The organism is Microvirga makkahensis (assembly GCF_009830105.1).
Classification (GTDB): Bacteria; Pseudomonadota; Alphaproteobacteria; order Rhizobiales; family Beijerinckiaceae; genus Microvirga; species Microvirga makkahensis.
In genome coordinates this window covers 169,091-281,254 of record NZ_WURB01000005.1, presented here as the reverse complement: position 1 = coordinate 281,254, position 112,164 = coordinate 169,091, and the positions used below count along the sequence as shown (strand labels likewise).

Annotated in this window: 121 protein-coding genes, 2 tRNA genes and 2 pseudogenes; 41 read left to right on the top strand and 84 right to left on the bottom strand. The window is 59.3% G+C overall.

Translation table 11 applies throughout. The annotated features are described in order from the left end of the window. Positions 1-426: 426 nt before the first annotated feature. Positions 427-735, top strand: a complete 309-nt coding sequence (locus GR328_RS09780; protein WP_160884322.1) for a hypothetical protein — start codon at positions 427-429, stop codon at positions 733-735. Positions 736-1,250: 515 nt separating this feature from the next. Here the strand turns inward: GR328_RS09780 and GR328_RS09775 are convergent. From GR328_RS09775 to GR328_RS09760, 4 genes and pseudogenes are all read right to left on the bottom strand, one after another. Beyond that, on the bottom strand, positions 1,251-2,522 hold the full coding sequence (locus tag GR328_RS09775) for a DUF389 domain-containing protein (protein ID WP_160884321.1): 1,272 nt from the start codon (positions 2,520-2,522) through the stop codon (positions 1,251-1,253). A 377-nt stretch (positions 2,523-2,899) separates the two neighbouring features. Beyond that, complete coding sequence (locus GR328_RS09770) at positions 2,900-3,055, bottom strand: CBS domain-containing protein (RefSeq protein WP_160884320.1); 156 nt, start codon at positions 3,053-3,055, stop codon at positions 2,900-2,902. A 20-nt stretch (positions 3,056-3,075) separates the two neighbouring features. Beyond that, positions 3,076-4,289: pseudogene (locus GR328_RS09765) on the bottom strand (chloride channel protein). A 490-nt stretch (positions 4,290-4,779) separates the two neighbouring features. Then, positions 4,780-5,733 carry a hypothetical protein gene (locus tag GR328_RS09760; RefSeq protein ID WP_160884318.1) on the bottom strand — a complete coding sequence of 318 codons (954 nt, stop codon included), beginning with the start codon at positions 5,731-5,733 and terminating at the stop codon, positions 4,780-4,782. A gap of 593 nt (positions 5,734-6,326) precedes the next feature. On the opposite strand from GR328_RS09760, the gene GR328_RS28530 reads away from it, so the two are divergent. Beyond that, a complete protein-coding gene (locus GR328_RS28530) occupies positions 6,327-6,557 on the top strand; it encodes a helix-turn-helix domain-containing protein (protein WP_160884317.1) in 231 nt (76 codons plus the stop codon). A 222-nt stretch (positions 6,558-6,779) separates the two neighbouring features. Here the strand turns inward: GR328_RS28530 and GR328_RS09750 are convergent, their stop codons facing one another. Next, on the bottom strand, positions 6,780-7,817 hold the full coding sequence (locus GR328_RS09750; protein WP_160884316.1) for a GlxA family transcriptional regulator: 1,038 nt from the start codon (positions 7,815-7,817) through the stop codon (positions 6,780-6,782). 109 nt (positions 7,818-7,926) lie between these two features. Here GR328_RS09750 and GR328_RS09745 point away from each other — a divergent pair, with 109 nt between their 5' ends. After that, positions 7,927-9,057: a class I SAM-dependent methyltransferase gene (locus GR328_RS09745; protein WP_160884315.1), complete on the top strand. Its 1,131-nt coding sequence runs from the start codon at positions 7,927-7,929 to the stop codon at positions 9,055-9,057. Between the two features lie 454 nt (positions 9,058-9,511). Here GR328_RS09745 and GR328_RS09740 read toward each other — a convergent pair whose 3' ends face one another. The 6 genes from GR328_RS09740 to GR328_RS09715 form a co-directional block, all read right to left on the bottom strand. Next, positions 9,512-9,991, bottom strand: a complete 480-nt coding sequence (locus GR328_RS09740) for a GNAT family acetyltransferase (protein ID WP_160884314.1) — start codon at positions 9,989-9,991, stop codon at positions 9,512-9,514. Positions 9,992-10,288: 297 nt separating this feature from the next. Then, positions 10,289-10,609: a hypothetical protein gene (locus GR328_RS09735; RefSeq protein WP_160884313.1), complete on the bottom strand. Its 321-nt coding sequence runs from the start codon at positions 10,607-10,609 to the stop codon at positions 10,289-10,291. A gap of 47 nt (positions 10,610-10,656) precedes the next feature. Beyond that, entirely contained in the window at positions 10,657-10,803 is a 147-nt protein-coding gene (locus GR328_RS28525) for a hypothetical protein (protein WP_160884409.1), read from the bottom strand. Then, positions 10,800-11,009, bottom strand: coding sequence for a hypothetical protein (locus GR328_RS09725; RefSeq protein WP_160884312.1), 210 nt, complete (start codon positions 11,007-11,009; stop codon positions 10,800-10,802). The genes GR328_RS28525 and GR328_RS09725 overlap by 4 nt, the downstream gene beginning before the upstream one ends. 1,556 nt (positions 11,010-12,565) lie before the next feature. Beyond that, complete coding sequence (locus GR328_RS09720) at positions 12,566-13,276, bottom strand: FCD domain-containing protein (protein ID WP_205789869.1); 711 nt, start codon at positions 13,274-13,276, stop codon at positions 12,566-12,568. A gap of 15 nt (positions 13,277-13,291) precedes the next feature. Then, positions 13,292-14,113, bottom strand: a complete 822-nt coding sequence (locus tag GR328_RS09715; RefSeq protein ID WP_160884311.1) for a sulfite exporter TauE/SafE family protein — start codon at positions 14,111-14,113, stop codon at positions 13,292-13,294. A gap of 282 nt (positions 14,114-14,395) precedes the next feature. Here GR328_RS09715 and GR328_RS09710 point away from each other — a divergent pair, with 282 nt between their 5' ends. Genes GR328_RS09710 through GR328_RS09695 form a run of 4 tightly spaced genes read left to right on the top strand, consistent with a single transcriptional unit; the run spans position 14,396 to position 19,028 of the window. Further along, positions 14,396-15,355 (top strand): Bug family tripartite tricarboxylate transporter substrate binding protein, encoded by a 960-nt coding sequence (locus GR328_RS09710; RefSeq protein ID WP_160884310.1) that lies wholly within the window; start codon positions 14,396-14,398, stop codon positions 15,353-15,355. Beyond that, positions 15,352-15,879: a tripartite tricarboxylate transporter TctB family protein gene (locus GR328_RS28520; RefSeq protein WP_160884309.1), complete on the top strand. Its 528-nt coding sequence runs from the start codon at positions 15,352-15,354 to the stop codon at positions 15,877-15,879. Before GR328_RS09710 ends, GR328_RS28520 begins: the two co-directional genes overlap by 4 nt. Before the next feature lie 33 nt (positions 15,880-15,912). Then, positions 15,913-17,436, top strand: coding sequence for a tripartite tricarboxylate transporter permease (locus tag GR328_RS09700; RefSeq protein ID WP_160884308.1), 1,524 nt, complete (start codon positions 15,913-15,915; stop codon positions 17,434-17,436). Continuing rightward, complete coding sequence (locus GR328_RS09695) at positions 17,433-19,028, top strand: gamma-glutamyltransferase family protein (protein ID WP_160884307.1); 1,596 nt, start codon at positions 17,433-17,435, stop codon at positions 19,026-19,028. The genes GR328_RS09700 and GR328_RS09695 overlap by 4 nt, the downstream gene beginning before the upstream one ends. Before the next feature lie 414 nt (positions 19,029-19,442). Here the strand turns inward: GR328_RS09695 and GR328_RS09690 are convergent, their stop codons facing one another. Beyond that, positions 19,443-20,348 carry a LysR family transcriptional regulator gene (locus GR328_RS09690; RefSeq protein ID WP_160884306.1) on the bottom strand — a complete coding sequence of 302 codons (906 nt, stop codon included), beginning with the start codon at positions 20,346-20,348 and terminating at the stop codon, positions 19,443-19,445. Between the two features lie 99 nt (positions 20,349-20,447). Between GR328_RS09690 and GR328_RS09685 the strand changes: the two genes are divergently transcribed. Continuing rightward, positions 20,448-21,593, top strand: coding sequence for a DSD1 family PLP-dependent enzyme (locus GR328_RS09685; RefSeq protein ID WP_160884305.1), 1,146 nt, complete (start codon positions 20,448-20,450; stop codon positions 21,591-21,593). 22 nt (positions 21,594-21,615) lie between these two features. Then, positions 21,616-22,545: an ornithine cyclodeaminase family protein gene (locus GR328_RS09680; protein ID WP_160884304.1), complete on the top strand. Its 930-nt coding sequence runs from the start codon at positions 21,616-21,618 to the stop codon at positions 22,543-22,545. A 52-nt stretch (positions 22,546-22,597) separates the two neighbouring features. On the opposite strand, the gene GR328_RS09675 is transcribed toward GR328_RS09680, so the two are convergent. From GR328_RS09675 to mnmA, 7 genes are all read right to left on the bottom strand, one after another. Next, positions 22,598-22,804, bottom strand: a complete 207-nt coding sequence (locus GR328_RS09675; RefSeq protein WP_160884303.1) for a hypothetical protein — start codon at positions 22,802-22,804, stop codon at positions 22,598-22,600. A 720-nt stretch (positions 22,805-23,524) separates the two neighbouring features. Then, the gene (locus GR328_RS09670) at positions 23,525-24,001 is read right to left on the bottom strand and encodes a hypothetical protein (protein ID WP_160884302.1); all 477 of its coding nucleotides are present in this window, start codon (positions 23,999-24,001) and stop codon (positions 23,525-23,527) included. Positions 24,002-24,065: 64 nt separating this feature from the next. Next, positions 24,066-24,545, bottom strand: coding sequence for a hypothetical protein (locus GR328_RS09665; RefSeq protein WP_246215775.1), 480 nt, complete (start codon positions 24,543-24,545; stop codon positions 24,066-24,068). Positions 24,546-24,724: 179 nt separating this feature from the next. After that, positions 24,725-24,801: transfer RNA gene (locus GR328_RS09660), tRNA-Met, on the bottom strand. 204 nt (positions 24,802-25,005) lie between these two features. Beyond that, entirely contained in the window at positions 25,006-25,248 is a 243-nt protein-coding gene (locus tag GR328_RS09655) for a hypothetical protein (protein ID WP_343039340.1), read from the bottom strand. Positions 25,249-25,323: 75 nt separating this feature from the next. Continuing rightward, a complete protein-coding gene (locus GR328_RS09650) occupies positions 25,324-25,965 on the bottom strand; it encodes a class I SAM-dependent methyltransferase (protein WP_160884301.1) in 642 nt (213 codons plus the stop codon). 21 nt (positions 25,966-25,986) lie between these two features. Next, the gene (gene mnmA, locus GR328_RS09645) at positions 25,987-27,141 is read right to left on the bottom strand and encodes a tRNA 2-thiouridine(34) synthase MnmA (protein WP_160884300.1); all 1,155 of its coding nucleotides are present in this window, start codon (positions 27,139-27,141) and stop codon (positions 25,987-25,989) included. Positions 27,142-27,371: 230 nt separating this feature from the next. Here mnmA and sciP point away from each other — a divergent pair, with 230 nt between their 5' ends. Both sciP and GR328_RS09635 read left to right on the top strand, forming a co-directional pair. Then, positions 27,372-27,647 carry a CtrA inhibitor SciP gene (sciP, locus tag GR328_RS09640; protein ID WP_009763782.1) on the top strand — a complete coding sequence of 92 codons (276 nt, stop codon included), beginning with the start codon at positions 27,372-27,374 and terminating at the stop codon, positions 27,645-27,647. 238 nt (positions 27,648-27,885) lie between these two features. After that, positions 27,886-28,113 (top strand): annotated as a pseudogene (locus tag GR328_RS09635) (helix-turn-helix domain-containing protein); the annotation flags it as partial. Between the two features lie 115 nt (positions 28,114-28,228). Here the strand turns inward: GR328_RS09635 and GR328_RS09630 are convergent. Further along, positions 28,229-29,242 (bottom strand): lysylphosphatidylglycerol synthase domain-containing protein, encoded by a 1,014-nt coding sequence (locus GR328_RS09630; protein WP_160884299.1) that lies wholly within the window; start codon positions 29,240-29,242, stop codon positions 28,229-28,231. A 202-nt stretch (positions 29,243-29,444) separates the two neighbouring features. Here GR328_RS09630 and GR328_RS09625 point away from each other — a divergent pair, with 202 nt between their 5' ends. After that, positions 29,445-30,056, top strand: coding sequence for a GNAT family N-acetyltransferase (locus GR328_RS09625; RefSeq protein ID WP_205789867.1), 612 nt, complete (start codon positions 29,445-29,447; stop codon positions 30,054-30,056). Between the two features lie 65 nt (positions 30,057-30,121). Here the strand turns inward: GR328_RS09625 and fliJ are convergent, their stop codons facing one another. Further along, positions 30,122-30,523, bottom strand: coding sequence for a flagellar export protein FliJ (gene fliJ / locus GR328_RS09620; protein ID WP_160884298.1), 402 nt, complete (start codon positions 30,521-30,523; stop codon positions 30,122-30,124). A gap of 525 nt (positions 30,524-31,048) precedes the next feature. On the opposite strand from fliJ, the gene ctrA reads away from it, so the two are divergent. Further along, positions 31,049-31,750, top strand: coding sequence for a response regulator transcription factor CtrA (ctrA, locus tag GR328_RS09615; RefSeq protein WP_160884297.1), 702 nt, complete (start codon positions 31,049-31,051; stop codon positions 31,748-31,750). Between the two features lie 315 nt (positions 31,751-32,065). Here ctrA and chpT read toward each other — a convergent pair whose 3' ends face one another. After that, complete coding sequence (gene chpT, locus GR328_RS09610) at positions 32,066-32,707, bottom strand: histidine phosphotransferase ChpT (RefSeq protein ID WP_160884296.1); 642 nt, start codon at positions 32,705-32,707, stop codon at positions 32,066-32,068. Between the two features lie 89 nt (positions 32,708-32,796). Here chpT and GR328_RS09605 point away from each other — a divergent pair, with 89 nt between their 5' ends. From GR328_RS09605 to GR328_RS09595, 3 genes are all read left to right on the top strand, one after another. Then, positions 32,797-33,702: a 3'(2'),5'-bisphosphate nucleotidase CysQ family protein gene (locus tag GR328_RS09605; protein WP_246215774.1), complete on the top strand. Its 906-nt coding sequence runs from the start codon at positions 32,797-32,799 to the stop codon at positions 33,700-33,702. 144 nt (positions 33,703-33,846) lie between these two features. Beyond that, the gene (locus tag GR328_RS09600; RefSeq protein ID WP_160884295.1) at positions 33,847-34,449 is read left to right on the top strand and encodes a DUF1134 domain-containing protein; all 603 of its coding nucleotides are present in this window, start codon (positions 33,847-33,849) and stop codon (positions 34,447-34,449) included. A gap of 169 nt (positions 34,450-34,618) precedes the next feature. Next, on the top strand, positions 34,619-35,644 hold the full coding sequence (locus GR328_RS09595) for a coiled-coil domain-containing protein (RefSeq protein ID WP_160884294.1): 1,026 nt from the start codon (positions 34,619-34,621) through the stop codon (positions 35,642-35,644). Positions 35,645-35,653: 9 nt separating this feature from the next. Here GR328_RS09595 and GR328_RS09590 read toward each other — a convergent pair whose 3' ends face one another. Together GR328_RS09590 and GR328_RS09585 are read right to left on the bottom strand one after the other, a co-directional pair. After that, complete coding sequence (locus GR328_RS09590) at positions 35,654-35,995, bottom strand: hypothetical protein (RefSeq protein WP_160884293.1); 342 nt, start codon at positions 35,993-35,995, stop codon at positions 35,654-35,656. Positions 35,996-36,048: 53 nt separating this feature from the next. Beyond that, entirely contained in the window at positions 36,049-36,912 is an 864-nt protein-coding gene (locus tag GR328_RS09585) for a D-amino-acid transaminase (RefSeq protein WP_160884292.1), read from the bottom strand. A gap of 104 nt (positions 36,913-37,016) precedes the next feature. On the opposite strand from GR328_RS09585, the gene GR328_RS09580 reads away from it, so the two are divergent. Then, positions 37,017-37,631: a hypothetical protein gene (locus GR328_RS09580; protein WP_160884291.1), complete on the top strand. Its 615-nt coding sequence runs from the start codon at positions 37,017-37,019 to the stop codon at positions 37,629-37,631. Positions 37,632-37,648: 17 nt separating this feature from the next. Here the strand turns inward: GR328_RS09580 and GR328_RS09575 are convergent, their stop codons facing one another. The 9 genes from GR328_RS09575 to GR328_RS09535 all read right to left on the bottom strand — a co-directional run bounded on the left by GR328_RS09575 (position 37,649) and on the right by GR328_RS09535 (position 43,088). Continuing rightward, a complete protein-coding gene (locus GR328_RS09575; RefSeq protein WP_160884290.1) occupies positions 37,649-37,960 on the bottom strand; it encodes an SWIB/MDM2 domain-containing protein in 312 nt (103 codons plus the stop codon). A 185-nt stretch (positions 37,961-38,145) separates the two neighbouring features. Continuing rightward, complete coding sequence (locus GR328_RS09570; RefSeq protein WP_160884289.1) at positions 38,146-38,595, bottom strand: response regulator; 450 nt, start codon at positions 38,593-38,595, stop codon at positions 38,146-38,148. A 93-nt stretch (positions 38,596-38,688) separates the two neighbouring features. After that, positions 38,689-39,720, bottom strand: coding sequence for a UV damage endonuclease UvsE (locus tag GR328_RS09565; RefSeq protein WP_160884288.1), 1,032 nt, complete (start codon positions 39,718-39,720; stop codon positions 38,689-38,691). Between the two features lie 45 nt (positions 39,721-39,765). Next, positions 39,766-40,116 carry a response regulator gene (locus GR328_RS09560; protein WP_160884287.1) on the bottom strand — a complete coding sequence of 117 codons (351 nt, stop codon included), beginning with the start codon at positions 40,114-40,116 and terminating at the stop codon, positions 39,766-39,768. A 382-nt stretch (positions 40,117-40,498) separates the two neighbouring features. Continuing rightward, positions 40,499-41,239, bottom strand: a complete 741-nt coding sequence (locus GR328_RS09555) for a hypothetical protein (RefSeq protein WP_160884286.1) — start codon at positions 41,237-41,239, stop codon at positions 40,499-40,501. A 21-nt stretch (positions 41,240-41,260) separates the two neighbouring features. Beyond that, positions 41,261-41,674 (bottom strand): DUF3618 domain-containing protein, encoded by a 414-nt coding sequence (locus tag GR328_RS09550; RefSeq protein ID WP_160884285.1) that lies wholly within the window; start codon positions 41,672-41,674, stop codon positions 41,261-41,263. Next, a complete protein-coding gene (locus GR328_RS09545; protein WP_160884284.1) occupies positions 41,671-42,066 on the bottom strand; it encodes a phage holin family protein in 396 nt (131 codons plus the stop codon). Before GR328_RS09545 ends, GR328_RS09550 begins: the two co-directional genes overlap by 4 nt. Positions 42,067-42,077: 11 nt before the next feature. Then, positions 42,078-42,596, bottom strand: a complete 519-nt coding sequence (locus GR328_RS09540) for a hypothetical protein (protein WP_205789865.1) — start codon at positions 42,594-42,596, stop codon at positions 42,078-42,080. Between the two features lie 105 nt (positions 42,597-42,701). Continuing rightward, on the bottom strand, positions 42,702-43,088 hold the full coding sequence (locus tag GR328_RS09535; protein ID WP_160884283.1) for a helix-turn-helix domain-containing protein: 387 nt from the start codon (positions 43,086-43,088) through the stop codon (positions 42,702-42,704). A gap of 109 nt (positions 43,089-43,197) precedes the next feature. Here GR328_RS09535 and GR328_RS09530 point away from each other — a divergent pair, with 109 nt between their 5' ends. The 3 genes from GR328_RS09530 to GR328_RS09520 all read left to right on the top strand — a co-directional run bounded on the left by GR328_RS09530 (position 43,198) and on the right by GR328_RS09520 (position 44,894). Then, entirely contained in the window at positions 43,198-43,935 is a 738-nt protein-coding gene (locus GR328_RS09530) for a LuxR family transcriptional regulator (RefSeq protein WP_343039338.1), read from the top strand. Positions 43,936-44,017: 82 nt separating this feature from the next. After that, positions 44,018-44,659 carry an acyl-homoserine-lactone synthase gene (locus GR328_RS09525; RefSeq protein WP_160884282.1) on the top strand — a complete coding sequence of 214 codons (642 nt, stop codon included), beginning with the start codon at positions 44,018-44,020 and terminating at the stop codon, positions 44,657-44,659. Continuing rightward, entirely contained in the window at positions 44,646-44,894 is a 249-nt protein-coding gene (locus tag GR328_RS09520; protein ID WP_160884281.1) for a hypothetical protein, read from the top strand. Before GR328_RS09525 ends, GR328_RS09520 begins: the two co-directional genes overlap by 14 nt. Positions 44,895-44,967: 73 nt before the next feature. Here GR328_RS09520 and GR328_RS09515 read toward each other — a convergent pair whose 3' ends face one another. After that, positions 44,968-45,462, bottom strand: a complete 495-nt coding sequence (locus tag GR328_RS09515) for a YciE/YciF ferroxidase family protein (RefSeq protein ID WP_160884280.1) — start codon at positions 45,460-45,462, stop codon at positions 44,968-44,970. A 126-nt stretch (positions 45,463-45,588) separates the two neighbouring features. Between GR328_RS09515 and GR328_RS09510 the strand changes: the two genes are divergently transcribed. Further along, positions 45,589-45,831 (top strand): YgaP-like transmembrane domain, encoded by a 243-nt coding sequence (locus GR328_RS09510; protein WP_343039337.1) that lies wholly within the window; start codon positions 45,589-45,591, stop codon positions 45,829-45,831. 66 nt (positions 45,832-45,897) lie between these two features. Here the strand turns inward: GR328_RS09510 and GR328_RS09505 are convergent, their stop codons facing one another. Beyond that, a complete protein-coding gene (locus tag GR328_RS09505) occupies positions 45,898-46,164 on the bottom strand; it encodes a GlsB/YeaQ/YmgE family stress response membrane protein (protein WP_160884278.1) in 267 nt (88 codons plus the stop codon). Between the two features lie 403 nt (positions 46,165-46,567). Further along, positions 46,568-46,771 (bottom strand): hypothetical protein, encoded by a 204-nt coding sequence (locus tag GR328_RS09500; RefSeq protein WP_160884277.1) that lies wholly within the window; start codon positions 46,769-46,771, stop codon positions 46,568-46,570. Positions 46,772-46,833: 62 nt separating this feature from the next. Between GR328_RS09500 and GR328_RS09495 the strand changes: the two genes are divergently transcribed. Beyond that, positions 46,834-48,504 (top strand): methyl-accepting chemotaxis protein, encoded by a 1,671-nt coding sequence (locus GR328_RS09495; RefSeq protein WP_160884276.1) that lies wholly within the window; start codon positions 46,834-46,836, stop codon positions 48,502-48,504. A gap of 247 nt (positions 48,505-48,751) precedes the next feature. Next, the gene (locus GR328_RS09490; RefSeq protein WP_160884275.1) at positions 48,752-49,354 is read left to right on the top strand and encodes a hypothetical protein; all 603 of its coding nucleotides are present in this window, start codon (positions 48,752-48,754) and stop codon (positions 49,352-49,354) included. Positions 49,355-49,596: 242 nt separating this feature from the next. On the opposite strand, the gene GR328_RS09485 is transcribed toward GR328_RS09490, so the two are convergent. The 21 genes from GR328_RS09485 to flgF form a co-directional block, all read right to left on the bottom strand. Next, positions 49,597-50,382 carry a DUF1217 domain-containing protein gene (locus GR328_RS09485; protein ID WP_160884274.1) on the bottom strand — a complete coding sequence of 262 codons (786 nt, stop codon included), beginning with the start codon at positions 50,380-50,382 and terminating at the stop codon, positions 49,597-49,599. A gap of 38 nt (positions 50,383-50,420) precedes the next feature. Continuing rightward, a complete protein-coding gene (locus GR328_RS09480) occupies positions 50,421-50,990 on the bottom strand; it encodes a hypothetical protein (RefSeq protein WP_160884273.1) in 570 nt (189 codons plus the stop codon). Positions 50,991-51,096: 106 nt separating this feature from the next. After that, on the bottom strand, positions 51,097-52,014 hold the full coding sequence (locus GR328_RS09475) for a flagellin N-terminal helical domain-containing protein (RefSeq protein WP_160884272.1): 918 nt from the start codon (positions 52,012-52,014) through the stop codon (positions 51,097-51,099). A gap of 420 nt (positions 52,015-52,434) precedes the next feature. Then, entirely contained in the window at positions 52,435-53,289 is an 855-nt protein-coding gene (locus tag GR328_RS09470) for a CheR family methyltransferase (RefSeq protein WP_160884271.1), read from the bottom strand. After that, the gene (locus GR328_RS09465; protein ID WP_160884403.1) at positions 53,286-54,344 is read right to left on the bottom strand and encodes a protein-glutamate methylesterase/protein-glutamine glutaminase; all 1,059 of its coding nucleotides are present in this window, start codon (positions 54,342-54,344) and stop codon (positions 53,286-53,288) included. Before GR328_RS09465 ends, GR328_RS09470 begins: the two co-directional genes overlap by 4 nt. A gap of 61 nt (positions 54,345-54,405) precedes the next feature. Continuing rightward, positions 54,406-54,789: a response regulator gene (locus GR328_RS09460; RefSeq protein WP_160884270.1), complete on the bottom strand. Its 384-nt coding sequence runs from the start codon at positions 54,787-54,789 to the stop codon at positions 54,406-54,408. Between the two features lie 54 nt (positions 54,790-54,843). Beyond that, the gene (locus GR328_RS09455; protein ID WP_205789863.1) at positions 54,844-55,293 is read right to left on the bottom strand and encodes a hypothetical protein; all 450 of its coding nucleotides are present in this window, start codon (positions 55,291-55,293) and stop codon (positions 54,844-54,846) included. Beyond that, a complete protein-coding gene (locus tag GR328_RS09450; RefSeq protein ID WP_160884269.1) occupies positions 55,290-55,634 on the bottom strand; it encodes a flagellar protein FlgN in 345 nt (114 codons plus the stop codon). Before GR328_RS09450 ends, GR328_RS09455 begins: the two co-directional genes overlap by 4 nt. Before the next feature lie 10 nt (positions 55,635-55,644). Next, positions 55,645-56,079 carry a rod-binding protein gene (locus tag GR328_RS09445; protein WP_160884268.1) on the bottom strand — a complete coding sequence of 145 codons (435 nt, stop codon included), beginning with the start codon at positions 56,077-56,079 and terminating at the stop codon, positions 55,645-55,647. Positions 56,080-56,124: 45 nt separating this feature from the next. After that, positions 56,125-56,523 carry a hypothetical protein gene (locus GR328_RS09440; RefSeq protein WP_160884267.1) on the bottom strand — a complete coding sequence of 133 codons (399 nt, stop codon included), beginning with the start codon at positions 56,521-56,523 and terminating at the stop codon, positions 56,125-56,127. A 6-nt stretch (positions 56,524-56,529) separates the two neighbouring features. Further along, the gene (fliR, locus tag GR328_RS09435) at positions 56,530-57,282 is read right to left on the bottom strand and encodes a flagellar biosynthesis protein FliR (RefSeq protein ID WP_160884266.1); all 753 of its coding nucleotides are present in this window, start codon (positions 57,280-57,282) and stop codon (positions 56,530-56,532) included. Further along, entirely contained in the window at positions 57,279-59,354 is a 2,076-nt protein-coding gene (flhA, locus tag GR328_RS09430) for a flagellar biosynthesis protein FlhA (RefSeq protein WP_160884265.1), read from the bottom strand. Before flhA ends, fliR begins: the two co-directional genes overlap by 4 nt. A gap of 126 nt (positions 59,355-59,480) precedes the next feature. Next, positions 59,481-59,747 (bottom strand): flagellar biosynthetic protein FliQ, encoded by a 267-nt coding sequence (locus GR328_RS09425; protein WP_160884264.1) that lies wholly within the window; start codon positions 59,745-59,747, stop codon positions 59,481-59,483. A gap of 2 nt (positions 59,748-59,749) precedes the next feature. After that, on the bottom strand, positions 59,750-60,145 hold the full coding sequence (gene flgD / locus GR328_RS09420) for a flagellar hook assembly protein FlgD (RefSeq protein ID WP_160884263.1): 396 nt from the start codon (positions 60,143-60,145) through the stop codon (positions 59,750-59,752). Positions 60,146-60,159: 14 nt separating this feature from the next. Next, positions 60,160-60,570 (bottom strand): flagellar biosynthesis repressor FlbT, encoded by a 411-nt coding sequence (gene flbT, locus GR328_RS09415; protein WP_246215787.1) that lies wholly within the window; start codon positions 60,568-60,570, stop codon positions 60,160-60,162. A gap of 8 nt (positions 60,571-60,578) precedes the next feature. Beyond that, a complete protein-coding gene (flaF, locus tag GR328_RS09410; RefSeq protein WP_160884261.1) occupies positions 60,579-60,926 on the bottom strand; it encodes a flagellar biosynthesis regulator FlaF in 348 nt (115 codons plus the stop codon). Between the two features lie 16 nt (positions 60,927-60,942). Beyond that, on the bottom strand, positions 60,943-61,977 hold the full coding sequence (locus GR328_RS09405; protein ID WP_160884260.1) for a flagellar hook-associated family protein: 1,035 nt from the start codon (positions 61,975-61,977) through the stop codon (positions 60,943-60,945). Positions 61,978-61,980: 3 nt separating this feature from the next. Next, a complete protein-coding gene (flgK, locus tag GR328_RS09400; protein WP_160884259.1) occupies positions 61,981-63,423 on the bottom strand; it encodes a flagellar hook-associated protein FlgK in 1,443 nt (480 codons plus the stop codon). 30 nt (positions 63,424-63,453) lie between these two features. Next, complete coding sequence (locus tag GR328_RS09395; protein WP_160884258.1) at positions 63,454-64,626, bottom strand: flagellar hook protein FlgE; 1,173 nt, start codon at positions 64,624-64,626, stop codon at positions 63,454-63,456. Between the two features lie 91 nt (positions 64,627-64,717). Next, complete coding sequence (gene fliI / locus GR328_RS09390; RefSeq protein ID WP_160884257.1) at positions 64,718-66,040, bottom strand: flagellar protein export ATPase FliI; 1,323 nt, start codon at positions 66,038-66,040, stop codon at positions 64,718-64,720. A gap of 8 nt (positions 66,041-66,048) precedes the next feature. Beyond that, entirely contained in the window at positions 66,049-66,774 is a 726-nt protein-coding gene (gene flgF / locus GR328_RS09385; RefSeq protein WP_160884256.1) for a flagellar basal-body rod protein FlgF, read from the bottom strand. Between the two features lie 204 nt (positions 66,775-66,978). On the opposite strand from flgF, the gene motA reads away from it, so the two are divergent. The 7 genes from motA to GR328_RS09350 all read left to right on the top strand — a co-directional run bounded on the left by motA (position 66,979) and on the right by GR328_RS09350 (position 72,096). After that, a complete protein-coding gene (gene motA / locus GR328_RS09380) occupies positions 66,979-67,860 on the top strand; it encodes a flagellar motor stator protein MotA (RefSeq protein WP_160884255.1) in 882 nt (293 codons plus the stop codon). Between the two features lie 2 nt (positions 67,861-67,862). After that, positions 67,863-68,792 carry a flagellar motor switch protein FliM gene (locus GR328_RS09375; protein ID WP_160884254.1) on the top strand — a complete coding sequence of 310 codons (930 nt, stop codon included), beginning with the start codon at positions 67,863-67,865 and terminating at the stop codon, positions 68,790-68,792. Further along, positions 68,776-69,087 (top strand): DUF6468 domain-containing protein, encoded by a 312-nt coding sequence (locus GR328_RS09370; RefSeq protein WP_205789861.1) that lies wholly within the window; start codon positions 68,776-68,778, stop codon positions 69,085-69,087. The genes GR328_RS09375 and GR328_RS09370 overlap by 17 nt, the downstream gene beginning before the upstream one ends. 113 nt (positions 69,088-69,200) lie before the next feature. Next, on the top strand, positions 69,201-69,476 hold the full coding sequence (fliN, locus tag GR328_RS09365; RefSeq protein WP_160884401.1) for a flagellar motor switch protein FliN: 276 nt from the start codon (positions 69,201-69,203) through the stop codon (positions 69,474-69,476). Positions 69,477-69,489: 13 nt separating this feature from the next. Continuing rightward, the gene (locus GR328_RS09360; RefSeq protein WP_160884253.1) at positions 69,490-70,518 is read left to right on the top strand and encodes a flagellar motor switch protein FliG; all 1,029 of its coding nucleotides are present in this window, start codon (positions 69,490-69,492) and stop codon (positions 70,516-70,518) included. Between the two features lie 16 nt (positions 70,519-70,534). Next, positions 70,535-71,599: a flagellar biosynthesis protein FlhB gene (flhB, locus tag GR328_RS09355; protein WP_160884252.1), complete on the top strand. Its 1,065-nt coding sequence runs from the start codon at positions 70,535-70,537 to the stop codon at positions 71,597-71,599. Beyond that, positions 71,596-72,096, top strand: a complete 501-nt coding sequence (locus GR328_RS09350; protein WP_160884251.1) for a hypothetical protein — start codon at positions 71,596-71,598, stop codon at positions 72,094-72,096. Before flhB ends, GR328_RS09350 begins: the two co-directional genes overlap by 4 nt. A 738-nt stretch (positions 72,097-72,834) precedes the next feature. Here GR328_RS09350 and GR328_RS09345 read toward each other — a convergent pair. The 16 genes from GR328_RS09345 to flgB form a co-directional block, all read right to left on the bottom strand. Further along, positions 72,835-73,344, bottom strand: coding sequence for a transglycosylase SLT domain-containing protein (locus tag GR328_RS09345; RefSeq protein WP_246215771.1), 510 nt, complete (start codon positions 73,342-73,344; stop codon positions 72,835-72,837). 58 nt (positions 73,345-73,402) lie between these two features. Further along, complete coding sequence (gene fliK, locus GR328_RS09340) at positions 73,403-74,647, bottom strand: flagellar hook-length control protein FliK (RefSeq protein WP_160884249.1); 1,245 nt, start codon at positions 74,645-74,647, stop codon at positions 73,403-73,405. A gap of 83 nt (positions 74,648-74,730) precedes the next feature. Beyond that, on the bottom strand, positions 74,731-76,017 hold the full coding sequence (locus GR328_RS09335) for a chemotaxis protein MotC (RefSeq protein ID WP_160884248.1): 1,287 nt from the start codon (positions 76,015-76,017) through the stop codon (positions 74,731-74,733). Next, the gene (locus tag GR328_RS09330) at positions 76,017-77,225 is read right to left on the bottom strand and encodes a MotB family protein (RefSeq protein WP_160884247.1); all 1,209 of its coding nucleotides are present in this window, start codon (positions 77,223-77,225) and stop codon (positions 76,017-76,019) included. The genes GR328_RS09335 and GR328_RS09330 overlap by 1 nt, the downstream gene beginning before the upstream one ends. Next, entirely contained in the window at positions 77,219-77,875 is a 657-nt protein-coding gene (locus tag GR328_RS09325; RefSeq protein WP_160884246.1) for a hypothetical protein, read from the bottom strand. The genes GR328_RS09330 and GR328_RS09325 overlap by 7 nt, the downstream gene beginning before the upstream one ends. Continuing rightward, a complete protein-coding gene (fliF, locus tag GR328_RS09320; RefSeq protein WP_160884245.1) occupies positions 77,875-79,521 on the bottom strand; it encodes a flagellar basal-body MS-ring/collar protein FliF in 1,647 nt (548 codons plus the stop codon). The genes GR328_RS09325 and fliF overlap by 1 nt, the downstream gene beginning before the upstream one ends. 85 nt (positions 79,522-79,606) lie before the next feature. Continuing rightward, on the bottom strand, positions 79,607-80,350 hold the full coding sequence (gene fliP / locus GR328_RS09315) for a flagellar type III secretion system pore protein FliP (RefSeq protein WP_160884244.1): 744 nt from the start codon (positions 80,348-80,350) through the stop codon (positions 79,607-79,609). A gap of 76 nt (positions 80,351-80,426) precedes the next feature. Continuing rightward, positions 80,427-80,936: a flagellar basal body-associated FliL family protein gene (locus GR328_RS09310; protein WP_160884243.1), complete on the bottom strand. Its 510-nt coding sequence runs from the start codon at positions 80,934-80,936 to the stop codon at positions 80,427-80,429. Positions 80,937-80,953: 17 nt separating this feature from the next. After that, positions 80,954-81,652, bottom strand: coding sequence for a flagellar basal body L-ring protein FlgH (gene flgH, locus GR328_RS09305; RefSeq protein WP_160884242.1), 699 nt, complete (start codon positions 81,650-81,652; stop codon positions 80,954-80,956). Beyond that, the gene (locus GR328_RS09300; RefSeq protein ID WP_205789859.1) at positions 81,649-82,155 is read right to left on the bottom strand and encodes a MotE family protein; all 507 of its coding nucleotides are present in this window, start codon (positions 82,153-82,155) and stop codon (positions 81,649-81,651) included. Before GR328_RS09300 ends, flgH begins: the two co-directional genes overlap by 4 nt. Continuing rightward, on the bottom strand, positions 82,155-83,255 hold the full coding sequence (gene flgI, locus GR328_RS09295) for a flagellar basal body P-ring protein FlgI (protein ID WP_160884241.1): 1,101 nt from the start codon (positions 83,253-83,255) through the stop codon (positions 82,155-82,157). Before flgI ends, GR328_RS09300 begins: the two co-directional genes overlap by 1 nt. Continuing rightward, positions 83,252-83,713 (bottom strand): flagellar basal body P-ring formation chaperone FlgA, encoded by a 462-nt coding sequence (gene flgA, locus GR328_RS09290; RefSeq protein ID WP_160884240.1) that lies wholly within the window; start codon positions 83,711-83,713, stop codon positions 83,252-83,254. Before flgA ends, flgI begins: the two co-directional genes overlap by 4 nt. Positions 83,714-83,736: 23 nt before the next feature. Further along, positions 83,737-84,525 (bottom strand): flagellar basal-body rod protein FlgG, encoded by a 789-nt coding sequence (flgG, locus tag GR328_RS09285; RefSeq protein ID WP_160884239.1) that lies wholly within the window; start codon positions 84,523-84,525, stop codon positions 83,737-83,739. A 10-nt stretch (positions 84,526-84,535) separates the two neighbouring features. After that, positions 84,536-84,868 (bottom strand): flagellar hook-basal body complex protein FliE, encoded by a 333-nt coding sequence (gene fliE / locus GR328_RS09280; RefSeq protein ID WP_160884238.1) that lies wholly within the window; start codon positions 84,866-84,868, stop codon positions 84,536-84,538. Between the two features lie 2 nt (positions 84,869-84,870). Continuing rightward, positions 84,871-85,287, bottom strand: a complete 417-nt coding sequence (flgC, locus tag GR328_RS09275) for a flagellar basal body rod protein FlgC (protein WP_160884237.1) — start codon at positions 85,285-85,287, stop codon at positions 84,871-84,873. Positions 85,288-85,289: 2 nt separating this feature from the next. Then, complete coding sequence (flgB, locus tag GR328_RS09270; protein ID WP_160884236.1) at positions 85,290-85,673, bottom strand: flagellar basal body rod protein FlgB; 384 nt, start codon at positions 85,671-85,673, stop codon at positions 85,290-85,292. Positions 85,674-86,197: 524 nt separating this feature from the next. Between flgB and fixJ the strand changes: the two genes are divergently transcribed. Both fixJ and GR328_RS09260 read left to right on the top strand, forming a co-directional pair. Further along, the gene (gene fixJ, locus GR328_RS09265) at positions 86,198-86,818 is read left to right on the top strand and encodes a response regulator FixJ (RefSeq protein ID WP_160884235.1); all 621 of its coding nucleotides are present in this window, start codon (positions 86,198-86,200) and stop codon (positions 86,816-86,818) included. A gap of 103 nt (positions 86,819-86,921) precedes the next feature. Then, positions 86,922-89,762, top strand: a complete 2,841-nt coding sequence (locus tag GR328_RS09260) for a heparinase II/III domain-containing protein (protein WP_160884234.1) — start codon at positions 86,922-86,924, stop codon at positions 89,760-89,762. A gap of 7 nt (positions 89,763-89,769) precedes the next feature. Here GR328_RS09260 and GR328_RS09255 read toward each other — a convergent pair whose 3' ends face one another. The 5 genes from GR328_RS09255 to GR328_RS09235 form a co-directional block, all read right to left on the bottom strand. Beyond that, complete coding sequence (locus GR328_RS09255; protein WP_246215770.1) at positions 89,770-90,432, bottom strand: protein phosphatase CheZ; 663 nt, start codon at positions 90,430-90,432, stop codon at positions 89,770-89,772. Between the two features lie 54 nt (positions 90,433-90,486). Then, the gene (locus GR328_RS09250) at positions 90,487-90,870 is read right to left on the bottom strand and encodes a response regulator (RefSeq protein ID WP_160884232.1); all 384 of its coding nucleotides are present in this window, start codon (positions 90,868-90,870) and stop codon (positions 90,487-90,489) included. A 51-nt stretch (positions 90,871-90,921) separates the two neighbouring features. Then, positions 90,922-91,410: a chemotaxis protein CheW gene (locus GR328_RS09245; protein WP_160884231.1), complete on the bottom strand. Its 489-nt coding sequence runs from the start codon at positions 91,408-91,410 to the stop codon at positions 90,922-90,924. Between the two features lie 2 nt (positions 91,411-91,412). Continuing rightward, a complete protein-coding gene (locus tag GR328_RS09240) occupies positions 91,413-94,205 on the bottom strand; it encodes a hybrid sensor histidine kinase/response regulator (RefSeq protein ID WP_160884230.1) in 2,793 nt (930 codons plus the stop codon). Between the two features lie 747 nt (positions 94,206-94,952). Beyond that, positions 94,953-95,639, bottom strand: coding sequence for a response regulator transcription factor (locus GR328_RS09235; protein ID WP_160884229.1), 687 nt, complete (start codon positions 95,637-95,639; stop codon positions 94,953-94,955). Between the two features lie 952 nt (positions 95,640-96,591). On the opposite strand from GR328_RS09235, the gene GR328_RS09230 reads away from it, so the two are divergent. From GR328_RS09230 to GR328_RS09215, 4 genes are all read left to right on the top strand, one after another. Further along, a complete protein-coding gene (locus GR328_RS09230; RefSeq protein ID WP_160884228.1) occupies positions 96,592-100,140 on the top strand; it encodes a PAS domain S-box protein in 3,549 nt (1,182 codons plus the stop codon). Positions 100,141-100,304: 164 nt separating this feature from the next. Then, complete coding sequence (xylB, locus tag GR328_RS09225; RefSeq protein ID WP_160884227.1) at positions 100,305-101,789, top strand: xylulokinase; 1,485 nt, start codon at positions 100,305-100,307, stop codon at positions 101,787-101,789. A 250-nt stretch (positions 101,790-102,039) separates the two neighbouring features. Next, entirely contained in the window at positions 102,040-102,990 is a 951-nt protein-coding gene (locus tag GR328_RS09220) for a carbohydrate kinase family protein (protein WP_160884226.1), read from the top strand. 17 nt (positions 102,991-103,007) lie between these two features. After that, positions 103,008-104,258, top strand: coding sequence for an AGE family epimerase/isomerase (locus tag GR328_RS09215; RefSeq protein ID WP_160884225.1), 1,251 nt, complete (start codon positions 103,008-103,010; stop codon positions 104,256-104,258). Here GR328_RS09215 and GR328_RS09210 read toward each other — a convergent pair. From GR328_RS09210 to GR328_RS09190, 6 genes are all read right to left on the bottom strand, one after another. Beyond that, positions 104,255-105,187 (bottom strand): ribokinase, encoded by a 933-nt coding sequence (locus GR328_RS09210; protein ID WP_160884224.1) that lies wholly within the window; start codon positions 105,185-105,187, stop codon positions 104,255-104,257. The genes GR328_RS09215 and GR328_RS09210 overlap by 4 nt on opposite strands. A gap of 105 nt (positions 105,188-105,292) precedes the next feature. Then, complete coding sequence (locus GR328_RS28225) at positions 105,293-105,730, bottom strand: hypothetical protein (protein WP_343039333.1); 438 nt, start codon at positions 105,728-105,730, stop codon at positions 105,293-105,295. A 56-nt stretch (positions 105,731-105,786) separates the two neighbouring features. After that, positions 105,787-105,948 (bottom strand): P1 family peptidase, encoded by a 162-nt coding sequence (locus GR328_RS28220; protein WP_343039345.1) that lies wholly within the window; start codon positions 105,946-105,948, stop codon positions 105,787-105,789. Positions 105,949-106,203: 255 nt separating this feature from the next. Next, positions 106,204-106,280: transfer RNA gene (locus GR328_RS09200), tRNA-Arg, on the bottom strand. Positions 106,281-106,382: 102 nt separating this feature from the next. After that, complete coding sequence (locus GR328_RS09195; protein WP_160884223.1) at positions 106,383-107,822, bottom strand: sensor histidine kinase; 1,440 nt, start codon at positions 107,820-107,822, stop codon at positions 106,383-106,385. Positions 107,823-107,849: 27 nt separating this feature from the next. Further along, positions 107,850-108,083 (bottom strand): hypothetical protein, encoded by a 234-nt coding sequence (locus GR328_RS09190; protein WP_160884222.1) that lies wholly within the window; start codon positions 108,081-108,083, stop codon positions 107,850-107,852. Positions 108,084-108,484: 401 nt separating this feature from the next. Between GR328_RS09190 and rpmH the strand changes: the two genes are divergently transcribed. From rpmH to GR328_RS09165, 5 genes are all read left to right on the top strand, one after another. Then, positions 108,485-108,619, top strand: a complete 135-nt coding sequence (gene rpmH, locus GR328_RS09185; RefSeq protein WP_027314822.1) for a 50S ribosomal protein L34 — start codon at positions 108,485-108,487, stop codon at positions 108,617-108,619. A gap of 20 nt (positions 108,620-108,639) precedes the next feature. After that, entirely contained in the window at positions 108,640-109,089 is a 450-nt protein-coding gene (gene rnpA / locus GR328_RS09180; protein ID WP_160884221.1) for a ribonuclease P protein component, read from the top strand. Next, positions 109,082-110,926, top strand: coding sequence for a membrane protein insertase YidC (gene yidC / locus GR328_RS09175; RefSeq protein ID WP_160884220.1), 1,845 nt, complete (start codon positions 109,082-109,084; stop codon positions 110,924-110,926). The genes rnpA and yidC overlap by 8 nt, the downstream gene beginning before the upstream one ends. Positions 110,927-111,031: 105 nt before the next feature. Beyond that, on the top strand, positions 111,032-111,682 hold the full coding sequence (yihA, locus tag GR328_RS09170; RefSeq protein ID WP_160884219.1) for a ribosome biogenesis GTP-binding protein YihA/YsxC: 651 nt from the start codon (positions 111,032-111,034) through the stop codon (positions 111,680-111,682). After that, positions 111,679-112,047 (top strand): DUF423 domain-containing protein, encoded by a 369-nt coding sequence (locus tag GR328_RS09165; protein ID WP_160884218.1) that lies wholly within the window; start codon positions 111,679-111,681, stop codon positions 112,045-112,047. The genes yihA and GR328_RS09165 overlap by 4 nt, the downstream gene beginning before the upstream one ends. The last annotated feature ends 117 nt before the right edge of the window (positions 112,048-112,164 follow it).

Genomic DNA, 112,164 nt, shown 5'->3' with positions numbered 1-112,164 from the left:
CCCCTGATTGAGGATAATGGTTCCAGCGATATGTGTGCCGGCTCATGTGCTGAATGAGGTGGCACAGAGCGAATGCCAGTGGGACACGCACGTTCCGGAACCATTGCGGGATTGGGTCGCAACCGTACCAAGAACAGTGGAAGGCAGCGGATGCGGTGATGATCTTGTCCGGCTCACATTACGGACGCGCTTCGTGATGGACGGCCCCTGCGCCGACGCAGGGGCCATGGACGGGTATCCTTTTGCATGGTCGGCCGACTGCGCACCCGCTCACCTGTGGGCTCGTGCTGCCGGTCAACCGTCCCGACCTGTGCGCTATCAAGGAAGTGCAGTCCCTCGCCCAAGCCATTCCGGCACGCAATGGCGGGGCCACCATACGTGGGGAAAGATCACGAGGAGATTTCGGTCGGGAGGCATGCCGTCCACGTGGGTAAGGTGGTTCATCAAGGCATCAGCCCTGCCCTGAACCTGCGGGATCTTGATCTCGACACTCGAATTGCTCGTCCACAGGCCTTGAACGAATCCGAGGCGCAACTCGCGTGGGCCATCGACCTCATGATTGATCCTTCCGCCGCGCGCTTACGTTCTTGCGATGGTCGATCCGCCGACGGCTTTGGCGTGGTCGGGATTCAACAGGGCCAGCGCTCTAGCATGTGTCAGGACCAGGGCATGTCCGGACAGGGCGGCGGACGGAGCATGATGACTGAAAGCCAGGTCCGCTCGCTGCTGAAATAGCGCCTCGCAGATATCCGGAATCTGCAGCGCGAAAGAGATCACTTCTGCGCCTCGGCCGACTGGCGTGGCGAGCAGATGAACGTGAGCGTGAACGCCCAAATCGGCGAGATCTCGCAACCCGGCAATCTGTTGCTGCCGAGCAGATCGAACTGGGAGGAAGGGACCAGTTTCCGTGTCGTGGTCCCGCGTCATGGTAGCCCCTGTCGATGCACACACCCAGTCCAGGGACCGATCGCCGTAGAGAGCGAAATCTGGGCCCGGTTTCTCATGTCCGGGCCGATGTTGTTGCGTCCCGAGCCACAAGAGCAATCGGGATCAGACCCATGTTCTCACGGTCCCACGTCCTGTACGCCACTCTCCTGGCACTTGACGCTCGTGGCGAGGACCAGATCGCTGCGGCTCTTGGCGAGCGCATGAGCCTTGTGGCAACCGGCGGTGTGGCCGCAACCGCGGCTATCGATCAGAACCGGGGTGATCCAGGCGGACCTAGCCCTTACCGGCAGAGGCCCCAATCATCACGGCTCCGAAGGTGTCAGCACCGTCAGGTCCACAAGTGGCGTTACATTGAACTGGCTTTTCAGGCGCGACTGGATCGCGCTGGACAGGTCCTGCTCGATTCTTTGCTTCTCATCGGCGCGGCTCGCCTGGACATAGGCTTCGACCAGCAGCGTGTTCTGCCCCGGAATGTCGGCGCGCGTAAAATCCGCGCTCACGCGGACGGGCTTGGCCAAGCCGCTCGCGTTGATCGCCTCCTGCACCACTGCCGCCGCATGCTGCGCTTGGGTCGAGCGCTGGAGATTCGGCGAACTTGAGAACTGCCAGGTAAGGAGTGCCACGACTGCGGCCAGAGAGGCCGACCAGGCTGTAATCCCAAGCCAAGCCCGGCCCCGTACATACCGAACTCCCTTGGGCGAGAGGCCGAACAGGCGAAAGACAATCGTTCCTGACAGGTTGATGCCGACAAGCTGCAGCAGGAGAATGAAAGCGCCTGATTTGACGAGGTCCCACTCGCCGATGGCCGACGCCATCCCGATTGTCCCAGCCGGGGGCGCGAGCGAAGCTGCGACAAGCATTCCTGTCGCGGCGCCGCTGACAAGACTGCTGCGATCCGATTGGCTCAGGTTCAGCGCACCGGCTGCACCGGCCACCAGGGGCAACAGGACGGTCACAGACGAAATCATGCTGGTGGAAATCATCTGCTCGGAGGCGATCCTTTGGCTCATGGCCCAGCTCAGGCCCCAGGCGACCAGGATCGCCACTGCGAGAGCGACGAAGTAGCGGAGCACGGAGCGCCCAAGCAGGGCCACATCGCCTCGGGCCGTCGCGAGCGCCGAGTTCATGGCTGGCCCGGCGAAGGGCGCGATGAGCATCGCCGCGGTGAGCAGGTACACGGTGTTCGTAAACAATCCGATCCAGACCACGATGCCTGCAGCGACGGCATAGCCGAGAAAGCCTGTCCATGATCCGACGCTCTGAAGCCCTCCGAGATAGATCTCGATGGGACTGCGATGAGCGACGTCGACAACCTGCTCAGGAGCCTGCGATGCGGGTGGACGGAGCGTAATCACACCGCGCGGGATGAGGGTCAGGTGGAGGTCGGGAATACCATCAAGCTCATCAAGGAGAGCCTCGACCTGGGTGTTCGGCACATGGACCAGAACAACATCGCATGGCCCCTCCTCCGCCTCGGCTTCGAAGTAGGACAGATTCCTGCCCTTGTGCATTCGGGCGAGCGAAACAACTTGGCCTCCCTGCCCGCGCGGGACGCGCACGATCATTTGGCGCATCGAACCCCCTTCAGGAATGTAACCTTGGTTTCACGGCACCGGTCTTCCCAAGCACGGAGCTAACCCGGGCACGAGGCGTACTTGAAATGTCCACGACAGCACCACCAGCCTCCTTTCCTTGATAAGGGACCGGGTGACAACGCCGAAGCGATGCCAATCGTGCCTGCTTCGCATCACCTTCTGATTCGTAGTGTATGGTGTTCCGTACAAGCAACGGTTTCGCGCACCCCACTGCCCGCTCCCGCCTTGTTTCGGCTGGCATGCGCCGGCCGGGCCTTTGTTACATCTGGGAATTGGAGGTCAGTCGCAAGCACATCCGCTCATCGAACAGTAAGACCTTGGGCAACGATCCGATCCTTGACGATTGCCCGGCAGATTTACCGCTTCTCCTCGGCGGCTGCATCGATCAACGCGGCGTTGAAGGCCTTCAGCGCCTCGGCTTGCTCCAATACGCCGACAACACGGGCATGATCTCGCGCGTCGGTGACGGGAAGATGTTCACGGCCGCAGGCATCAAAGGCTCTGAGCGCCACCTCGATGGAGTCATTGGTAGTCAGAATGCATTCCCCGTCGCGGCGACACGCTCGCCAGGCTCCAGAGGTCTGATGAGGTTCTTGATCATGAGTCTGCGCCCGACACGCCGATGTACCCCTTCATCGGGATACAGCCCCCGGGACGCCAATTGTAGAAAGAAGCAGCTGCAGCCGAGGAGCGCCTCGGACAGAGTGTCGGCAACCGGGACGGTAAGCGGCAACGCGATGCTCATAGCGTGGCCTCCGGCGAGCTCAAACACCATCACTGTTGTTGAGATTGGGGCATCAAGAGCGGCTCCAGCTACGGCCCCCATCCCGAGGATGGTGTAGACGGCTCTGCTAGAAGCTGGCTCGGGCAGGAGCGAAGTGGCTGCAAGTCCGAAGGCTGCTCCGGCCATTGCACCAAGATACAACGCCGGAGAAAAACTCCGCCTGCCAGGCGACTGCCGAGCGTGAGGGCGGTCGCCGCGGTCTTGACAAGGACAAGACTGGCCAAAAGGCCAAGCGGGAGCTCCTGGGTCAGGGCAGCCTCTATGGTCTCGTAGCCGACCCCCAGCACCTCCGGAAAGAAGACAGCAAGCGCTCCAACGCACACACCACCGAGCGCTGTCTTGAGCCAGAGCGGAACGGCCAAGGTCCTGAATATCCAGTCAGTTCCCATCACGGCAAGTTGAAAGAAGACGGCGACGGCGGCCGCAACAGCCCCAAGCATCGCAAAGGCTGGGAACTCCCAGGTGGCGGCGATGCGGTGCTCCGGAATAGGGAAGGCCGGAAACTCGCCGAAGGCAACTCGCCCGATGATCGTCCCAGCCGCCGAAGCAATGACGACCGGCGCCAGCACCGCCGCCGAGAAGCGCCTGAATACGACCTCCAAAGCAAAGAGGGCGCCTGCAATTGGTGCATTGAACGACGCCGCGATGGCGGCTGCGGCTCCAGCACCGATAAGAGCCCTACCATCCCGATCGGGCAACTTGACCCGCCGCGCGAGTGCCGCGGCCAGGCACGCGCCAAGATGAATCACCGGGCCCTCGCGGCCCGCGCTCCCGCCTGATCCGAGCGTCAGTGCCGCCGCCATTGCTCCTAGTATGCCACCGCGCAAGCTGAGCCGGTCAGAACTGAAGGCTTGCGCCTCAATGACATCGGCTGGCCCCCCCGCCCGTCGGCCGGGCACGAGGAACAGGAGAAGCCCGACAGCCAGCCCGCCGATAGCTGGCGCTGCAAGGATGACGGCCATGCAACGCTATGCGTCGCACTAGCCACACGCTCGGACAGGTGCCGAGCCAAAGGATCTGAACGGCGTCGATGGCAAGCCGGAAGGCGACAGAGGCGCAGGCAGCGAACAGTCCGACCACCAGCGCCGTGACCCAGGCTCGCAGGTGGCCCTCATCCGGAAAGGTTGAGAGGTTGGGCCTGATGAGGTCGGAGAGAAGGCCGAACAACTGCCGGGCGAAATGCTTGAAGGGTGATCGACGGTTCATCGGAAGAGATTCTTCCCGCACCGGAACTCAGGCAAGACCCGGATCAAGACGATTGCGGGCCCGCTCAGGCGGGTTAACGGATACCAACGCAGAGATGCCTTAGGCCGGCAGGTGGCGGGCAGTTGCTGTGCCCCCATAGGCTGACATGAGAGACCCCAAACCGGCAAGGTCTCTCATGCCGGGAGCGATGTTCGGGCGCCTCCTCTCCGGATCGAGGAAGACGGAATGGGACCGCCCCCCGCTTGGTTACTGCCGGTACTGTTGGTCGTCTGAGCTTCGGTTGCCTGAGGGCTCGCTGGTGCTGGCGGTCTGCCGGTTGCTCTCGCCTGTCCCGGCATCGATCAAGAGATTGTAGGGCGTACCATTCCGTGACGCTTGCACCCGGCAGCTGGTGCCCTGCTGCTGTATGTTGCCGACAATGTTCCAGCCCTGCTCATTCAACATGGTCCGAACCTGGCTGGGGGTGCCATGGCTCGGTTCGATCACGAAGCCGTTGCGCCCATCGACCCGGAGGTCCCCCTGCTCGCCATGCCAGTCTGCCGTGCCGGTATAGGTATTTCCGTCCTGTGTCAGGTCAGAGATGTTGGAGAAGCCGTGCAATTGCGGATGCGATCGAATCCGATCCTGACCGACCAGCCTTGGAGTCATGATCTCGTCTGAAAGCTGGTTGCGACTGGAACCTGCCCCGGAATTCTGACTCGAGCCGACCTGCGGACGTGGGTTCGACAGCCCTTGAGGATTGAAACCCTGGTCCGACCCGGAGGTGCTTGAGGTCGTCAGGCCGTTCTGCTCGGGTGGATTGACGACCATGATGACCTGCTGTCCCGATCCGGTTCTGGCCTGCACCAGGAACGCGGCGTCGAGAATGCGGATGTTCCGGAATCCAGCCTGGCGCCGTTCCTGACGAAGCAGCGCCCTTTTGCTCGCCCGGCTTTGCCCCTGAGACTGGCTCACGGTATTTTGGCGTCCGCTCTCTGGGGAAAGGGAACCGGGCGGCCAGGTTTGATTGTGCTGGGTCTGATTGTCAGGCTGGTTCTCGGCCGGGGGAGACAGCGGCCCAGGATCCCAATTCCGGTTGACGCTTGGCTGGTTCATGCCCGGACCGGTGCGGTTCTGGCCGAAGCTCCGGCCTTGATTTCCCTGGCCGCCTTGGAAGTCGAAGCTGGATTGAGCAGGCACTTCAGTCGAACCGCCGGCCAAAAGAGCGCTGACGAGCACGGCAACCCATCGCATCCGCATAGTTCCCTCAATGATGAGGCTCCAGACCTCTTGATGCGTCGTAATGACAGACCGCGGCCCTGGGTCCGGGCTGGATCTCAGCCCTGTACGGTTCTGTACGAAAAACAGGGGTGCAGCAGGCGAATGCGTCGCAATTTCGGATAGGAGACCAAGAGCGACATCCGTTCTTGCGAGAGGCTGATGCGGACAGGAGTCCGAATTGCTCAGCGAGCGCGGCAGCAGATTTCAGGTATGCTTGCCTGTTGCTTTCGCCTCGTATGGATCAGATCGAGCCGATGGTTTGGATAGGCGCCTTGCCAGATCCGGATCGGATTCAGCCCGTGTCCTGATCGGTCGCGGAGCCGGTCAGTCGTATCGCAGACCAAGTGCGTCTCCCACTGATCAGGATGCCGCCGCTTGTTACAATCTTCGTTGCTTCCAGCACCGGGTTGCGTTGGGAGACTGGCGGCACCGGCACTCTCAACAGCCTGTCAGCCTGGAAGCCATTGCTGCCCAAGTCGGCATGAGCCCCGAAACTTCGTCCGGCGTTTCAAGGATGCTACCGGGCACACCCCTTGAGCTACATTCATGCGCTCCGGATCACCATGGCTAGACATCTTTTGGAGGATGGGCGCCAAACTATCCAGACTGGTGGTCAGGCGGTCGGCTATGAGGACCGGACCTTTTTCCGGGGATTATTCAAACGCCACACGGGCGTGTGTCCGACCGCATACCGGACCCGTTTTGGCAACCTGCCTATCGCCAGCCGGGCCGCAGACCGACATTCCCGAGAGGCCGGTTCTTGATCGTGCGTGGTGGGCCTCGTCGAACTCCAGCTCGCCTCACCCGATCTGCCGCAGCGCGGCCGGCAATCGTGCAGCTGCGGCGCCCCCCGGGCTCCGGTGCTGGCGGGCGTCCCATCCGGCGCCGGTCCTAAGATGATGCCGTCAACGCGTCCGGCCTGTCCGGTACCCGGACGCGCGGATCGCCGCATCGAGCTCCAGGCTTGCCCCACCCCACACCCGCTCTCAGGCCGTCTGGTGCAGCCGCGCGATGGATTGGAAGCGTTGCCGGTAACGGGCCGGCGTAATCCCGGTTCGCCGCTTGAACAGCCGTCGGAAGAAGGCGGGATCGTCATAACCGACCATATGCGCGACGGTGTCCGTCGGCTCAGCCGTGGTTTCCAGAAGCTGCTTGGCCTCCTCGATCCGCAGGGTCTGTACGTACTCGACCGGCGCATAGCCGGTGGCGGCCCAGAAGCGGCGCTTGAAGGTCCGCTCGGGCAGCCCTGCCTGAGCCACCATGCGCATGACCGGGTTGTCGGCCGCATAATGCTCGGCGATCCAAGTCTGGCATCGCGCGATCACGGCATCCTCGTGCCGCCTTCCCTGCCCGGCGACGGCGTAAGCGGCCTGGCCCTCGCTGCGGTCTCCGAACAGGAAGATCTTGGCCGTGCGAACCGCCTCGGCCTCGCCGCAATAGCGGGCGATCAGGTAGAGGGCGAGGTCCTCCCACGAGGAGGCGCCACCGCTGGTGACGATGCGGTGCTCTGGCCCGCTCGGCAGCAGAATGCGCTCAGGGCGCAAGCGGACACCCGGAAAGCAGGACCTGAAGAGGTCGCTCGCACTCCAGTGCGTGGTGGCCTCGTAGCCCTCGAGCAAGCCGGAATCCGCCAGGAGAACAGAGCCGGTGCAGACCGAGCAGATGGTCGCCCCCCTGTTGAACTGCTCGCAAAGCCAGCGGGAGGCTTCCGGCCATCGGCCCCGCGGGTCGCCGATGCCGGCGAGGGTCAGGTCTGTGACGATCACGATATCGGTCTGTACGGCCTTCTCCAACGAGGCTTGCGGCACGATGGGCAGGCCGACGGCGCACCGGAATGCCCGCCGTTCTGGGGAGACGATCCGGGGATCCATTTTTGGGCATGTCACCGGCTCACCGGTGAGTTCCGACCAGACGGAGCCGACGGAGGAGAACACTTCATAGAGCCCGTAGAGTGCCGCCGGCGTGCTTTCCGGCAGGGCCAGCAGGCTGATCGAGATGGGCCTGGGTTCCGCGCTCGTGCTCATGATGCGAGATTGGCCGGTTTGCCTTGCTCCTGTCCAGTTCGGCTCTGCCGTCTTCGCGGCGAATGCCCCATCCTCGCCGCGGTGATCGTGACAACCAGGAGGACCAACCATGTCTCAGCAATCTGCCGGAACGCATCGGCTTGACCAGCAAACGGCGGAGGCCTTCGCCGCCCGCGCGGCGGACATCGTGAACTCCGGCGCGATCGCCATCATGCTGTCCATCGGCCACCGGACCGGGCTGTTCGACACGATGGCGAAGATGTCGCCGAGCACCAGCATTCAGATTGCTCGCGCGGCCGAACTGTCGGAGCGCTATGTCCGGGAATGGCTCGCCGCGCTCGTCACCGGCGGCATCGTGACCTATGACCCTGCCCGCAAGACCTACACTCTGCCGGCCGAGCATGCCGCCTCCCTGACGCGCGAGGGCAGCCTCGGCAATCTCGCGCTGTACGGCCAGCATGTCGCTCTGCTGGGAGTTGTCCAGGAGCGCGTGATCTCTTGCTTCGAGACCGGCGCGGGCACGACCTACGACAACTATCCCTGTTTCCACCAGATAATGGCCGAGGACAGCGGGCTAACCGTCGTGGCGCAGCTCTTCGATACCGTGCTGCCGCTGGTCCCGGGGCTGGCGGAGCGCCTCGCGGTCGGGATCGACATGCTCGACGCCGGGTGCGGCCAGGGCCGAGCAATCATCGCCATGGCCGAGCGTTTCCCGAACAGTCGCTTTGCCGGCTACGACCTATGCGGCGATGCCATCGAGGATGCCAGCCGCGCCGCGGCGGCGGCCGGGCTGACGAATGTCAGGTTTGCGAGGCGGGATCTGACGGATTGGAGCGAGGAGGCCTGCTACGACTGCATCACGACGTTCGATGCGGTTCACGATCAGAAGGATCCGCAGGATTTCCTGCGCCGCCTGCATCGCGCCCTGCGACAGGACGGCGTCTATCTGATGCAGGACATCGGCGGATCGGCACGGCTGGAAAACAACATCGATTTTCCGATGGCGTCGTTTCTCTATGCGATCTCCTGCGCCCATTGCACCCCGGTCTCGCTCGGCCAGGGCGGCGCCGGGCTCGGAACCATGTGGGGCTGGGAGACTGCCGAGTCGATGCTGCGCCAGGCAGGCTTCTCCGACATCGGCCGTCACACACTGCCCAATGATCCGATGAACGTCTGGTTCGTGGCACGCACATCGCGACCGGACGAGGCCGCAGACGGATCATCGGCAGAAGAGGCCTAGCCCATCGTGCGGACCCGGAGGGTTACGTTGGGGAAAGGTGGACCCGGTTTTCCGGATGAGCGATGCGCTCACAGTGGAAGAGAGCATCGGATGGTCCAGAAGCGCAGGTCCGCTTTTCACGCCCCATGCTCCAAGTCCCCGTGATGGCCTCGGCGGCACGCAGGTGTAGGCGCACATCGTTCCATGTGATGTCTCATGTGGTCCGGCGCGCCGCCGCGTCCCTGATCATGGGGCGAACTCCGTGGGAGTTCTCACCGAACACCTGCACCCTGGGTGCAGGCTTGGAGATCAGCATGGGCATCGGCCCCGGCCTCAATCTCCTCTACTCCGATCAAAGCAGGAGTTGAGCGCGTGATCGGCGTCGATCCCATCGAAGGCTTCGTGAAGCTGGGCGAGAGCCGGGCGGCGGCACGAGGGCCGGGAGTGAGTGGATAATGCTCATTGCATGCTTTCATCAAGGCTTGTGTTCCGCCGACCGGTCGTGGGCGTCCACCTGGCGCTCGACCGTCGCGCTGAGCCGCTGATAGAGGCCAAGGCCGACAATCAGGAGGGTCGCGGCCACGAGCAGAAATGTCGGATAGAGTAGCTGGGACACATTCCCGGCACTGACGCGGAACACCGTTACCAGCGCTTCCAGAAAGATCGCGATCGCAATCGTCGATATGAACTTGGTAAGGCTTCTGCGAGCCTCCGAGGCAATCCGGCGCTCACGACCGTTCAGCACCTCTTCCTCGACAAGGAATTTCGCGACATCGAACACAGCAACCGCGATGACCACATACCCGACGGTCCCCAGAAGCGGCTCTTCGAGAGATGCTCCTGGCGTAATGAGGGCCTCCACAAGACGCCAGCAGCCAAACAGAATGAGCCCGAGGGCAAGGAGCATCAGCACAAGTCCGGCAATGGCGAACATCAGACGGGACAAAACATGCATCAGATTTGCACTCCGGATGACGGCACGGCGGCGTGCCCCATCAACCTGCGCAAGCGGAGATCTCGACTCGCACCATCGACCTATTCTGGAGGTCGCCCTCAAGACATTCCGTGGTCGCCGCAACGCTGGCTCCGCTCCCCTGGAGCTCGACGGCCGAAGGCGGACCTTGATTCCGATTTTGCATAGCGGCATCGGTGCAGGCGAACACCACTGGCCCAACCGGCAGGATCGGGAGAAGGTTCCTGATCGGCTCTTATTGCCATCCTGGCAAGTGGAACGTCCATCTCACGGCAAGCGCTAGAGGCATCTTCTCCCCCATGGAGTGTCGGTGCAGCCCGCACCTTTGGCTGCCCCGAAACGGGCTGAGAGATAAACGAGCAGGACCTTGCGCTGCTCATCGCAGGGCTTTCGCATGGTTTCATTCTCCACCATCCAGGTAATGATGTCGTTCCAGCGTTCGCGGCTCATGCCCTGCCGCATCACGAGCGCCCTGGACTGGCAGCCTGAGCACCACGCGACTGTCTCGTCAGGCCCAGGTCCCGCAGGCAGGGCGCGCTCATCCTGCGCCTGAACGGCAGGGGTCCATCCCATGTTGACGGCAAGCGCCAGGACTATCACGACCGACCTTCTCCCTGCTCGCTTCGCAATGGCTCCTCTCCGCCGCATCAGGTGGGAACCGTCAGCGCGATGCGATGCATCGAATTGTTTCGATCCCTGCGCGGATTCCACATTATTTCGAAAGGCTGCATCGTGCCCTGGTCGTCCGCCGCCCTCGCCCAGACCTCGTAATAGCCCTTTGCTGGGAAGCTCAGGCGAGCCCGCCACCGCTGCCGCGAGTAGGGGTTGGGGCCGGATCAGGATCGGCCGGCGTCCAGGTCGCACCATCGTCGGTACTCACGTCGACATGAGAGACTGGCCGGTCACCGGCCCTGGCATGGCCGCGCACCTCCACTGTCCGGTTGTCGCGCGGCAGGGTCGAGGCCGTCGCCGGATAGGTGATGATCGACTTCACCGGCATGGCCTGGCTGATGCGGAAATCCTCCAGAGTACATCGCGCCGGGCTGCACCGGGTAGGCCGGTACCCGGTAGGACATGCCCGTCAGCCGGCCCCCCCATTGCACACATGTGACATCCGCTTGCCGGAAGCGGGCCGACCGGAGGAAAGCTGTGACTGAAAGCGGGTTCCGGACGTAGGCGCATCGTGCCGCGGACCGGTCTCCCGACTGTCGGATACCCTGGCCGATCACCCGGTACGGGCGCAAATCCAGCCGGGCGATCTCCTGAAGGGATTGCCTGCCCATCCGCCTGCGGCAAGGGGCATCGAACCGACGCCATTCAGCGTTGGAGGCCAATATCCATTCTCCCTCAAGGCTCGCAAACGGCCTGCTTACCTTGGCGGCTCCTTAGCTTTTCTCGTATTGGTCATGCCGGTTCGACGGGCCACCTCAAGGGCGACCTCTGACCAAAACCGGCAGCCCGCTTCGCTCCCTCGGCTGAGACAGTACTCCGCCTGCTCCCGGGCCCGGGCGTAGGCAGCCCTCCCCTCGTATGCGATCAGGGACACGGCTTCGTACTCGATCTCTGTAAGATCGTCAGCCGGAGGCCGCCGGCGAAACCAGTATCGAATGCGATGGAGGAGTTTCCGCAAAAGGCAATCCTCGCCTCAGTTTATGGATTGAGCGTGCGCGACTTTCAATGTCCCACATCCGGGCAAGCAACTACCCTGCCCTGACGATGGGCTCGCGAATTGATAGGCTTGAGAACGCTGCGTAGGTTCAGAGCCCCGGGCAGCTGTTTTTCTCTCGGTCTCCCAAGGTACAGTGGGTCGCTAGCTCCGCCCTATCCTTGATATGGTTGCCTCCCATTCCCTGAAAAGAGCTCCGCTGCGACATATTTCGCCCCAGCTCACCAGAAGAATTGAAGATCACCCGGCGAAGGATTTCGCCGCTCAATCCGTTGACGCGGTCTTCATAAGGGGAAAATGTGGGCCGTCCGCGCGGGCCGGGTGGTACCGGCTCTGATCGTAAACACGGGAGAATACCGGAAAGGCCTTGGGCCTATGGTAGCGGAGGAGGGATTGAACCCCCGACCAAGGATTATGATTTGACATCACCCGAAGCTAAGCTCCTGTAATTGTTGATATCTCTCTTAGTTGCACTAGCTCTACACTAGATTTCCGAACACCGGCAGAAGAGCTGCTGTTTTGTTCAGCAAAGAGATCCACTTACCGTCCGATATGCGCCAAGAGGCAACGTCTGGGCGTTCTCTAAGGGCCCGTCGGGGAAGTTACCGCAGACGCGAAAGCTTGTGCCCAACCCCGGCTGCGAGCCCCTGTATCTTGCAGCTCTCATCTATTCTTAAATGAGCTCCGAAATGCCACTGCTCGCCCCTCAGGAAACTGCGCATTTCTCACGAACGGCTGCTTATGCGCTGCGATCAGAGAGCAGACAGAGGTATGAGTTTCACTCGTTTTCCTGTTCCGCTTCAGCTAAGCTTCTCGGCATCAGCGACTACCCTCCAGAAGGAGTCTGATCCTGAGCCCTTGCTTCATCTGTAAGCTTTAGCATTACATACTCAACCCGGAATCCGCATCGGGGCCTGGCCCACAGGAAGACCAGCTTGTGCAGTCTCCAACAGGTTTTCCTCAACAGCTTTCAGGTGACTGCGCATCGCTTGCTCAGCTGCGGCGCCATCGCGCCGCCCAATCGCAGCAACGATCTTTTCATGGTGGGATGAGTAAAGGATTTGACGCTCCTCACTACGAGCCGCCTCACGGAGCACTCCCCAGGAGGTCTCCTGCCGCACCGCATTGACAGCATCGAAAAGAGCCAAGAATAGCTTATTGCCAGCCACTTCCGCTATCTTTCGATGAAAGGTGCCGTCCCACAGTTCGTAACTATCTGCATCAGTAGCCGAGGCTGTACGTTTGGCGAAGGTTTCCAGGCGCAGGAGATCTTCGCTTGTAGCCCGCAGAGCAGCCAAATTAGCAAGCGCAGGCTCAATCCGCAGCCGGACTTCCATGACCTCCGCTGGATTGGTCCGACTGCTCAAATCCTCAAGCTTGGCTCGCTCGGTCGGCGGGCGTTCGCAGAACGTGCCTTGTCCCTGCCGACGCCACACACGCCCCTCCGCCTCGAGAACTTCTAGCGCTTGACGCAAGACGCCTCTACCGACCCCGAGATGGGCAGCGAGCTCCCGCTCTGGAGGTAAGCGACCAGCAGAACCAAATTCGCGCCTATCGATCATCGTGCGCAAGGTCTGGAGGGCAGCTGTGGACTTCAACACGATCACCTCTAGTGACTACTTAACAAAGACGTCGAAGAACATCCTGATAGAGGTTAGACCTAAAAACAGAGCAAAGCAGTAACGGAGCGCACGCTGTGGGATCGCATGAGCAATACGCACGCCAACAGGCGCGAGAAGCGTCGTCATCGGGATGATTGCAGCCACTGCGATCAAGTTTACGAACCCTACAGTAAGCGGCGGCTTCCCCGAAACATTCAGGCCCCACAGGAAATAGCCGAGCGCCCCAGGGACAGCAATAATCATACCAATTGCCGCAGAGGTACCAACAGCAATGCGGACGGGAAAACCGAAGGCACTCAAGATGGGTACGCTCAGCGTGCCGCCTCCTATGCCCATCAGCGCCGAGAACCCGCCAACAAAGATGCCGAGCCCCATTTTGGTGCCGCGACCGGGGAAGCCATCAGCAACTTTTGCCCCCTCTCTGCGGAAGAGCATGTTAGCCGCAACAAGGAGAGCTACCGTGGCGAAAATCGCGACGAGTACCTCACTGTCGAATCCACCGGCAAGCACTGTCCCCAAAAGGACGCCGATAAAGATAGCTGGCCCCCAGGATCGTAGGAGCGCTCCGTCGACGGAGCCCCGCTTAGCGTGCGATCGTGCAGAGATGAATGCTGTTGGTACGATGATGGCTAGCGATGTGCCCACAGCAATGTGCATGCTGATGTCAGAGGCGACATCCATCAGTCCGAGTAGGTGATAGAGAAGCGGGACGATTACGATACCGCCTCCAACGCCCAGCAGTCCGGCGAGTATGCCGCCCACTGCACCGGCGCCGACCATTGCCGCAATCCAAATGGCGGCGGATCCCAAACTCATTCCTACGACCACAACATCCTCACAATCAAGTATAAAACCATTATGTGGATTGGTACCATAATGGCACTGGGATTAACAACTCTGTTTACCCCTCCACACCTGTAATGGTACACCTCTCAGCAACATGGCTGATTTTGGTGCAGAATCAACCGCCATAACCATTTGACAATTGGTTCGGTGCAGGTAAGGCTGTTTTCCGAAAAAGAATACCAATCGCCATCACGGCGCAGGCAAAATCTTGATGAGCGCTTGCGATTGCCGGCGCGGAGGAGGAAGACAATTATGCAACGCAGACATTTTTTCATTGGAACTTGTGCTGCCCTGATGATTGCCAGCTCGGGATTGTTCCCTGTTCAGGCACAAGGAAAGTACCCAGAGAAGCCCGTTGAATTTATTGTGCCTTGGGCGCCTGGCGGCGGCAGCGACGCAATAATGCGTATTGTAGCCAAGCAACTGGAGGACGAACTCGGGCAGCCCTTCCCCGTCATCAATGTTCCTGGCGCCAGCGGAACTCTTGGTCTCCAGCAGGTCGCGAAGGCCAAGCCGGATGGTTATACAATTTCGCAAATTCACGATGGCTTGTTAACATCGTTCCACACCGACCTAACAAAACTAAATTGGGATTCGTTTACCCCGGTTGGCCTGATAACTTCATCTCCGCAGTTCATCGTGATCAGTGCCAATTCACCATGGAAAACCCTTGAAGAGTTTGTTGCTCACGCGAAAAAGAATCCAGGCAAGATCAAGTTTGGGGTCACGCTCGCAGGCGTGCCTCATCTGCACGCTGCCATGGTTGGGGATGCGACCGGTACTGAGTTCGGCTATGTTGGCTATGAAGGCACCGGTGAGCGTATCCGCGGCTTGCTAGGCGGTACAGTCGAGGCCGCCATCGGTGATGTTGCCTCGGCCGGACAGTTCGTGAAGAACGGTGATCTGCGTTTCCTGGCAGTGGGAAGCGAGGAGCGTCTGCCAGAGTACCCGGATGTCCCCACCCTCAAAGAACTTGGGTACGATATCGACCTGTCCATCAATCGCGGCCTAGTTGTTCCTAAGGGAACTCCGCAGGAGCGCATTGATGTGCTCGAAGAGGCGCTCTCGAAGGTGGCCAAGGATCAGGATGCCATCCAGCAGATCAAGAATGCTGGCGGCGACGTTGTCTTCCGGAGCCAGGAGGATTACGTGAAATCACTCCAGAGACTGGACGAGACTGTCAAGCGTCTCTCTTCCAAGCTTGCATCATGAGTATTGCTACGAAAAAGCCTGACGCTCTCCCACCGGCGAGAGCGTCAGCAGGCCAACGGACAGGTGATCGGTCACGTCTGATCGCCTATCTCGTCTTACTAATAAGCTCGCTTGGTCTTCTGGTAGTCGCTCTTCGTCTACCTTCGTCTCGCTGGGAGCCCCTCGGCGCCGGAACCTTTCCGGCACTTGTTCTCACTTTGATGATTATCATCAGCGGCTTCGGTATTGCTCAGGAGGCTCGTCTTCGACCTCGGTCAGGACCAGGGTTCAGTGCATTCCTTCGTTCACACCGACTCGTAATCTTCACCTTCGTCGCATTCGCAATCTACACCCTAGTGCTTCCGCTATTGGGTTTCGGTATCAGCACATTCGCCTTCCTCCTTGTCGTCCAGTTTGGTCTGGCGCCAAGTACATGGACGGCTCGCATCGTTGCGCTGGTGGTCGCGCTTGTATTCTCGTTCGGTACCGCATGGTTCTTTGCAGACTTGTTTGGCATCTTCTTGCCGCGCGCGAGTCTGTTCTGATCTTGTGACTGAGTCGTTTTAAAGAGTTACGGGATGCTTGATCTTTTTCTATCCGGCGCGGCGCAAGTTCTGACGCCATGGGTGCTGTTGAGCATGGCGGCTGGAACAGTGGCTGGCGTCATCGCCGCGGCCATCCCCGGCTTCACCATCACCATGGCGATCATTCTGACGTTGCCATTGACTTATGGTATGACACCAATCCAAGGCATCGCTACGCTGCTCGCTGTCTGGGTCGGAGGCGGCAATGGTGGGCTTTTCTCCGCGGCTCTCCTGGGCATTCCTGGGACTCCATCGTCAGTCGCTACCACCTTCGATGCCTACCCTATGAGCCGCCGGGGTGAACCGGGTAGAGCACTCTCGCTAGGCACTTGGGCCTCTTTCTTCGGCACGTTGATCAGCACAGTTGTTTTGATTGTCGCCGCGCCACCACTAGCAATGATTGCGGTCAAGCTCGGCCCATGGGAGTATTTCTCTCTGATCGTCTTCTCAATGACGATTGTCGCGAGTCTTGTTGGCTCCTCAATGTTGCGCGGTCTGGCGGCCGGCGTGCTGGGGCTCTTCATTGCGACCCTGGGCCCCGATCCTATGATGGCACGCCCCCGTTTTACCTTTGATACAGACCTCTTGGCTGCCGGTGTTCCCTTTCTCGTCGTTCTGATCGGACTATACGCCATCAGCCAACTTCTAGGCGAAGTAGAGGATGGCGGGGGATCCGGGCAAGGCGAGGCGCTCATTCCAGATCGGATCGACTTCCATCCCTATCGCGTGATGAAGGAGACGCTGTCCCGCCCACTCACGCTACTGCGCTCCTCCATGATTGGAGTCTTCATTGGAGCCGTGCCCGGCGCAGGCGGCAGCATCGCCAATCTTCTCGCGTATGATCAGGAGAAGAGGGCCTCCAAGCATCCCGAACTATTTGGTACCGGCATTCCCGATGGCGTGGTTGCATCGGAAGCTGGCAACTCGTCAACGGCTGGCGGAGGTCTCATTCCCGTGATTGCGATGGGCATCCCAGGGGGAGCTGTGGAGGCTGTTCTGATGGCCTCGCTCATGGTGCATGGCATCAGTGTCGGACCACGACTCATTATCGATCATGCTGATATTGTCTACGGCATGTTTGTCGCGCTCACTATTGCTTCCTTTATGATGCTGGTCTTCTGCCTGTCGACCATGCGCGTCATGCTGTACGTCACCAACGTGCCGAAATATATCATCGTCTCTACGGTGCTTGTATTTACGGTGATTGGAGCCTACACGCTCAGCAACCGCATGGCAGACGTCTATCTGCTGCTGATTGCTGGGGCACTTGGTTACGGCATGCGCAAGCTGGACTTTCCGCTTGCGCCTCTCGTACTCGGGGTCATCCTGGGGCCGATTGCCGAAACCAATCTGCGTCGCGCTCTCATGGCTGACGCCGACTGGCTTACATTCTTAACCCGCCCCATCTCTCTGACTCTTCTGGTGATGGCTGTGATCTCCGTTGTTTGGAGCGTGCGTCACCACCGCCGCACGCGCAAGGTTTCAGTCGGCGCCGCCGTTCCGGATCAATACTCATGAACGAATTCTCCTACGCCTTTCCGTATCCTTCTCGGCGCTCACCTGTCATGGCTCGCAACCTAGTCGCTACGTCGCAGCCGCTAGCGGCGCAGGCTGGCGTCCGGATGCTCCTGAAAGGCGGCAACGCAGTTGACGCGGCGCTTGCTACTGCAATAGCGCTCACCGTGGTGGAGCCGACGGGCAACGGACTTGGAAGCGATGCCTTCGCAATCCTGTGGGATGGCAAGCAGTTGCACGGTCTGAATGCATCAGGGCGTTCCCCCTCCTGCTGGACGCGAGATCGCTTCGCCGGGTTTGACCGGATGCCAGCGCGTGGTTGGGAGAGTGTCACTGTTCCAGGGGCTGTATCTGCCTGGGTCGAGTTGTCGGAGCGCTTCGGGCGGTTACCCTTTGAGGATCTTTTCGAACCGGCCCTCGATTACGCCCGCAACGGGTTCTACGTCTCGCCCGTCATTGCCACTCTTTGGGCGAAGGGTGCGGACCTCCTGTGCGACCAGCCAGGTTTCCGTGAGGGCTTCATGCCCGGAGGGCGTGCCCCGAGGGCGGGTGAACTGTTTGTTAATCGGCCTATTGGTGACAGCCTTGAGGCTATTGCACGGACGCGCGGAGAGGCATTCTATCGCGGGGAGCTGGCCGAGAAGATCGTAGCGTTTGCGCAGGAGCATGGCGCAGGACTTGCCATGAGCGATCTTGCTGAGCACCGGCTCGACTGGTGCGGCACGATATCGACCCAGTTCAAAGACGTGGCGCTGCATGAAATCCCGCCTAATGGCCAAGGGATTGCGGCATTGATGGCGCTCGGTATGCTCGAGCACACTGAAATCGACACTTTGGATCCTGACAGTCCGGACAGCCTACACCTCCAGATTGAGGCGATGAAGCTCGCTTTCGCCGACGTTGAGCGCTACGTTGGCGACCCAGCGCACATGAGCATGTCGCCTGAATCCCTTCTTGATCCCGCTTATCTAGCAGGCCGATCAAAGCTAATAGACCGTACCCGAGCCAGTGCGCCGACAGCTGGGGCTCCCAAGGACGGCGGCACGGTTTATATCACTGCGGCGGACGCAGATGGCATGATGGTTTCGTTCATCCAGTCAAACTATAGCGGCTTCGGCTCCGGTGTAGTTGTGCCGGGCACCGGTATCAGCCTGCAGAACCGCGGTTCTGGGTTCGTCCTAGAACCGGGCCATGCCAACATTGTCGGCCCATCGAAGCGTCCGTTCCACACGATTATCCCCGGGTTCCTGATGCGCGATGGCGAGCCGTTGATGAGCTTTGGCGTGATGGGCGGGCCTATGCAGGCGCAAGGTCACCTGCAGATGGTGCTGCGCACCCAAGCGTGGCGGCAGAATCCACAGGCCGCATCTGACGCGCCACGCTGGCGCGTTATCAAGGGTCGGGAGGTAGCCGTAGAGAGCGCGATGAACGATTCCGCTGTGCGGATGCTTGAAGATCGAGGGCACATCATCACGCGCGAGGAACCAGAGGCGGCATTCGGTTTCGGCGGAGCTCAGTTGATCCACAGGATCAACGGCGGCGGATATATTGCCGGCTCCGATCACCGCAAGGATGGTGCTGCGATTGGCTTCTAGGGTGAACGTCAAGCAGGTTTAAATGCCTGCCCTCGACGAACCTTTTTACATGAGAGCTTGGCGATGCTCATGGAGGGGAGAAGTGGCACCGGCTGGCGTGATTGTTCGAAAGCTCGCATCGGTAGTGAAATCGCGCCGAGTGTCGTAACAGCCCGGAATCCGGAAGTCGGTATTATGACTTGATGCCGCACAAACATAAACCGCTGTGAAAAATTCACATTTCATAGACCGCACTAGCTCCGCGCTAGACAGGAGCTCACGCGGGAACGTCCGCTCTTTTGGCCACTGCAGAGACTCAAATATCGTCCGGAAAGTGCCAATAGGCGACCTTCCTGACTCGCGTCGGAAATCCTGGCTGCGTGTTTGCCTTGTCAGAAGCGCTCCTATCCTGCGAGGGATGGCGTGCCAGTCCCGCTACACGCGCCAAGGCACAGGTTGAAGCATCTGCCGCAGGCTCTCCAGGAAGTGGGCCGTTCGCGCTACCCGTCCGCCACGAGCACCTAACAGCGCCACGACATCGGCATCCGGAAGCTGCCAGGCCGGCAACAGCGGCACCAGACGGCCCTGTCGCAGATCCTCAGCGACATCCCATTCTGAGCGGACGATCACGCCAAGCCCCGCCAGCCCCCATTGCTTGATGACCTCACCATCGTTGCTGCTCAGCGCCGGCTGAACCCGCACGGTGACTGCCTCCTTCTGTGCATGGCTGAAGCGCCACAGGGTGACGTCGCTCTGGTCTTCCCGGATCACACCACAGGCATGCTGGCGGAGATCCTCCGGCCGCTCCGGCATACCGTGTCGTTCCAAATAGGACGGTGCTGCGCAGAGGATGCGGCGGTTGGGCGCCAGCCGGTGCAGCGTCAGCGCCGAGTCCGTCAGCGGCCCCACATGGATCAGCACGTCCCAGGCATCGCCCCGTAGGCCGACCGGATCCTCGAACAGCGTCAGGGTCAACTTCACCTCGGGATGGCGCGTCCGCAATGCCGCCATGGCAGATGCCACGTACCGTCGCCCGAAGCCGAACGGAGCTGCCACCCGCAGATGCCCCGTCACGACCTCGCGCCGCTCCACCAAAGCCTCGGCAAGCTCCTCCAGGTTGGCCAGGACCTCGGCACCACGCTGAGCCAGCAACTGCCCTTCGGCGGTCAAGTGCAGCCGGCGGCTGGTGCGTTCCAGCAGCCGCACGCCTAAACGCTGCTCCAACTGCCGCAGCCGCTGCGTCACGGCCGAGGGGGTGACGTCCAGCGCTCGCGCCGCCGCGGCCAGGGACGAAACGCCACTGACGACGCCGAATAACTCAAGATCCTGGGAGGTGATCATGAAGATCGAGCTTAATGCAGGTTGCAGCTCCGTTAAATAGCGCCTGAACCCCGATCCCGTTATCTTGCATTCCACCATCGCACAGGGATCCGTCGGACCATGACCACCACTGATGCTCTCAGCTCTTTGTCGACCCCCAGCCTGATCCTCGACGAAGGCCGCATGCTGCGGAACGTTGACCGCTTACGCCAGCACCTCGACCCGCTGGGTGTCACCATCCGCCCACACCTGAAGACGGTAAAATCGGTCGAGGCGGCACGGCATGTGCTGACTGGCGGGAATGGCCCGGCTACGGTCTCAACCCTCAAGGAGGCCGAAGTCTTCGCGGCCGCAGGGGTGAAGGACATCCTGTATGCGGTTGGCATCGCACCGCAGAAGCTGCCCCGTGTGCTGGCCTTGCGTGCCACGGGCTGCGACCTGACCGTCGTGCTGGATTCGCCGGAGCAGGCGACAGCCGTGGCCAATGCCTCGCGCGAGGCCGGCGATGCCATCCCGGTGCTGATCGAGATCGATTCCGACGGACACCGCTCCGGCTTGCGTCCCGATGACCCTGCCGTGGTCTCCATCGGCCGCATCCTTGCCGACGGCGGCGCCGCCCTGCGCGGGGTCGGTACCCATGCTGGAGAAAGCTATGGCGCAGTCGGTGCCGAGGCGCTGGCGGCTTTCGCCGAGCGCGAGCGGCTCGCGGCGGTCACCGCCGCCGAGGCGTTGCGGGCTGCCGGGCTGCCGTGTCCGGTGGTGAGCGTCGGTTCCACCCCGACGGCGCATTTTGCGCGGGACCTGTCCGGCGTGACGGAAGTCCGTGCAGGCGTCTACGCCTTCTTCGATCTGGTCATGGCCGGCATAGGCGTCTGCACGCCTGACGACATTGCTCTGTCGGTCCTGACCACGGTGATCGGTCACCAGAAGGAACGCGGCTGGATCATGGTGGATGCCGGCTGGATGGCGCTGTCGCGCGACCGCGGCACGGCGAACCAGGCGGTAGACCAGGGTTATGGCCTGGTCTGTGACATCGAAGGCCGCGTGCTCGATGGTCTGGTCGTCGCCTCCGCGAACCAGGAACACGGCGTCATCGCTCTCAGGTCCGGCAGCAGTGCCAGCCTTCCCGACCTCGCGGTCGGAACCCAGCTCCGCATCCTACCCAACCATGCCTGCGCTACGGCCGCGCAATTCGATGGCTACGAGGTTATCCCGGCCGATCCTGCCCAGCCGATGGCCTACTGGCCCCGGTTCCGGGGTTGGTGAGGCAACAGGAAGGATCATTCTGATGCTCTTCGTATCCGAAGCCGAGTCCGCGGCGCTCGCGTCTCACGAGATGGCGAGGGAGGCCGTGCGGCAGGCGCTCATTGATGCCTGCGACGCTCAAGCCAAAAGCTTTCCGGTCGTGCATGGCCATGGCTCAAACCCGGCGAACCGCTTCACGGTCAAGGCCGCGGCGGCCCGGGAGGTGGCCGGGCTGAAGGTGGGCTCGTACTGGCCAGGGAACCTCGACATTGGCCTGCCACGGCACAACTCGCTGATCCTCCTCTTCGATCAGGAGAAGGGCCGCATCGGCGCCGCGATCGAGGCCGGAACGCTCAACGCCTACCGCACGGCCGCAGCCGATGCCGTGGCGGCGGAAGCGCTGGCGCGCCGGGATGCCGAGACGCTGGCGATCTTCGGGGCCGGCCATCAGGCTCGCTACGAATGCGCCGCGGTGGCCAAGGTCCGCCCGATCCGCCGCGTGCTGGTTGTTGCACGCAACCCGGCCCAGGCGACGGTCATGATCGCCGAGCTCGCGGCACAGGGCATCGCGGCGGAACCTGCCTCGGCCGAGGCCGCCTGCTCGGCTGCCGACATCATTGTGACCGCGACCTCGGCAACCGCACCGTTGTTCAAGGCAGAGTGGGTGAGGCCAGGGACGCATGTCGCCAGCATGGGCTCGGATGCGACGGGCAAGCAGGAGCTGCCGCCTGAGCTTCTCGCCGGCGCGACCTTGTTCTGCGATCTGCCGAGTCAATCGCGCGTGATCGGCGAGTTCCAGCACGCACCGGACGGGGCCGATCTCATCGCCATCGGCGAAGTCCTGGTGGGGCGGCACCCCGGCCGCCGATCGGACCAGGAGATCACGGTCTTCGACAGCTCGGGGCTGTCGATCCAGGATCTCTACATCGCCCGTCACCTGTTGGCGAAGCGAGGGGCATCGCACGCGCAATAGCGACGAGGACGGGACGACACCCGCCCGATGGAGATCGCCGGGACCTTCAGGATCAGGCCTTGCTGCTTCGCTCCCGCTTGATCCTCTCGGCCATGCCCGGAGACATGGGTCCGAGGTCTTCGAGATGGCGATCTTCCTTCGCGGCCTCGTGCGTCATGTTGACGAGCGGATCGAACGAAGGTTCGGGTGTTGGTTCATCCGCGGCCTTGCGCGTCTCCTTGGCCGCAATGTTCGCCTGTTCGGCTTTGTCCTGGGACATGTCATGTCTCCTCTTTGCCCGACCAACGCAGCCTTTCAGGCGTCGTTCCGACAGGATGGGGCTTCGGCCGTGATCAACCCGACGAGAATGGGTTTGGGGTCGAGCCCTCGCAGACTTCCGCATGATTGCTGGCGCATACCCGCAGAAAAGCCATGCCTCGAAGGTCAGCTCGGGGTCAAAGCACGAGATTCCCACGATGCAAGGAACGTCAGCTCTCGTGCCTGTGCCCGACCTTCAAATGAGCGACCATGTGATTGTCTCCCGCAGGAAGAAGCCCAGCTACCAAGCGTCAAGAAGCCCCTTAGAAGCTCTTGTACAGCCCAATCACTCGCCTGTGTCCTATAGCGTTAATGGTGGTCCAAAACCCTCAGTGCGCGTCGTAGACAAGAGCCGAGAGAACGTTCCCTCGTGCAATTGTTCGAGAAGTCGCATCTGTTGTGATATCAAGTCGTGGATTATAGTAGCCTAGGGTCTGGCTATTCGCGTCGAGGGCCCTTTGTCGTCCGTCCGACATCGTCTCAATGTAGCCGAGGATGCGAGAGGTGCGGTCCCGAATTGCTTTGCGGTTCACACACAACGTCCTTTTCTCTTAACTTCTGGTCTTAAGCGGCAGCCGAGACCCTGAGCTGGAAAATTATCGCCACTCAGGGCCACATACCTGCCGGAAAACGCGGGCAGTTCCACTCCACTGCTCGGCCCCATCGATCGAGCTGAACTCGGTTACCGCGGCATCAATTCGCCTTTGGCTTTCCACTGCGGTTCAGAAGACGAACCTCGCTCAGCAGCAGCATTGGACAAGGCAGCGTCTAACTCTCCAGCACGCACTGCCTCGATTAGGCTGTCAATAAGCGCAGGAAGGTTAGCTAAAGGACCGACTTCAATCGCAGACTTGCCCTTGGCTATTTCAACGGCGCGGCCACCGTAATGCATCACACAGTGCGTCGTACGATTTCCGTCCTCAAACCATCCTTTACGAATGCGCCGAGGCACCTCCACGCGCACCCGGACGCCCTCCCCATTCGTACGCATTACAAAATGCTTCGGCGGCTCAAAGACCGTTCCTGCAATCGTGGATTCCGCGAGTTTCCGCTGAAGAGCCAGATTCTCGATGAGCCTCTCTCGACCACGCTCAACTGGCGTCTTGGCTTGCGCGGTGGGCTTTGCATCAGACAGCTTTAGCGCCTTCAGAACGGACATAATCTCTTCCCTGATACAGACCTATGTGGTCACTGCATCCACGATAGAGCCAGCAGCCATATATTCAACCTAAGATTGTCAGCCGCCCGCCACCATGCTCATAACGTATATAAGCAATGTCCTTGCCAGGGCCTTCAGTCCAATAGGTGCGCCGCCATTCGGCATAGCGCTCCAGGTCCGAGTCTGTGATGCCGTCGATGGGGCGCTGACCAAAATAGCCGATGAAGTAGCGCCGGATGATTGCTGGCTCTGATTTGCCTTGGTCTGCGCGGCGCTCTCCCCTCTCCACCTCACGCTGGATGTGCGCGATAAAGTCTTCCGCCACCTGCTCGAAGGTTCGAGCCTTGGCGCTGAGACCCTGGCGTGCCCTGTAGTTCGCTTCGAACCAAATCTCTTCAGCTCTACGCTCAGCTTCGAATCGGTCGCTGGTTTCCAGTGAACGCTTGATCTGCCCCTGGCCCTTGATGCTGAAGCGCATCTGCCACTTGGCGCTGCCGGTGCGTTGGAACAGTTGATAGCGTTCTTTGGACGGAGAGGAGCCCATGCCCGCGCCCTATTTGGTTACTTTACTTCAAAGCAGTGCGCTAGGTGCCCAGCGCAGCACCAACCAGGGGCCTTGATTTTATTGGGCTTTTTCGCAGGTGAGCTAGCACTGAGCTAACTTTACAGCCGTGGCTAAGGTTCCAGAAGAAAAGAAGAGAGCTCTTCGATTTCAAGAGCTTATGGTAGCGGAGGAGGGATTTGAACCCCCGACACAAGGATTATGATTCCTCTGCTCTGACCAACTGAGCTACTCCGCCCCAGGTCGCGGGGTGTCCCCCGCGTCAGGCATGGGCGATATAGGGAAGATTGTACCCGGGTGTCAAGAAAGAGGCGGGCTCAACCGGCATTTTTATGGCGGTTTCTTTTCCGACCCCGAAGGGCTGCGTCCCTTGCCAGTGCCGCAGAGGACGACACTGCCGGGGCCTGAACGGACGGACAGGCTGTTCCCCCTGCGAGGGGTCTCAGCCCTTCGCCTTCATGCGCCAGAGCTGAAAGCCTTCCGTGGAGATCGCCTGCTCAATGGCGCGGCGGGAGAACTTGTGCGGAGGAGCCTCACGGGAACTGAGGGTACCGGTCAGCCCCCAGGGGCCGTATTTGGCCGGAAGCTTGCTACCGGATTCATCGCCTGCGAAAGCGTGCAGATCTTCCTTGGCTTGAGAGGTGAACATGAAGAGGCGCATGAGAATGACTTTCGTGAAGAGCACGGGCACTTGAGAGCAGGAAATAGGGCTCCGGCCCCGAAAGTCACCCGATCGGGCCCTCAAAAGGAAAACGGGCCCTCAAGCCCGCTTCTTGATTCTCATAAGCTTGAAGAACCCGGCAGGAAAGAGCGGTCTCAACTCGACCACCTCCATGAACCCGGTGCTACGGGCCCAGCTCTCGACCCGGGCCGCCTTGAAGGAGGAACTCCAGCCGATGGCCTTGGCAAGCGGAGCCGCCATCTCCTCGAGAGCGGCAATGGCTCCCGACGGCTGCCCCCAGTGGTTCGCGAGAACGATCTCCCCGCCCGGCTTCAGGACACGGGCGAATTCGGCGAGCGCAACCTCGGGCTCCGGCACGAGGGTGATGATGAACTGGGCCGTGACCGCGTCGAAGGTCTGATCGGGATATCCGAGACGGGTCACGTCCATGACCTGCAGGCTCTTCACGTGGGACAGGCCGCGTTTCTCCACCTTGTCCTGCGCCCGGCGCAGCATGTCCTCGGAGAGATCGACCCCGTAGACCTCGGCATGCTTGGGATAGTAGCCGAGAGACAGCCCGGTGCCGACCCCGGCCTCCAGCACTTTGGGACCGCAGGCTACCGCTGCGTTCACGGCGGCGCGAGCGGCCGGCTCCGTCAGCTTGTCGTAGACAAGGTCATAGATCGGTGCCCAACGCGCATAGGCTTTGCGCATCAGAGCCGTGGTCGCTCCATCCGTCATGCAGGTTCCTTTAGAGACGCCTCAGGCCGCAGCGGGAGCGGCTTCGGCAGCGGTGCGGGCGATGGTTCCTCCGCCAAGCACCCGTGCCCGCGGAGCATCGCTCTCATAAATGACACAAGCTTGACCGGGAGACACCCCATCTTCCGCCGATAACAGCTCGACAGTAATCCCGGTTCCTGTTGACCGGAGGATTGCTGGGCGCGGCTCACGGGTGGAGCGAACGCGCACGGCCACTTCCAGCCCCTGCTCTCCCAGAGAATCCAGCGGCACGTCGCCGAGCCAGTTCACGTCCGCGATCCGGATGAGACGCGTGGCGAGCGCCTCGCGAGGTCCTACCACCACCCGGGCCTCGGCAGCGTCGAGACGCACCACATAAAGCGGCTCTCCTACGGAGAGGCCCAGGCCCTTCCGCTGACCGACGGTGTAGTGGATGATGCCCTCGTGCCGGCCGAGCACGCGCCCGTCCACGTGGACGATCTCCCCTCCGTGCACGGCGCCGGGCTTCAGACGCTCGATGACGTCGCTGTAGCGCCCCTGCGTGACGAAGCAGATATCCTGGCTGTCGGCCTTCTCGGCCACCGTGAGCCCGAACTGGCGGGCAAGGTCACGGGTCTTTTCCTTGGGGAGTTCCCCTAAGGGAAATCTCAGAAGGTCGAGCTGCTCCGCCGTCGTGGCGTAAAGGAAGTAGCTCTGATCCCGATCCGGATCGGCGGCCCGGTGAAGGGCGCGACGCCCGTCGGGCAGGCGGCGGCTTGCCACGTAATGGCCCGTGGCCAGCACGTCGGCTCCGAGTTCCCTGGCCGTTTCCAGGAGATCCCGGAACTTGATGGAACGATTGCACTCGACGCAGGGGATCGGCGTCTCGCCTGCCAGATAGCTCTGGGTGAACCGGTCGATCACGGCCGCGCGGAAGCGTTCCTCATAATCGAGAACGTAGTGGGGGATGCCGATGGCCTCCGCCACCCGGCGGGCATCGTAGATGTCCTGCCCGGCGCAGCAGGCGCCCTTCCGGTGCGCGGCTTCGCCATGGTCGTAAAGCTGAAGCGTGATGCCGATGACGTCATAGCCCTGCTGCTTGAGCAAGGCCGCCACGACGGATGAATCCACGCCGCCCGACATCGCAACCACGACGCGGGTCTCGGCGGGAGCCTTGGGAAGATCGAGTGAATTGAGCATCATTCCATCCAGAGGCGCCGTTCAAGGCGGCGCACGGGAGGGGTCAAAGCTCTTCTATAGCGATGGCCGGTGAATTCTTAAAGAGAAACGTGCCGCAATAAGTCTGTGTTAACGTTTATGGCTAAGCTTAGGCTCACTCGTAACCGCTTGGACGGGCTTAGGAAAACATTAAGCCCCACCCTCTAGGTTCGAGCTTGTCTAAGGTCGTTGAATTTTTGTGTGAGCGTATCATGACCGAACCCCACCGCCCAAGGGTCAAATATGTCATTGGGCCCGACGGCAGTCCCCTGACGATTGCCGACCTGCCACCCTCCAGCACCCGCCGCTGGGTCATCCGCCGCAAGGCCGAAGTCGTCGCCGCCGTCCGTGGCGGCCTGCTGAGCCTGGAAGAAGCCTGCCAGCGCTATACGCTGACCACCGAGGAATTTCTGAGCTGGCAAATGTCCATCGATCAGCATGGCCTCGCCGGCCTCCGGACGACCCGCATTCAACAATATCGGCAGTGAGCCTATCGGTACGACAGCAAATGAGAACGAGGCGCTGCTTTCATCGAGCGGCGCCCTTTTCGTTCCGGATGCCTCGTCAACCGGCGGGAAGCTGCGCTGTTAAGATATTCCTAACCATAGCTTGGGCATAAATCCTTGCCCTTCACTTGGATAGGTACGAATCGTGCGCAGCGCCCAGGACATGACGGAAAAGCAGCCCCTCGCCCCTTCGAATGCAGCCGTTTTGCCCTCGTCCGTCGCCGACCAGACCGCGGAAGCGCTCCGACGCATTCTGGTGGGACACACCATCGCCGATGTGGAACGCCGCCTGATCCTGGATACGCTGGCCCATTGCCTGGGCAACAGAACCCATGCAGCCCGCATCCTCGGCATCTCAATCCGCACGCTGCGCAACAAGCTGAACGAGTACATGGAAGCCGGCATTCCCGTGCCGGAGCCGGGCCAAAAGCCTCCGCTCGCCGCTTGAGGCCCGAGCTCTGGAGCGTGCCTCCGCCCCACAGCCCGGCTCTAGGGACGGGCGTCATCCGTGAACCCCGCCCCGCGCCCATCGCCGGTCCCGCCCTCTCCTTCCCCGGACGATCCTACCGATCGGTGCCGGAGAGCGGCGGCGGCGGGACGGAACTGCTGTCGGTCGCTCCCCGTGTGCGCCAGGCCTGTGCCAGCCGGGCCCGCTCGAAGAGGAGCACCACCACGAGCGACATTGCGAACGGGATCAGGAGATAGAACAGTCGGAAGATGATGAGCGCCGCGAGCACATCCGCCTTGGGGATATCCGGCATCGCAGTCAGGAACACGAGTTCAAACACGCCGAGCCCTCCGGGCGCGTGACTCACCAGAGCCGCCGAGAACGAGGCGAGGAACACCGCGAGCACGACCATGAAGCTCGGTTCGAGATGTGCCGGGAGCACGAAGTAGATGATGCCGGCGGCGCCCAGCAACTCGAGCGGAGCGGCGATCAGCTGACGCACCATGATGGCGGGGCGCGGGTATTCCAGCTTGGCCTTGCGGATGACCAACGGGGGCAGATGGAGAATGGAGCCCACCACGTAGAGCGCGACGAAGCCGAGAAACAGCAGCCCGACCCCCCGGGCCGTCGCCGGATTTGTGATCACGGAAGGCAGCAGGTCTTCCAGACGATGCAGGAGCGTCGGATTGACGGTGAGCGCCACGCCACCGAGGAGGATGGTTCCGAGACCAAAGGTGAAGGAGCACAGCGCCACCAGAACGGCAATCTGCGGCGCACTCAGGCCCTTGGACGTGTAGGCCCGATAGCGCACGACCGCGCCGGAAAACACCGAAGCGCCGATATTGTGGGACAAAGCATAGGTGGTGAAGGAGGTAATGGAAACGAAGAGCCAGGAGATGTGGCGCACGCCAAGATGAAGAAGCGCTATACGATCATACCAGGCCAGGGCGGCATACGCGACGAGGGTCGACAGGCCTGCCAGCGCGTAACGTTGAGCGGGCACTGCCGTCAGGCTGTCCCAGACATCGTCGAGGGACATGCCACGGAGTTCGCGATAAAGAAGCCCGATGGATATGACGACCGCGGCAAGCCCGATGACTGGCCAGATGAACTCACGCACTTTCTTCATCGAGACGGTCGTGCTCCTTTATTTCCTCTTCTGTGCCCTATAATCCGTTCGAACCGCAAGAGGAAACGCCCTGGGAAGGATGGACATAACGTCCGGTCCGGCGGTCATGTTGCCGGATCGCCGGATCTTCCCTGCTCGCCATTGCTCTTCGACGGAACCCGTGACAGAGCGGTGCTCCGGCGACCGGATGCAAGGGTACCCCATGACGACACCCCAGACATTACTGAACCTCGACGGCTATACGGATCTGCCGTCCCGGAAAATCGCGGCCATCGTGACCTATCTCGAGATGCGCTCCCCTCCCCCTGCTCTACGTGAGCAGGCTCAGGAGGGTTGGTCTCTCCAGTCTCTCAGCTCGGATGCCGACCGGTACAGAACGCTATATCGCCGGATCGGCGAGCCCTGGCTCTGGTTCAGCCGCCTGGCGATGTCCGATGAGGAGCTTTCCGGTATTCTCGGCGATCCGAAAGTCGAAGCCTATGCCCTGCGCGACGGCCAGAACGACATCGGACTCTTGGAACTCGATTTCCGGTCCGAAAGGGAAGCCGAATTGGTCTTCCTTGGCCTCGTGCCCGGAGCCGTCGGAAAGGGAACCGGACGCTTCCTCGTGAACGAGGCCATCCGCCGGGCCTTCGCACATCCGATTGATCGCTTCTTCGTTCACACTTGCAGCCTCGATCACCCGGCTGCACTCGCCTTCTATATGCGCGCAGGATTTATGCCCTATCGGCGCGCCATCGAGGTCGCGGATGATCCACGACTCCAGGGCCACCTTCCGCGCGATTGCGCGCCTCATGTGCCTGTGCTCGACTAACCGAACAAGGAAAAGGACGTGTCGCGGACCGACACGTCCTCTTCGATCCGTGCAGATGTAACAGATCAGGCGGTTGCACGCATGGCGCGTGCCTGGCCCATCTGGCTGATGGCAGGATCCACAGTCCGCTCGCTGCCGCGCTCCCGATCCTCAAGGCTTTCGGCTCTCTTCAATTCCTCGAAAGCCTCACCGAGTTCGGCCTTGGCATCATCGAGCTGATTGTGCAGGTTCTGAGCCGACATGCGAAGGTTGTCCCGCCGCTGGGCCGCGGCGCGAGCATAGGTCGGATAGGCGAAATGGTTCGGATCGGTGATCCCGGCCTTCTGCTCCTCCGCTGAGATCTCCCGATCGAGGTCAGCCGCCATGCGGTCGAACTCGGCGATCATCATCTCGATCTGCGCCACCCTCCGACGTTTCTCGTCGACTTGAAAGCGCTTGAGGCGGATGAGCGTATCCCGCGACTTCATTTTGATTCAACTCCACACGTCGCTGTTTCACGTGCCTGCCGGATCGCTCAGTTATCCGTGAGGCATGAGACATCATCGTGCATGGAAGTTGACTCTTCCTTACCGCAGAGGATGAAAAAGCCTGCAGGGACAGATCCCTAACACGCCGCCCCCGGCACCGGACCGGCGCGAGGCTTGCGCCAGGCTTGCATCAACCTTTCGTTTACCCATTTCGTTAACACTGCTCCAGTACGTCTAAAGTTTCGGAAGAGCGACAGGCACATGCAAGCGAAATCCTTCGTTTGCAACAGTTTCGGACGGAGCGGTGGAGTTCCCTATGGTTATCGCGAATCCACAGGCTGAGCACTTTGAGCGACAGATTGGCGAGGCCATGTCGTTAAGCGCTTGCATGCAGGAATCAGGGTTTGTTAACCATTCCGAACTAGCATTACGAATCAGTGCAAAAGGGCATCCGCTGCAGGCCCGGTGGCGGATGGGTAGCGGCAAGCGACCCGCAAGCTCCAGGGCGTGGGCTGGGGAATAGACATGCGCGTACTTCTCATCGAAGACGACAGCGCGACAGCGCAAAGCATCGAGCTGATGCTGAAGTCCGAGAACTTCAATATCTATACGACGGATCTCGGCGAAGAGGGCATCGACCTCGGCAAGTTATACGACTACGACATCATCCTTCTCGACCTGAACCTTCCCGACATGTCGGGCTACGAGGTGCTGCGCACGCTACGCGTCGCGAAGGTGAAGACGCCGATCCTGATCCTCTCCGGCATGGCCGGCATCGAAGACAAGGTGAAGGGCCTCGGTTTTGGCGCCGACGACTACCTGACGAAACCGTTCCACAAGGACGAGATGGTCGCCCGCATTCACGCCATCGTGCGGCGATCGAAGGGCCATGCGCAATCGGTCATCACAACGGGTGACCTCGTCGTGAATCTCGACACCAAGACGGTCGAGGTCGGCGGCGCTCGCGTGCATCTGACCGGCAAGGAATATCAGATGCTGGAACTGCTCTCCCTGCGCAAGGGAACGACCCTCACCAAGGAGATGTTCCTGAACCATCTCTATGGCGGCATGGACGAGCCGGAACTGAAAATCATCGACGTGTTCATCTGCAAGCTGCGCAAGAAACTTGCCAATGCCTCGCAGGGCAAGAACTACATCGAGACCGTTTGGGGGCGAGGATACGTGCTGCGCGAGCCCAACGAGTCGGACGAGCGCATCGCGATCTAAGCGAGGCATCAGGCAAAACAAAATATGCCCGGTCATTGACCGGGCTTTTTATTTGGCCGGTCACCTCGCGAAGCGAGAGGACTCAATGTGCATGCCGGTTGCTTGCGCGCAGATCCTTGTGAGATGGCTCGCCGCCCGCCATGCGGGCTCATCGCCTCCCGCACGAAGAGAAGTCTCGCCGAGGCGATGCAATCGACGCCGACAGCCCTGAACGGAACTGCAGGCGCATTGCTCACCCCGGACAAACCTGCGGCGGAAGCACGAGAACAGGGCGGACGCGCTACTCGTCCGGAGTATCCCGTCCGAAACGGTGCCTCAGATCGTCGTCGACGTGATCGTCACTTCATCACCGTCGATGCGGAAGGCAATGCTCATATTGGATGCACGCGCCACCATGCCGGCGTAGTAGATCTGAATGCCGTGGGCATCTACCGTACCGGATTCCGAATGGCCGGCGAGCAGATCCTGCGAATGGGCGGGGATGCGCGCGTTGAGGCCCTTGGCCTTGATCGTGAACTCGCAGTGCTCCGCATCGCCCGCCACCGTCACCGCGATCGAGCCGCCGCGAGGAATGGCCGTGATGGCGATCATGACCAGGTTGAGGAGGAGCTTGACGCGGTTCTTCGGGAACAGGAGACGCGGCGATGACCAAGCGAAGGTGATCTTGTCGTCGAGGAAGAGACCGCGCGCCACCTGCTCGGCATCGCCGAGATCGATGGACGCTCCGGCTGAGCCTGCGGCACCGAAGGCGAGGCGGGCGAACTGAAGTCGGGCGGAGGCCTGCCGGGCACTCTTCTGGATCAGGTCGAGCGCGAATTCCCGCATGGAGGTGTCACTGTCGTCCTCCAGGACCTCGAGTCCGTTGACGATCGCGCCCACCGGCGAAATCACGTCATGGCAGACGCGCGAGCAAAGGAGAGCCGCGAGGTCGAGCGAATCAAGAGAGATGGTGGCCATAAGGGCTCCGGAACACCGTAAGTTCAGGGCTGGATTCATGAAATTCTGGATCTCAGGTTTCACGAATACAGCCCAACAGGAAAGAGAACATGAACCGGATACCCGGCTACGAGTTCTTTGGAAAGCAGCTAAAAGAGATCGACAGGTCTTTCGAGAACAGGCACAAACCCATCATGCTCCCTGATGCTTCCCATCCTGATGAAATCGCCCTGAGGCTTGCCCCCATAGCCGTGGAAGCCGCCCAACTTCTGAGAAGCATGGAAAATGCCCTAATCGAAAGGCGCATCAAGGACGACGGAAGCCCCACCACGGCAGCCGATCTGGCTGCGGAACGGCTGATCCTTAGACGACTCGACGAAGCGTGGCCCGGGGTTCCGGTAGTGGCCGAGGAAACGGCCAGCACCACCCATACGGACGAATTCTTCTTTCTGGTCGATCCTCTCGACGGTACACGCGACTTCATTCACGGCACGGGAGAGTACAGCGTCAACATTGCCCTGATCCGGGGGAACCGCCCCCTGGCCGCCGCAGTCGCGGCTCCGGCCATGGGATCCGTCTGGATCGCGGGCACGACGGCCCGGAGGAGCACCATGCTCGGGGAAGGCAGCCACTTCGATTGGCATGACATCAAGGTCCGGAGCGCTCCCGCAGAGGGGCTCGTGGCCCTCGTGAGCCGCCGGCATGGAGATGTCGCTACGGAAGCCTGCCTTTCAATCCTGTCGATCGGAACAAGGCGCATGACCTCCTCCGCTCTCAAATTCTGCCTCATCGCCTCCGGAGAGGCCGATGTCTATGTGCGCTGCGGAGCGACCATGGAATGGGACACGGCGGCTGGGGATCACATTCTCTGCTGCGCCGGCGGCAGCGTCGTCGGTCCCGGCAGCGTCCCCCTGACCTACGGCCATGAGGACCGCGGCTACCGGAATGGCCCGTTCGCCGCCCTGGGCGATGCTTCCCTCTCCTCCAAGCTGGACCTGCCGACAGCGGCCGCCTGAGGCCCTCCCGGCACTGCCCTGCGGCACCCAGACGCCGCCTGTACAGAGATTGTTAGGGTTGATGCTCGTAGAATCGGGGCTCGATAGAAGCCGTCCGGCTTGAGGAGGCCGGATCGTCCCCTGTCTCATACCAGGAGATAGCCCATGCGCTCCCGACTTTCATTGGCTGCAGCGGCTGCCTTGGCAGCCCTTGTCGGTGCCCTCCCCGTTCAGGCCTCGGCCCAAACCATGCAGCATGCCTATGCGGGCAGTCCGGGCAGCCCGAATGCCTTCAATTCGAATGAACTGGTCGAGTCGGGCCACCAGTTCTTCGGCACCGCATCCCGGGGTCTGGCATCGGCTCTCGAAGAGGCTGTGCGCCGCTGGGGCGAGCCCAACGGGTACATCCTCGGGCAGGAGGCCTCCGGCGCTATCATCGGCGGCCTGCGCTACGGCGAAGGCAAGCTGTACACCCGCAACGCTGGCGAGCGCAGGATATTCTGGCAGGGTCCCTCGGTCGGTTTCGACTTCGGCGGAGAAGGTGCCCGGACCATGATGCTCGTCTACAACATGCCCTTCACCGATGCCCTCTACAAGCGCTTCGTGGGCCTCGACGGCTCGGCCTATTTCATCGGCGGCTTCGGCGTGACTGCCCTGGCAGCGGACGAAATGGTCGTGGTCCCGATCCGCACGGGCGTGGGGGCGAGGCTCGGCGTCAATATGGGCTACCTGAAGTTCACGCCTGAACCGACCTGGAACCCCTTTTAAAGGCGTTCCGCACCCCGGGACCGGCCTCCGACCGGTGGAAACGGCTTGAAGATGCACTACAACCGGCAGGCTGGAGTCTGATCGCTCTGGAAAGCTGCGCAGGCACAAGGCAAGGTGCTCGAGCGTTACCGGTCAGGTCTCTTTCTGGTTCCTTGGAGTTGGCGTCCGCGTGGTTGAAACCATCATGATCTTCGCGCTGGGGTTTGTGTCTGCAACCCTCATCGCGCTCCTCATCATTCCGGCCATCAATGCCCGTGCGGAGCGCCTTGCCCGCCGGAGGGCAGAGGCATTGTTTCCCATGTCCATCTCCGAACTCACGGCGGAGAAGGATCATCTGCGCGCCGAGTTTGCAGTGCTGCAGCGGAAGATCGAGCGCAAGGCCGAGGAAGCCCTCGCCGCCAAGCACCAGAGCATGGAGGAGCTGGGCCGCCGGGCGGTGCGGATCGAGGCTCTGGAAAGCACCCTGTCCGAACGCGACGAGATAATCGCGCAACTGGAGGTTTCCCTGGCGGAGACGCAGACCAAGCTGGCCGCGGTCGAGGACGAGCTCGGACAGACCAGGACCTTTCTCTCGGGCACCCGGGAAACCCTTGCGGCTCTCGAGAATGCCCATCGCGCGACCCTGGACGAGTTGTCCAATACCCGCATGGAACTGGACCTCACCCAGAGCGAGCGCACGAAGCTCAGGGCGGAACTCCTTCACACTCAGGAAAAGCTCGCCCGGCTCGAGTCGGAATATGCCGATACGGATCAGCGCCTGACGGCGGCCCTTACCGAGATCGACGCCAAACGCATCGCGATCTCGGACCTCGAAACCCGCCTGATGACGCAGACCGCGCGCGGCAACGATTTCGAGCGAGCCCTGAACGAGCGCCACTCCGAACTTTCCGACGAGCGGAAACGCCTCGCCGACTTGGCCCGCGATCTTGCCGCCGAGCAGGAGCGCGGCCTGATCCTGGAGCAGCGCATCCGCGAGATCGAGGCCGAGCGCGACGAGGCGCAGAACCGCCTGGCCTCACAGGAGAGCTTCGGCAAAGGCGATGAGGAGTTGCGGCGTCAGATCACCGAAGTCGCCGCCAAAGTGCTGAAGGACAATGGCAATGCGGTGCCGCGCAACAACGGCAATGCCCGCAACGGCAAACGGCGCAACAGGTCGGCGGGCAAGCAAAAGCAGTCCGCTCCCGCCGCATCTTGAGCACCCGCGCTATTTAGGATCGACCTGCTGATTGCCGCCGGGACTGCCGGGAGGCGGAATGACCGGTGTCGTCCCCGGATTTGGCACGGGAGCCGGCACCGTGATGTCGGGCGTACCTGTTTCAGGCGGCCGGATGACGCCATCCGATTGTTCCAGTTTATCGCTCAACGTGGAGCCGGTGGATGACGGATCCTGCGGCGACAATGACCCATCTGGCTCGACCTTTTCAGGCGGCATTTGCTGCAGCGGCGGCATGTTGGGCGCCTGCTGGTTCAAGACGTCGGGATTCTGCGCCATCGCAGCCGTAACGCTGCCTGCGAGGGCGAGGGATAGAACCAGAATTCGCTTCATGGATCGCTCCTTTCGAAAGGCAACGAGCGATCCCCGAGGCAGTTCCGCTTCGCTTATTCGGCGGCCATGCGCGGCGCTGTCGCCATCCGGATATAGATGTCGCGCAGCTTCTTCGTGATGGGGCCAGGTTTTCCGTTGCCGATGGCACGGCCATCGATCGAGACGATCGGGACGACGAACATGGAGGCGCTCGTCAGGAAGGCCTCGGCGGCATCATAGGCCTCGTCGACCGTGAACAGGCGCTCCTCGAGCTCGATGCCCGCATCCTTCGACAGAGCCAGAAGCGCCTTTCGCGTGATTCCCGGCAGAATGGCATTGGACAGCGGGCGCACCACGACGCGACCTTCCCGCGTGATGATGAACCCGCTTGAGGATCCGCCTTCCGTCACGAACCCGTCCTCCACCATCCACGCCTCCTGCGCGCCAGCCTCCCTGGCCGCCTGCTTGGCGAGAACCTGAGCGAGAAGATTGAGCGATTTGATGTCACGGCGCTTCCAGCGCAGGTCCGGGACGGTCACGACGGCAATGCCCGTCCGGGCGGCGGGCGCGTCCAGGATGGCCTTCACCTGGGTAAACATGGCAACGGTGGGAACAGCGTTCTCGGGGAACATGAAATCCCGCTCGGCCACGCCCCGAGTGACCTGGAAATAAACGAATCCCTCGGTCACGCCGTTGCGGCGGACGAGCTCCTCCTCAAGATGGGTCCATTCCGCCCGTGTGTAAGGGTTCGGAATGCGGACTTCGCGCAGGGAGCGCTCCAGGCGCTCGAGATGCGCATCGTTGTCGACGAGACGTCCCTCCAGAACGCCGACGCCTTCATAGACCCCATCCCCGAACATGAACCCTCGATCCATGAAGGGCACCTTGGCCTCTTCGATGGGCAGGAATGAGCCGTTCAGGAACACGATCCGGGACATAATTACCTCGAAGGATGGATTTCTCGAGCACATCGGTCGATGGGCACCTCTGCAGGCTGACCTACATGACTGCACATCGCGACAGCTCAGCCATAGGTACTCCCATGATGAAAGTGACGCCACTCCTCTTTTCGGCAACCCTTGCGGCGCTCGCTCTTCCCTCAGGGGCCTCCGCTTCGCAGGCGGCATTGAGATGGTTCGCAAGCCAGGGCTATGTCGGGCCCGAGGGCACACGCATCGTAGCCTGTCACGGTTATGGCTGCTCGCGGCGCCAAGTGCTTACCGTGGATGGGGCCTGGCTCAGCCGGGCAAGTGCATTCCTGAAGGCGGGCAGGACCTCGCCTGAGGCCGAAAGAGGGGCTCTCGCTCGGGTGGTGAGCACCTATACGACCTATCTCACCACCGTGATCGGCGGAAGGCCCGACATTCCGGGCTCGCCCGCTCAGATGTCGGGGGTGCACGGTCAGATGGATTGCCTGGACGAAACGGCCAACACGACGAGCCTGCTCCTCGTGCTCCAGGAGCGCGGTCTGCTGACCCATCACAAGGTCGAGCAGCCGGAGTCGCGCGGGTTTTTTCTGGATGGGCGCTATCCGCATTTCTCCGCAGTCATCATGGAGAAAACGAGCGGGCGGGAATGGGCCGTTGATCCGTGGAGGAAGGCGCCTGGTCAGCGGCCTGAAATCCTGCCGCTCGTCAAATGGCGGCAGGATTCCTGATCAAGGAGCTTAAGAGCTTACTTCAGGTGCTGGGCGAGGTGCTTGTTCATCTCGAACATGGTCACCTTCGGCTTGCCGAAGATCGGCTGCAGCTTATCATCGGCGAGGATCTCGCGCTTGTTCTCGGGATTCTGCAGATTGTTCTTCTTGATGTAGTCCCACATCTTGCTCACCACCTCGCCGCGGGGCAGCGGGTTCGAGCCGACGATGGCGGCCAGCTCCTTGGACGGCTGCAGGGGCTTTTGAAGAGCATTGGGCTTGGAACCTGCGGCCGGCTTGGCAGCAGCCTTCTTCGCTCCGGCTTTTCCGTCTGTCGTCTTGGTCGGCATGTATTCCTCCGGGAGTAGAGTGGGAAAGCTCGCCGGCGGCCGTTTGTCTCGGCGCCGCGAGCCCATTGGCCTTCCCTGGGTCGGAAAGTCTGGAGACTGTTTCAAGATCCCAGTCCCCGATGGAAGGACAATTCGGCCAGAGCTTATGTCTGCTCTGCGCCTTCAGCAAGATAGAGTTCAGGAATTTAGGCTGTTTTCGGAAAAGGAAGGATTATTGCCGTCTCCTGGGGGCGGAAATGTCCTTTTCCGGGCAGGGAGTAGCGCTTGGACCGCTCGCTCGCCGAATGGACATGGGAAACGATGGTTTCGTTCGGACAGGGCTTCGCCAGAAAGGCAGCCCCCTGAGGCAGATCACCCTCGGCCGGCCATCGACGCCCGGACATGATCAGGATTTCCGCTTCCGGGCAGGATTCGTGAACCTTGTGAGCCAATTCGAACCCATTGCAGCCGTTCGGCATATCCACATCAGTGAGCAGAACGTTGATCTCGAGACCCGCATCCAGCAGGACAAGAGCCTCCGTGGCGTTGGCGGCCTCGACCACCTTGAACCCGGAATCCTCGAGAAGGTCTGCGACGAAAAGACGAACGAGGGGCTCGTCTTCAACCAAAAGGATAGTGGATTGAGGCTCAGGCATCGGGCACTCGACGGACCGCACAATTTGCGTGAACGCCCAAACCGGCATTTTGTTCCAGCCCGCAGCGCACCGGAAGAGCTTTTCAACGGGCTCTTATCCGGTCAGGATAGCGGATCTTTCCACATGGCGGGCCAAGCCCTCGGAGGCGATGTTCTTCAGCTTCGCCTCCACCTCGAAATCCGTCCATGCAAGGTGGCGCGCCACGAGATCATTGATCGCGGAATTCCACATCAGGTCCGAGTGACCGCGCAGCTCCCTCGGCCTGATCCCGGCCTGAACGAGCATCCGGTAGTCCGGCAGAGTGAAGATGTCATGGCCCGAGAGCAGATCCTCTCTGGATACGCTGATATGGCTCAAGGGGCGCACGCCCCGCCAGGATTTGATGATCGTCTCGATCCTGGGATCGTCCGGCTCCACGTATTCGCCTTCGCTCTTGATCCAGTGATGATGAAGATCAAGCACGAGCGGCACCACGTCCGCCACGGGCAAGAGATCGTCGAGGCCGAAACTGACCTCGTCGTTCTCGATTGTGATCAGATTCCTCGCGGTCTCGGACAGCCGCTTCAATCCCTCGCGGATCCCCTCGGCTCCCACGGCCTTCGCGCCGCCGTGAATGTTGATATGCGCGCCGTACGGATGCCAGCCATCGCCGTATCCCATATAGCGCATCACATCCGCATGATACTCGAATTCGGCCACGCCGTTGGCGACGGCGGACGAGCTGGCGGAAGCGATGACGCAGAACTGGCCAGGATGCATGCTCAGACGCACGCCATGTTCGCGCGCGAGATGACCGGCCGCAGCGAGCTTGCTTTCGATGAGTTCCCGCAGATCATGATCCTGGTAGTACTGCTGACAGCTAGAATGCGTGTAGCCGGGCAGGAGATCGCTGGAGAGGCGATGGAGACGTTCGAGTTTCGGTCGGCTCGCCACATGCACAATCTGGCGAGTGACCGCATCGAGGTTGTGAGCGACAACGGAAGCGATCTTGTCATACGCAGCCTTGGGGTCGAGGCGCCCGAGATAGGCCAATGTGACCGTACTCATATTCATCGGGCGAGCAGCCTCTGCCTTGCCATCCATGGGCACAAACTTGCAGCAAAAGCCTAGTCGCGGGTCGGACATACGTGACGGAATCCTCGTTCGGCAGGTTCCTATCTCACGCTCCCATCATGATAAGGAACGGAAAGAAGGCTCCCCGAGAGAGTCCAGAATAGCGCTCTCTTCGAAAGGCTTCGGAATGAACGCCGCCTGCCGAAGCGATGGCGGAAGATCGCCCGGCCGAGAGGCCGATACGAAGGCAAACGGAATGTCCCGCTCGGCCAGTGCGGTCGCGATGCCGAAGCTCTTCCCGCCCACCACATCCACATCGAGGAGCGCATAGTCGAAGTCGTCCTCGAGATGCTCGTAGGTTTCAGCAAGGGAGTCGAAAACCCCTATGACCACATGCCCCTCGTCCTCCACGATCGTCTGAAGGTCCGATGCAATGAAAGGATCGTCTTCCAGAATGAGAATACGCACACTACGACTCCGCTCCAAATCCGCCTGACCGTTTCAAAACCTATCTTTTCAGATTAAACGCAACCGTATTCCAACCCTTATGGGAACGGGCTGGCGAAAGCAGAGTTCCAGCGTCGCCGAGAACTCGCCGGCTTTCGAAAAGTATGGTTAAATTCTGAAGATCGGCCCTTGAAATGGGGCCCGCACGCCACCATCTTAGCATCATCCTGGTGGCGCATTGCCTGCCAGATACGGTCACGATGCCGAGATGATGACGCCGGATGTACGCGCATGATCTCGCCGTGGCCGTTGCTTTTTTCCGATGCGCTCATGTCTTGAAGAAAACATTGAAAAGAAAAGCGCCGGCGTGACGCCGGCGCTTTTCTTCCTCGATGGTTTTCCGTCAGTGACGGTTCACGTCGCGGCGATCCGACCCGAACTCGCTTTCGTGGCGGCTGAACTGTGCCTCGTCGCCGCTGAAGGTTTCCTCCACATATTCGCGCCCGCGATTGGCGGCGTCGCGCGCATAGCGAAGCCCCTGGTTGCGGACCTCATCGGCCCATTCGCCGAAAACCTCGTTCTCGCGTCGGGTGCGCGGCAGAAGGGCGCCGAGAAGGAGACCGGCTGCGAGGCCGACGAGGCCTACCACCATAGGGTTCTCGGAGACGTAGTCCTGCATTCCGCTACGGACATTGCCGAAGGCTCTACCTGAACGTCCTCTCATGTGATGGACGCGGCGGCGCTGCCCCTCGTAGGCGCCTGATGCCCATTCGGAGGCTTGTTCATAGGTGTCACGCGCCCATTCGGATGCTCCTTCGTACGCATCCTCGGCGCGGCTGCGCATGTCGCCAGCCATCTGTTGAGCCTTGTTGGCCGTCGACCCGCCTTGTTCCTGCGCGTGCTGCTGCGAGGATTGGGACTGGGAGCCGCTCTTGGAGCTCTCGCTGCCCTGACCGCTGCCCGTGGCATGGGAAGCGTGCCCGGCAGGCGCGGCACTCTGCGCGCCCTTCTTGTCGTCATGCGCATGGGGCATCGGAGCCTCGCCGATGTTACCGACCGACGTGCCGGCCGAAACCTTGCCGGCTCCGGTTTCGTTCTGCTTGTCGGCTGGCGACTTGCCGCCTTCGTTCTTCGTATTGGCCATGGGAAGCTCCTGTTCCGTTCCTCAAATGCGGGAGTTCATTCTGCGGCGGTCGAACATGCCGTCAGCCTGCTCCAACGGAGCGGCTCCCGAGCCGTAGAGACGCAGATCGTCCGGCGCTCCCGAGAGATCCTGCTCCGCAATGAAATCCTCGTCCGCGGCGATCAGCCGGGCCGGACGGCGTCGCGTCGGGCGTCCTAAGCGGTAGGCGAGAAGACCGAGGCCCGCAACGATGAGCATGACGGGTACCGGGTTGTTCCGCACCGTTTCGAGAACCCTGTCGTAAAGGGGGCCGTACTGACTCGCACGAGCCGTGCCCAGCATGTCGTCGACGACTCCCGAGACAGTCATCTTGTTCTGGAGTTGGTCGATGGTGCGATCGAGCTGCGCTCGACTCTGCTCGATGTCCTTCTCCAGGTCCTGAAGGCTCTGTGTCATCCTGCACCTCTTTCCGAGAGAACTTCCGCATCACGCCTGAGCGAGCGCATGGTCCGCTGCGGCGTGAGCGCCGAAGTCGACATGGCGTGGCGCCCGTAAAGTCCGAGCCCGATCGCAATGAGCGCCAGCCCGCCGCCCACGATTAGAGCCGCCAAAGCCTCGGAGTTGACGATTGTCGCGAGCCACTCCACGAGCGACTCCGTCAGGAGCATGACCGCAGCAATCGCAAAGATGGCCGCAACCACCACAAGAGCTAATCCGATGAAGAGGGTTCGGAGATTCTGGGAAATCTCCGTGCGAAACAGCGTGAACTCCTTCTGCGCGAGATCAGTCGACTCGCGCAGGGCCTCACCGACGAGGCCCTGAATGGTCTGGTTGTTATTGCCCTGCATGGCGCTCTCCGTCACGCACTCGTTCTGGCACGCGAGCGCTGGGGCCGATTGCGGCCGGCCTGCGCGGCACCCGGCCCCATGCGCTCCCGACGCAGATCCTCGGCCGTGCTCTTGAGGAAGCGCGCCGCCAGGAACCCGACGGCCACCGATACGGCAGCCACCGTTGCCGGACGTCGGCGGACGACGTCCTCGAAATCATTGAAGATATCCGCAAAGCTGCGGTCGCGGATCGAATCCGCGAGGTGCTCCAAACCATCGGCCGCGCTATCGACAACGGCGCGAATGTTCGGCCGCTCGTCGAAAGAGCGTGTGGACTCGCGCAGGGACGTCGCAAAATCCGCGACCGACTGCGCAATATCATCCTTCCGGCGATCGGCGTAATCGGTTGCCTGCTCGCGCGCCGAATCGATGAAGTAACGGCCACGCTCGACGGCTGCGTCGGCCATGTTGCCGACGTCACCCTTGAGCGCATCCCAATCGTCGCTGCCGGTATCCGGTTGCCTGTTTCCGTTCTGCTGTCCCACGCCCATGGTCAACCTCTCTCAATCGTGGTGGAGTAACCATTAGAAGCGCGGCAGGTTCCGAAGAGCGCAAGGCGATGCTCTCGAGCCGTCAGACCCGCTTACAGCGAGCCCCTAACGCAACGAGGCAAGCCAATCGACCAGATCGACTACCTTCCTCCGAAGCTCGTTATCCCGCAGCCGCAGGAAACCACGGATGAGGCGGTCGCTGTCCGGATTTGCCAGAAACTCGCCCATGACGCTGTCGCCCGTAAGCGCACTTCCGGAAAATCCAGGCGCGTCCTCGAAGAAGAACTCGATGCTCACATCCAGGATACCGGCAATTTGAAGGAGGCGGCTTGCTCCGATGCGATTGGCGCCTTTTTCATACTTCTGGATCTGCTGAAAGGTGAGTCCCAATGACTCCGCCAGCTTTTCCTGGCTCAGTCCCAGGAGGATCCGTCTGGCTCGCACCCGGCTTCCGATATGCCTGTCGATAGGGCTGGGTGACTTCTGATGCATCGCCGCTCCTATGGCCATGGTCGGATTTGAACCTTTATACCCCTTTTAAAACCCATGGTAGCAGACTTATAATATACACCTGTTGATAGAAGCACCTCAGGAGGCACAGGTGTCTCGCCCGAGTTTCGATCACGCGACCGAAGCCTTCGACTTCATCGACAGGCTGGAGAACCTGCCATCCCCTCAAGAAGTCATGAAAGAAACGGCAAATTCTTTTTCGCTGTTCGGCTTCGAGAACTTCATCATCACAGGCATACCGAATCCGAAAGAACGCTTCGAACAGGCCGTTCTTCTGAAAAAATGGCCAGCAGGCTGGTTCGAAACCTATGCGAGAGAGGATTACGTTCGGGTCGATCCCGTCATTCGCCTCTGCCGAAATACGGTGCAACCTTTCGAGTGGTCTGAGGCACCTTACGACCGGGAAAGGGAACCTCGCGCGGCCGAGGTCATGGACCGGGCGACCGACTTCAGAATGAAGGACGGATTCTGTCTGCCGATCCACGGCATCAATGGATACGAAGCCTGCTTCTCCATGAGCGGTGTCGATCTAGACCTTTCCTCCCGGACGAAACCCGCTCTTCATCTCATGGCCATGTATGCCTTCGAGCGAACCCGACAGCTTCTGAACCCCCTGCCCTGTCGCGGTGCCGACCTGCTGACCCCGCGGGAACGGGAGGCTCTCATGTGGGCGGCAGCCGGCAAATCGGCCGCCGATACGGGGGACATCCTTGGGATCACGGAAAGAACGGTGACGGCGCATATTGCCAGCGCCTGCCAGAAGCTCGATGCCACCAACAAGACGCAAGCCGTCGCCCGGGCCATGCAATACAAGCTCATCCGGATCTGATGTCGGACCTGTAATTTCCTACAATATCATTCACCGGGCATTTGGGTGAAATGTCATTCCGTTCCATGAGGGGATGACATCGATGACCCGTGTTCATGTGATCACACGCGACAACAGAGCCTTGTATGAAGAGTGCATCCAACAGTTCTACCGACTTCGGTACCAGATTTTCGTGGGGGAACGCGGTTGGGACAGCTTAAGGGGGGCGGATGGGCTCGAGATCGATACCTATGACAACGAGCACGCCATATATCTTCTTGCCATCGACGCCGGCCGCGTAGTCGGCGGGCAGCGGCTTTACCCCACCCTGCTGCCCCACATGATCAGTGAGGTCTTTCCCCATCTGGTCCAGCTCGGCATTCCCCAGGCTGCCGACATCTTCGAATGGACCCGCTACTTTGTGGTGAAGGAACGGCGTACAGGGCGGACCGACTGCCGCCTTCTGGCCGCAATGCAGGAATTCTGCTTGGAGAAGAACATCAGCGAGGTCACCGCCGTAGTCGAGATGTGGTGGCTGCCGCGCTGGCAACAGACAGGCTTCAAGGTTCGCCCACTCGGCCTGCCTCAGATCATCGAGGGGCAGCCCTGCATCGCTGCCGCCATCGAAATCTCGGCAGCGAGCCTTGAGCACGTTCGAGAGCTTGCCGGGCTACGCGGCCCATCCCTCGTCCAACAAGCCATCACCTCACCTTCCGCTCAACGGGTGCCCCATGCCGCCGCCTGACGAGAAGCTGCCCATCGCCTCCTTCATTCAGGAGGAAATGATCGACGGCGCCCGGGAGAACTTGAGTCGGTTGATCGATCTTCTGCCTCCGGTCGCCCGCCTCAGGCTGCTGGCGTTTCTGCATCTGGTCGAGCAGCCGAGCACCATGAAGGCGACTCTCGAAGTCCATCCGTCAGGAACCTTGCGACTGACGCTCGACACGGCCATTGCCCCTTGCCGCATCCACCGGCATTGAGCCGGACACCTTCAACGAGGCGCTCGAAAAAAGGCCCCGCCGGGAGGCGGGGCTCTGCGGAGCGCTCTGCGCTTCAAGCCGCTTTCGTGTTGACCCGCGCCTCTGCCAATTGCGTCAGCAGAGCATCGGTCTTCTTCTCTTCCTGCAGGTTCTGGTCGAGGAGCTTGGCGGCATCGTTCATGCCAAGCTCCTGGGCCCAGGTTTTCAGAGAACCGTAACGCGTAATCTCGTAGTGCTCGACTGCCTGGGCCGCTGCCAGAATTCCGGCGTCAAGCGCCTCGCTGTCCGCGAAGTCCTCCATAACCTCCTTGCCCTCCTCGATGATTCCGTTGATCGCCTCGCACTGCACGCCGCGAGCGGCCTTGTCCAGCATCTTGAACACCTGCTCAAGCCGCTCGATCTGCCCCTCGGTTTCATCGCGGTGGGTCTCGAAAGCCTGCTTCAGCTCTTCGGATTCCGCATTCTTCGCCATTTTCGGCAGCGCCTTCAGGATCTGCTTTTCCGCATAGTAGATGTCCTTCAGGGTGTGAAGGAACAGGTCATGCAATGTCTTTTCCTTGGCTGGCATCGTCTAACTCCATGTTGGTGAGCGTGGACTCAACGACAGCCAAGTTTTCCGGTTCCTTGCATTCTTGATCTGCGGAACAACACCGATCCACGTCGCGTTCGCCTCTGCTATCCAAGGAGAATGAACGTGGCGAACATCATCTCGACAGGGACCGGATCCCTGACGAACGCAGAACCCAACTTGAGCACCACGGAGCGTGGCGTTTACATGCTCGCGGGGCTTGGCCTGGCCGCTGCGGCCGCCAAGCCGCGCCCCAATCCTCTGCTGAACGTCCTGGCACTTGCAGGGGGCTCCTATCTGGCCTGGAGAGGATATGTCGGCAGTTGCCCCGTCAAGGCAGCCCTGATGGGTTCCCACGGCGACTCGTGACCCCTTCAGCCGCCAAAGGAAACGAGCCGCGCTCCAGGGCGCGGCCCGTGCTCATTCCACAATCGATCAATAAGTCGTGGTGGAACGCCGGCCGGCAATCAGGCCATAGATGAAGAGAACGATGATGGCCCCCACGATAGCCCCGATGAAGTTCGCCCCGTCATCGGGTCCGTACCAGCCGATGGCGCGCCCGAGATAAGTGGCGACCACAGCGCCGACGATACCGAGAATAGTGGTCATGATGAACCCGGAGGGCTCGTTCCTGCCCGGCATGATCCACTTGGCAATGAGCCCGGCCACGAAGCCGATGATGATGGTCCAGATGATACTCATGATGCAGTCCCTGAGTGCGTTGCCTTCCCAAGGAACGCACAGCCCAAGCTAAGGTTGCGGCGGACGGCGGGCCGGGAACGGCATTTTTTCATGGTCTCGCGAGACGAAAGGGGAGACGCCTTCCGCCTCCCCGCCGAGACGACCGGCGAGCGCTTTCCCTCTTGGAGTCGCGAAGACGCCCATGTTCAGGGCTCGGGCGGGGAAGAAATGCCGATCTCGTGAATCAGGCCCTTAACCTTGTGCCGTTATGGACCGACAGGGTTGCACAAGCCGCCGAATGCGCTGCCATTCATCTGCGTCGAGAGACTTCATCCCGCATCCATCCATCTCCGAGGAATATATTCTATGAACACTGGCGCGATGCAGGACTTTCTGCTTATCGAGCATGCCGTTCGGTGATGGGTCACGCATCGCTGGACATCATGAGCATTTGCCCCTGCAGATCGCGGGAATCCCAAAGTCCCGCCGGTATCGAGGCCACCCAGGTCTCAGGACAACAGGTCGCGATCTTTTGCCAGCGTCTCCACAAAGGCGAGGACACGATCAGCCGCCCCTCTTGCTCCCCTTTGAATTTCTTTAGCCAGGAAAGCAAATAAGGCTCACGCAAGCTAGCTCCCCTATTCCTATCGCGCACTTCTGCGTGCCGCGAGAGCCTTTTGGGGAGGAACAATGAAAATCAAGACGAAACTATTCGCACTCGCAACGGCGCTGAGCCTGCTCGCTGCGGCAATAGCCGGAGTTGGGGTCTATACCGTGCGAACCTACGATGCCGCTGTCGATGATGTCAAAATCTCCGCCCTTCGTGCACTCTATGCGGAGCGCCTCAACCGGCTGGTGACGCACGTCGTCATGGAATCCCGAGGCATCTATGCCTCATCCAGCACGCAAGAAGCCAAGAAATTCGGCGAAGGATCTCTGGCCGCGCTCAAGGAGATCGATGCTTTGCTCATCGAGTGGCAACCCATTCTGCCTGCCGAAAGCATCGCCTTCTTCGAGGATTTGAAGAAGGACGCGGCTGAGTTCAAGGCCTTCCGAACGGAAACCGTGCGGCTCGGCAGCGAGGTTTCTCCGGCCGCCGCCAATGCGCAAGGCAATACGGAGGCAAACCGTGCCAACAGGAAGGCATTCCAGACCCACATCGATGAACTGATGGAGCACGGAAGGGAAGCGATCGAACGCATCGATCAGCAGGCGGATGTTCTCTACAGGAACATGCTGTGGCTTCTCTCATCCCTTGCCGCCGGCGGTGCGATCATCGCTCTTCTTCTGTCCTGGCTGATCGGCAGCCGTCAGATCGCTCATCCGCTTCAGATCCTGACTGCGGCACTCCAGCGGCTCGCCTCCGGTGACTTCAACCTGCCGCAGGTCAAGTCGAGCCGGGACGAGATCGGTGAGATATGGAAGGCGACCCATGTCTTTGCCTCGGCGATGCAGGAGGCTCAGCGGCTGAGAGAGGAGCAGGAAGCCGCGAACAGCCAAATGACAGCGAGACGCAAGGCTGAAATGGCCGCCCTTGCCCAGCAATTCGAGCGCAGCGTGGGCAGTCTCGTGCAGCACCTTTCATCCTCCGCGAACGAGATGGAGACGGCAGCACGATCCATGGCTGCGGTTGCGGACCAGACAACGACACAGTCGATGGCGGTGTCCTCGGCTGCGCAGCAAACGTCTGCCAATGTCCAGACGGTTGCCGCTGCAACCGAGGAACTGTCCATCTCCATTCGGGAAATCGCATCTCAGGTCACGCAGTCTTCACAGATCGCCGACAGCGCGGTGGAGGGCGCTCAGCGCACGAACCTGACTGTCCAGGAACTGGCTGCAACGGCAGACAAGATCGGGAACGTCGTTCAGCTCATCAACAACATTGCGGGCCAGACGAACCTGCTCGCGCTCAACGCCACGATCGAAGCGGCCCGCGCAGGCGAAGCTGGCAAGGGCTTCGCCGTGGTCGCCTCGGAGGTGAAGGATCTCGCCAGTCAAACCGCTAAGGCGACGGAGGAGATTTCGCAGCAGATCAACTCCGTGCAGCAGGCTACCCGGCAGACCGTGGAGGCCATCCAGGAAATCGCCCGCACGATCAACGAGATGTCACAGATTTCCCTGTCGATCGCAGCGGCAATGGAGGAACAGGGAGCCGCGACTGCCGAAATCGCCCGCAATGTGCAGGAGGCCGCCCGCGGCACCGAACAGGTGACCGGCAGCATCATTGACGTCCAGAAGGGAGCCGGCGACACGGGAAGCGCCGCATCCCAGGTCCTCGGAACCGCACAGGAGCTGTTACAGCGCTCGAACGAGCTCGGGCAAGAGGTCACCAGCTTCCTGCAGGAGGTCAGGGCCGCCTGATCATGTGTGAAGCCAAGCGGTGTCTCCTTCGGCACAGCATGACGACCGCTTGGCTTGCCCGAAGCTGTCGCGAGCAGTCCCACATTCGGGCTTCCGTGAGCCGGGCCGGAAGAGCCCGCGCGCTGCAGCCTGCACGTCTCCTGTTTCGAGCCGCACGACGGGACGAGGCTTCGAACGACACGCTAACAACTTGGCAATAAAATGTAGGGCATCAAGGGAATGATTTCCGATTCTCTCAACAGCGGCAATGGCTATGATCTCTCCGTTCGATAAAGCACTGGAACAGGTGGCGCGGGGGAGCAAGCCGAATCGCACTGCTGCCGAGAGCCGCGAGCAGAAGGTTCGCCGGCTGGAGGAACTCATTCGCGCAAAGGAGGCGACGGGAGACCGCATCGTCATGGGCATCGGCGCCGCTCTCGTGGTGTCGGCGATGGCGCTTCCTGTCTACGCTGCGCTCCTGCGCGATGGATACGTCTCCCTCCCTGGCATCGGGAGCCCATCGTTCATGCGAAGCGGCTCAACAGCTCCGTGGTTGCAGGAAGCCTCGCAAGCCTATGAGGATGCAGTCGAGGCGACAGGCTCCATCACACCTTCGGCGAATGCGCCCGAGACAACCAGCGCCCGCTATCAGGAAGCCGCGGCAACTCCGTTCTCCCGCTATGTCATCCATCGCGCGACGAAGGCTTCCGCCCTCATCGAGGGGCCGAACGGATTGTGGTGGGTCACGCCTGGCATGAAAATTCCGGGCATCGGGCAAATTCTTGCCATCGTGCGGTCCGAGGCGGGATGGGCGGTGGTTACGTCGGAGACGACGATCACCGAAGCAGCCAGCGGTTACGCAGGATACTAGAGCTTGGACCCGAAATTCGGGCTGCTTTTGAGACCTCAATCGGATGCTCCGCTCTTTGAGGAGAGCATCGTTTGGCGCGGAAAACCGAGTCCACTTTTCCGCACGATGCGCTAGAGCAGCTTCCGCTTGCGCGAAGTCATCTCACTCTTCGGTTCGCCGCATTATTCAACGGCGAACAGGATCCAATTCGCCGAAGCAAGGCTCCAAGACCCGGATGACAATCCGGCCTCGGTGCCTCCCGGTCACCATCCACCTCGTCTCAGCTTGGCGATGCTCATCATCAGGTCGAGACCGATCCCTTGATCGGTGGACTGGTTGAAGAGAGTGAGAACGGGCGACGTGGCCGCGACGGATGCGTTGTTCATGTCCCACATGGCGCTGAACCGCTGGATCAGCATGTCCACCTTCTTGGGGTCCTGAAAGTCCTTGACGTCGAGAATCTTCTCGAGATGCCGCACCTGGATGTCGATATCGGCCTTTGCCGCGGCCTTTGGTATGTTGAACGTCGTCTGAACGAACTCCATGATCGCCTTGTCGGCGAGAATGCCCATGGTGGTTGTGATCGATGACGCCTTGCGCTTGAAGTAGAGGGCCAGGCGGACGCCCTGGTTGTCATTTCCCTCGCGCTGCTCGAGGGTCTGCTGGACGTACTTCTCCACGGCCTCAGTTGTGGCGCTCGCCGCCGAGGTGGCCTCCGCCCCCTTCCCCTGGAAATCGAACGCCTTGGCGAACTCCTTGTAGAGCGGGTTGCTCATCTTGTTCACCATGCTGGTCGGGCTGGCGACCCCTTCCTGCAGGAGCTTCCTGAAGAGCGCCTTGCCGTAAGCCATGTCCTCAAGCCCGTAGGCCTTCATGGCGAACTTGAACACCCGATCGTTTTTGATGAACTCGTCGATGGTTTTGATCGTCTTGATGGTCTTGTTGTAGTACTCGATCTCGCGCTTGACCGCGGCGTCGTTCTCGATCAGCGCCTTCGTGCGGGTCATATTGGTCGTGATGATCTGATAACGGGTCGAAGTGCTGATCATGTTACACCTTCAAGCGTTCACAGGTCGGCAGCCTGCCTTCAGCGGATCGAGGGCGAATCCGCATTCGCAGGACCAGCTATAGCCCGGCAATCCTGCCTGAACCTTTCTGCCACGCGCTTCGTGTCGAGAGGATTGAACTGAAACTGCGACCGGAGCGTCTCGTAGCGGTAATTCGAAAGCTCGATAACGAGAGACTGGGCATCCGTCATCTTCTCGAGAATTCGGGTGACCTGCTCCGCGCTGGCTATCTGCCCCGCCCTTTCGCGATAGACCCAGTAGGACAGTTCCGGACTGCCGTCGTCGAACCAATAGACGGTACTGCGGCCCCGAGACGGACTGCGCCCGAGATAGCTCTTCTGGGAGACCGTGGCCGATAGGGATACCGCCTTCTGCGCCTTCCCGTCTGTCGGGTATCGCGCGCATGTCAGCCACAGCAGGGCCTCGTCGTCCCCGCGCAGGCGTGCGAAGGCGGCGCTGGGCCTACCCTCCTGATCATGCTGGAGGACATAGTCCCACGAGCCGATCCATGTGTCGAGAGCCTCAGCTTTGTTGCTCGCGAACATCCCCGCCGCGCCAAGCAGCACGGCCACGCCCAGAAAACTTTTCAATGAAAGCGATTTTGACGGCTGCTGACTCATGGCCGCACCAACTATCTTAAAAAAAGAAGCCTCGCCCTTTGCAAGGCGAGGCTCCTCTCAGTCCGTTCCGAGGCTCTTACTGGAAGAGCTTCAGGATCATCTGGCTGTTCTGGTTCGCCATCGAGAGAGCCTGCACGCCGAGCTGCTGCTGGGTCTGCAGAGCCTGGTTGCGGGTCGAAGCCTCGTTCATGTCGGCATCGATGAAGGTGCTCACACCGGCGGTGAGCGAGTCGGACAGGACGCCGATGAACTCTTCCTGGGTCTCGAGCAAGGCCTTGTTGGCACCGAGCATCGCCGAAGCCTTCGTCACGTTGCTGATAGCAGTGTCGATGTCTTCCAGGAAGCCGTCAATGATGGCGGTGTCGACGCCGTCGTCAGCAGTTCCAGCCGTCGCGTCCGTGCCGGCCGTCTTCGCGGTGGCGAGGTCCACCGTCAGCACGTCCGCCAGGATGCCCACGGTCTCGTCAGCTGTGGTGCCGCCCGCAGCCAACCCGATGAGCTGCGTGTCGTCGGTGTTGATCGTCAGGGTGTTAACTTTGTTGGACTTGCCGTCGTACGACGTAACAAGCTCAACGTTCCCGCCCTCGGTCTGCAGCCAGTTCTGGCCGTTGAACGTAGCCGAAGCGGCCGCGCTCCGCATACCTTCGATGTGGGCGTCGAACTCACCCTGGATCTTGTCCAGATCTGCACCGGGCTGACGAGCAGCCACGAGACCTTCCTTCATCTTGTTCAGATAGGTCAGCGTCTTGTCGAGAGCCGACGTGAAGGTGTTGATCATGGACTTCGACTGGCCGATGGAGTCCTTCACAGCGCTGAGAGCACCCTTGTCGGACTTCATCGTGGTCGCGATCGACCAGTAGGAGGCGTTGTGCGAAGCCTCGGAGACGCGCAGACCCGTGGAGATCTCGTTCTGGTTCTTGTTCATGGCATTCTGCGTGGCTTTGAGAGCCTGCAGAGCGGTCATGGCGGACAGATTGGTATTGATTGAAGACATGTGCTTCTTCCTTGAATGATGTGATTGTTCAGGGAATGTCGGGATGGACCGACCCAGCGGAGTGGCATCATGCCTCGAGGAGAACTCGATCCGCTGCTCACATGACATCCGGGCTCAACCGGTAAAACGGAGTGGCGTCATGCCGCGCTCTCGAACAGAGCCTCCGTAGTGCATTCGAGACAGGAGCTTTTACATCGCCCGCTGCTTTCGTGGGTCCATTTATGCTCGAATCATGCTCGAGGGTCAAGCACAAACGGCAAAATGGAATCGATTATTTCTGTAGAGATTCTGTTAACCATAATAAGTCCAAGAGCATGAAGCGATCGCGCGAGTAACGCGAGCGCTCAGCATACCATCACGTTGAGTAGATCCGCTGTCCGAACAGCGGCAATCAACACCACGCAAAAGCTGGATCTGTCGTTACCGTATGCCGACCAATGCCGGCCTCGAGGCTCCACTGACGGATGCGGATTTTCCATACAGGCCCCGATAAGACGGATCGAGGGTGAGCGCATCGGTGATACCGAGAATCGTCTCCGATGCCCCCAGCACAAGGGCGCCGTCCGGGGGCATCTGCTGTGCGATTCTGCGAAGCACATCGGCCTTCGTCTGGGTATCGAAATAGATCAGCACGTTCCGGCAATACACGATGTCGAACGGCCCGAGACGGCCGAAATCCTCGATGAGGTTCAAGTAGCGGAAATCCACCATGGAGCGGATGTCGGACGCGATCTGCCACTGATCGCCTTTCTGGGTGAAGTACTTCACCAGAAGCCGGATCGGGAGCCCTCTCTGCACCTCGAACTGATTGTAGATCCCTGCCCTCGCCTTCTCGAGAACCTCGTTGGAGATGTCGGTCGCGACGATGTCGATCTGCCAGCCGGGCATTCGGGCCGAGGCCTCCTTGAGGAGCATGGCAAGGGAATACGGCTCCTGCCCGGTCGAAGCCGCTGCGCACCAGATCCTCAGGCGACGGCTCGCGGCCCGCTCCTTGATGAAGCGCGGAAGAAGAACGTCCTGAAACAGGTCGAACGGCGCCTTGTCGCGGAAGAAGAACGTCTCGTTCGTCGTCATCGCTTCGATGGTTGCATTCTCGACCGCCTGAGACCGGCCGGACTTGATCTCCCAGATCAGGCGGGACAGGCTCTCGATCTTGAAGCGCGTGCAAACCGAGGCGAGCCGGCTTTCGACAAGATAGCGCTTGTCCGGAGAGAGCGCCAATCCGGAGCGAGCCTTCAGGAACACGCGGAGAGTTTCAAACTCTAATTCAGTCATCGTGAGGCTCCGGCAATGAGGCCCTGTAAGGAGCGGCCGATCGCGTCCAGAGGAAGTATTTCGTGAGCGATCCCGGCCTTGACAACGCTTCCCGGCATGCCCCAGACGATGCTACTGGCTTCATCTTGCACTATCACGGTCGCACCCGCGCGCACCAGGTCGCGGGCGCCGGCCGTTCCGTCGGATCCCATGCCGGTCAGCACCACTGCCACCGCCGAAGCACCGAAGACGGATGCGGCCTCGCGGAACAATATGTCTACGGCCGGACGGCAGAAATTCTCCGGCGGGTCGTCGCCGAGACGAATGGCAGGCTTTCCCGCCACCGCATTCACTCCCATGTGACGACCTCCCGGAGCGACCAGAACCGTACCGGCCACAATTGCCTCGCCGTCCCGAGCCTCCCTGCAGGGGAGCGAAAGCAGGGTTTGCAAGTGCTCCGCGAAAACCGCGGTGAACATGGCTGGCATGTGCTGGACGATCAGAACCGGGATCCTCGCCAAAGCCGGCTTGAGATCCTGCAACACCCGCTCGACGGCTCTCGGCCCGCCAGTCGAGGAACCGATGAGAAGGCATTGCGGGCGCACCTGGCCCGTACGGGGCAAAGATGTCGGAGCGGGCGAAGCCGAGGCCGTGCCTGCTGCGGGCACGGCATGCATCTGGCGCGGTTTCGCGGGGCCGAGGGCGCATAACTTCTCCACGAGATCGCGCCGGAACACTGCCGCGGCATCGGCCGCGCGTGCGCTTTCGGGTTTCGCCAGATAGTCGACAGCTCCCAAGGAAAGGCACTTCAGTGAAATTTGTGCATTTCGCTTCGTCAAAGTCGAGATCACGACGACCTTGCTGGCAGGGTGAGCCTTCAGGATCATCGGAAGGGCCGACAGCCCATCAATCTCGGGCATCTCGATATCGAGAAGCACAATATCCGGTTTATGTCGTTCCGCCATATCGACGGCCATTCGTCCGTTGGAGGCCGTGCAGACAACCTCGAAGCCGCCAATCTCGGCGACCCAGCGGGCGATCATGCCACGAATGACAGCACTATCGTCAACGATCATCACCCGAACCGGATGGCCGTGCCGGGAACTGGAATTGAATACCGGTGTCACTGAGGGCTCCTCACAGCGAAAGGCTTTCAGAGAGGAGTCCCAGTTCCTGAAACTTCGCCGCCAGAATGGCTTTGTCGAACGGCTTCATGACATACTCGTCCGCGCCTGCCTCCAACGCTCGGGTGATATGATCCAAATCGTTCTCCGTCGTGCAGAACACGACTTTGGGCATTCCGCCTCCTGGGCTTCTCCTGAGCTCCTTCAGAAAGCTGTAGCCGTCCATGACCGGCATGTTCCAGTCGAGAAGGACCACATCCGGCATTCTCGCGCGGCATCTGGAGAGTCCGGCCTCGCCGTTCTCCGCTTCTTCCACCTCGAAGGAGAGGCTTTCAACGATCTCTCGCGACACCTTTCGGATCGTGCGAGAGTCATCGACAATCAGGCAATACATCATCGAAGAAATATCCAAGGAGAGTATAAAGCGGCCTAGTGCGTGCCGAGCATCGGGTCAGGATCGAATGTCGGATTTGTCGACGAAGTTGAAGTTCTCGATCAGGATTTCCTTCACGATTTCAGCACCAAGTCTTTTGTTGATCCTGTCTCTGACATTGCCGATCATCCCGTTGACATTGTATCGCGACAGCCTTCTGAAATCGAGCGTCTCATCCGAGTACACATAACGGAACACTTCATCCTGAATGAAAGAGTCCGGAGGAACGGATATCTCCCGCAAAGTTCTCGAGTCGGCGGTGAAGACGAGGCTCGCTACCACATAGCCCTGTACGGCCCCATCAGCGATGATGGGGATGTTGATCGGTGGAATTTTCTTGTACTGCAGGCCTTCGTAATGCGGCTTCTCCTCCGCCGGTGCACGCCCGACCATCCACGTCACAGCCGCATAGCACGAGCCAAGCGTGACTGCGCAAACCCAGAACCCGGCTATGACGTTCCTGATCATGCACCATAACCCCTGTGCGCCACATCGGCAGAGTATGTACTATCCGACTCCGCGGCACGGATGGCTCCCGAGATGACGGCTGAAATCTCCTGCACGGCTCGCATATGGCGTTCAAGGATAGCCTGATTCTCCTCGAGCTTGCTCTTGAGACTTTGAAACCTCTTCACGGCGTTCTCATCGATCACTCCGTTCTCGACGGACCTCACCATTCGGCTGATCTCAAGAAGACTTTGACTCTTCCGGCGGTTGAAATCCTCGAGCTTGCTCAGATCGCGGGACAGCAGGGCTGCCGTCTCAAGATCCAGTGTTTCCTCCAGACGCTCCAACGATTTCATCAACATCGAACTCTCCCTAGGTCTTCTCACCCGAAATGTACTTCGCTATCCCTATGCCGCCTGCTTTCGCCACTTGGGCAGCGACCTGCTCGGCGAGCATCGATCTCCAGACGGAGCCGGCGCTGCCTTTGCCGTAGGAATTCTCGGCGTCCTTCGGAAGCATCGACTCGATGAAGGTCTGCAGGATGAAGGCCTCAAAGTCCTGTGCGGTCTTCTTCGACTTGTCAGATGCAGCGGACTCCGCATCGTTCCGCAATGTGTTGCGGATCTGATAAATATCCGTGCCCATACCCACCGGGCGCGCAGAGATCGAGCGGACCGTATCCTCGAACGTCGCTTCGCCGACCGGGGCCGAACCTTGAGCAAGGCTTCGAGTGGCCGCCTGATATCGAGAGGGATCGGCGGCTCGGGCGACGTCGCTGATAATGTCGGACGGGGGATTGATCGCCATTGCGATTTCCTTGTACTCGTTTGCCCGCACTCTACCCCTCGAGGCTTACGGGAGGCTTGTGCTGCCCCTCCCGACGATCGCCTCAAGGATGGCGTTGAGGTCCGTCTTCTCCTGACTCTGGCGAACGTCCTCCTTCACACGCGAGAACAACTTCTCACTGCGTTTCACTTGCAGCGCTTTTGCGACAGTAACGGCCCTCTGATCGACGATCGCTGCCCGCGTTTTGGCCTCCTCAAGCGCCAGCATCTTTACTCTCTTGGCGATAACATCGACAAAGAGACCATGGAGTGCATCAGTATCCCCCATGGCCTGAAGGAGCTCCTCCTGAGCAGTCTTCAGCTCGGCCTCCCTGTGTTCGAGACTGACGAGCTGGAGTTCCGCGTTTCTGTGGAGTTGTCTTTGGACGTTAACCAGCCTGTCGACCTTCTTGAGTCTTTCCCTCATGGAAGATCAGCCCCTAAGCCACGCAGAGAAGGCTTCGATGAAAAGCAGCACGTAATCTTGAGCGGCAAAGTACATGACAAACAGGCCCCCAAGCATAACGAAAGGAGTAGCGATGAAGAACACGGGAATTTGCGGTGTCAGCTTGTTCGCGAGCCCCGCCACGAGATTGACGATGACCGAGTAGAGCAGGAACGGACTGCTTATCCTGAGCGACACGACGAAAGCAGCTCCGGTTTGGTCAACCAGCTCCGTCAATGAGGATTGAGGACCTATGCCCTGACCCGCGGGCATTCTCGAGTAGGAGGCGATCAGACCTCGAAAGATCTCCCAATGAAGGTCGGATAAAAAGACCGCGGCCGTCGCGACCATCATGATGAGCGAGCTGATTGCGGGAAGGGGCTCGGCTTCGTCAATCGGCGATCCCGGCATGCCTCCATAGCTGAGCGCCATCGATACCGCCACCAGCATGGTCTGAAGGGCGAAGAAGTAGACCCGCGCCAGAAGCCCGATCAGCAAACCAACCAGCAGTTCGGATGCGATCCAGGACAGCAGTACAGCCGGAGGGTGCCCGGCAATCCCGCCGCTGATCTTGTCCAGGAGGACCGGCGACAGAGCAAGACTGACGGTCAGAGCCAGGAAGAGGCGGATCTGAGGCGGAATCCTGTTGCTGGAGAGGGCGGGCGCAATCAGCATGCATGCCCCGATCCGGCAGAAAATCAGGAAGATCCCCAACAGAATATCAGTGGTAACCTGGCTCACGAAATGGTGCCGAGAGAGTTGACTTCGATGCCGCGAGCAATCTCGAGATGGGACATGACCGGAAGAGACGAGAACATCCGTTCTATAATCATGCGGACATAAGGTCTGGCATCCGGAGCAGTCACGATTGCGAAATTCTTGACTTGACCCATGCGGGATTTGATAGCCTCCGAGGCCTCAGCGCCGAACTGCTCGACGAGACGAGGATCGATATCGAATTCGACGACATCTCCCTTGGCGTCGCGCTTCAGGCTTTGGTGGAAGGCGATGTCCCACTTGTTGCCCAGACGCAGCACATTGAGGGCTCCCCCTTCGGCCAAATCGCCGCAGATTTGTTGAGCCATGCGCATCCGGACATGTTCCACAAGCTGCTCCGCCCGACGAGCGTGCGGCGCAATTTCCGCAATGGCCTCTAGGATCAACCCCAAGTTGCGAATAGAGACGCGCTCGGCCAGCAGCAGCTTCAGAACCGCCTGTAGGCCGGAATAGGAAATTTGCGATGGGCAGATATCGTCGAGCAGGCGCTTGTACTCCGGCTCGAGCCCATCCAGGAGATTACGTACATCCTTGTAGGAGAGAAGCTGCGGCAGGTTGTTGCGGATAACCTCGCTGAGATGGGTCAGGAGAACCGAGGCGCCGTCCACGGCCACGAAACCTTGGCGCTTGATTTCGCCGGCATAGGCATCCGAAATCCAAAGAGCCCTCATGCCGAAGGCAGGCTCCCGCACCTCATCCCCCGGAACGTCCGGTACCGGACCGTCTCCCAGGACGACCAGCAGATCACCTGGGCGAATTTCGTGCGTTGCGATCACCGTGCCATGGATCTTGATCTGATAGCTTTTCGCCGGGATCATGAAGCTGTCCGAGAGCTTGACCTCCGGCAGAACGAAGCCGAAATCCTGAGCAAACTTCTTGCGCATCTTCTTTACGCGATGGGCCAGGTCTCCATGGGAACCTGCCAGGAAGGACGAGAGATGCTTGCCGAGGCAAAGTTCCACTTCCGCAATCTTCAGCGTCTCCTTGACCGTGTCGCTGGCCTCCAGGAGCTTGTTCTGCTGCTCCTGTTCCTGGCTTAGCTTTTCTCGTGCCTCCTGCTCCGCACGGGATCTGGGGATGCTATAGGCCACGAACCCCATGAAGCCGCCGAGCATCAAGAACGGAACCATCGGGAGACCCGGAACGATCGCGAAGACGAACATCATCCCGGATGCCACCATGAGGGCGCGGGGATAGGCGCCCAATTGGTTCAGGACCGCCTGCTGAGCCTGCCCGCGCGTGCCACCCTTGGAGACGAGAAGACCTGCGGCGAGAGAGACAACGAGTGCCGGAATCTGACTGACCAGGCCATCGCCGACGGAGAGCTGAGTAAAGACGTCGGCGGCCTTCGAGAGAGACAATCCGTGCCTTGTCACTCCGATGATGATGCCGCCGAAGATATTCACGGCTATGGTGATCAAGCTGGCGACGGCCTCGCCGCGAACGAATTTCGATGCGCCGTCCATGGAGCCAAAGAATGCGCTCTCCTCTTCCAGCTCCCGCCGCCGTCTTTGAGCTTCCTTCTCGTCGATCAGACCCGCAGACAGATCGGCATCGATCGCCATTTGCTTTCCGGGGATAGCATCGAGAGTAAAGCGTGCCCCGACTTCCGCGATGCGGGTGGCGCCCTTGGTAATCACCAGGAAATTGACTGTAATCAGGATGATGAAAACGACAATGCCGATCACGAAATCGCCGCTCATGACGAAACGGGAAAAGCCGCTGATCACATGACCTGCTGCATCCACGCCTTGATGGCCGTGAGAAAGAATGAGACGGGTCGAAGCAATGCTGAGAGCGAGACGAAGAAGCGTAGCGATAAGCAGGACGGTCGGGAAGGCGGAGAATTCGAGCGGCTTCTGGATCCACAGCGCCACCATCAGGATAAGGACAGACAGCGCGATCGAGAAAGCCAGCCCCATATCGATGAGCAGCGGCGGAATCGGAAGGAACAGGATCGCGAGGATGACGACGACGCCGGCGGCGAACATCACGTCCCTACCGCGTTCCTTTGCTATCGTGTCGCTAGACGCCATATGTCTCTCCATTCGGTGAGCCAATCATCCGTCTGACACATGCGCGATGTAGCTTGCGCGAAGGTCTCCTGGCGTTATTGTGAATGCAGCTTCTCTCGGGCAGCCAGCAGAATTGTATCCTGTTCCTCAGAACCCTGTAACGATCCGCCCATAGACCATTTCTGTGAACGCATAGATCTGCGAGCCGACTAGAGAGCCCGTTAGAAGGCTGACGACCAGAATAGCGATGATTTTCGGAATGAAGGTAAGCGTCACTTCCTGAATCTGGGTGAGAGCCTGGACCAGGGCGATCGCGATACCGATGACCATCGCGGCCAGAACCGCTGGCCCGGATCCGATGATGACCGTCCAAATGGCCGCCCGGACCAGCTCAAGGGCATCGATCTCGTTCATCGTCAGCTGACCACGATTCCCTGCCCCAGGAGCAGTTCATCCCCTGTCGAAAGCATGGCGAGCGGACCTTGGCTCGTGATTCTGACGGATGTCACCTGTCCGGAAACCGCGCCGTCGGCAGACGTGACCGTCCGGCCGATGACGCTGTCGGCCTGAGAAAGGGCGAACGACGACAGTAGCGCATCGAGCTTCTCGTTGCTCTTCACCGCCTGTTCCACCTGCGAGAATGTCGCCAACTGAGCCATGTACTCCGTCGACTTCATCGGCTCCGTAGGATCCTGATTCTGCATCTGAGTCAGCAGGAGACGCAGGAAATTATCATAGCTGACGGTCGAGGTCTTCTCGGCCGTCGAGGCATACTGATTCATGGCAGAAGCCGTAACCGAAGCGACATTCATTGTATTTCTCCGAGTTAGGCTGCTTTTCCAGAAGCAATGGCTGGTTGAGGAGTTGCGGAGCTCTCAGGAACCTCGAAGAGTGTCCGAATGACCTTCAGGGCTTCAAAGGTCCGTCCTGCAGTAACGAAGCCCTCGACCCGCTCCAGCTGGGACTTAGCATGCTCATCCGTGGTGACCATTGAGACCCCTCGGAGCATGTTTCGGAAGGCGATCATTCCCTTCTCCTCTTCCTGGGGGTTGATGAGGAGCGATTGCACCACGAAATACAGTTGCCGCATGGGCGTTGTTGCCTCGGCCAACTGAAGCACGTGACTCTCCAGAAGAAAGCGGGCATCGTTGAGCAGGCTCAAGGTCACCTTCTGGCTGACTGTTAGCACGGCCCCGTTGATGAAGATTCGCTCCCCGGCCTTGAGAGAAAAGCGCATTTTGGCAGTCATTTCAGACCGTCCTTGATCAAGATGTTGATGTCGATGAGCGCTGCGACGTTGTTGTGCTCGCCACGAACGATAAGATCGGTTTCTCTCATCATCCAGAGTCCGATCGAGATGAGCTGCCCCTTCAGTTTGTCGGGCAAGGAATTGTCCGGATGACTGAGATCCTTCATCAGAAAGGTCCAGAGACGCTGCAGGAAAACGATTGCGCCAAGCATTTCAGGCGACTGCGACGGGTGTCCTTCCGCGGCACGCAGCAAAGTGATGGCCCGTTCGAAAAGGTCATACTCGCGCTGCCGGCAGTCTTTCGGCGAGTCCTCAAGGATTTCTGAGTAGGAGAACTGGTACATGCACGCTTTCCTGCCGTTAAATGAATTTGATCAGGCTGAGCTGGTTGAGTTGTGCTGTGAGCGAATACGACATCTGAATCTGAGTTGAGAGCTGATCGACCCGAACTTTCGCCTCGGCCGGATCGACTGCTTCGAAATTCGTGATCCTTTCATCGAGGAATGTCTTTTGAAGACTCATCCGCTCGTTGGCCTGATCGATCTTCTGCTGAACCGTACCCAGCTCGGCCTGAATACCAGTGACGCCGGACACGCCCTCCCCCAGAGTACCGATGACCCTGTTCAGCAGGTACTCCCGGGTTTGGTCGCTCAGACCGGAGATCCCGAGACCAAAGGCCATGGTGTAGCCCATGGCCAGGTTGCGGAAAGCGGCCTCGTCGGCTGTCGCGGATGTCTCGACTCTCTCCGTCGGAGAGATCAGGCTCTGAATGTTCCGCTCCGAGGCCTGGGACCAGGTGCCCTGCCACTCGTCTGCAAAGAGCTCCGCCAGAGGTCCGTCGATGAAAGCCTGCATTTCGGCCGACGTGATATTTGCCACCCCCGAGTCGTTTTGCGTGAACCCGAAGAAGCCCAGGAATGCCGCGTCGACGGCAGAGCTAGGGCCGTTCCCGTATGCATTGAGGGGCCGGACTTTGGAGTTAACGCCTCCAAACAGATACTGGCCACCTGCATTCTCGTTCAGGGTCGAAACCAGCTCATCTAAGCCGGCCTTCGCCTGACTTATGACCAGCGGCAAATCTTGCGGGCCGACACGCGTCCCAACGAGAGAATTCTTGAACGTGTCTGCGACCGTGCGAATCTGATCGAGCGCCGCCGATGTAGACTTCAACCTGAGCGTCGTCGTCGCATTGCTGTCGCTCAAGGTATCGAGAGTAGCTCTCTCCTGCCGCAACGACAGGGACTTCCCGGTCTTGCGCCCCAACGCCAGTCCGACATCCATGTGGCGTCCCGTCACGACCTCCCTGTTGCCCCTTACGAGCTCTGACTGAAGTTTATCCAGGGTGGATCGCGGGGAATTCCACAATGTCGTGGTCGAAATGAATGTTGTCTTCATGTCTTAGTTCACCGCATTGAGAAGCGTCTGAAGCATCTGGTTGATAACGGACACCAGCTTTGCGGATGCTGAGTACGACTTCTCAAGCTGCAGCATGAGCGCCGTTTCATCATCCATGTTGACGCCCGTTGCGTTTGAAAGAGCCTCCGACGCCTGCGCCAGCAAGGTCTCCCGGTAAGAAACCTGCTGCGACGCATCCTGCCGCTTGGCTTCGACCCATCCTGCCGAGGACGACGCGAAGTCCTGCAGAGTCATCTTACTGCCCAGTCCCAGGCTCTCGTCCCAGCCTCTCTCCTCCTTCAGGGCATCGACCAGCTGAAAGAGGCGCGCCGAGAACGATGCCGTCCCGTCGCCGTATTTGTAGTCGGCCCCATTGATCCCACCGTCGCGAATCTTCTCATATGCACCTGTCGGGCTCTTTGTCGGGTCGATAGCGTCATTCACTTTGATGGACGCCGCCGATGGGAGCACGCCTGGCCCTCCGGCGTAGGTGAAGACACCCGCCATGTCAGGTTGGCCGGCTCCACTTTGATCGGTTTCCTTGAAAGCCTCGATCAGACCGCGAGCCAACTCATCGAGCTGACGCTGATATCCCACAGCCACCTCGTCGCGCACCCTCACGAGACCAACGAGGCTTCCGGAGCTCAGCGGCATCGGCGACAGAGCACCCGTCACTGGAATATCGTCGATGAGGATTGCACCACCGGGCTTTCCAGGTTCCAGCCCTATGGAAGCGTCATACCTGACAGCACGAGGCAATCTGTCGAAGAGCGGGACGCCACTGTCCGTGTAAAGCGCGATGTCGTTGTCCGCTCTTGGAACAACGGTCAGCCCAATTTCCTCGGAAAGCTGAGCAATGAGATAATCTCTCGCATCAAGGGCATCCGACACGTCCCTCCCGAGGGCGCTGCCGCTCATGACCTCATCGTTGGCAATCTTGAACTTGGCCAGAATATCGTTGATGCGAGCCACGGAGTCCGCGATCTGACCCTGCGTTTCTTGGCGGATCGCATTGATTTCCGCGGTCGCTTGGTTGAGACTCGTCGCCAGATCGCCTGCTGCTTTCACGAAACCGCGCGCGAGCACATTGTCGTCCGGTGCATTGGCATATTGCTGGAGCGCATTGTTGAGAGCTCCGATTCGGGCAGCCGGGGACTCGTCCAGCTCGGGGTCTCCGATGGTTCTACTCAGCTTCTGGAGCCCTTCGAGCAGCGACTTTTGTGTCGCTGCGTCGGAAGTGGTCTCCAACATCTTATTGAGAAGCGCCCTGTCACTGGCTCGCATCACCGTCACGCGGGCAGCTCCGCCTGCCGTGACAAGAACACCGATCTTGCGCGAGTATCCTGCGTCGGAAGCCCCGGCCGTATTGCGGGAAACAATCGCCATCTGCGATTGAGAAGCCTGCAACGAGGAGCGGGCCGTATTATAGGCAACGGAAAGTGACATTTTGAAAGCTCTTCGAAACGAACGATAACGTTACCGCTTCAGATTCATGAGGACATCGAGCAGCTCTGATCCGGTTTGGAACACTTTGGAATTTGCCGTGTAGCTCGTCTGCGCCTCGATCATTGCGGTGAGTTCCGTGCCGATGTCGACATTGGACCCCTCGAGCGCTCCCGATGCCACGGAGCCGAATCCGACGGTCCCAGGATATCCAACCTGATATCCGCCCGACATGTTGGTCGCTTCGTAGACGTTACCAGCACGCGGATTGAGGTTGTCGGGGCTTGGGACCGTGGCCAGAGGAATTCTGTAGGCCGCAATGCGCGAGCCATCCTCGTAAACGGCGTAAACGGTTCCGTCAGCTGCAAACTCCGCGCTTTTGACGGCCGAAGGGGCATTACCGTTGGATGCTCCGGTCAGTGAATATTCACCGGCCAGCTGCGTCATGCCCTTCATGTCCAGCGTGAACGATTGTCCGTTCGGAATTGCGAACGTCAATGTCGTCGGGGCTTCGATGTTGCCGTTGGCATCGAAACTCAACGCTCTCGATGTTTGCGTACCATCTGGATCGGTGACGACCATGTTCCAGGTCGTCTCGCTGGTCTTCTCCAAAGCAATATCGATCTTCACAGGATTGCCGACGTTGTCGTACACTTGAAGCGACGATTGTTTAGTGTCCCCGACCGCCGCCCCATAAGGCAGGTTGCCTGTGAAGGTACCCCTGGTCGAGGGAGATGCCTGCATGCCGAATGAGGCCAGATTGACTGGAACCATTCCGTCGAAACTGTTCAGTGCCGGAGTTGCCGCGCCGTCCGCCAGGCTGAACCCCATGAGCGTAAAGCCGGCGGCATTGAGGAGATTTCCCGTTTTGCCGTCCACGACGAAGTTGCCCGCCCGCGTCAGATAAGGCGATCCATTCGGGTCGTTTACGACGAAGAACCCGTTTCCGGAAATCGCCAGATCTGTCGCCGAGGTCGTGTAGCTGATAGGCCCCTGGTCCGATATCGTATATCGGACCGCGGTTGTGACGGAACCTGAATTGTATGCGCCTTCACTCGACGGCAGGATGAGGGAGGAGAACTCGGTCGTGGCCCTCTTATACCCGTTCGTGCTCGAGTTCTGGATATTCTCGGCAACCGTTCCAAGCTTGTTCGATTGGGCCGTCATGCCGGAAACGCCGCTGCGAAGGACACCGTAAAGGCTCATGTGGGACTCCTGAGTATTCGTGTGGAGCGTAACACCAGCATGCTTGTGTGAAGCTGGAGCGACGCGAGTTCAAGTGCGGTCCAACTAGGCATTATTGTTTGAGCGCCTGAGCGAGATCCATGAACGCGTCTCGGCTCATAGGCGATGATGGATCCTGCCGGAGTGCATCGTATATCCTAGGAACAAGGACGACGGCCTGATCGAGATCCTGATCGGTGCCGGACTGGTATCCCCCCATCATCCGCAGATCGCGCGTGTCCTCATAGCGAGCGATCATGCCCCGAAGACGCCTAACGAGTTCCTTCTGCTCTCCAGTCCAGACATGATCCGCCAGGCGGGAAATGGATCCGAGAACATTGATGGCCGGATACCGGCCCTGATCTGCGATCGAACGGTCGAGAACAATGTGTCCATCGAGCGTTCCTCGGATATTGTCGGCCACAGGATCATTGTGATCATCGCCGTCGATAAGAACCGAGAAGATGCCGGTGATCGACCCCTTTCCTTCCGCTCCCGGACCGGCGCGCTCCAGGAGGCGGGGTAGATCGCTGAAGACGCTGGGCGTATATCCCCTCGCCACCGCCGGCTCGCCTGCAGCAAGCGCCACATCGCGTGCAGCATGTGCATACCGGGTAACGGAATCGACAATCAGAAGAACCGAATCGCCACGGTCCCTGAAGTACTCCGCAACCGAAACGGCAGTTCGTGGAGCCTGCCTACGCATCATGGGGCTTTCATCCCCGGTCGAAACCACCATGACAGCCTTGTGCAGGCTGCTTTGGATCGGCCCCTCCAGGAACTCGCGCACTTCGCGTCCGCGCTCGCCCACGAGGGCCACCACAATCGTGTCGAAGCCGTCACATTTTGCCAGCATCGTTAGAAGCGTGGATTTCCCTACGCCCGATCCGGCAAAAATTCCAATGCGTTGGCCCTGGCAGATCGGCGTGAATAGATCGATGGCTTTCACGCCCGTCTGCAGTGGCTTCTGAACCCTGGCTCGGGTCATGGCAGAGGGTGGCCTCGCATCGTGATGCACGGGGGTCGGCCCGGCGAGGAGAGGCCCCTGCCCATCGATCGGCTCACCTAGAGCATTGATGACGCGCCCCCTCCAGCTCCCATCTGGATGCAAGCCTTCATTCGACACGACGAAGGCGGGCGCACCGACTTTCGCATCGATTCGACTGTCAAAAGGCTTGATCGTAAGACCCTCAGAATCGATACGGACGACCTCCCCAGTATGGAGCTTGTCATTTGCTTCGAAGCCGACTTGGTCACCCAGCTTGACGAACTGCGACAGACCCTTCACTCGATAGTAGCTAGGAGTGACTTCACGGATGGTTCCTCCGATCCGGACAAGACGCTGTCCGGCCATCGACGAGAGAACAAGCCTTTCGAGATCAGCGAGAGCGTTCATTCCACGCATCAGCTGCTAGGACCCAGCGTCCGGATCGCGTCCATTAGGGTGGATTCGCTCTCCTGGATCGTCGTCGCAGCGCTCTCGAAGTTCCTCTGAAGCGCGATCATCCTCGTCATCTCGAGAATCGGATTGACGTTCGACCCCTCGCTGTAGCCCTGCTGCACGCCGTTCGACGTGAAGTCTTGGACCGCCTCACCAGGGATGCTTGAGATCACGCCCGAGTTGCCATATCGCGTCAGATTGCTGCTGCTGTTCAAATGAAAGAGACCGAGTATGCCGACCTGATTGCCTCCCTGGGTAATTGTTCCGTCACGGCTGATGAGGGGAGGGCCGGCATTGGGGTCCAGCGCGACCGGCGCACCTCCGGCATCGAGAACGGCGTGCCCGTCGACAGTCAGAAGATCCCCGTTTTCGCTCATCTTGAAGCGGCCGTCGCGCGTATAGACCGGACCATTCGGTCCGCTGAACGCGAACCAGGCGTCACCCTGAATCGCGACATCCAGAGGGTTGTCAGTTTTGTTTAAAGGCCCAGCCTGACGTGAAATGAAGTTTCGTCCTGGCGAAGCGAAGGACACGTCGGTCTTGCCGGCGAGAGAAAGCAGTTCCTCAAACTTGATCTCGTCGGCCCGAAAGCCGCCGGTATTCATGTTGGCGATGTTGTGAGCAATCGTCGTGAGACGCTTCTCCATCGCAACCTGAGCCGAAAGCGATACGTAGAGGGCGGATTGCATCTGGACGCTCCCGCAGTCGCGGCTCAGCGGCCGCGTTCCGCTTAGGTGAATATTCCGGCGCGCCAGGCTGTACAGCCGGCGACCTCGTTCTCGGAGTTAACAAGACAGCCTTGCATGAAGCTTGCCTGACTCCTTCCAGCTTCGCGCAAGCCTCCGGGATTAGGGAATCGGAAGTAACGGAGCTTTCTCACGAGGACTGGAAAGTTGGGTGTCTTAATCGGAGTGGTTGTTGCCATCGGCTCGCTCGTCAGCGGCTATGTGGCCATGGGCGGGCATCTATCCGTCATCTGGCAACCGTGGGAATACGTCATCATCTGCGGGATCGCGATCGGCACGTTCATCATCGCGAACCCGATGTCTCTCCTGAAGGACACGGGGCGGGCATCGCTCGAAGCCATCAAAGGGAAGGTGCCGAAGCGGGATCAGTATCTAGCGATCCTGGGCCTCCTCTACGCTCTGCTCAGAGAGCTGAAGAACAAGCCTCGCAACGAGGTGGAAAGCCATATCGATACACCTGAGCAATCCGAGATCTTCAAGGCGTTCCCAAGCGTCCTGAATGACCGGGATTTAACGCTCTTCATCTGTGACTATGTTCGGCTGATCATTATTGGCAATGCGCGCCCACATGAGATCGAGGCGCTCATGGAAGAAGAGATCGCTACCCTCAAGCGTGACCGCACGAAACCTTACTACTCAATCGCGACCGTGGCGGAAGCCTTGCCTGCGCTCGGAATCGTGGCTGCCGTGCTCGGAATCGTGAAGGCCTTAGGTGCCATCGATCAATCTCCGGCAATTCTCGGCGGCCTCATTGCGTCTGCTCTGGTCGGGACCTTCGCTGGCATTTTCATCTCATATGCGTTCCTTTCGCCGCTTGCGAACAAAGTGAAGGCGACCCGTGAGAAGCAGACGCGGGTCTATGTCATCGTGAAGCAAGCGCTTATCGCCTACATGAACGGCGCTCTTCCCCAGATCGCTGTCGAACATGGCCGAAAGGGAATCTCGGTGGAGTACCGTCCGACAATCGACGAAGTCGAAACGGCGACGACTATGGGAAGCCGCGTCGAAGATCTGAAGGAGGCAGCGTGATCATGAGCAACATGCAGAGCGCCAGCGACATTCGAGACATGCTCCTGGATTCGGCGGGACTGTCCATCGACCGCCTTCCGATGCTCCATGTGATCTTCGACAGGATGTCAACGAGTTGCGCAGAGCACCTCCGCCATATGGCGGCCTCGCCGATGTACTATTCTCTCAGTGGAATCGAGAGTGGTCGAATCAGCGAAATCCTGGAGATGTATGAGGCTAATGCTGTTGCCGGCATATTCCATGCTCCGGATTGGGATAGTCACATACTGATCGGGTTCGACCGTGACTTCGTCTATACTATGGTCGAGGTTCTTTTCGGGTCAGACGGCTCTGAACCGCCCGTCGAAGAAGCTCGCGGCTTCTCGAACATCGAGTTGCGCATGGCGCAGGTGCTGTTCGAGCAGGTTGCCAAGGCACTTCAGGCCTCTTTCGCACTCATTTCGAACACGAAGTTCAAACTGGAGCGCCTCGAGACACGTATGGATTTCGCCGTCATTGGCCGCCGGAACAATCAGGCCGTAGCAGCCAAGTTCCTCCTCCAAGCCCTCAATCGCGGCGGAGAAATGTTCGTTATCATTCCTCAGTCGGCATTGAACCCTATGAGGAAGGCGCTCTCGCGAGTCGTGTCAGGCGAGTCAACGAGCCGTGACCCGCGCTGGTTGAAGCAGATGGCGAACGAAGTCAGCAAGACCGAGATTACGCTGCAAGCGGTGCTCGAAGAACGATTCCTCTCCCTCGGTGAGATTGCGGACTTGAAAGTCGGGCAAATCATCGAGCTGCAAGCCACACCTAAGAGTCGAGTCAAGCTCGAAGGAAACCAACAAAGCCTATTCTGGTGCCATATGGGTCAGGCCGACGGTTCCTACGTCCTCAAGATCGACGAGCTGATTGACCAAGAAAAGGAATTCCTCGACGATGTCTTCGCTCTCTAACATCATCCTTTTCGTGGCTCTCGTCGTTACAAGTGCGATGGTTGCCTTGATGTACCTCAAGCTCAAGCGCTTGGACCAGTACCACGCCGAATATCAGCGCATCTTCGATAAAACCGGCGAGGCTCTCATCGGAGCTCAGAATGCTGTCGCCACATTCGGAGCGGAGGGCCGAGAGACGCTCGCTACGCTTGGTGAGCGCATCGAAGAGGCTCGAGAAGTCGGCACGCGACTTGAGGCCTTGATAAAGTCTGCCCAGGAACTGGCTGCATCTACCCCCCGAAGCCCCAGGATGTGAGGATCTGTAGCATGTCAAATCCATTCGAAAATAGTTTTCAGGACAAGGCTGCGTGGCAGCAAGAGGGTGAACTTGGGAAGAGTCTTGGCGGCGCGACTTCACGGGAAGATAGGATGGACAGCGGCCGGAATCTCGACTCCATTCTCCGCATTCCTGTAACGATCCAAGTTGTTCTTGGATCCGCAACGATGCCGGTGTCCAATCTCATGAAGCTCGGACGCGGTGCTATCGTACCTCTGGATCATCGGGTCGGCGAGCCGGTCGATGTGGTGGTCAATGGTCGCGTGATCGCTCGCGGTGAAGTTGTTGTAGTAGAGGACGACAACTCCCGATTTGGCATATCCCTGACCGAGATCGTTGGCCCACCCACGAACGATCTTGTCGGCTGAAGCGGTTATTATCATGGTTGCGAGTTTCCCCGTTAAGGCGAATGGCGCCAAGGCAATGAAGGGGCCAGAGCGCGTTGCAACGCTTCTCCTTGCGATGGGGAAGCCTTCAGCAAACCGGATCCTGAGACATTTCAGTGAAGACGAGATCCGGATCGTCACGAAGTCGGCTGCCCAGCTCGGCCCAGTTTCGCCATCGCAGATCGAGACTCTCGTCGACGAATTCGCTTCGAACTTCTCGACTGGGGCTGATGTCGTCGGCAGCGTTGCTCACATCGAGAAACTTTTGTCGGGTGTTCTAACGCCCGAGCAGATTGCCGATATTCTCAACGATGTCGCCGGCACGGCGAATAGAAGCATCTGGGAGCGGATCTCGACAGTCTCGGAAAGTGCCATCGCATCCTACCTTCTGAAAGAGCATCCTCAAACGGCTGCTCTTATTCTTACAAAAGTGAAACCTTCCTGCGCGGCAAAGGTGATGGCGCAGCTCCCTCAACCACTGCGCAACAATCTGATGCGGCGCATGCTGAGCATGAAGCCCATTGTCGACGAGACAATGAAGAACATTGAGAAGACGCTTCATGAGGACTTCATGACGAACTTCTCGAAGAACGCTGGGTCTGACACACATGCCAAGATCGCGGACATCATCAACAAGATGGAACGCGAGCATATGGAAGACGTGCTCACCAGCCTTTCGACCGTCCGACCGAAATCCGCAGAGATCCTCAGAGGGCTACTCTTCACGTTTGACGATATTGTAAAACTAACTCCGAGAGATCGTACGACGCTGTTCGACCAGGTTCCTCCCGACCGTGTGGTTCTGGCATTGAAGGGAACGACCGAAGAGTTCCGCAAAGTGGTTCTCGCGGCTCTCTCATCGCGTGTGCGCCGCATGATCGAGCACGAGTTGAGCAGCAAGGAACCGTCACCTCATCGAGACATCGCCGAGGCGCGCAGGTCCATCACAGATCTTGCCCTGGATATGGCGGGAAGAGGAGAGATCGTCATCAACTCAGAATCTGACGACGAATCTTTCGTCTGAGGAATAACGGCAAACGATGTCAGACTCTGAAGACAAAGAGAGTAAAACAGAGGCGCCTTCCGACAAGAAGGTTCGCGACGCTCTCGAGAAAGGCAATATCCCCTTCTCGAAGGAGACACCCATCTTCGCCTCTATTCTCGGCATCCTTCTGGTGCTGTCTTTCGTTGCCCCCAGCAGCACCAAATTCCTGACAGAACGACTATCTCTCTTTATAGATCGACCTCAGGACTTTCGCTTGAACTCAGGAACAGATGCAGCCGCTTTGTTTCAGGCTCTTTCACTTGAGGTAAGCAGCTTCCTGATACCGATCGTTACCATCCTTGCAGGCTGTAGCCTTGCAGCCTCCATCTTTCAGAACACGCCATCCTTCGTGTCGGAACGGATACGCCCTCAGTGGAATCGGATTTCGCCCGCAAGTGGTTGGAGCCGAATCTTTAGTCGTGCCGGCTTGGTCGAGTTTGCGAAGTCGCTGTTCAAGTTCGGAACCGTTACCATCGTATCGATACTGCTCTTGAGATCAGAGCAGCACAAGGTCTTCAATGCCATGTTCAGTGACCCGACCCTTATTCCGGAGCTAATGCTGAGCATGGCGATGCGGCTGGTTTCAGCCATCGCCATTGCGACGATCGTCCTTGTCGCCGCTGATCTCGTCTGGGCCCGCTTCAAATGGCACACAGATCTGAAGATGACCCCGCAAGAGGTCAAGGAGGAATATAAGCAGCTCGAGGGCGACCCCATGGTCAAGGCGCGGATGCGTTCCTTGGCGCAAGATCGCGCCCGCCAGCGGATGCTCGCGGCTGTTCCCAAGGCGACGTTCGTCATAGCGAACCCGACACATTACGCAATCGCGCTTCGCTATGAACGCAGTGAGGCAAGCGCGCCTATCGTTGTCGCGAAGGGCAAAGACCTGATTGCCTTGAAAATCAGAGAAACCGCGGAAAAGCACGATATTCCTGTCATCGAGGACAAGCCTCTGGCAAGATCCATGTACGACCATGTGGAAGTGGATCGGATGATTCCTCCTGACTTCTACAAGGCCGTTGCCCAAATTCTCTTCTACATCCTCACGAGGTCTAAATGAGAAGGCTTTCCCCGTCGACCGCAGCACAGTCCGTTCAGGGTAGTGTAGACCTGAATGCATTTGAAGAGGTTTTAGCCTGCAACATCAAGGACGTCATTGCGGATTTCTGCTTGGTTGACGCTGAGATTATTCGATCTTACGTCAGCAATCAGTTGCATGGGAACATGGATGATATCGTCTCATCGTGTGCGGAGCTGTTCTTCAAAGGGCACACGCTCTCCTATGCACGCTCTGCGAACATCAGCACTGCCCTGGGACAGCCGCCCTGCATCGTTCTGGATATGGAATTCTCGCATGACATGGTGAGTGTCGATTTCAAGCTGGTCCTTGGCGAATACTCTGTCGGCGTCCATATCAACAGAGTTCATCTTTCGGACATTCCCGAGTGCGATCTTGACCCCCACACCTTTGCGAGGGTCGTTACATCCGCTCGACTTCGGCCGCTCCCGCCGCGCTTCCGCTCTTCCTATTGTCCCGCAGCCTCGGTGCGCCACTGATTACAAATGACGGACTGGCTGTGACGCGGCATCTTTCTACATCGTTTGTCCTGCCCGCTGCGATCTTGCTCGCCGGCTGCAATTCCACGGAACACCTTTATTCTCAAGGCGCTTGGGGACCGCCTGGGGTGCACCGAAGCTATCCGCAATACCCATCCCCGTGGGGCCGACGGACTCGAGACGGGCACCCACTCATTGTCTCAGGTCCAAGATCTCCTTTGAACGCCGATCTCTCTGCCAGTGAGGGTGGATCCTTGTCCTTTCCGCAGGCATATCGTCAGGAGAGCGTCCTGCCCGCAGACCCTCAGTCGGTCACTCGCCCTGCCACTCCTTCCCCACCGGATGCAGTTCAAACAAGACAAGCGGCGCCCCCCACGGAGCAGCATTCTCGCCATCCGGAGGATGGCTCTCCTCTGGCGGTGTCGCCTCTGGGTATTTTCACCGCTCCACGAAGGGCGTCTTCCTATGCGGGCACCTGGAAAGCCGAAAGCGGAACGGGAAAACCGTGCCTCGTTCATCTCTCCAGCGTAGCTGCATTGGACTTATACAAGGCTTCGACTTCCAAATGCTCGGACGAGAGTCTTCGGCATGTCAATCTTTGGAAGCTCGAAGAAAACCAGATCTCACTTTTTGCGCGCAGTGCGGAAATAGCTCGCCTGCGAGGTTCAGAGGCCTCTCTCACCGGATTAATCAACCAATCCGGAACGCCCTTGAAAATGTTACGCTAGCCCTGGATTCTCATCCGTTCGAAGCTGTTTGGCCAGGCTTCACCGCTGGAGAATCCTCACAGAAATCGCGAGCGTTCGGCGTCCATTGTCCGAAACCCGTTGCAACCATGTTTGCGATCACTCGGCACACGTAACGCTTTTGAGCCGGGTCATTATCAGGGCCAGCATGATAACGAGCAACGGCCATTGTCCACGTTGCGTGACGTCCTTTAAGCTCACTGAGGAAGCGAGCTGCGTACTCCACGTTGTTGCGCGGGTTCAGCATACTCTCCAAGGACGGAAATTTCTCACGATGATAGTGATGATTGATTTGCATACAGCCGAGATCGATCAGCTTTGCCCCTGCCCTGCGCGCTTCCTCGAATCTTTGAACAGCCTCAGCGAGAGATTTCGAGAAGACCGCCCGCCCCTCGACATTCATGGCGTAAGGCTGAAGCGATCCGCGGCGCCCTGTTTCCGTTAATCCAACTGAGTACAGCATTCCTAGGGGAACACCGTATTTTGCAGAAGCCCTCAGCATCTCTCTTTCGCAGAGCCGGCTTTCATTCTGTGCATATGCAGAGCGCGGGTGAAGGAAACTAGAGGTAAACACCACCAGGGCTACGCCCGTCCAGAATCCTGTCGCCGTCCGAATTCTTGTGATGTTCCGCTTTGGTGTGGACATTTGGCTTTTCCTGATCTCGAGAACGGCCCCCTTGACCTCCTCCCCCTTGCAAAAACGATTGCGCCTGCATTTGCGTATCCGCTTGGGTTCGCGTAACGATCCGTTCGTGAACGATACCGTCACCCACTTGGATGCTGATCGTGTCCGGTCGGTATCCCGAACCACGCAGCAGTGCCGATAGCTTCTCGGAATCCTGGCGCAATAGCTGTGCCGTCTCCTCCCGCTCGACATGGAGTTCCATTTCCAGACTCTCGCCTGCGAGCCTCATCTTGATGGTGACCATGCCAAGTTCGGCAGGCTGAAGCTGCAGATTAAGGACCCTCAAAGCACTCTCGGAAGCCTTGATGGAGATGGTCCGATTCGTTCCGCTCTCCTGCACCGGACGTTCCGCTGCATTCTCAGCAGCCGACTCAAGGCTCGTCCTTATCGCACTTGCCATACCGTGGAGCGTCTCGGACGGCAGGTTGACCGAGTCCGCGCGCGCCTTTGTCCCTGCCGAAGACGCTCTATGAAGATCTGAATGCTCGCTGGACTGCTTGATACTGTGCTTGTCAGCGTGCTCCAAAGACATGTCTTCCCGGAGAGAAGCCGACTCTGGAGGAGTTTCATTCGCGAGAGAGAGCAGATTGGCCGTACGAGTATCGCTGGCGGATCCCTGCTGCACGATCCCGGCTGACGTTCTGCGAGCGAACTCACCGACTGGCGCGTCGTCGGACGTAACCCGTATCCCGTCGGTATGCTCTGCAGGCAGCTGAGCTTCCACCTGCTCAATGATGGGCTTGAAATGTGTCTCCTGATGCTTGACTTCAACCATCAGCCTCGATGTCGCCGACGAGTTGGAAAGCTCGCTCCCATCCTGTGATGGCCGCGCCTCGCTTGAGAGCAATTGCGAAGTCATTGCTCCTTCTTGCTCGTTTGCATCCGGAGTTATCGCAGATGCCTGCGACTGACCGTTGGGCAGGATACCCTGAAGGAGGGCGAATATCGAATTCGCGACGCTTGCACCGGCAGTCTCCGGTGCCTTTCCTTCGGCCGCCTCGACCTGACCAGGATCATTAGCCGACCGAGCACTCGTTTCGCCTCCCGAGGGACGCTCGGCCAAGCCGTCGAGCAAAGAGCCGAACGTACTCGGATCGGAGAGCCCCGTCGTCCCCTCCATTCCGTCTGAGGCGCCAGACTGGTCGCGAGGCGCCTGCGCGTCGACAGGCCTGGGCAGATTCCGGGACAGGATATCAAGAGCGCTCATTGAACTGTCGGCGTTTGTTGTTTGATTAGCTTATCGATACGGCTCAGGGAGTTTCGCACCTTTGATAGAGTTTCTAGCTGTTCTGGCGCTTGCCTTGCGTCGGCAATCCGCGCTGGGGCAGCAGGAATCACTGTGTCCGGCACTGACGGTTTCTGAGATTTGGCAATCTGACCGCTCGGCATCTGCCGAATTTGCGCAGCAATCGAAAGAGCTGAGTGCAGGAGGATAGCATCGCTCTCCAGAAGAACAGATCTGTCTATACTTTCCAGATCTGCAACAGCGGCGTCGATCGCCTCCGGCGCAACGATCATAGCTGCGGCACGATAGAGCTTGGCCCTCGTTGCGCTGGTCGTGTCGCCATCCGACAGTTTGCGAGCTTCATCAGCCAACATTCGGGCAGACGTCGTATGCCCTTGCTCAATCGACGACCGCGCGGCAAGAAGATACAGGTCTCTCCTCACCTCGCGCTCCAGATCCTTCAGCACCTCCACGATGCCTTCAAAGAGAACTTGGTCGTTTCCAAAGTCGATTCTCGTCAAAGCCGAAGCCAAGCGCTGCCTGAAGTTGCCCGCGTAAACCGAGTGGCGGTAACGGCGCAAATAGTTGGAGGTGAGCGCAAGGAACTTGTCCATGTCACCGGTCTGGCTCGCGACAAAGACCTGGCGCCGCAAGGCACCTTCCTCCAGCAGCGTTCCGGGCGCCTGCAATCTCACATAGTCCAGGAGTTCGCTAGACCTCTTCGCGTCGGTTCGAACGAAAAGAGCGGACTGCACCAGGGCCAGCTGCGCCGCAAGCATCGGCGGTAGAGCTGCGAGATCCAAAGCCATGAGCTTGCTCTTTGCTTCTTCCTCACGCCCCTCGACGTAAGCCAGAGTGCCCTCGACGATAGCACGATCCTCCAGAGCAAGAGCAGGATTGCCCATTTCCAGGAGCTTTCTGAGGATCTGTGGGCTTCCACCGCTCAAGACGAAAGCAATTGCGGCGCGTACATTCCTGCGATCTGTCCAGACATCAGGCCCCAGACCGATAAAGCGGGTGTTCAAGATCGTCAGCAATCCCCGCTGCCCGATGTGAGCCTCCGTGGAACCAACTGCAATCTGATCCTGCATGAGCTGCAGGGTCCGAAGCATCTGAACGGGCTTTGGGACGCTATCATTGCGGGGGCGGACGGACTCTGCCGATAGGACCGGATCCGTCTCGGGCATAGGTTCCGCAATGGCGGTTCCCGACATGCCTAGCAAGGCGAGCGCGAAAGCAGCCTGGCGTAAACCATTCACCGTCATCACTCCTGCAGCAGGATTTCCACTCGGCGGTTCTGATCCGCCTTTGGATCCGACGGTACCTTCGGATCCCGATCAGCATGACCCTCCACCCGTACGATTCTGCTCTCATCCAGACCGCCTCTGACCAGCATATAGAGGGCCATCTGTGCACGGGCATGTGACAAGCGCCAATTGTCGTAGTTCGCAGATTTGAACGGCCGACTGTCAGTATGACCGCGAATGACGATTTTTCCAGGACGAGACTGCAGAATAGCGGCGATCTTGGCCATCGCCTGCACGACCTTGGCGTGCGGCTCCGCGGACCCGACCGCGAACATCGAGAAATCGAAGTCATCCGTAAGGCTGATCATAGTCCCAACTCCCGTCCGTCGGACCTCGATTTGCGGCTTTGGTGCCGCATCCGCCTCAGGCTCAACCGCGTTCATGATTTCCTTCTTCAGCTCTGCGGCTCTCAGATCGGCCGCATCATCAGAAGCTGCCATCACCCTGGAGGCCTGCTCCTGCGAAGAATCCCCAGTCGGTGCTGTGGCACTGGAATCCGCAGTTTCGGATGACGAGCGATCTCCGGCTGACGCATTCGATCGGGAAGCTGCCAGTACATCGATTTCGGCATTTGTTGGAGCCGGGCTTCCCGTTCCTGGCTTGGGAGACGTGTCCGCCTTCATCTCGTCAACAGGAACGACCTGCCAGTAGAGCGGGTCAAAGGGATCCCTGAACGCCTCCCCACTCTTCAAGCCCGGAGTATCGCTCTCTCCCGGCGTTACGTCCGCTCCAAGAGTGTCGTGTGGATTGGGCTCGATTTCCTCTGCGATCTTCGCCAGTACCGCATATGGGTCCTGGAAGAGCGCACCCTCCTTGAACCGAGGCTTCTGCAATTGCTGGGATTTCCCGCCTGTACCCAGGCCGCTTCCCTGTTCCTTTCCCTTTTCGCTGTCGTCCGTTTCATGCTCGGGTGGGACATTCTGGGGGTCCTCCAGTCCTTTCTTGTTGGAGGTTGAGTCCGCCAGCTGAACGGGATTGAAGAAATTCGCCACGCCTTCCTTGGTTTCTTGATCGGAAACTCCCACAAGCCACATGATCAGGAAGAAGGCCATCATAGCCGTCATGAAATCGGCATGTGCAATTTTCCAGGCGCCCCCCTTGACGGAGCCATCGTCATCCTCGCCTCGGCGGACGATCAGGATCTCCTGTTTGTCTGAATTCAGCATGCTGGCTCCGCCTTCAGAAACGTTCGTAACCGCTCCGACCAGGTACTCAACTGCGTTTGAACCGTCGTTTGCTCGGCAATGAGTGTGACTTCGGCAGCATCGCCCGGCACGAACTCGACAACACCTTCGCCTACAGTAACACCGGCTTTCAAGGCTTCCAGCATGTCCTTCGGGCCCGTGACTCTCAGAAGAGTTGAAACATTGCCGGACAGGATCGTCCCAATGGCTTCGTTGAACTCGGCGATCGCCTTCTGCCGAAGTGCCTCGGGGATGACGGATGCCAAGATCCTTGCAGCGCTCTCGGACAGAAGAGACTCAAGATCGGCCATTGCGGTGCTGATCTGGCTCGATAATTGCTGAGCCTCCTGCTCGACCCATTTCTCCCTTTGGTGGACCAGATCTTTACAATGCCTATCGTACTCCGCTTTGAGCGCATTTTCGAGCCGCTCGCGAGCGGCTTCCCGCTCTTCCGCTCTAACTCTCTCTTCGATCGATCGGATCAGCTCAGCCTGATGATCCGCAGTGCTTTGAACAGCAACCTGGTCCGACTCTAGGTTCTGCCTAACACGGCGCAGAACTCCAATTCCAATGCCTTCAGAAGCAGCTGGGCTTGAGAAGTCACTGATGAGATCAGCAATAGGAGTTGCCATCACGCCGCCTCTTGCTGGAGCCATTGCTTGAGAATTGCAGCTGCCTGCTCCTCGCTGAGTTCAACGATCTGTTCCAGCTTGCGCTGCGGCGTCCGCGGCAGCTCGATCAAGGGCTGACTTGAATTGTCCTCGAGAGCGGGCTGGCTCATCACTTGATCCTGCTCTGCGACCGGAATCTCCCTGGCGGCTTCTGCTGCGGCCAAGGAACTCATTTGTTCGCGCTGGATCTCCAAGTCTGCCTGGTGGCGCGCAACAAGCATGCGAACAGCTGGACGCAACCCGAACCAGATCAGCATTGCGCAGAGCGCGAGAACGGTAAGAGCATTCACGACAGTACCGAACTGACGCATCATGATCTCGGCCACAGACGGACCCGGGACCGGTTGCAGCACACCGCTGTCATCGACAAAGCTCACGGCAGCAACCTTGATCTGGTCGCCGCGATCCTTTCTGAACCCGGCGGCCGAAGATACCAGCTGTTCGATCTCGGCGACCTTTTCATCGATCTCGGCCGGGCCTGCCCCCTCGCCGAGGAGAGCTGTGATGCGGGATCTGTTGACGAGAACCGCGACCGAAAGGTTTCGGATGGAGTAGCCGTCGCTGATGGTCTGGATCGTCTTAGAGGAAATCTCGAAGTTCGTCAGCTCCTCGCGCCGTTGATTGTCCTCACTCGAGCTGTCGCTGGAATCAGTGCGGACAGTCTCCTCCGGGAGGTTCTGCTGAACCGTGGTTGGGCGCTGGCCGGTTCTGTTCTGAGAGACCTCAGTCTCCCTGACCGTCCGTATGGAGCGCTCAACCTTAGAATCCGGGTTGAATATCGTCTCGTTGGTGCTCACCTTGTCGGTATTGAGGCGAGCCGCAACGCTGATTTCGAAGTTGCCGATGCCAAGATAAGGAGAAAGAGTCCGCCGTATGCTGTCCTGAATCTCAAGACCCACGGTCTTCTCAAGATTTGCGAGCTTGCCCGAGGAAGCGTTGGCAGAATCGTCTCCCGAGGCAAGGAGCGTGCCCTCGGTGTTCATCACCGTCACTTTGTCGACCGACATTCCAGGAATGGCCGCCGCCACGAGATGGCGGATAGCCTGGGCGGATGAGTCATCGTCGGCTGGCGACGTACGGATTACGACGGATGCCGATGCCGGCTGCTGCTCACGACGGAATGAGCCGGGCTCGGGAAGAACAAGATGGACACGGGCTGCCTTGACGCCCTTCATGCCCTGGATGGTGCGGGCGAGTTCACCTTCAAGTGCGCGTACTTTGGTGACTTCCTGCATAAAGGAAGTCAGGCCTAGGGAGCCGAGATCGTTGAAGAGCTCGTACCCGGACTTTGTGCTGTGCGGCAGCCCCTTCTCGGCCAGCAGCATACGCGCCTGAGCCGTGTTGCCGTAGCTGACGAGTAGCGAAGTTCCATCGGAGCTGACGTCGAAAGGAATTCCTGCATCCTTGAGAACAGCTCCCATTCGGCTGATATCTTCACGATCCAGACCTGTATAGAGCGTCTCCTGAGCCGGCCGGCTGAGATAATAGGCACCAACACCGACGGTGAGGAACACCACAATTCCAATTGCGGCCAGAGCTGCCAAACGGCGAGCCCCAAGCTGCATCAGGCTAGTCCACAATCTTTCGGCATGCTGACGACCGGGCATTGAGAATCTCGGCTATGATGAGGCGTATCGAGATTCCTTCTTGCTTCAATAACCTTGCGTGAAGATTGCTGCTCTCTCGGGGAGCTCAAAAGTAGGACCTGACCAGTCCACTCACGAGAATGTTCCAGCCATCGATGAGTACGAAGAACAGAATTTTGAATGGAAGTGCCAGAACCGTCGGCGGCATCATCATCATGCCCATGGACATCACGAGGGTCGCCACGATCATGTCAATCACCAGAAACGGAAGAGCAATCAAGAATCCGATCTCGAACCCTCTTCTCAGCTCCGAAATCATGAATGCGGGAATGAGAATACGAAGATCGATCTTCTCGCCTTCACTTGCGGCTGGATAGTTCGCGGATGAAAGATCGATGAATGTCTGAAGATCCTTCGGTCGAACATGAGCGAGCATGAACTCACGAAATGGATCGGTTGTTCTGGTGAATGCCTCTGCTTCCGTGATCCTGTTCTCCGTGAGAGGGCGAACTCCCTCATTCCAGGCTTTGTCGAAAGTAGGGCCCATGACGAAAAAGGTCATGAAAAGGGAGAGACTGATCAGAAATATATTGGCCGGAGTACTCTGAAGACCAAGCCCGGAACGGAGGAATGAGAATGCCACGACGAATCGCGTAAAGCTCGTCACCATGATGAGGAGTCCTGGCGCGAGGGAGAGAACGGTCAGCAGAACGATGATCTGGATCATTCGGCCGCTTGCCGCACCTTCGCTCGGCGGAAGGAGACTCTCAAGGCTTGGAACTTGAGAATATGCTTCGGCTCCCGTCACGAGCAGAATGATCAGGCTCGTGAGTATAGAACGGATGCGCATGTACAAATGCTTTCGTATCATAGATGCAATAAGTCGTATTGACGATGAACCGAACGTCTCCGGAGCCACCCTCGGATCATTGCACCACGAGAGTTTCGAGAACCAGTTCCTGAACCGCGCCCTTTGACCTCAGCCTTATCCGCTCGTTGAGGTCCTCTCTCACGTGAAGAAGGCCGCTCGGACCCTGGATTTGTGCCAATGTAACGGTTCTCAGATATGCAAGGATGTCCTGCCTTGCTTCAGCCGACAGGAGATCAGGATTCGCCTCGAAGCCCCCTTTGTAGACGATGGACGCTTCGAGGCGAATCCAATCCGTTTCGGAACCAGCCAGGTTGGTTACGACGGGATCTAGTTTCTTGATCATGATGTCGCCGGCGTAGGGGCTCGCCTCCCCCGGCGCTTCGGGCTGCGATCGATACCTTTCCTCGACTCTTTTTTCGATATTCGACACGATGGACAGCCCGAAACCGCTGCCGACAATCCCCGACAGGAGCGTGAGCAAACCGAGTGCAAGAAGCGGACTTCTGCCTTCCTCTCGTGAGGATGCCTGGCCTGATCGAGAGGGAAGCGCCAAGTTCTCTGCCATAGGGTCCGTTAACCTTCTCAGAACGGGGTCACAGCATCGAAGATCTGCTGTCCATACGAAGGCTGCTGCACTTCCATGATGCGTCCCCGTCCACCATAGGAGACGCGTGCCTCCGCGATCTTGTCGTAGCTGATCGTGTTTCTGGGTGAAATGTCGCGGGGGCGGACGATGCCGGCAATATTCAGAACCCGCACCTCGTAGTTCACCCGAACCTCCTGCGAGCCGCTGATAATCACGTTTCCATTCGGAAGAACCTCGGTCACCACCGCCGCAACAGAGAGGCGCAACTTTTCGGAACGATCAATCGTCCCCTGCCCTTTGGAGGATGATAACGAGTCCAGGCCTACATCGGCCACTCCATCGGCCTGCCAGCCCTTGAAGGCAAAGCCATAGCTCAGACCTGCATCAAACGATGATGTACGAGACCGGTCGCTCGCATTGTCGAACTGAGCTTTGTCATCAATCTGGATGTTGACGGTCACGATGTCTCCAACCTGTCGCGCGCGCGGGCTCGTGAACAGATCGGCGCTGGCGTTGCTCCATGTGGAATTCGGAGCCGTGCCCGTCGTGTCCTTGAACACATGAGGAAGGGGCTCTCGTTCTACGAAGATCCCCGAGCCGACTGGAGTCATCGCCGGCTCACGTCCGATGTCCTCCGGACGTGTCGCACAGGCGGCGAGAAGGCAGATGCTTGCAATAGCAACGACGGACTTCACTCTTTCCCCCCATTGCTCGCAACTCTTTTGGGAGCATCCGTGATGATACTGGCCAGCTGAGCCGCGCGCGCCGGCTCCATTTCGTTCAGAACGGCACTGGCAATCCGCGGGCTGAGCCTGGCGATGACGGCCGCCGCAATTTCCTCTTCCATATTGATCAGTTGCAGGGCAGCCGCATCCGGGCGCATGCGCGAGTAGATCGCCACGACCGTCTCATCGGCTTTCTTAAGCACTTCGTTGCGACGACGCAGCCATTCTTCATATTCGGCGCGCTTCGCTTCGAGGATCTTGAGTCTTCCTTCGATCTCCTTCTCCATGTTGGCAAGTTCCGCCTTCTGGAGAGCATAGCGGGCATCCGCAGCGGCATCGGCAATATTTGCGCAGAAGTTCGTGCCCTTGGCCTCAACGGATTTTTCCTGAGCGGCCGCCTCTGCTGTGAGGAGTGGAGTCGAGATCACGCCGAGTATGAACACTTGCGCGAGCGCATCACCTATCTTCTTCATTACTGCACCACCAGTTCCGCTTGCAAAGCTCCGGCTGTTTTCACCGCCTGAAGGATGGCGATAACGTCCGATGGCTTCAGGCCCATCTGATTCAAGCCCTTGACCAGGGTCTGAAGGTCCGATCCCCTGACAATCGCAAGGGGTACCCGCTCCTCCGCAGCCAAGACCTGGGTCCTAGGAACCACTGCCGTCTGCCCGAACGACAATGGATCAGGTTGTGAAACCTCAGGCATTTCGGTAACGCGGATCGTCAGCGCACCATGCGTAATTGCAACGGTCGAGATCTGCACATTCTTGCCGATCACAACAGTGCCTGTTCTCTGATCGACCACAATGCGCGCCGGCATGTCAGGCTGGATTTCCAGATCTCCCAGTTCGGCGATGAACCGTGTCGGCGCAATGCTCTTCGGCCGCTGGAGCACGATCGTGCGGAAGTCCTTCGGAGCAGCCACGCGCGTGCCATATCGATACTGCGCGTATTGATTGATGGCGTCCGTAACGAGCGTAGCCGTCTTGTAATCCGGGTTCTTGAGCTCGAAGGCGAGCGTCCCGACCGCATCGAAACCGCCTCGTACTTCTCGTTCGACGAGTGCGCCATTTGCGATGCGGCCCGACGTCGCAACGCCCGAGGTTAATGTTTCGGCCTGTCCCTGCGCTGAGAAGCCAGACACCACAATGGCACCCTGAGCCACTGCATAAACCTGTCCATCGCCGCCCTGGAGAGCAGTCAGCATCAGTGTACCTCCCTTCAGAGAGGTCGCGTCACCCATAGAAGTCACAGTCACATCGATCCTCGAACCAGCTCCCACAAAGGGAGGAAGATCAGCCGTGACAATGACGGCAGCGACATTTCTGGTCCGCAGGTTGATGTCTCGGACGTTCACACCCATTCGATCCAGCATCGACTGGAGGGCCTGTTCGGTAAACTGGGAGTTGCGAAGCGTGTCGCCAGTGCCCTGTAGCCCCATCACCAGTCCGTAGCCGATCAGCTGGTTATCGCGCACGCCTTGGACATTCGCCACATCCTTGATGCGCGTCGCAGCCATGGTGTGGGACGTTACGAGAATCCCCAGGATGAAGAGTATAATCCGCATGATCATTGAATGCCGATCCTGATCCTGCCGTCGGATTGAACTCGGCCCGTAATGATTCGCCCACTGTCGACGTTCTTAACCTGGATCGTCTCACCCAAAGCACCGGACTGCAGAGGAATCCCGACCCCGGTGATCGACAATCCGCCCTCTTCGAACAGGATTGCCGCCTGAACACCGCGCGTTACGAGCTTAGGGTCATCGACAGCGTTCAAAGGTATCGGCTCTCCAGGCCGTAATGTTCGTCGAGCCGTTTTGCCGGCAAGAACCCGCGGAGACTCCACGACCGCCGTCCGGAAACGATAATTCTCAGGGAACGCCCGATCCTTGAGCATGGCTTCGCTGATCATGTCGCCAGGGTAAATCGTCACCGCAGGAACCGGGAGAACCCGCTCCTCGCCGACGGCCCCTTGAACTGTGGCGGCAATCAAGGCTCCGGCAACCGCACAGCGAAGCAACGTTTTCATGGATTTCCTCGGTCTCATGTCACTCAACGAATGCCCTTTGACACCGTCCCTGCCATGTCATCCGCTGCTTGAATGACCTTCGAGTTCATCTCGAACGCCCGTTGGGCGGTAATGAGGTTTGTAATTTCCTTGATGGCATCCACGTTAGAGGCCTCGAGATATCCTTGGTGAACCCTCCCGAATCCAGGATCTGCTGGCGCACCGACATTGGGCACTCCGGATGCGAGTGTCTCCCGATAATAATTGCCGCCGAGCGGCTCAAGGCCCGCATCGTTCGCGAAGTTTGCAATCATCAACTGGCCGATGTTCTGAGGCTCGACCTGCCCGGCAATCTTCGCGAAAACCTCGCCCGACTCGTTGACAGTAACGTCGATAGCGTCCTCGGGAATAATGATTGGCGGGTTAAGCGTATAGCCATCGAGCGTAACGAGCTGCCCGTTGGCATTCTTGTTGAAAGCGCCGGCCCGGGTATAGACCGTTTCGCCGTTGGGCGAATCCACCTGAAACCAACCACGCCCGTTCAGAGCGAGATCGAATTGGTTGGATGTACTGGTCAGTGTTCCCTGACGGTGAAGATTACGAATGGCTGCTGCGCGAACGCCGAGGCCGAGCATCGCGCCTTCAGGAACCGGACTTGCCCCGGTTTGATTTGGGACTGCCTGAGCGCGCTCCACCTGATAGAGAAGATCCGTGAATTCGGCACGAGCACTCTTGAACGCGGTGGTGTTCACGTTCGAGATGTTATTGGCAATGACTTCGACGTTGAGCTGCTGAGCATTCATGCCCGTCGCAGCAATAGCAAGAGCTCTCATGGCACTCTCCTTAGATCGCCATCCGCGCGATTTCCTGGTAGGCGGCGACGACCTTGTCGCGAATTGCGATCGCCGTCTGAAGAGTTTGTTCTGCGGCCATTACAGCTTCCGCTACCTGCTGCACTGACGCCTTCCCCTGGATACCGGCAATTGATGATGCTTCTCCCGCCTTCAGGGTATCGATTGCGGATGAAGCGACCTGCGCCATCGTATCGTGGAAGCTGACTTGTGCGGTCCCGATTGATGGCGCCCCGACGGTTGCCCTGATTGCCGCACTGGACGAAGAGGCGATAGGAGACGCGTGGTCGATAACAGAGGAGATTGAAGATGCGGCACTGATCATTGTCAGCCTCTCATCAGGTCAATAGTTGAGGAGATCATTGCGCGCACCTGCTTCATCATCTGCAGGTTGGCTTGGTATGAACGGTTGGCTTCGCGCATGTCAGCCATTTCAATCAGCATGTTGACGTTCGGCTTCTTCACCATTCCGTTTTCGTCGGCAGCGGGGTTCCCGGGGTCATACTCGACTGGAAACGGCGTTTCATCCCTTCCGATCTCCTTCACGGAAACAGAGGACGCGCCCAAAGCCCGGTCCAGCTCGCTTTTGAATGTGATCGTTTTACGCGCGTAGGGATCCGATCCCGGTGTCCGGCCGGTTGACTGAGCGTTCGCGACGTTTTCGGAGATCACTCGCAGGCGCGCCGATTGCGCTTCGAGTCCAGCACTCGAGAGTTTTGTGGATGCGATGAGGGGGTCAACCATTATCATCCCCTCACGGTCGACATCAGCATTCTGTGAAATGCCTTGACAATGCTGGTGTTCAAAGAGTGCTGCCGATCTACCTCGCCGGCCTTGATCAACTCCTGTTCCAGACTCACTGAGTTACGCGAATAAACGGTATCCCATGTGTCAGCCCTTTTCACTTTCATGCTTTCAGGGCGCGATGCATCGAACCCGATATGCTCGTTGTCAGTAGCGGTCATCGCTAGTTTCGTCTTGTCCAGAACATCGATGAAGGGTTCGACGTCCCTTGCGCGGTATCCCGGAGTGTTTGCATTTGCGATGTTTCCCGAAATCGTTGTCTGACGCGCAGCGAGCCAATTCGCCTGCCGCGATGCCAGATCGAACAGATAGACAGGTGACGTCACGGTGATCTCCAAGCCATCATGGTGAAGATACTTTTACGCATGCAACCTTGCATGGGGCTGACGTGGCGCCGAGGCGGGATCGGCTTGCGACCGGCAGCGTTTCGCCAATGTGTGGCGGGAGACTAACTCTGTTGGGTGCGAGAACCTCTCACGGGTTTCATAGAGCACCTTGCAGGTTCATGGATTCTGTAGCTTGCGTGGAGGAACTCCCGCTCGCCGATTCAATGGTCTGTTATTCAGTTTCGTGTGGTGCCGGCAGAATTGTATATAGTTACGAGCATTTCATTGCGATGAAACGGACTCCGGCCGGATCGAACGACGGGCGCAGCGTATGTGACGAATGATCTCGCGCCGCATGGCCCTTGAAGAAGCGACTTGAGACGGTTAGGAGCACACTCCATAAAAGCGAGTGTCGCAATCGCACTGCCAGTTTGCTCTAGGAATATGCAGATGTTCCCATCCGTTTCAGCATTCACCTGAAATCAGATGCCTTCTTCCTTGGCAAGAAATAGGAGAATGAGCCAATGTCGAGCGGGGCGGTCGTTTACGTGGTGGACGACGATCTTGGGGTTCGCAAAGCGCTTGCCTTCCTGCTGGTTTCCGCTGGCTTGAATGTCCGCTTGTACGAGTCTGCTACTTCGTTTCTCAAAGAGGTCACGGACCCTGGCAGATGCTGCATCGTTACAGATGTCCGCATGCCTGGTATCGATGGCTTGGAATTCATTCGACGCCTCAATGAGCGCGGGATCAATGTACCCGTGGTAGTGGTAACGGGGCACGCCGACATTCCACTTGCCGTTGAAGCCATGAAGGCTGGAGCTGTGGACTTTTTAGAGAAGCCTTTCCGCGAAGACCGTTTTCTTGAGGTAGTTCGATTTGCGCTCGTGTGCGACGAAAGAAGCGTCCGACGCAGTCAGGAGCTGCTCAGGACGCAGGCCCGCCTGCAGTCCCTGTCCCAGCGCGAGCGCCAGGTTCTTGATCGTCTCGTGGAGGGCAAAGCCAACAAAGTCATTGCTCATGAGCTTAACATCAGCATTCGAACCGTTGAGATTCATCGTTCGAACGTCATGGCGAAGATGGAGGCACGGAGTCTTTCCGAGCTGATCCGAATGGCTCTTTTTGTCGAAGCCGCGACCATCAACTGATCCGATGTGTTAGAGAAATGAAGTACCTAACCTGACACAATTGTTCGCCATCCGAATGGCTGTCCGGATTTGCTCCGTTCCATTTATCTAGAAGCGTTGCCAAATGCTCTCTGCAAGATGTTTGCTACCCAATCAAAGCGACAGGATCGACGAAGAGCAGCACGAAGCAGGTCCAGTTGAGTACATTGTCTCGAACAACAATCGGTGGTCGCGTATCACTGTGAACTTCGAAGGTATAGAGTCGGATTCCTGGTGCGAGTTCACTTGTGAGCTGGAGCCCCATGCTCAGGAGGAGAAGCGTAGCATTCACGACTTTGCCCTGATCGGCATCGACTTCCAGACGGAGGACGGCGAAAGCATTGACTTCGTGTACGTTCCTGGCTTGGCCAGAACACATATCGACCCTCACAGCTGGTTAGTGAGTGGCCCCGATTTCCGCGACTATCTTGGGACGGCATGTAACGTTTCTCATGGATTCTTCATCCCGTCTCCAGCCAGAAAACTGGCTGTCAGCATCCGGAGTTGGCGGAACTCCCATCCCTTCACGATCCGGAATCTGAAGCTGCTGCAAGGAACGGCTTCGAAATCGGCGGATGCAGTAGACTATGAGGCTTCTGGCCATCCAGGCAGCAGCCTCATTCGAATGCTGAATGTTCGCCGCAGCTGGCGCACTCTTAGCACCCAAGCAACCTGGTTTAGGTTGGGAGTATCTCCAGAATGCCGTGTGCTGGTTCGTGGGCAGATCATCAATGCGAACCCTGGCTCCGAAGGGGCACTAGCCCGCATTGTGTACCGTAACGCAAGGGGCACAGAGCTCCCACCTCCCTATCCGGAGATGACAGTTGCACCCTCTTTGGGAGCCTACATCGACATCCCCGTCCATCGACATGCTCGGCGTTTTACCCTCGACCTCATTCCGCCTCCGGAAGCGGCGAGCGTGGATATCGGGTTTCGAACATGGGCTGACGCAGCGAGGATGGAACTGGTCACTCCGCTTGAGATCTCACTTGAGGACGATTTCTCGTTGGAAGCAATCTCGGGCGATGCGCTTCCCGACGCTCCAACCTTTCTCAAGCAGCTTGCGGAGAAGATGATCGTCGGTTCTGACTCGATCGAGCTTAACTCGGCCGACGCGCTCCTGGAGCGTTTCATCGATTCCACGGCGCTCGCATCAACGTTCACTTTCCATGACAAGCTCCAGAACGTGCAGCACGGCAAGAGAACGACACGTTCGGAGGGAGAGATCACGCTCGGCACCTTCCCTGCTTGGGCGTTGCCCGACGATCCTCAATGGACGGAGGATCCTTATCAGTCTCTGGCCTGGAGGTTGGAATTCCAGTCTCTCACATGGCTTTGCAACCTCGCTACAGAGGGAGCTCTCGAGAACCTGACGCAAGCCGTAGACTTAGCGGTTTCATGGTCGCATGCCAATCCTTGGGGGCATCCGAGCGACCCGGTCAGCATCCATCCCCGAGCACTGTCAGCAAGAGCCGAAACATTCCTTCATCTTCTCTCTTTATGTGTGAAGGCTCCGAACTCGATCAGCCCACGCAGCCTCCTGATCCTCTTTGCCGAGACGGTCCGGCATGCTTTCGCCCTGGCCCAGATCATTGGCCAGAATGTTTTCTCTCACTCGATCGTGCATCTTCAGGCGGCTTGCACCCTGCGAACTTTGGCGCAAGCGCTTCCACGCATCCCGCTCGCCTCTTACTGGGCCTCGCTCGCCTGGGTGCACCTGGAAGACGGATTTGACCGCCTACTCGATGAGAATGGCCTCTCGATCGAGCAATCTCTACACGTTCAGCTCGAGCTCATCTCTCTGGGACTTATCTCGATCCGTCAGCTTGAGAGTGAGCCGGAGGCGCTGGATTTCTGCAACAGGCTCGCGGTACGGCTTCGAAGGGCCCTTCGAACTTTGGTTGCCGCAACCGCCCCGTCTGGTCTGCTGCCACCCTTCGGGGACGCGCCCTACGGTTTCCACCATGCGTCCTGGTTGCGAAGACTCCTTTCCGAGTTCGGCGCTAGCCTTCTCTCGGACTCCGATCTCGCTGCCGAACTATCCTATCCAACCGGCGAAAGGATTTTTCTTTCGGAGCAAGCCGGCTTGATTTCAGCGCGCCACTACGAACGGAACGCGCGCTGGAGCTACTTCTGCGCCTCGTTAAGAAGCGGTCATCACGAGAATGGCCACCATGACTGCACATCCTTCGTCTACTCGGCCGGTGGGGCACCTTGGATCGTCGATCCTCGGGGGTCGAGTTTTCATGAGACTGGAGCTGCCCGTCAATATCTCATCGGGTCAAGAGCTCATAATGTTGCGCATCCCGATGAGCGGGAGCAACTTGCCGGGCTAAGCTGGATCGAGCATTATGGGGAAGCGGGAGATGCACGCATCTTCAAGATCGGCAGCAATGTATACGGATCAAGCTACGAACATCATCGGTTCTTCATAGCCTTGAAGCGTCTTGATGCGATTGCGGTGCTCGACCGCTTCACGACACGGGCCAGGCCTGTCTCCTTCGAGGGCCTCCTTCATTTCGACTCCAGTGTTATCGCGGCCATTGCGAACACGCAGATGGGGGTCGCTTATCGGGGCGACGACAAGCTGAGAATCATCCCGTACACAGTGGACGGTAGTTTCAGCGGGATGAGCGTCGAGAACGGGCGCAAGGACCTGCCTGGGAAGATTCAAGGATTCGTGGCTCACCCGACAGGCCGGCTGCAGCCTTCCAATGTCATCCGGTACAGATTCACGGGTCAGAAGAGTGTCTGTGGCGGTGTCCTACTGGCTACGAGCGATCAGGCGGCCCGCATTCTCTCAAGCCTATTGAAAATGGAGGCCGTCCACAATCTGCTCTCCGACCAATCCGACGAGAGCACCCAAACGGACAGTCGCCACCGTGAGCATAGAATATGGACGCCCGATGAAATCGGGCGTCCATAGCGGTTTGTCATCCGAACAGGGCATCGATGGCATCCTGTGACGTGATGCCCTTGTCAGTCGCCAAAGCGGGTCCATTCAACAGCGCATCATCGCCTTCGGGCGCGCAGTCCGCTGTACCGATATCCTTGAAGCTCTCCAGTCCACCCCAGATCTCGATCATTTCGTGGACACGCTCCTCAACGAACTTCATCGCATTCACGACCTTGCTGATGCGCTGGCCGGTGATGTCCTGAAAGTTGCAAGCCTCGAAAATACTGATGACCTGTTCGGAGATCTCACGAGCAATCTCCTGATCGCCGCCCGTGAGACGCGCCGCGAGATTACCTGAGAGTTCGTCAATTCGCTCTGCGGCGGCCAGAATGGCGTTGGTTGCCGTTTCCGTGCCAAGGACGATGGCTCCGAGTTCGTCCGTGACCCGGTTGATCTCCTTCCCCTGGGCGCCTGCGTATCGCAGTGTCGCGATCTCCCGCTTCGTGCGTTCAATGGCTTCATAAATCGAGTCCAGCTCGACTTTAAGCCGCATCGCCTCCTGCATATCCTTCCGATGTTCTTCGATGAGCGAAGCGGAGAGCTCCTTGGCTGGGGTGATTGCCTCCTTGATCGCACCAAGCAGGTTCATGATCTCGGCATGACGCTCGAGAGCTTCCTCGTCCTGAGGAGCAGAGGCCATGTTGGCCTCAATTCGATAGCTCTTACGTGGATTCATGACTTGCACCACATCTCATCAGCCGCCGAAGACAGCGCTGATCTTCGAACGAAGCGTCTCAGCGTTGAATGGCTTTACGATGTAGTTGTTGACGCCCGCCTTCTTGGCCGCGACGACGTTCTCGGTCTTAGCCTCGGCAGTCACCATGATGAAGGGCAAGGCGCTGAGTTCGGCGTCGGCTCGGACTTGCTGAAGCAACTCGTATCCCGTCATCGGAGCCATATTCCAGTCAGAGATCACAAGGCCGTACTTCTTAGCTCTGAGCTTGGCTAAGGCCGCCTGTCCATCAGAAGCATCATCGACATCGGTAAATCCGATCTGCTTGAGGAGGTTGCGAAGGATCCGGACCATGGTCTGATAATCGTCGACAACGAGAACGGGAGTTGAAAGATCTAGGCTCACGGTAGCATATCCTATGTGGTAAGATGAATGTGGTGATGTGAATGGAACCAATTATGCGGCTTCGCGCTCTGCCTCAAAAGCGAGAACGGCGTCCACATCGAGAACGATCATCAGCAAGCCGTGAAGTTGGTGCACACCCTGGGATAGATTAACCCAACGACGATCCATATGGACAGGGTTCGGCTGCATCTCATTCGGATCGAGCTTAAGCACTTCACCAACGTCATCAACAAGCAAACCATAAGCTTCGCCTTGATACTCAAGGCCTACTGCCATTCGACGTCCTGTCCTAACGTCCTCTTGAAGTCCAAGACGGCTGCGCAAGGATACTGCAGTGACAACACGTCCACGCAAATTGAGCAGTCCCGCGATTTCCGACTGCGCCAACGGAACTTTTGTCATCTCGTTGACCACGAAGACATCGTGGACTCGTCCTATTGGTAGCCCGAGCAACTGGCCTGCCACGGTAACTGTGATGAACTCGGTCGGCTGGGAGAACGCTCTCGTAGCGCTGAGGGGAATTGTATTCACAATCTTCATGGTTATGCAGCCTCCTCGAGAGATCCACCCAGCTCCGCGAGTGCAGAGAGAAGACCCCGGCGATCAACTTTGGAGACGACGTCCGTGATCTTGAAGCGCCGTGCTAAAGCCATCATCTGTGGGTCGGGCTTCAATGTCATTCCGATGATGGGAACCGAACGGTACTGCGCATCCGCACGCAAGGTCGCAATGAATGCAAAACTGGAATGGCCGGGCAGCTCAAGATCAGCGACAATGAAGTCCGGCCGAACGCCAGTAGAGAGCATGCGTGCGGCATCCTGCGCCGTCGCCGCGGTCTGGACGCGATATCCGGACGATTTCAACACCGGGACGAGCATATCTCTGAAGAAGTTCGACCCGTCGACGAGCAGCAATGTACCGGCCTGCCTACTCCTCTGATCCGAGCGAGACCACGTCTCGAGGACGAGAGGCAAATAATGGGCAACGTTGACGATTTCGGTTGTGCGTCCCCGCACGACCGCAGACCCGACGAGATCGGACCGTTCCGCGAGAAGCTCTACGTCGAGCTTGTCTTCGACGATGTCGACAATCTCCGCTACGGCGAGTCCCATGGCTATTTCACCATCCGAGAACACCAGAAGGGGCTGCATTCCCTTCGTTCTGATCTCAAGCTCATCGTCGCATGATACAATCGGCATCAAACGGCCGCGGTATTGAACCACCGGCCGTCCGCTGGCCCACTCAATCGTCGAGGCGTCGATTTCTTCAAGGCGCGTGACGAGAGAGAGGGGAACGGCCTTCAAACTATCTCTACCACCACGGAAGACAAGCAGACTCGTCAATTCATCGGCTGCCGTGATTGCTTTCTCAAGCGAGGTATCGGTTTGGAACTCATCGCTCTGTCCTTCCGAGCCGACCATGCGTGCAAGGCCGTTCGGATCCACGATCAGCACGACGGCGCCATCGCCGAGAATGGTGTTCCCGGAGAACAACTGAATATGCTTAAGTTTCGAGGACATCGGTTTGACGACAATCTCCTCTGTATGGAAAACGCCATCCACCAGAATGCCGAAGCGCTGCTGCGCAACCTGAGTCACGACCACGAAGCCCGTCGCGGCCTCATCGTCTTCAGACAAGCGCATCACCTTCGACAGTGGAACGATCGGTAGCAGGCGATCGCGCAGACGCAGAATCGGCGTCCCATTGATCCGTTCAATCGTGTGCTCGGAGGATGGAGAGACCCTGACCAATTCCGAAACCGCCACTTGCGGGATAGCGAATCTCTGATCCTTTGACGAAACGATCAGAGCTGCCACGATGGCCAGCGTAAGCGGGATCTTGATCGTGAACGTGGTACCGCGGCCCTCCTCCGAGCGAATATCAACAGTCCCACCGATCAGTTCGATATTGGTTTTCACAACATCCATGCCGACGCCACGTCCTGATACGGACGTAACTGCGGCAGCGGTCGAGAAGCCGGGATGGAAGATGAATTTGGCGATCTGAGCATCGCTCATCCGCTCCAGCTCAGCTTCGCTGGCGATGCCCCTCTCGGATGCCTTCCGGCGAATGGCTGTGTAGTTCAAACCCTTTCCGTCATCTGATATCTCGATCGTGATGGAGCCGCCTTCATGATAGGCATTCAGACGAATGATGCCCTTCTCCGGCTTCCCGGAAGCACGGCGCTCGGCAGGGCTTTCGATCCCATGATCCGCAGAGTTTCGCACCATGTGGGTGAGGGGATCCTTGATAACCTCCAGAACCTGCCGATCGAGTTCCGTATCGGCCCCTTGCATGACCAGTTCGATCTGTTTCGACAACTCGTTCGAGAGATCCCGGACCACGCGCGGCAACTTCTGCCATGCACTGCCTATGGGCTGCATGCGCGTCTTCATCACCCCGTCCTGCAGCTCCGCAGTGACTTGGGAAAGGCGCTGCAAAGGAACCTTGTATCCGTGATCCTCGGAGTTGCGGCGTGCTATCTCAAGCAGTTGGTTGCGGGTTAGCACCAGCTCAGACACCATGGTCATGAGGTGCTCGAGCGTATCCACGTTCACACGAATTGTCTGGACTTTGCCTCCGACGCTTTCTCCACCGTCGGCCTGGTCTGAGGATTCAGTATCCTTCTTAGGGGATATTGAGGGCGCATCCGCATTCGCGACAGGTGAGATTTGACGCAGATTGGAACCGGCACTGGGGGCAGGCCCCGGAGCTTCTCGGAATGCACGCTCCAGTTCGTCGAGAGATACTTCTCCCGGTTTCAGGCTTCTCTCCAGCACCTGATAAACGAGCTTTCCGGACGTCTTCTCCGTCTCGGGACCAGGTGCCTCCTGAAACGCGCGCTCCAACTCGTCCAGGGAAACTTCACCAGGCTTCAGATCACGCTCGAGGACCTGATGCACCAGCGTACCAATCGTTTGCGAATTGGCCGGCGCGGGAGCATGGTCCGGCACGTGATCTTCGGCATTTGCCATTTGGTCGAGCGCAGCGATCAGGTCGTCGTCAGCCCCTTGCGGCTCGACACCGTGTCTCTCCAACTCACCAAGAATATCCTTGATGCGGTCAAGTGTCGCCAGGATCAGCGAGACTGCTGGCGTTGTCACCGGCATTCCATCGCGGAATCGCCCCATAAGGGTCTCTGCCGCATGTGCAAGGGCTTCAAGCCTTGGTAGGCCGAGGAAACCGCAGGTTCCTTTGATGGTATGGACCAGTCGAAAGATATTGCTGAGGATTGCCTGATTATTGGGATCCTGCTCGAAGCGGACCATCTCCACGTCGACTGTTTCAAGATGCTCGCTTGTCTCTGTGAGAAACTCAAGGAGAAGGTCGTCCATCACCGTGTCTCGTCTCTGGTTGATCGAATTTGTTGGCCATTCGTTGAAGTTAGACGACTTCAATATGGAACATAAAAGTGGACACTTCCTTGCCGCGCTACGATGATTGCTGCACAGAATTGCCTTCGACGCTTAAAGAGCGAAGTCGAGCAGCGCCTGAGCTTTCAGTATCGCACGCCATCAAAGCATCTTTTTCTACACGCGGCTCGGACCCGCATGTGACATTGCAAACATCTTCCCGGCCTACGTGATCATGGCAACAGTCCAGTAAGTAAGCGCCAGATCTATTCCGAGCCGCTCAGGTTCAGCCGCCCTCAGATCAGAATGCATTCCATTCTCCGCGGCGTTCGCTTCGCGATGAATTGCTGTCGACAGCTTCGCGTTGTGGGTGAACGCCTCAAACGTCATGGACAGCGACAGAACGCCAGCACAAACACAGAAGAGTAGAAAAGCACCGGCGATTAGACTTGAGCTGCTGGATAGGATGCGAGACATCGACTTGGTGTTCGACCTTACTGTTAGGTTTCACGACCTTAATCGCTCTATCTTGCGTCAGGCTGGTCTGTTCGATGCCCCGCCTGTGCGACCCGGCTCCAGAACGTTAAATGAGCCGGGTCAGCGCTGACCCGGCTCTTACCGCACCTGTTCGATGTCGGTGTCCGTTTTCAGGCGGCAGCCGCCGCCTCGGAAAGATGTGCTTTTATGAGACCTGTAGGGTTGCTTCGCGTATCTCCATATGGACCGCCCTCAGGACACGGCCCCGGTGTAGGAGTAGCCGATGTAGCGTTTGGCATCGATCGGATCATAGCCGAGACGCTGCCGAAGCTTCTTGCGCAGCTTGCTGATATGCCCTTCAACGACGCTGTCCTCTACATCGTCGCTGTAAAGACCATAAACGGCATCGAAGATCTGCTTCTTCGTCAGACGATGCCCCTTCTTTCGAACGAGATACTCGAGGATATGCCGCTCGCGGCGCGGCAATGCGAGCGGAACTCCATCGATTTCCGGGTCGCGGCCGTCGAAGAAGACTTTGAGGCGGTCGTTGTCGTTCTGACCCGACTTCCCCAAACCTGCATTGACTCTTCGCCACACCGCCTCGGTGCGCGCCAGGATCTCCCGGACATGCACGGGCTTTCGAACAACATCATCGAATTTGGCTGTAAAGAGCTCCAGTGTCTCCTCAAGAGAGCGGACATCGCTCAAGGCGATGATTGGAGCCTTGGAATGGCGCCGGATGTTCTCTGCATAGCTCGCACGCTGCTCGAAGGTGCCGAGAACAAACCCCTGGATTGCTTCCATGTCGGCGTCAGACGCGGTTTCCAGCCAATCGCTGAACTCGCTCGAATACAAGCCGATGGAAGATACACCTTCCCTCTTGAAGCTTGCTACGTACCCTGACGTCACAATCTGTCGATCATCGACAACGATATACATGATAGGCCCCCAGCCTGTATTATGAATTACTTACTCAACTCATTACTCGCTTCGCCTTTATCTCGTCGCAATCGACGGATACTTTTTTGTTCGGCATCTGGAAACTATGCCTGTTCGTATTAACGGGCAATACGTATTGAGACAGATTGGCTACCTGGGAAATGTTAACGACCGTTAATGGATCTTAATTCTGGCCTGTGTATGCCTCGGAACCGCTTAGCCTGATTCCGGTCACTTTCGGCTCTGACGCTGAAATCCTTACCGAGCAAGAATTTAAGCCAATCTCGCAAGGACAGGGCACCGGCGGAAGAACCATCACGAAAAGACGATCCTGAATTACGTTACTACGTATTTCGCGAAATAGCGCACTACGTAGTCCTGCCTATTAAACTACGTAGGCTCATCCGCTCGTGCCGAGTGCGCCAAGGACCGATATGGGGTGATTCGACCGACTTCCTCACGCCTCGCAAGCACGGGAAGCAAGCTCGGTTGCATGAGCATCCTATTTCGCCAATCTTGCCCCAATCTCGCGCATGTTCGGCAAGCCGTCCGGATCCCGCCATATTCATGCAGAAGACCAACGAACATCCGGGATATGCTGAGCTCCCGTCGAGTTTCGCTTTGGCATACCCGGCTTCACCATCTCGACCGGCGCGCATTCGTCTCGATAAGGTTGAGCCGCCTTGCCCTCTGAGCTTACTCAGCCCCCATCCTGCACGACCGCATCGCCTCTATCTCGCGCGACTGTACAATCGTGCACCAACCGATCAATTTAGGCTCCAGCCGGGAGTTCACGGCCCGATTCAGATGATTCCCGGCAACACGCAATGATCCGCCTGACCTTGACGTCTAGCGCCTTTAGATGATCAATATTATTGAATTATTCTGCTCCCTTTGATAGCCGATCCAAGCGATCAGACAATAACAACAGCACTCCTCGGCCGGCCTGTTCATGCTTCCCGATAAGACCAAGGACGTTCAGTTTTCAGTTTTCAACACTGACGGCATTACTACTCTGCGCCAGTTGGGGATCATCAATACAGGTCCAGATCCAGCTTTTGATGACATTGCGCAACTGGCGGCCGACATCTGCCGATGTCCCATGGCAGCCGTTACGTTCATTGACGGAGAGCGGCAGTGGTTCAAGGCGGAAATCGGCTGCTCCTTCCACGACGTTCCACTTGACAGCTCCATCTGCGCCCGTGCGCTGCATCATTCAGAGACAGTCAGCATTGGCGACCTCTCTCAGCACCCCGTTCTTAAGACTCATTCCCACGTTACAGGCGAGCCGCACCTGCGCTTCTATGCGGCTGCTCCCATCGTGAGCGAGGATGGAGCCATCCTCGGCTCTCTCTGCGTCCTTGACACTGCTCCTCGTCCTGAAACCCTAACGGCCAAGCAGTCGAAAGCGCTTTCTGCACTCTCCCGTGCAGTCACTGGCGAACTCAGCTTGCGAAGGCTGAGCTCCGAACAATACGCTCGTCAGTCGGATCAAGAAGGGTGCAAGGACCTCCTTACTGGTGAAACGGCCTCGTTCATACGCCCCCTTGAGGAAGCCGAGGGCACCCGGGAAGGGTTCTCTCGTCTCCGGCATCACCCCGGAGACGATGATCGGACATCAACCTGCCCCCGACCTCTTCACGACAATCGGACTCTGGAGGAGCGCCAGGTTGCAACAAGCGTCGATCGGAGTGCCATGAAGGGGGGCCGTAAGCCGCTGTCAGAACACCAGGGCCTCGGCGAACGATTGCTCGATAGTTTTGACAGCTGCGTCATGGTGTTCGATCTCGAAGGGCACCTCCGCTATATGAACCAGTACGGACGAACCACCATGGCGGTGGAAGATTTCGCGAAGATTGAAGGCTGTCCGTGGTCCGATTTCTGGGCCAGTACCGATCGCCAGAGTGTCATTACCGCACTTGAGGACGCAAAAATCGGAAAGCCGGCGGAGTTTCAAGCTCATGTCGCGACCAGTTTAGGAGCGACGACGTGGTGGAAGGTAACGGTTTCCCCGATCATGAACGATGACGAGAAACCGGGAGCTTTTCTGGCCGTCGCACGAGATCCGGGTGAAATCCGGGAGATTGGGCAGGGTCCGCAACGCACGAAAGCGTCGGACCCGGTAGTGGATTTCACATCTGGGATTCAATCCGATGCCCCACTCTCTGAACAGCGCATCGCTCGCGCGAACCCAGAGGGCCGGTTCCCTGCATTAGTAGAAGCCAGCACAGCCATCGTGTGGCGGGTCGATTCCAACGGGTCCCTGCTCGAAAGTCGTGGGTGGGAGGAGTACACGGGCCAGTCCCCTGAGCAATCTCGAGGTAGCGGCTGGCTGGCAACGGTGCACCCCGATGATCGCGCACGAACAGCTGAAACCTGGAAGAATCTCATCAGTTCGAAAGAACTCGGAACAACCGAATTTCGGGTCCGGCTTCCTACTGGCGATCACCGATGGGTGCTCATCACTTGCATCCCGGTGACGGACCCTCTCGGCGAGGTACGGGAGTGGATCGGCACGCTCAACGATATTCACGAGCAGATAATTGCATCCGAGCACTCACGCGTGAGCGAGCAGCGATATCGGGCATTGATCGAAACCAACACTGCAATCGGCTGGCGGGCGAATGCCGAAGGCATTTACACCGAAGGTTGGGGCTGGCGTGAGTTCTGCGGCCGTGAGCCGACGGGCCGTTTCCTGCCTGGCTGGCTGGATATGATCCATCCCGAAGATCGCGAACAAGCAACCTCAGTCTGGCAAAAGGCGATCAGGGAGAAACAGCCTGTGAAGATCGTTCACAGGCTGCTGGGCATTTTCGGGGCGTACCGGTGGGTTTTCTGCCGAGCGCTTCCTTTGTTCAACGACGAGAACGAAGTGCTGGAATGGACCGGCACAATCTCAGATATCCATGATCGGCGGATCGCCGAAGACAAGCTCCGCGCAAGTGAGGAGCGTCTGCGCCTCGCCGTGGAGACGACAGGCTTGGGCATCTGGGACTTCAACATTCTGACAGGCCAACATCAGTTGACGCCGGAGTCCTATCAGATCCTGGGTATCGCTCCTGATACCAAGATCAGCAGCAAGACAATCCTTGGCTTCGTTCATCCGCACGACCGGGACAGGATCAGAAGTATTCTTTGCGCGGACGAGGTAGGCGACGCCTTGGCATACAGCGACACATTCCGTATTCGCCGCGCGGATACGGCTGAAGAACGCTGGGTCGCGGTAACCGGCCGGACAGTCCTGGACCATGATGGAAAACCTGTTCGAAAAATCGGCACGGCTCAGGATATCACCGCGCGCAAGGTCGCCGAGATCGCCTTGAAGACGAGCAAAGACAAGCTCAGCCGTAGCGAAGCGCATCTGCGCTCGATTCTCGAAACGGTTCCGGACGCAATGATCGTGTCTGACGAAAAGGGGATCATAAGATCATTCAGCACGACGGCAGAACACGTCTTCGGCTATCGCTCCGAAGAGGTGATCGGAACGAACGTCAAGTTCCTCATGCCCTTGCCCTATCGCAAACAGCATGACGGATTCATCAGCCGCTATCGTAGCTCCGGAGAACGCCGTATCATCGGGTCCGGGCGCATTGCTGTGGCCCAGCGAAAGGATGGCACGACCTTTCCTATGGAAGTGCAGGTCGGCGAGATGCAGTGGGAAGGCGAGCGCTATTTTACCGCCTTCATCCGCGATCTCACCGAGCGCCAGGACACTGAGATGCGCATGCAGGAACTGCAGGCCGAACTCGCCTACATGTCCCGGCTGACGGCTATGGGAGAAATGGGTTCGACACTGGCGCACGAAATCAATCAGCCCCTTACGGCGATTGCCAGCTATCTCAAGGGATGCGGGCTGATCCTAGACCGCATGGATGGCGAACAGGTTGAGATGCTCAGGCTTGCGGTGGACGAGGCCGCCGAGGAGGCTTTGCGTGCCGGCGAGGTCATCCGCCAGCTAAGGGAGTTCGTCGCGCGTGGCGAAAGTGAACACCGGGTAGAGGATCTTCAGCGTCTGGTTGAGGAGGCAAGCGCTCTTGGCCTTGTCGGAGCCAAGGAGAAAGGCGTTCAGGTTGACTTCGACCTCCCATCGGAACGTCCGCAAGTCATCGTCAACCGCGTTCAAATCCAGCAGGTTTTGATCAACCTCCTCCGCAATGCCGTCGAGGCTATGCAGGACGTTCAGAATCCGTTCCTGACCATCCGCGTCCGTGTGGTGCAAGATGGAACGATGGTTCAGATCAGCGTGGAAGACACTGGCTCAGGTATTCCTCCGGAAGTTCTGAGCAAACTGTTCACACCGTTCACGACCACGAAGAAGAGCGGCATGGGCGTTGGCCTGTCGATCTGCAGGACGATCGTAGAATCGCACGGCGGAAAGATCTGGGTCGACTCGGCTCCCGGCGACAGAACCACATTTCATTTTACTCTTAGACATATCAACATTGAGGAAGTCATCTCCCCTGAACCGGATGAGGTAGAATCGTCAGGACTCACGGAGTAGGCCGCTCAGGCCGCGCCACCCGAGACAGGCGCACACTTCCTCTCACCGAATGCACTCCCTGGCAGCGCTCTGAAAGGGGAAGTACCCGGATCGTCGCTAATCTGCATGGCATCGTTTATCATGCACAGGAGGGGCGTTGAGCGAGCCCCTCCGGGAGCCTCAGCATGCCTCATTATCTGGGCCTCGATATGGGGACCTCGGCGGTCAAGGCGATCATTGTCGATGAGCAGCAGCGGACCATCGCCGAGACGACGATCCCTCTGGATATCTCCCGCCCGCGAAACCTGTGGTCCGAGCAGGATCCCGAAGCATGGTGGCTGGCTGTCCAAGCCGCTATCGGTGCTCTCCGCAGCCAGACGCCTGCAGTTCTTACAAGGATTGAGGCAATTGGCCTCTCAGGACAGATGCATGGCGCCGTCCTGATCGGCGAGCGCGACCAGCCCTTGCGCCCTGCCATCCTCTGGAATGATGGACGCTCAGTTCGAGAGGCGGAGGAGCTCGGAGAAAAGCATCCCGATCTTTCCCGGACCATGGGCGTGATCCCGATGCCCGGCCTCACGGCCCCCAAACTCCTATGGCTTGCGCGGCATGAGCCCGAGATATTTGGCGCTATCAGAAAAGTGATCCTTCCAAAGGACTATATCCGCCTGAGAATGACCGGGTCCTGTGCAACCGAAATGTCCGATGCCGCCGGCACATGGTGGCTCGATGAGGCCACGCGCGACTGGTCGGATGAAGCTCTCGCGGCAACGGGTCTTAACCGCACGCATATGCCCGACCTCGTCGAGGGTTCCGCACCGTGCGGCATGTTGCGCCGGGAGATCGCCGAAGAATGGGGAATGCAAAGCGGCATCGTCGTTGCCGGCGGCGCAGGCGATGTGGCCGCCGGAGCAGCCGCCTTAGGAGCTATCGAGGATGGATCGGCTTTCATCTCCCTCGGCACGTCGGGGCAGTTCTTCGTCACCACGCGTGATTTCAAACCTGCGCCCGAAACCTTGATCCATTCATTCTGCCATGCCCTCCCGGACCGGTGGTTTCAGATGGCGGCGATGTTGAACGGGGCGAGTTGCCTCGCCTGGGTGGCCGGGCTGCTCAACGCCGAGATGGCCGAACTCTTGCGCTCGACGGAAACGGCTTATCGAGGGCCAGCCTCTCAGCTCTTCCTTCCGTATCTGGCTGGGGAGCGTACGCCGCACAACGACCCTTACGCGCGGGGCGTCTTCTTCGGACTCTCCCCTCAGGCGCAGCGAACCGATTTGGCACAGGCCGTTCTCGAGGGCGTCGCCTTCAGTTTTGCCGATGCGAAGGCATGCCTTCAGCATGCCGGCACGCCACTCGCCTGCGCTGGCCTGATCGGTGGCGGATCCCGCAGTGCTTTTTGGGCACGCATCCTTGCCAATGTCCTGAACATTCCACTTGTCCGATACCAAGGCGACAAGGGTCCAGCCTTCGGAGCTGCACGGCTGGCACGCCTGGCTGCGACCGGAGAGGCTCCGGAGACAGTTTGCTCAGCACCCGCCGTGTTCGATTCGGTAGAACCCGAGCCCCACCTTGTCGACCTCTATGCACCGCGCATCGAGAGCTTTCGGCGCCTGTACCACGCTCTCAAGCCGGAATTCAGGCATGGATCGTCAGGCGGAGCTCCGTAGGGGACGGATTATGGGAGGATCACCATCGCCCTTTCGGGATCTCGGAGGCCTTCGTCCGCGCGGGAACGCCTAATCGGGAAGCCAGGCTGATTGTGCCATGATGCAGCCGGCCGTCCGCTTGGGCAACGGCGCCATGAATGGTAAGAAGCCGCAGCACACGGTAACATCCACGTCGTCGAAGCCGGTCGCACGCAGCAAGGCCGATCTTACGGCTTGAGGTTCCGGCGCCGTGTACATAGAGGAGCCCCGAATGATCCTGGTCTGCGGCGAAGCCCTAATCGACCTTTTTGTCGGGCCCCCCTCACCGATCGGGCTTACGGCCGAGGCCGTGGCGGGTGGCTCGCCCTTCAATGTCGCGATTGGGATCGGCCGCTTGGGCCGCGCCGCCGCATTTCTGTCGACCCTTTCAGAGGATACTTTCGGCGTCTTTCTGGCGGGAAAGCTGGCTGAAGCAGGCGTAAGCCCATCCTATCTGCAGCGCTGTCCGAACCCAACGACCCTCAGCGTCGTTGCGACCGGCCCGTCAGGAGAGCCGCGATATTCCTTCTACGCACCGGACAGTGCGGACCGGGCCCTTAGGCCGGAGGCCCTCCCCTCCTCCCTGCCCGCAGAGGTGAACGCCATAGCGGCAGGCTCCTATGCGCTCGGCGTCGAGCCCATCGCCAGCGCCATCGAGACACTCCTCCGTCGTGAATCCGGATCCCGCGTGATTTCGCTCGATCCGAACGTCCGCCCTCGTGTCGTCGGCGACCTGAAGATCTATCGGGAGAGGTTCGAGCGGCTCCTCGTCCATGCCACCATCGTCAAGGCGAGCGATGAGGATATTCATCTGCTCTACCCAGACGCGGACCTTGTCTCGGTTTCCCAGTCTTGGCTTCGGCGAGGCCCCAGGCTCGTCGTCGTAACGCGTGGAGCGGAGGGTTCGATGGCCGTCTTTGGAAGTTCCCGCATCGAGCGACCCGCTCCCCGTGCGAATGTGGTGGACACGGTCGGCGCAGGGGACACCTTCCATGCGGGCCTTCTCTCCTGGTTGGACGCGAATGACTTGCTCAGGCCTGAGAGCATGGCCGGATTGACCCAAGCACAGGCCACGGCGGCTCTCGATTTCGCGGCGGCGGCGGCTGCAATCGTTTGTACCCGGCGTGGTGCCAATCCCCCGACCTGGGAAGAAGTGTACCGTTTCATGGCAACCCGTGCTTAGGCCCGTTGGAGATTGCCATGCAGATGTCTCTTCCCGCTCTGCCCGCAACAGGCCCAAGCTGGCGCGCTCGCCCTTTTCACCGTCAATGGCTCATGGCGCAGGCCAACAGCCTGTTCGGCTTTTTCCAACACCGCTGCATCGATCCGACCGGTGGCTTCTTCGATCTGGACAGCCTTGGGAACGCTCTCGACAGAAACAACTCAGTCCGACAGATCCACAGCACCACCCGCATGGTGCATTGCTTTTCGATCGGTCTCCTGCTCGGCCGTCCCGGATGCGACAGGATCGTCGATCACGGCATGGAGTATCTCTGGAATCATCACCGGGATGCGGTGCATGGAGGGTATATCTGGTCGCTTGATTACGACGGGCCTAAGGACGATACGAAACAGGCCTATGGGCATGCCTTCGTGCTGCTCGCCGCCTCCAGTGCGAAGGTCGCGGGTCATCCCCTGGCCGACAGACTCCTGGCCGATATCACCCAGGTTCTGGAAGAGCGCTTCTGGGAGGAGCGGCACGGCGCAGTTGCCGAGGAATTCGCACGCGACTGGTCTCCCATCAGCCAGTATCGCGGCCAGAACTCGAACATGCACCTGACCGAAGCCTTGATGGCCGCTTTCGAGGCAACAGGCGAGAGAGGTTATCTCGATAAGGCCGAACGCATTGCGGAACTGATCATCGGCTGTCATGCCACATCTCTGGACTACCGGGTGGCGGAGCATTTCCATGGGGATTGGTCCCTGGATCGGAATTACCGGGGCTCCGACGTGTTTCGCCCCTACGGCACGACACCTGGGCACTGGCTCGAATGGGCCCGCCTCCTGCTGCAGCTCTGGGCGCTGGGCGACAAGCGGCGTGACTGGATGCCTGCAGCATCCTGCGAGTTGTTCAGGCAATCAATCTCGCTCGGCTGGGACAGCGACAAGGGCGGCTTCTTCTACGCACTTGACTGGGACAACCGGCCGAGACTCCCGCAGAAGCTCTGGTGGCCCTGCGCCGAGGCGATCGGTGCGGCATCCTTCCTGTGCGAACACCGCCCGAGCGAGTTTCATGAGACCTGGTACCGCCATCTCTGGAACTTCGTGGAGCGCCATCTGATCGATCATGAGCGGGGAGGCTGGCATCCGGAGTTTTCCGAAAACCTGCAGCCGGCGAGCACATTGTTCATCGGAAAGCCCGATCTCTACCATGCTCTGCAAGCCTGCCTCATTCCCCTCTTTCCTGCGACGGGAAGCCTGACGCGGGTCATCCCGCAGGCAAACGGTTAAGCCAACAGTGCCCTCTCCAACACCGCCCGAGTGGGCATCCCGGCTTGGGCTCCCACTGCCCTGCATGAAAGAGACGCCGCAACACAGGCCCGTCGCATGGCATCGCCCAGATCGCGCCTCTCTGCCAGACCACGGGCAAGAACGCCAACGAAGGTATCGCCTGCTCCGGTAGTGTCGACCGCGGTTACCGGCCAGGCTACAGCCTGGCGCTGCGCTCCGTCCGGGCTGACGGCAACAGCGCCTTTGGCTCCGGCGGTGACGATACAGACCAATCCGCAAACCTGCGCCAGGATCGAAGAGGCTTTCAGGTAATCGCTCCCGGCATCTTCCCCCACGAGAGCAGCGACGGCGAGGGCCTCATGCTCGTTCACGACAAGCACGTCGGTCATGGCGAGCATGTCGGCCATGGCACCACGTTCGACGGCGGCAGGCACGGGCGCAACATTCCAGACGACCGTTGCGCCGACCTTCCTTGCCCGCCGGGCCATTTCGAGGTTCTCGATAAAAGGTACCTCCATCTGGAGGACAACGACGCTAGCGCCGGATAGGAGCCTCTCGGGAACATCCGCAGCCCGAACAGCCATGTTGGCACCGCTGGCCACCGTGATGGCATTCTCTCCGGCGTCATCGACGGTGATGAAGGCACAGCCGGTCGGCTCATCGACAATCCTCACCGCCTCCACATCGATGCCGTTCTTCCTCAGATTATCGAGGCAGGCCTTACCGAAGGCATCATCTCCTACCGCTGCGGCCATGGAGACACCGATCGCGTCGTCCCCACCCATGCGGGCGGCGGCAACGGCTTGATTGGCCCCCTTGCCGCCAAAAAAACTGTCGGCGCGCGGGGACAGGACAGTCTCCCCGGGTCGGGCGATGCGCCGAACCGGGGCGACGAGATCCATATTGATCGACCCGAAGACCGTAATCATGCCGAGCCCCCTAACGCGATGTTCCAGTATGGGGAAGCCTGCGGCTATCGCAAGCGATGGAGCGCCCTCACCGCATGTATGCATGCCTTGACGGCGCACGAAGGATCATTCTCGGACGCTCGAATGTCCGATGTCTAGAATTCCTGCAACGGGCTTTGGACCCGATGCTTGCGACATAACGTGGCTGCCCTTTTCAATTGATCGAGCAAACTCAACTCGGGTCGGAAAATGAATGCTGTGGAGCGGCACCATTTGTTCGCCGCGCGGGATGTCCGCCAGCGACACTCGAGTCTTGTCGCCACGTCCGACGAAGCAGTCGGCCGACAGCATGGAGTTCAGCATGGCTTCCTGGATTGCCTCGGCGGCCGCCGGGAACACGTGGTCGATCCTGTTTTGGCGAGGACGCGCATGGCGGGCAGATCGGATTTGTTGTCGTGATCGACCCTCGCTCCTGCGTTCCTGCGGCGCCTTCGACTCTTTCGGAAGAAGGCCGGCGGCCATCGGAAGAACAAGATTACCTGTATTGCCGACATTGGTCCGCACCAGCACGCCGGTAGGATGGTCGGCTCCACCGGGTTCGATCTTGCGCGATGCCGTTCCTATGCCGCAAGAGCCTGGATGTCGCTCAAGGAGCCGTCGTTGCAGTCACCCATTACGGGATTGACCATCGGTATGGTGGGTCCGATGTCCGAATTCTGAGCGACGGCCTCCCGGATCAAAGCCGTCGCGCAAGTGCCGACGGAGAGCGTGTTGGTCGACAGGATCGGCGCCTCAATGGCTCCGAGTTCGTCGATCCGAACGAGGCCGATGGATTTGCCGACCGGTGATCTATCCCGAGGCAGCAGCGTTGCGTCACATTACATGAGCAAGAATCGGGATTTCGGCTTGTGCACTCGTGGTTACGGGAGCGATTTGCCTGATAGCCCTGTTCGGCACGCGATGTTGCCCGGAACGAGCAAAGCTGACCGGACCGGTCAAGTCAGCTCATCGAACCTATAAATTCTCAAGAAGATGAATGGCGCGCCCGAAAGGATTCGAACCTCTGACCCCCAGATTCGTAGTCTGGTGCTCTATCCAGCTGAGCTACGGGCGCTTGGTCGGCAGGTCGTTGCGAGAAGCAACATCAGCCGTGGCGGGTGATTAAAGGGTTCCGGCACGCTTGGCAAGCCTTCTTTGACGAGATTTTGCACAAGGTTCAATTTTGATCCGGATTGGAGGCCCGATCAGGGATTGTGATGCGGAAACAGGTATGACCGTTGCTGTCGTCGAGGGCAATCGCCCCCCCGTGGAGTTGAATCAGTTCCGCAGCGATGGTCAGCCCCAAGCCCGTCCCCCCTTTCCGAGCCGAGCTCTGGAACGGCGTAAACAGGTCTGCCTTTACCCGGTCCGGAATTCCGGGCCCGTTGTCCTCAACGAGAATTGTAACGACATTTCGCTTGCGGCTGGCGATAACATCGATTCGAGGCTGCCCCTCGGGCGAGCCGGCCAGGCTCAGGGCCTGCACCGCATTGCGGACGAGGTTCACAAGCACACGAGAGAGCTGGTCTTTGTCTGCATCGACCATCAGATCCTCCGGCACCTGGGAGCTGAAGACGATACCGACCTCTGGGGCGAGGTCCTTGAGGTTCGATAGCTCCTCGATCAGCGGCGACAGCGGAATCAGCCGGCGCTGCGGCAAGGGCTCCGTGGCCCGGCCGTAGGCGAGGGTCGTTTCACAGAAGGCGATGGCCCGGTCGAGCGTGGCGACGAGGCGGGGCGCGACACGTTGAGCGGCTTCGTCGTTCACCCGCTCCAGACGATCCGTGAGGAGCTGGGCCGTCGTGAGCATGTTGCGCAGTTCATGGTTGATCTTGCTGACCGCAAGGCCGAGCTGCGCGAGACGCCGCTTCTGGCGAAGCTCATCTGCCAGAGTCGTCTCCATGCGCGCCAAGGCCTGCTCGGCCAAGCCAATCTCGTCGGCACGGTCCGTCGGCCGAATGACGCGGGAGGCATCCTCCGGGTTACCGGAGAATTCGGCGATATTGCCGGTCAGCCGGCGCACCGGCCTCACGATCACCCATTGCAGGGTCAAATAGACGAGGCTTGCCGTGATAATCGAGATGAAGAGCGACAGAAGAAGGATGTTGCGCGAAAACTCGAGCATGGCCATGCGCAAGGGACGCTGATCGAGGATGATCTCAACGAACTCGACCCCCATGCCGTGGCCGATCACCCGAATCGGCTTGTCCGCCGGGTTAAACAGGACATCGAAGGCGTCCGTGACGAGCGTGGCCCATTCCGTATCGCGCAGGTCGATGCTCTTGCTCACCTCGGGCGGTACGTCAGTGATAGCGAGAAGGCTCCTCCGTCCTCCCCCGCGAAGGGCAATCGCCCGAGCCCCGACACCCTGCAATAGGCGCATCTCGAGCTCCTCCGGCAAGCTCTCCTCGGGCGCCGCATCGAGCACCATGGCGGCGATCTGGGCCGCGGCGATGCGATCATGCAGCCAAGTCTGGCGGAAATTGGCGATGGAGGGCACATAGATCAGCACCTCCGCAATCATCACGAAGAGAACTGTCAACAGCAGCAGACGCGCGGAAAGCCCGAACTGGCTCAGGATCCGCCATGTCAGCGAATGTGGCTGCTCGACACCCATACGCGCCTTATCCTAAGCAGCGGGGTTCTATCCGCCCGCCGCCCCCCAGGGATTCTGAGCCCAAGGCATCAGAAACTCCACCGCAATGCTCTTCGTCACCTCGGAGAAGGTCAGGTAGGGATAGACCAAGCCGGCGAGATCCGAAACCTTCAATCCTCTCGTCGACGGCAGTACCGACTCCCGCCTTGGGGTGGCAAGAACCCGCTCTCCGGACAACAATAGGTCAAGTCCTCCGCCGTTCTCCAGGCCGCCCATGGCCATGCCATACCTCGTTACCATCCAGCGGAGCCGACCCAACTGCGGAGAGAGGGCCGCGAATGGCGGCCCGAGAAAGCGCGACCAGGCCCTGTTCAGGCCCATCCTTTGGTCTGTCGCGCTTTCTCCTGGCCCATGGCCTGTATCCTCACATATAAGTTCCGGGTACTCTCCTAGGCCCATTCGCCCTCCGTAGGGGCCGGACGATGAACCAAGCCGCCGGATCGCCGCATCTAGGTCAAAGCGGCGTTGACTTTGCCCCTCTCTTCCGTCATAAGCCCGCAAGCTGACAGCGCTCTTCGTGGGCGCTGATCGTTTTTTCGAGACAGTTTCGGGGGCGACCCCTTACCTAACCAGACGGGCGCGAGCCTTCGAGCACCGCTGCCCCTTTCGACCGGAGATGTGCCGTGAAGAGGACGTATCAACCGAGCAAGCTGGTTCGCAAGCGCCGACACGGCTTCCGTGCGCGCATGGCGACCAAGGGCGGCCGCAAGGTCATTGCCGCCCGCCGCGCCCATGGCCGCAAGCGCCTTTCCGCGTAAGCAGCCTTGAAGGACACCCGATGCGCGAACCTCGCGCAGATGTGATCATCGGGCGTCTGACCAAAAGACCCGACTTCGTTGCGGCGGCCTCGGGCCGCCGCTTTCATACGGAGCGGATGACGGTGCAGGCGCGCCTGCGCCCGACTGTGGATCCCAGCGGCTCGGATCTGGGCCTTCGGGTCGGCTTGACCGTGACGAAACGGGTCGGCCATGCGACTGAGCGCAACCGGATCAAGCGTCGGCTCCGAGCTGCCGTTCCCTTGGCAGCCCAGGACTACGCGGCCATCAATGCGGACGTCGTCATCATCGGCCGGCGCGAAATTCTGACCGCCGATTATGACGTCCTCATCGACGATCTTCGGCGCGCTCTGCGGGTTGTCACAAAGCCGAAAAGCGCCCAAATCTCCGATCGTCCCCTCCCCTCCTCACCTCCCATCAAAGGCGAGCGCCGCGGACATTCCCATGCGTGAAGACAACAAAAACCTGATCGTTGCCATCGCCCTGTCGCTGGCGGTTCTGCTGGGCTGGCAGTACTTCTTTGCCGCGCCTGAGGCTGAAAGGCAGCGTCAAGCGGCCCTCCAGCAGCAATCCGCGCAGGTGAACCCCTCCGCCCCCAACCCTCCCCTGAGCCCGAGCCAGGCCGGCGGAGCCTCCCCCACGGTCCCCGGCACCCCGGCGGCTCCCACCGTCATGTCCCGTGAGGCTGCGCTTGCCAGGACGAATCGCGTCGCCATTGACACGCCCGCCATCGCGGGCTCGATCAATCTGCGCGGCGGCCGCATCGACGACGTGGCGCTGAAGAACTATCGCGAGACCGTCGATCCCCGGAGCGCCAATATCGTACTCCTGTCGCCCGAGGGCACGCAGAATCCGTATTATGCGGAATTCGGCTGGGTCGGCGCTCAGGCCGGCGGCCTGCCCAATGCCAATACCGAGTGGACTGCCGACCGCGACAGGCTCACTCCTTCCACGCCGGTGACCCTGACCTGGGACAACGGCCAAGGCCTCGTCTTCCGCCGCACGATCTCGGTGGACGACAAGTTCATGTTCACGATCAAGAGCTCGGTCGAGAACCGTGGTTCCGCGCCCGTGGCGCTGCATCCCTATGGCCTCGTGTCCCGCCACGGCAAGCCGACTACCCTCGGCTATTACGTGCTGCACGAGGGCATGATCGGCGTTCTGGGCGACAACGGCCTCCAGGAAATCAAGTACGACACCCTGGACGAGGAGGAGCCCGTCGCGGGCTCAACCGTCTCCGAGAAGAAGTGGGACAACGTGCAGGGCGGCTTTATCGGCATCACCGACAAGTACTGGGCCGCCACCGTCGTTCCGGATCAGGCCATAACCTACCAGGGCGCCTTCACGTCCCAGCAGAGCCAGGCGGGTCGCACCTACCATGCGATCATGCAGGGAGCCTCTCAGACGATCCAGCCCGGCAGCGCCGCCGAAACCACGCAGCGCTTCTTCGCGGGCGCCAAGGAAACGGCGACCGTGGATGCCTACCAGGACTCGCTCGGGATCAAGAACTTCGACCTCATGATCGACTGGGGCTGGTTCTATTTCATCACCAAGCCGCTCTTCAAGGTGCTGGACTTCTTCTACAGGCTGTTCGGCAACTTCGGCATCGCGATCCTGCTCGTGACGGTGATCCTGAAGATCCTGTTCTTCCCGCTCGCCAACAAGTCCTATGCCTCGATGGCGAAGATGAAGGCCGTGCAGCCGGAGATGGTCTCGATCCGCGAGCGTTATGCCGACGACAAGATGAAGCAGCAGCAGGCGCTGATGGAGCTTTACCGCAAGGAGAAGATCAATCCGGTAGCGGGCTGCTGGCCGGTGCTGATCCAGATCCCTGTGTTCTTCGCGCTCTACAAGGTGCTCTTCGTCACCATCGAAATGCGCCATGCGCCGTTCTTCGGCTGGATACGCGACCTCGCGGCGCCTGATCCGACCTCCATCTTCAACCTGTTCGGTCTGCTGCCCTACAATCCGGGCGCCGTGCCGGTGCTGGGGCCCTTCCTCATGCTCGGCGTGTGGCCGATCCTCATGGGCATTACCATGTGGCTGCAGATGAAGATGAACCCGGAGCCGCCGGATCCGGTTCAGAAGCAGGTCTTCGCGTGGATGCCGGTGATCTTCACCTTCATGCTCGGCTCCTTCCCGGCCGGTCTGGTGATCTACTGGGCCTGGAACAACCTGCTCTCCGTGACGCAACAGGCCTTCATCATGAGGCGCAACGGCGTGAAGATCGAATTGTGGGACAACCTGCGCAAGACCTTCAGCCGCAAGAGCAGTCCCGCGCGCGGTTGACGGCCAATCAAACGCCACGACCATCCCCGGAGCTTGCTCCGGGGATTTTCATTGGATCACAGCCCTCTGCTTGAAGAGCGGGTCCGAAGCGGCGATAAAGTGACCATGACCGAAACAGATATCGACCCTTTCCTCGAGATCGGCCGCAAGCTCTTTGCGGGCGAGGCGGATTTCATCTGGGCAGCGAATTCCCTGAAGAATCTGCCGCCCATGACAAAAGTGGAGATCGCCTTCGCCGGGCGCTCCAACGTGGGCAAGTCGAGCCTCGTGAACGCGCTGACAGGGCGCAACACGCTCGCCCGCACCTCGCATACCCCCGGGCGCACCCAGCAGCTCAACTTCTTCAATATTGGCGACCGCCTCCACCTCGTGGACATGCCCGGCTACGGCTATGCGGCCGTGGACAAGCAGAAGGTTCACGCCTGGACACAGCTGATCCACGATTACCTGCGCGGCCGCGCGAGCCTTGCCCGGGTCTATGTGCTGATCGATGCCCGTCATGGGATCAAACCCGTCGACGAGGGCGTCCTCGAGACCCTGGGCACCGCGGCGGTCTCCTATCAGATCGTGCTGACGAAGGCGGACGAGTTGAAGAAAGGCGAACTCGAGAAGCGGATTGCCACCACGATGGAGCAGATCTCGAAGCGGGCCGCGGCCTATCCCGAGGTGCTCCCTACATCGAGCCGCACCGGCCTCGGCATCCCGGAATTGCGGGCCGGAATCGCCCGGCTTCTCAGCGAAAGAGGCGCCCTATGAACTTGGCGAGCCGCCTCCTCATTGTCGCGGCCGGTCTCTCCGGCGCCTTGGGCGTGGGCCTTTCTGCCGCTGCCGCCCATATCACGGGCGGCAATCTCACCACGGCGGCGCAGTTCCTCTTGTTTCACGCCCCCGGGCTGCTCGCCCTTTCGGCCCTGATAGCGGCCGGGGCCGTCCACCCGACCCTCGCCCAGATTGCCGGGTACGCCCTGATCCTGGGCCTTGCCCTCTTCTGCGGCGATCTCTCTCGGCGCGCCTTCGCAGGCGCCGCACTTTTCCCCAGGGCCGCCCCCATGGGTGGCATTCTTCTGATGCTCGGCTGGGTTCTGGTGGCGGTATCGGCCCTTCTTCGCCTCCGAGTCTGAGGTCCTGGCCTGCAAGGCGTCCTACCGGCGCAGCGTGCCGGATCGAAGGTCCGTGCCCGCGAAGGATGCCCTGGCTTCCCACGTCAAGGGTGCCCCGCTTCGGACATTGAGTCGCGA

Excerpts from the sequence above, each read along its gene's own strand:
- GR328_RS09775 (WP_160884321.1), bottom strand. The coding sequence starts at position 2,522 with ATGCGCCAAATGATCGTGCGCGTCCCGCGCGGGCAGGGAGGCCAAGTT.
- GR328_RS09750 (WP_160884316.1), bottom strand. The coding sequence starts at position 7,817 with ATGAGCACGAGCGCGGAACCCAGGCCCATCTCGATCAGCCTGCTGGCC.
- GR328_RS09745 (WP_160884315.1), top strand. The coding sequence starts at position 7,927 with ATGTCTCAGCAATCTGCCGGAACGCATCGGCTTGACCAGCAAACGGCG.
- GR328_RS09740 (WP_160884314.1), bottom strand. The coding sequence starts at position 9,991 with ATGCATGTTTTGTCCCGTCTGATGTTCGCCATTGCCGGACTTGTGCTG.
- GR328_RS09725 (WP_160884312.1), bottom strand. The coding sequence starts at position 11,009 with ATGCCGGTGAAGTCGATCATCACCTATCCGGCGACGGCCTCGACCCTG.
- GR328_RS09715 (WP_160884311.1), bottom strand. The coding sequence starts at position 14,113 with ATGAGTTTGGGATCCGCCGCCATTTGGATTGCGGCAATGGTCGGCGCC.
- GR328_RS09710 (WP_160884310.1), top strand. The coding sequence starts at position 14,396 with ATGCAACGCAGACATTTTTTCATTGGAACTTGTGCTGCCCTGATGATT.
- GR328_RS28520 (WP_160884309.1), top strand. The coding sequence starts at position 15,352 with ATGAGTATTGCTACGAAAAAGCCTGACGCTCTCCCACCGGCGAGAGCG.
- GR328_RS09700 (WP_160884308.1), top strand. The coding sequence starts at position 15,913 with ATGCTTGATCTTTTTCTATCCGGCGCGGCGCAAGTTCTGACGCCATGG.
- GR328_RS09695 (WP_160884307.1), top strand. The coding sequence starts at position 17,433 with ATGAACGAATTCTCCTACGCCTTTCCGTATCCTTCTCGGCGCTCACCT.
- GR328_RS09690 (WP_160884306.1), bottom strand. The coding sequence starts at position 20,348 with ATGATCACCTCCCAGGATCTTGAGTTATTCGGCGTCGTCAGTGGCGTT.
- GR328_RS09685 (WP_160884305.1), top strand. The coding sequence starts at position 20,448 with ATGACCACCACTGATGCTCTCAGCTCTTTGTCGACCCCCAGCCTGATC.
- GR328_RS09680 (WP_160884304.1), top strand. The coding sequence starts at position 21,616 with ATGCTCTTCGTATCCGAAGCCGAGTCCGCGGCGCTCGCGTCTCACGAG.
- GR328_RS09675 (WP_160884303.1), bottom strand. The coding sequence starts at position 22,804 with ATGTCCCAGGACAAAGCCGAACAGGCGAACATTGCGGCCAAGGAGACG.
- GR328_RS09670 (WP_160884302.1), bottom strand. The coding sequence starts at position 24,001 with ATGTCCGTTCTGAAGGCGCTAAAGCTGTCTGATGCAAAGCCCACCGCG.
- GR328_RS09665 (WP_246215775.1), bottom strand. The coding sequence starts at position 24,545 with ATGGGCTCCTCTCCGTCCAAAGAACGCTATCAACTGTTCCAACGCACC.
- GR328_RS09650 (WP_160884301.1), bottom strand. The coding sequence starts at position 25,965 with ATGACGGATGGAGCGACCACGGCTCTGATGCGCAAAGCCTATGCGCGT.
- mnmA (WP_160884300.1), bottom strand. The coding sequence starts at position 27,141 with ATGCTCAATTCACTCGATCTTCCCAAGGCTCCCGCCGAGACCCGCGTC.
- sciP (WP_009763782.1), top strand. The coding sequence starts at position 27,372 with ATGACCGAACCCCACCGCCCAAGGGTCAAATATGTCATTGGGCCCGAC.
- GR328_RS09630 (WP_160884299.1), bottom strand. The coding sequence starts at position 29,242 with ATGAAGAAAGTGCGTGAGTTCATCTGGCCAGTCATCGGGCTTGCCGCG.
- GR328_RS09625 (WP_205789867.1), top strand. The coding sequence starts at position 29,445 with ATGACGACACCCCAGACATTACTGAACCTCGACGGCTATACGGATCTG.
- fliJ (WP_160884298.1), bottom strand. The coding sequence starts at position 30,523 with ATGAAGTCGCGGGATACGCTCATCCGCCTCAAGCGCTTTCAAGTCGAC.
- ctrA (WP_160884297.1), top strand. The coding sequence starts at position 31,049 with ATGCGCGTACTTCTCATCGAAGACGACAGCGCGACAGCGCAAAGCATC.
- chpT (WP_160884296.1), bottom strand. The coding sequence starts at position 32,707 with ATGGCCACCATCTCTCTTGATTCGCTCGACCTCGCGGCTCTCCTTTGC.
- GR328_RS09605 (WP_246215774.1), top strand. The coding sequence starts at position 32,797 with ATGAACCGGATACCCGGCTACGAGTTCTTTGGAAAGCAGCTAAAAGAG.
- GR328_RS09600 (WP_160884295.1), top strand. The coding sequence starts at position 33,847 with ATGCGCTCCCGACTTTCATTGGCTGCAGCGGCTGCCTTGGCAGCCCTT.
- GR328_RS09590 (WP_160884293.1), bottom strand. The coding sequence starts at position 35,995 with ATGAAGCGAATTCTGGTTCTATCCCTCGCCCTCGCAGGCAGCGTTACG.
- GR328_RS09585 (WP_160884292.1), bottom strand. The coding sequence starts at position 36,912 with ATGTCCCGGATCGTGTTCCTGAACGGCTCATTCCTGCCCATCGAAGAG.
- GR328_RS09580 (WP_160884291.1), top strand. The coding sequence starts at position 37,017 with ATGATGAAAGTGACGCCACTCCTCTTTTCGGCAACCCTTGCGGCGCTC.
- GR328_RS09575 (WP_160884290.1), bottom strand. The coding sequence starts at position 37,960 with ATGCCGACCAAGACGACAGACGGAAAAGCCGGAGCGAAGAAGGCTGCT.
- GR328_RS09570 (WP_160884289.1), bottom strand. The coding sequence starts at position 38,595 with ATGCCTGAGCCTCAATCCACTATCCTTTTGGTTGAAGACGAGCCCCTC.
- GR328_RS09565 (WP_160884288.1), bottom strand. The coding sequence starts at position 39,720 with ATGTCCGACCCGCGACTAGGCTTTTGCTGCAAGTTTGTGCCCATGGAT.
- GR328_RS09555 (WP_160884286.1), bottom strand. The coding sequence starts at position 41,239 with ATGGCCAATACGAAGAACGAAGGCGGCAAGTCGCCAGCCGACAAGCAG.
- GR328_RS09550 (WP_160884285.1), bottom strand. The coding sequence starts at position 41,674 with ATGACACAGAGCCTTCAGGACCTGGAGAAGGACATCGAGCAGAGTCGA.
- GR328_RS09545 (WP_160884284.1), bottom strand. The coding sequence starts at position 42,066 with ATGCAGGGCAATAACAACCAGACCATTCAGGGCCTCGTCGGTGAGGCC.
- GR328_RS09540 (WP_205789865.1), bottom strand. The coding sequence starts at position 42,596 with ATGGGCGTGGGACAGCAGAACGGAAACAGGCAACCGGATACCGGCAGC.
- GR328_RS09535 (WP_160884283.1), bottom strand. The coding sequence starts at position 43,088 with ATGCATCAGAAGTCACCCAGCCCTATCGACAGGCATATCGGAAGCCGG.
- GR328_RS09525 (WP_160884282.1), top strand. The coding sequence starts at position 44,018 with ATGACCCGTGTTCATGTGATCACACGCGACAACAGAGCCTTGTATGAA.
- GR328_RS09520 (WP_160884281.1), top strand. The coding sequence starts at position 44,646 with ATGCCGCCGCCTGACGAGAAGCTGCCCATCGCCTCCTTCATTCAGGAG.
- GR328_RS09515 (WP_160884280.1), bottom strand. The coding sequence starts at position 45,462 with ATGCCAGCCAAGGAAAAGACATTGCATGACCTGTTCCTTCACACCCTG.
- GR328_RS09505 (WP_160884278.1), bottom strand. The coding sequence starts at position 46,164 with ATGAGTATCATCTGGACCATCATCATCGGCTTCGTGGCCGGGCTCATT.
- GR328_RS09495 (WP_160884276.1), top strand. The coding sequence starts at position 46,834 with ATGAAAATCAAGACGAAACTATTCGCACTCGCAACGGCGCTGAGCCTG.
- GR328_RS09490 (WP_160884275.1), top strand. The coding sequence starts at position 48,752 with ATGGCTATGATCTCTCCGTTCGATAAAGCACTGGAACAGGTGGCGCGG.
- GR328_RS09485 (WP_160884274.1), bottom strand. The coding sequence starts at position 50,382 with ATGATCAGCACTTCGACCCGTTATCAGATCATCACGACCAATATGACC.
- GR328_RS09475 (WP_160884272.1), bottom strand. The coding sequence starts at position 52,014 with ATGTCTTCAATCAATACCAATCTGTCCGCCATGACCGCTCTGCAGGCT.
- GR328_RS09470 (WP_160884271.1), bottom strand. The coding sequence starts at position 53,289 with ATGACTGAATTAGAGTTTGAAACTCTCCGCGTGTTCCTGAAGGCTCGC.
- GR328_RS09465 (WP_160884403.1), bottom strand. The coding sequence starts at position 54,344 with ATGATCGTTGACGATAGTGCTGTCATTCGTGGCATGATCGCCCGCTGG.
- GR328_RS09460 (WP_160884270.1), bottom strand. The coding sequence starts at position 54,789 with ATGATGTATTGCCTGATTGTCGATGACTCTCGCACGATCCGAAAGGTG.
- GR328_RS09455 (WP_205789863.1), bottom strand. The coding sequence starts at position 55,293 with ATGATCAGGAACGTCATAGCCGGGTTCTGGGTTTGCGCAGTCACGCTT.
- GR328_RS09450 (WP_160884269.1), bottom strand. The coding sequence starts at position 55,634 with ATGTTGATGAAATCGTTGGAGCGTCTGGAGGAAACACTGGATCTTGAG.
- GR328_RS09445 (WP_160884268.1), bottom strand. The coding sequence starts at position 56,079 with ATGGCGATCAATCCCCCGTCCGACATTATCAGCGACGTCGCCCGAGCC.
- GR328_RS09440 (WP_160884267.1), bottom strand. The coding sequence starts at position 56,523 with ATGAGGGAAAGACTCAAGAAGGTCGACAGGCTGGTTAACGTCCAAAGA.
- flhA (WP_160884265.1), bottom strand. The coding sequence starts at position 59,354 with ATGGCGTCTAGCGACACGATAGCAAAGGAACGCGGTAGGGACGTGATG.
- GR328_RS09425 (WP_160884264.1), bottom strand. The coding sequence starts at position 59,747 with ATGAACGAGATCGATGCCCTTGAGCTGGTCCGGGCGGCCATTTGGACG.
- flgD (WP_160884263.1), bottom strand. The coding sequence starts at position 60,145 with ATGAATGTCGCTTCGGTTACGGCTTCTGCCATGAATCAGTATGCCTCG.
- flbT (WP_246215787.1), bottom strand. The coding sequence starts at position 60,570 with ATGCGCTTTTCTCTCAAGGCCGGGGAGCGAATCTTCATCAACGGGGCC.
- flaF (WP_160884261.1), bottom strand. The coding sequence starts at position 60,926 with ATGTACCAGTTCTCCTACTCAGAAATCCTTGAGGACTCGCCGAAAGAC.
- GR328_RS09405 (WP_160884260.1), bottom strand. The coding sequence starts at position 61,977 with ATGAAGACAACATTCATTTCGACCACGACATTGTGGAATTCCCCGCGA.
- flgK (WP_160884259.1), bottom strand. The coding sequence starts at position 63,423 with ATGTCACTTTCCGTTGCCTATAATACGGCCCGCTCCTCGTTGCAGGCT.
- GR328_RS09395 (WP_160884258.1), bottom strand. The coding sequence starts at position 64,626 with ATGAGCCTTTACGGTGTCCTTCGCAGCGGCGTTTCCGGCATGACGGCC.
- fliI (WP_160884257.1), bottom strand. The coding sequence starts at position 66,040 with ATGAACGCTCTCGCTGATCTCGAAAGGCTTGTTCTCTCGTCGATGGCC.
- flgF (WP_160884256.1), bottom strand. The coding sequence starts at position 66,774 with ATGCAATCCGCCCTCTACGTATCGCTTTCGGCTCAGGTTGCGATGGAG.
- GR328_RS09375 (WP_160884254.1), top strand. The coding sequence starts at position 67,863 with ATGAGCAACATGCAGAGCGCCAGCGACATTCGAGACATGCTCCTGGAT.
- GR328_RS09370 (WP_205789861.1), top strand. The coding sequence starts at position 68,776 with ATGTCTTCGCTCTCTAACATCATCCTTTTCGTGGCTCTCGTCGTTACA.
- fliN (WP_160884401.1), top strand. The coding sequence starts at position 69,201 with ATGGACAGCGGCCGGAATCTCGACTCCATTCTCCGCATTCCTGTAACG.
- GR328_RS09360 (WP_160884253.1), top strand. The coding sequence starts at position 69,490 with ATGGTTGCGAGTTTCCCCGTTAAGGCGAATGGCGCCAAGGCAATGAAG.
- flhB (WP_160884252.1), top strand. The coding sequence starts at position 70,535 with ATGTCAGACTCTGAAGACAAAGAGAGTAAAACAGAGGCGCCTTCCGAC.
- GR328_RS09350 (WP_160884251.1), top strand. The coding sequence starts at position 71,596 with ATGAGAAGGCTTTCCCCGTCGACCGCAGCACAGTCCGTTCAGGGTAGT.
- GR328_RS09345 (WP_246215771.1), bottom strand. The coding sequence starts at position 73,344 with ATGCTGAGGGCTTCTGCAAAATACGGTGTTCCCCTAGGAATGCTGTAC.
- fliK (WP_160884249.1), bottom strand. The coding sequence starts at position 74,647 with ATGGAGGGGACGACGGGGCTCTCCGATCCGAGTACGTTCGGCTCTTTG.
- GR328_RS09335 (WP_160884248.1), bottom strand. The coding sequence starts at position 76,017 with ATGACGGTGAATGGTTTACGCCAGGCTGCTTTCGCGCTCGCCTTGCTA.
- GR328_RS09330 (WP_160884247.1), bottom strand. The coding sequence starts at position 77,225 with ATGCTGAATTCAGACAAACAGGAGATCCTGATCGTCCGCCGAGGCGAG.
- GR328_RS09325 (WP_160884246.1), bottom strand. The coding sequence starts at position 77,875 with ATGGCAACTCCTATTGCTGATCTCATCAGTGACTTCTCAAGCCCAGCT.
- fliF (WP_160884245.1), bottom strand. The coding sequence starts at position 79,521 with ATGCCCGGTCGTCAGCATGCCGAAAGATTGTGGACTAGCCTGATGCAG.
- fliP (WP_160884244.1), bottom strand. The coding sequence starts at position 80,350 with ATGCGCATCCGTTCTATACTCACGAGCCTGATCATTCTGCTCGTGACG.
- GR328_RS09310 (WP_160884243.1), bottom strand. The coding sequence starts at position 80,936 with ATGGCAGAGAACTTGGCGCTTCCCTCTCGATCAGGCCAGGCATCCTCA.
- GR328_RS09300 (WP_205789859.1), bottom strand. The coding sequence starts at position 82,155 with ATGAAGAAGATAGGTGATGCGCTCGCGCAAGTGTTCATACTCGGCGTG.
- flgI (WP_160884241.1), bottom strand. The coding sequence starts at position 83,255 with ATGATCATGCGGATTATACTCTTCATCCTGGGGATTCTCGTAACGTCC.
- flgA (WP_160884240.1), bottom strand. The coding sequence starts at position 83,713 with ATGAAAACGTTGCTTCGCTGTGCGGTTGCCGGAGCCTTGATTGCCGCC.
- flgG (WP_160884239.1), bottom strand. The coding sequence starts at position 84,525 with ATGAGAGCTCTTGCTATTGCTGCGACGGGCATGAATGCTCAGCAGCTC.
- fliE (WP_160884238.1), bottom strand. The coding sequence starts at position 84,868 with ATGATCAGTGCCGCATCTTCAATCTCCTCTGTTATCGACCACGCGTCT.
- flgC (WP_160884237.1), bottom strand. The coding sequence starts at position 85,287 with ATGGTTGACCCCCTCATCGCATCCACAAAACTCTCGAGTGCTGGACTC.
- fixJ (WP_160884235.1), top strand. The coding sequence starts at position 86,198 with ATGTCGAGCGGGGCGGTCGTTTACGTGGTGGACGACGATCTTGGGGTT.
- GR328_RS09260 (WP_160884234.1), top strand. The coding sequence starts at position 86,922 with ATGCTCTCTGCAAGATGTTTGCTACCCAATCAAAGCGACAGGATCGAC.
- GR328_RS09255 (WP_246215770.1), bottom strand. The coding sequence starts at position 90,432 with ATGGCCTCTGCTCCTCAGGACGAGGAAGCTCTCGAGCGTCATGCCGAG.
- GR328_RS09245 (WP_160884231.1), bottom strand. The coding sequence starts at position 91,410 with ATGAAGATTGTGAATACAATTCCCCTCAGCGCTACGAGAGCGTTCTCC.
- GR328_RS09240 (WP_160884230.1), bottom strand. The coding sequence starts at position 94,205 with ATGGACGACCTTCTCCTTGAGTTTCTCACAGAGACAAGCGAGCATCTT.
- GR328_RS09235 (WP_160884229.1), bottom strand. The coding sequence starts at position 95,639 with ATGTATATCGTTGTCGATGATCGACAGATTGTGACGTCAGGGTACGTA.
- GR328_RS09230 (WP_160884228.1), top strand. The coding sequence starts at position 96,592 with ATGCTTCCCGATAAGACCAAGGACGTTCAGTTTTCAGTTTTCAACACT.
- xylB (WP_160884227.1), top strand. The coding sequence starts at position 100,305 with ATGCCTCATTATCTGGGCCTCGATATGGGGACCTCGGCGGTCAAGGCG.
- GR328_RS09220 (WP_160884226.1), top strand. The coding sequence starts at position 102,040 with ATGATCCTGGTCTGCGGCGAAGCCCTAATCGACCTTTTTGTCGGGCCC.
- GR328_RS09215 (WP_160884225.1), top strand. The coding sequence starts at position 103,008 with ATGCAGATGTCTCTTCCCGCTCTGCCCGCAACAGGCCCAAGCTGGCGC.
- GR328_RS09210 (WP_160884224.1), bottom strand. The coding sequence starts at position 105,187 with ATGATTACGGTCTTCGGGTCGATCAATATGGATCTCGTCGCCCCGGTT.
- GR328_RS09195 (WP_160884223.1), bottom strand. The coding sequence starts at position 107,822 with ATGGGTGTCGAGCAGCCACATTCGCTGACATGGCGGATCCTGAGCCAG.
- GR328_RS09190 (WP_160884222.1), bottom strand. The coding sequence starts at position 108,083 with ATGGCCATGGGCGGCCTGGAGAACGGCGGAGGACTTGACCTATTGTTG.
- rnpA (WP_160884221.1), top strand. The coding sequence starts at position 108,640 with ATGCGCGAACCTCGCGCAGATGTGATCATCGGGCGTCTGACCAAAAGA.
- yidC (WP_160884220.1), top strand. The coding sequence starts at position 109,082 with ATGCGTGAAGACAACAAAAACCTGATCGTTGCCATCGCCCTGTCGCTG.
- yihA (WP_160884219.1), top strand. The coding sequence starts at position 111,032 with ATGACCGAAACAGATATCGACCCTTTCCTCGAGATCGGCCGCAAGCTC.
- GR328_RS09165 (WP_160884218.1), top strand. The coding sequence starts at position 111,679 with ATGAACTTGGCGAGCCGCCTCCTCATTGTCGCGGCCGGTCTCTCCGGC.